This is a genomic window from Rhizobium etli CFN 42, from assembly GCF_000092045.1.
Lineage (GTDB): Bacteria > Pseudomonadota > Alphaproteobacteria > Rhizobiales > Rhizobiaceae > Rhizobium > Rhizobium etli.
The window spans coordinates 3,807,638-3,922,424 of the sequence record NC_007761.1 but is presented as its reverse complement, the minus strand read 5'-3'; the positions used below and the strand labels follow the sequence as shown (position 1 = coordinate 3,922,424).

The following is a 114,787-nucleotide window of genomic DNA, read 5'->3' as shown; positions in this document are numbered from 1 at the left end:
GCGCCAGGCCGCCGAGCGGCGGGTCACGGTCGAGATTGGTCGGGAAGGAGTAGCCTTCGGCGCAGGCGGCGACAGCGTTGGCGATTTCATCGGGTGAGAGCTTGCCCTGCAAGGCCTTCAACGCGGGGAAGAGCCTGGCGCTCATTCTCTCGCGATTGACGGTCTCCATCGCCCGTCCGAAGGCGGAGGAAACTTGCAAGAGATTGGCGACACGCTTGATATCGGCCGAGCGGTTGGTACCGGCGGCGTGGAAGAGGGCGGGATTGAAGAAGACGACGTCGCCCTTTTCGAGCGGCAGCTGGACGTGATTGGCCTCAAAATAATCCCGGAACTCCTGGCGCTTCAGCGCCAGATAACCCGGCACATAGGTCTGGCTGTGCGGCAGGAAGAGTGTCGGGCCGCTTTCGAGGGGCATGTCGCAATGGGCGACTGCGCCCTGCAGCGTCAACACAGGCGAGAGACGGTGCACATGCGCCGGAAACTGCTCGATCACCGCAGAGGACTGGAAGCCGAGATGATAGTCACGATGGGCGGACTGCGCCGCACCGCCCGGATTAACGCGGTTGACCTGCGCCGTCATCTGGTAGCTCGGGCCGAGCCAGGCTTCGCTTGCGAGCGCGATAATGACGTTGGCGTAATATTCGGCGAAATTTTCCGGATCGGCAAGGCAGTGTTTTTCCAGCGAATTCCAGATGCGGTCATTGGCGCCGGGCTTGGCGAAGTGATCGCCGCCGCCCGTCGAGGTGCGGTGCTGTTCCTCGATAATGGCGTCGAAAATCGCGCTGGCGCGGTCGATGATGCCGGTGTCTTGGTAAGCATGCTTGAAAACGACGACGCCTGGGCCTTCGCCGAAAGCTTCGCAGATTTCGGCCAGCACGAGGCGTTTGCCTTCGCCGGTTGCCGCCGCCGTTACCTTGCGGCTGTCATAGATCAGAACGTTCTTCTCGACTGCGGAAGCTGTCGGGTAATCGGCAAGGGCAGTCGTCTTTTGCGCAAGACGGCGAAAATCGTCGAGGTCGCAGGCGTCTTCGCTGAGCCAGACACGGTCGGCGCGCAGTTTCTGCAAATTGTCGGTTTTCATGATAGCTCCTCCTCTTTTTGATGAAGTCACTATACCCCGCCCTGCCAGGTGATATAGATCAGAAACCCATCAAAAAACCATCAGGCAGATTCCGTGGCCCATCTCTTTCTCGTCAAGGACATTGCCTTCCAGGCCGGCTTGAGCACCGCGACCGTCGACCGCGTGCTGAACGGCCTGGTGTGCGTCAGCAGACGGAAACGAGGGTGAAGGCGGCGATCGCGGAGCTGGAAAAACAGCAGGCAGGGGCGATGGGCAGCGGGCGCATGCTGGCGATCGATATCGTTATGGAGACGCCTCAGCGTTTCAGCGATGCGGTGCGTGCCGCCTTCGAGGCCGAAATGGCGGCCTTCCTGCCCGGCGTCTTCCGCTGCCGCTTCCACTTTGCCGAAGTGATGAAGCCGGCCGAGCTGGTGCAGCTTCTCGATCGCATCCGGCTGCGCGGCACGCACGGCATCGTGCTCAAGGCGCCTGACGTCGCCGAGGTTGCTGCCGCGGTCGCGCGGGCGGATGCAGCCGGCATCCCCGTGGTGACGCTGGTGACTGATCTGCCGAATTCGGCCCGCATTGCCTATGCGGGCGCCGACAACCGGGCCGCGGGAGAGACCGCCGCCTATCTGATCGGGGAATTCCTCGGAGGTGACGGCGGCAATGTGCTGGTGACACTGTCGAGCGGGCGGTTCCGCGGGGAGGAGGAGCGTGAAATCGGTTTTCGCCGCATCATCCGCGCCCATTATCCGGACATCAGCATCACTGAGATCAGCGAAGGGCACGGCAGCGATAGGGCGACGGGAACACTTGCGTCGGCAGCGCTGGCGACCGATCCCGCCATCAATGCGGTCTATTCGATCGGCGGCGGCAACCGCGCGGTGCTGGCAGCCTTCGATGTGGCCAGCCGTCCCGTCCGCGTCTTCGTCGCCCACGATCTCGATGCCGACAACCGAGCCCTGCTTGCCGCGCGTCGCATCGACTTCGTGCTGCATCATGATCTCAGAACCGATGCGCGTTCGGCCTTCAGGGCAATCATAAGCCGCGCCACTGCACCGGGGCGAGTCGTTCCGGCCTCGCTTTCCTCCGTCGAAATCGTCACGCCTTACAATATGCCTGCGGGCGATTGAGCCGATTGACTTTCCTTCGAGGCCGGATTCGGGCTACAGCTTGGGCAGGAGCGAAGGTGAGCGGCATGGATTACAGCGACGTTAGCACGATTGCGGCCTGGGTTACGGAGCAGGGACTGAAGGGCGTTTCGGAAGCCGAGCTCATGACCGGTTTCTGTGCGGCCTGCCGGGATGCCGGGCTGCCGCTCGACCGCGGCATGGCGCTGATGGACACGCTGCACCCCGTGCATGAAGGCCGCGCCTTCCGCTGGGACAGCGTGGAGGAGATCGAAACCGAATTCGAATATGGCCCGACGAGTTCGGGTGAAGCGGCGGCGAATTGGCAGCGCTCGGCCTTCTACCATCTTTGGTCGCGTAACGAGCGGGAGCTACGCCGACGCCTGGGCTTCGGCGATCCGATCGATTTCACCATGCTCGACAAGATCGCCGAAGCCGGCCACACGGATTTCGTGGCGATGATGCATCGTTTCAGCGAAGCCGGCACGATCGGCGAGATGGATTGCTTCTTCTCGCATTTCGCAACCAAACATCCCGAGGGTTTTTCCGATCACGACCTCGCCGTCCTGCGCAAGCTGGTGCCGGTCCTCGGACTGGCGATCAAGTGCATTGCGCTCGGGCGCATCGCCCGCACCATCGCAGAAGTCTATCTCGGGGAGGATGCGGCGCGCCAGGTGATGGAAGGCAAGATCAGCCGCGGCAAATCGGAACGGATCTCGGCGGCGCTGTGGTTTTCCGATCTGTTGAACTACACCAAGATTTCCGACCGCGTGCCGCCTGAGGAAATCATCCCGCTGCTCAACGATTACAGCGAGGTGGCCATCTCGGCGATTCACGAGGCCGGCGGAAATGTGCTGAAGCTGATCGGCGACGGCGTGCTCGCCATCTTCAAGGGGGAGGTGCCAGCCGAGACCTGCCAGGCGGCGCTCAGGGCCGAATCGCTGCTGCGGGAAAAGCTCGTCAAGTTGAACGCGGCGCGCGCGGCCGACGGGCGGGCGACGACGGACGTCTATATCGGCCTGCATATCGGCGACGTCTTCTACGGCAATATCGGCAGCCAGGACCGGTTGGACTTCACCGTCATCGGCCCCGCCGTCAACGAGGTCAGTAGGATTGCCTCGATGTGTCGTTCGGTCGACCTCAACCTGCTGATCTCCTCGGATTTCGCCGCCGCCATACCAGCGGAAGAGCGGACCGCGCTTGCCTGCGTCGGGCGCTATGCGCTTCGCGGCGTGCAGCGCGCACAGGAACTCTACACGCTCGACAGCGCTCGGCTGAACGGTTGATATCCGCGAACCCTTCAAGCTTACCTTAACAGGCCCTGGCCGCCGTCGATCCAAATCGGTGTACCGGTGATGTGCCTGGCGCGGTCGGAGGCAAGGAAGAGGATGGTTTCGGCAACGTCCTCGCTCTTGCCCGCCTTTCCGCCGGCGATCGGGATGTCGCCCTGCGGCCAGATCACCGGAACCTCGGTCTCCTCGCGATGGCGGCTATCGGTATTGGCGCTGATATTGGTCTCGATCTCGCCGGGGCAGACGGCATTGACACGGATGCCGTGGCGGCCAAGCTCAAGGGCAAGCTGCTGGACCATGGCGACCTGACCTGCCTTGGTGGCGGTGTAGGCGGTGGCGCCCGGCGTCGTGAAGGTACGGGTGCCGTTGATCGAGGAGACGACGACGATCGAACCGCCGCGGCGCTTCAGAAGGGGCACCGTCAGATGCAGGGTCAGATAGGTGCCGCGCAGATTGACGGCGATGGTCTTGTCCCATTCATCCGGTTTCAAATCGTCGATCGGCGCCCAAACCCCGTTGATCCCGGCATTGGCTATGACGATGTCGAGGCCGCCGAAGGTGTCCGTCAGCTTCTTCACTGCGGTTCGCATGTGCGCTTCGTCGCTGGTATCGGCCGTCAAGGCGATCGACTGACCGCCGGCGGCGTTGATCTCGGCGCAGGTCTTTTCGACTTCGTCGGCGGTGCGGCTCAGTGCTGCAATCCTTGCTCCCTCGGCAGCGAGCCTTAACGCGGCCGCTTTGCCGATACCGGAACCGGCGCCCGTCACCAATGCGATCTTTCCCTCAAGCTCCATGGTCGGCCTCCTTGAACGTCTGCCGATAGCCAATGTTCGCCGCGACTATTGGTTCCGGAAGCAGCAGACGGCCGCACTATCTAAATAGGGTTTGCCGCAAGGCCCATCTCTCCGGCCCGTGGACGGCGGCGAAGAGCAAGCCGGCAAGAAAGGTGAAGTGATCGACGAAGAAACCGAATTCGGCCTGGTTCTGTTGCCAATGGGACGGTCCGTGGAAGGCGAAGGCAAGGAAAATCACGTAGATGCCTGCCAGCAGGCTCGCCTCGGTGAAAAAGGTGCCGGATATGAAGGCAAGGGCCAAAGCGATCTCGAACAAGGCTGCGACCCAGGTGAGGAAGGTCGCCATTGGGAAGCCGGCGGCAGCAATGTAGCTTGCCGTGGCTCCGATATCAGCGAATTTGAAGCCGGCGGCCATGAAGAAGATGAAACTGAAGATGATGCGGGCGACGATGATTGCGATTGCTTTGGCCATGGGAAACCTCCTCTTGAGCTTCCATTATGACGCAGGAGATGGTTGATATCCTACACTGCGAATGAAAAAGGGCCGCTTGCGCGACCCTCCATGCTCTCACCACTCGGCAAAACTGCCGTCGGCGTGCCGCCAGATCGGGTTGCGCCAGCGATGGCCTTCCTTGGCGCGCTCGATGACATAGGCCTCGTCGACCTCGATGCCGAGGCCCGGCCCCTGCGGGATCGAAACGAAACCATCGGCATATTGGAACACCTCCTTGTTGGAGATGTAGTCCAGGATATCGTTGCCGGTGTTGTAATGGATGCCGAGGCTCTGTTCCTGGATGAAGGCATTGTAGCTGACGGCATCGACCTGAAGGCAGGCAGCGAGCGCGATCGGGCCAAGCGGGCAATGCGGCGCCAAGGCCACGTCATAGGCTTCGGCCATCGCCGCTATCTTGCGGCATTCGGTGATGCCGCCGGCGTGAGAAAGATCCGGCTGGATGATGTCGACATAGCCGTCCGAAAGGACCTGCTTGAAATCCCAGCGCGAATAGAGCCGCTCACCAAGCGCGATCGGTGTCGAGCTATGATTGACGATGTCGCGCAGCGCTTCCTTGTTTTCGGAAAGCACCGGTTCCTCAATGAACATCAACTTGTAGGGCTCGAGTTCCTTGGCGAGAACCTTGGCCATCGGCTTGTGCACGCGGCCGTGGAAATCGACACCGATGCCGATATGCGGGCCGATCGCCTCACGGATGGCGGCGATAGTCTCGACCGCCCTTTCCACTTTCTCGTTGGTGTCGACGATCTGCATTTCCTCGCAGCCGTTGAGCTTGATCGCCTTGAAGCCGCGCGCGACCACATCCCTGGCATTGTTGGCGACGTCAGAGGGACGGTCGCCGCCGATCCAGGAATAAACCTTGATGCGGTCGCGCAACTGGCCGCCGAGCAGGGAATGGATCGGCTGGCCGAGGGCCTTGCCCTTGATGTCCCAGAGCGCCTGGTCGATGCCCGAGATCGCGCTCATATGGGCAGCGCCGCCGCGATAGAAACCGCCGCGATACATCACGGTCCAATGATCCTCGATCAGGAAGGGGTCCTTGCCGATCAGGTAATCTTCCAATTCGTGGACGGCGGCCTCGACCGTCAGCGCGCGGCCCTCGACGACCGGTTCACCCCAGCCGACGATGCCCTCATCGGTCTCGACCTTCAGAAACAGCCAGCGCGGCGGAACGATATAAGTGGTGAGTTTGGTGATCTTCATCGTGGCTCTTCGTCTCTTCTCGGATTTTCGATGGCGCAGCGCGTCGGCAGCGATGTTCGCGATTGATCATTTCGTCCTTCCGATCGCCTTCTCGGCGGCGGCAAGATCACGGACCGCAAGGTCGAGCATGCGATTGGCGCATTCGCGGGCGCCGGCCTTGTCTCGCATCCGCAATGCCTCTACCAGCTCGCCGTGAACGAGCACCGCATCTTCCCGGTTTTCGACGGCGATATTGGAAGCATGCAGCGCATATTTCAGCGCGGCATGGATGGCGCTGGACAGGCGGCGAAACACCTGATTGTGGCTGGCGGCGAGCAGCACCGCATGGAACATCACGTCGGCGTCGGTGAAGCTTTCCGGTTCACTAGCGCTGTCGCGCATCTGCCGCCAGGCCTTGTCGAGATCGGCGATCTCCTGGGCGCTGGCGCGTTCGGCGGCATATTCAGCGGCCGCCGGTTCAATGGTGCGGCGGGCTTCGAGGATGCAGCCGAGAAGGTCGAAGTCCTTGATGTAAGGTCCCATCCAGTCGAGCACCTCGGCGTCCAGGATGTTCCATTCATCCCGATCGCAAACGGTCGTTCCGACCCTTGGCTTGCCGCGTACGAGCCCCTTTGATTCCAAGACTTTCAATGATTCGCGGATCACCGTGCGGCTGACGCCGTAGAGTTCGCAAAGGTCGTTCTCGCGGGGCAACGGTGAGCCAGAGGGATAGCGGTCCGCGCAGATGTGCTGAGCGATCGCTGCCGTCACGTTGCGGCGTACCCGCGGTCGGCGTTCGCTGCGGGAGCTTTCCGTTCGGCCCTGTTCCTCAGTCGATTCCAACTTCACCTCTCCACGCTCTCTCCCGGACTGCAACCGAACCTGATTATCCGAATTCGATCCAGTTTGCGACGTTCCATCCGGCTCCCGTCACTATCCTATTATTCCAATCATCATACATTGGCAATTGACTGGTATGATGATTTAACATAACTCATTAGACGCTGCCTGGGAGGCAGTTGCTCGATTTCGAAGTTTAGGGAGAGAGACATGCGCTTGTTCAAAGCAGCTATTCTGGCTGGCACTTTCGCCATTCTGACAGCCGGCTCGGCATTTTCCGCAGACGTCAAGATCGGTTTCATCGTCAAGCAGCCGGAAGAGCCCTGGTTTCAGGACGAATGGAAATTCGCCGACCAGGCCGCCAAGGAAAAAGGCTTCACGGTCGTCAAGATCGGCGCTGAAGACGGCGAGAAGGTTCAGTCGGCGATCGACAATCTCGGCGCGCAGGGCGCACAGGGTTTCATCATCTGCACGCCCGACGTCAAGCTCGGTCCCGGCATCGTCGCTAAGGCGGAAGCCAACCAGCTGAAGCTGATGACGGTCGACGACCGCCTCGTCAGCGCCGCCGGCAAGCCGCTGGAAGACGTGCCGCACATGGGCATTTCGGCCGCCAAGATCGGCGAGACCGTCGGACAGGCCATCGTCGACGAAATCAAGAAGCGTGGCTGGGACATGAAGAATGTCGGCGCGATCCGCATTTCCTACGATCAACTGCCGACCGCCGTCGACCGCGTCGAAGGTGCGATTTCGGTGCTGAAGTCCGCCGGCTTCCCGGCCGAGAACATTTATGATGCGCCGCAGGCGAAGACCGATACGGAAGCGGCGCTCAATGCCGCGACCACGGTTCTCAACAAACATGCCGACGTGAAATACTGGGTCGCTTTCGGCCTCAACGACGAAGCCGTCCTCGGCGCCGTCCGTGCCTCCGAATCCGTCGGCATTCCGGCGACCAACATCATCGGCGTCGGCATCGGCGGGGCGGAATCGGCGATCAACGAATTCAAGAAGCCGGCCGCGACGGGCTTCTTCGGCACCGTCATCATCTCGCCGAAGCGCCATGGCTATGAAACGGCGCTCAACATGTACGACTGGATCGCCAACGGCAAGGAGCCGGAAAAGCTGACGCTGACCTCCGGTTCGCTGGCGCTGCGCGGCGATTACGAGACGGTCCGCAAGGATCTTGGCATCGAGTGATCATCTCCGGATGATGAAAATCCGGTGGCCGTTGAACGTGCTGCCGGATCCTACCCGGCGGAGCGGCGATGGCTTTCCTCGAATTCAACAATGTCTCCAAAGGTTATCCCGGCGTGCAGGCGCTGGCCAATGTTTCCTTCACCGTCGAGAAGGGCGTTGTTCACGGTCTTATGGGCGAAAACGGTGCCGGCAAATCAACGCTGATCCGCGTGCTTTCCGGCGATCAGGCCGCCGATGGCGGTAACATCTTCATCGATGGCGAAGAGCAGAAATACACCTCGGTGCGCGACGCCTTCCATGCCGGGATCGTCGTCATCCACCAGGAACTGCAGCTCGTTCCGGAGTTGACGGTTGCCGAAAACCTCTGGCTCGGACGCTTTCCGGCCAAGGGCGGCATCATCCATTTGAAGACGCTGATAGAAACGGTACGCGCGAAGCTCGAGGAGATCGGCATCGACGTCGATCCTTCGACCAAGGTCAGCTCGCTGTCGATCGGCGCGCGTCAGATGATCGAGATCGCCAAGGCCGTCATGCTCGACGCGCGGGTGATTGCGCTCGATGAGCCGACCTCCTCGCTTTCCTCGCGTGAAAGCGAAATCCTGTTTTCGCTTATCGCCCGGCTGAAGGCGAGGGGAGCGGTCATCCTTTATGTCTCGCATCGTCTCGATGAGATTTTTCGACTCTGCGACAGCCTGACGGTGCTGCGCGACGGCAAGCTTGCCGCCCATCACCCGAAAATCGCGGAGACGACGCGCGAACAGATCATTTCGGAAATGGTGGGGCGCGAGATCAGCAATGTCTGGGGATGGCGCGAACGCGCGCTCGGCGACAACAGGCTGGAGGTCAAGGGCCTATCCGGGCCGAGGCTGCACACTCCGATCAGCTTTTCCGTGCGCCAGGGCGAAATTCTCGGCTTCTTCGGGCTGATCGGGGCTGGCCGCAGCGAGATGGCCCGGCTGCTTTACGGCGCCGATGCCAGGCATAGGGGCGAGGTCACGATCGACGGCGTTGCCGTCTCGCCCAACAATCCGAAGGTGGCGATCAAGGCCGGCATGGTGCTCTGCCCCGAGGATCGCAAGTTCGACGGCATCGTCCAAGGTCGGTCGATCGAAGAGAATATCGCGATTTCCTCACGCCGCCACTTTTCGCGCTTCGGCATCCTGAAGCCGAAGACGGAGGCAGCACAGGCAGACCGGTTCATTGCCAAGCTTCGGGTGCGCACGCCGTCGCGCCGACAGGACATCGTCAACCTCTCGGGCGGCAATCAGCAGAAGGTCATCCTCGGGCGCTGGCTCTCCGAGCAGGGCATCAAGGTTCTCGTCATCGACGAGCCGACCCGCGGTATAGATGTCGGGGCGAAGTCGGAAATCTACGACATCCTTTATGAGTTGGCGGCCGGCGGCGTGGCGATCGTGGTGATATCAAGCGAGTTGCCCGAAGTGATGGGCATTTGCGATCGCATCATTGTGATGTGCCAGGGCAGGGTGGCGGCCAATGTCGCCCGGCCGGATTTCGACGAGCGCAGCATCCTGACGGCGGCACTGCCCGACAAGAATGCCGCCGGCAGCATTTAAGATCAGGAATACGGACAATGAATGCCTTGAAAAAAACTCTTCTCGGCGAACAGGGGCTGGTGGTGATTTTCGCCGCCGCCTTCGTGATCGTCTCGCTCTTCGTTCCGAACTTCCTGACCGAGCGGAACATGCTGGGGCTCCTGCAATCGGTCGTGACGATCGGCATCGTCGCCTGCACGATGATGTTCTGCCTGGCATCGCGCGATTTCGATCTTTCGGTCGGATCGATCGTCGCCTTCTCCGGCATGATCGCCGTGATGGTCTCGAACGCGACGGGCTCGATCCCGCTCGGATTGCTCGCCGCCCTGCTGTGCGGCGCCGTCGTCGGCTTCGTCAATGGGATCGTCATCGCCCGCTTTCGCATCAATGCGCTGATTACCACGCTTGCGACGATGCAGATCGTGCGCGGGCTGGCGCTGATCGCCTCGGATGGCCGTGCCGTCGGCATCAACGATCCAGCCTTCTATCAGCTTGCCCTGTCGCGCTTCCTGACCGTGCCGACACCGATCTGGATCATGCTGATCCTCTTCTTCGTCTTCGGTTTCGTCCTCAACCGCACCGTCTTCGGCAAAAATACGCTGGCGATCGGCGGCAATCCCGAGGCGTCGCGGCTTGCGGGCGTCAATGTCGTTAACATGCGCGTCTGGATCTTTGCGCTGCAGGGTCTCGTCTGCGGCATTGCCGGCATCCTGCTTGCCTCCCGCATCACCTCCGGCCAGCCGAACGCGGCAACGGGGCTCGAGCTCTCGGTGATTTCGGCCTGCGTTCTCGGCGGGGTTTCGCTCGCCGGCGGCCGGGCGGCGATGAGCGGCGTCATCGTCGGGGTGCTGATCATGGGCATTGCCGAAAACGTTATGAATCTCCTCAATATCCAGGCATTCTATCAGTATGTCGTGCGCGGGCTGATCCTGCTGATCGCGGTGCTGCTCGACAATTTGCGGTCTTCAGCCGCGGGACGACGTGGATGAACAACGGACATGGCGGAGATGAAATTGGGCTGAGCCACGGCGACCTCTCAGTCAGGATCAGCCGCCGGGGCGCTGCCGTCACCGCCGCAACGTTTCGGGGCAAGCCCTTTCTCCTTCCAGCCGGCGGCCCAGGCGGAAAATTCGCGAATTTTCCCATGGTGCCGTTCGGCAACCGGGTGGAAGGCAACGCCATGTCCTTCGGCGGACGCGACTATGCCTTCCAGCGAAATTGCCACGATCCTCTCTACCTGCACGGCGATGGCTGGATCAGTCTTTGGCAGCTGGAGGAATCGAGCCCCGAGCATATGCAGTTCAGCTTTTCGCGTGATGCCGACGGCATTTCGCCCTACGCCTATCTCGCCCGGCAGGAAGTCCATCTGGCCGGCAATCGCTTGACGCTGGCGCTCTCCGTGGAGAACCGCGGTGAGGCGGATCTGCCCTTCGGCCTGGGTCAGCATCCCTTCTTCGTGAGGACTCCGGAAACGCGATTGACGATTGTCGCCGACCGGTTCTGGAGCGAGCGGCACGACCATCTGCCCGGAGAACCCGGCCCGGTCCCTGACGATTTCGATTTCAGCTCCGGCAAGCCGCTGCCGCGGCTGTGGATGAACAATGCCTTCGAGGGATGGGACGGGCGAGCGGCGATCGCCTGGCCGGAGCTTTCAATTCAGGCGGCGCTGGAAGCCGATGCCACGCTCGGCCAGTTCATGCTGTATATGCGGACCGACCGCACGGATTTCTTCTGCCTCGAACCGATGAGCCATCTGCCGAATGGCCATCACCTGCCTCACCTCGGAGGCCTCATACCGCTTTCGCCAGGTGAGGTTCTTTCCGGCAAGGTTACGATCGAGCTGTCGGCGCTGCCGGTTCAACCGGAGGGAAGATGATGAGCAACCGCCTACAGGGCAAGAACATCCTGATAACGGGCGCTGCGCAAGGTATCGGCCTTGCGATCGCGAAGGCATTCATCAGCGAAAATGCGGCCGTCTATCTCGTTGACCGTGATGCGGCGGTGCTGGCTCGGGCGGCGACGGATCTCGCGAGCATCGGCGCCCGCGTCGGTTATCTGCCAGCCGATATAACCGATGCCGGAACGATCACGCGGGTGGTTGCCGAGGCGAATGAGGAGATCGGTCCGCTGAACGCGCTCGTCAACAATGCCGGCGTCAATGTTTTCGCCGAGCCGCTCGCGACGACCGACGACGAATGGAACCGCTGCTTCGACATCAACCTCAAGGGAGCCTGGAATTGCTGCAAGGCGGTGCTGCCGGGGTTTATCGAGCGCGGCGGCGGCGTCATCCTCAACATCGCCTCCACGCACGCCTTCACGATCATTCCGCACACGTTTCCCTATCCGCTGGCGAAGCATGCGCTGCTCGGCATGACGAAATCCCTGGGCCTGGAGTACGCGCCCCGCAATATCCGCGTCAACGCTCTGGCGCCGGGCTATGTCTCGACGCAGAAGGTGATCGATTACTGGAACAGCTTCCCCGATCCGGAGGCCGCCAAAGCCGGGACGATGAAGCTGCATCCCGGCGGGCGGATCGCAACGCCGGAAGAGATCGCCATGGCGGCGGTGTTCATGATCTCCGACGAGTGCCCGTTCATGAACGCGACCTGCCTGACGATCGATGGCGGCCTCAGTGTGCTGCAGCATTCCGCCTGAAAGGCTTTGTCCGCCGATTTTTAAGAGCCTGTCGTCTTCTCAGGATAGAGCATTATATTGTCCCACGGGGAGGCTATCCAATCTCCCGCAGGCATGGAGCGGCGCCCTGCCGCTTCCTGAAAACCATCGAAACAAGGAGGACGGCATGCAGATCAATCGCACGGCTTCGGCTCATTGGAGCGGCGGCCTCAAGGACGGCAAGGGCTTGATCTCGACTCAGAGCGGTGCCCTGACAGACTATCCCTACGGCTTTGCCAGCCGCTTCGAAGGCATTCCCGGCACCAATCCGGAAGAATTGATCGGCGCCGCCCATGCCGGCTGCTTCACCATGGCGCTGTCGCTGATCCTCGGTGAAGCCGGCTTCACAGCCGAACATATGGAAACCTCGGCCAAGGTGACGCTCGAAAGTGTCGAGGGTGGCTTCGCCGTCACTGCTATCCATCTTTCGCTTTCCGGCCGCATTCCGGGTGCGGATGAGGCAACCTTCACCGAACTCGCCAATAAGGCGAAGGCCGGCTGCCCGATTTCCAAGGCGCTCGCCGCCGTTCCGATCACGCTCGACGTCAAGCTCGCCTAATCCCTCTGCCACCGACGAGGTGCCGCGCTCAACAGTCGCGGCACTCTCCCATTTCCCCGGGGCTGGTGGTCACCCTTTCGAAACTTCGTTATGGATAATGCGCCGCGCTGCTCTGATAGCGGAGCGGTTCGCGCCCCATTCCCGTTTCTATCTTGACAGATGACGGCTGATATTTTACGACTGACGAAATTCAAAAATCGTCAGTCGTAATTCGGATTCCAGAAACCATGAACGAAATCACGGAAAATACGCTCGACGTCACCCGGCAGGAGAATGTGACGCGCATTCTCGATGCGGCCGAGCGGCTCTTTCGCCACTATGGCTACAGCAAGACGACGGTGGCCGACATAGCCCGCGATCTCGGCATGTCGCCGGCCAATATCTATCGGTTCTTCGCTTCAAAGGTGGAGATCCACCAGGCGCTCTGCGGTCGCATGCTCGCGACCGCTTACCAGATCGCATACGACATCCGCCACCAACCGGTCAGCGCCAGCGAGCGGCTGCGCCGTTATGTCAAGACCCAGCATCAGTTGACGCTCGATCTGATGCTCGACGAGATGAAGGTGCACGAGATGATCATCGTCGCGATCGAACGCGACTGGCACGTCATCGAGAAACATATCGACCGCGTCCATGATCTGATTGCCGAAATCATTGCAGAAGGGATCGCGGCCGGTGAGTTTGCCGAGCAGGACCCGGTTGTCGCGTCACGTTGCTTCGGCGCGGCGACGATCAATCTCTGCCACCCGCAGATGGTGGCGCAATGTCTTGCCAAAACCAACCGCGCGAGCGTCGACGAACTGATCGATTATGTGATCAGGGCGCTGAAGAAATAACGGACGGCAGCCGCCGTCGATCCCCAAAAACGATCCAGGAGTGCGGAAGATGTTTTCGCTCAAGACCCTCAGCCACCGCATGCCGTCCGCCGCCGGCCTCGTGCTCGTCGGCGCTCTCGGCATCGGCCTTTCCGCCTGCACGGAGGAGAAGGCCGAGGTTAAAGAGGTCATCCGGCCGGTGAAGGTCGTCGAGATCGCCAGGGCCGGCGACACGCGGAAGCTCGACTATTCCGGTTCGGTCAAGGCGCGCACGGAGATGAACCTCGGGTTCCGGGTCAGCGGCAAGATCACCGAACGTCTGGTCGATATTGGTGACCGGGTGACGCCAGGCGACGTTCTCGCCCGCGTCGACGCCACGGACTATCAGCTCGCGGTCAAGACGGCGGAAGCCAATCTCGCCGCGGCGGAAAGAGGCGTCGAAACTGCCGATCTCGCCAACAAGCGCGCCGAGCAGCTGTTCGACAAAAGCGTCGCACCGAAGTCGCAGCTCGAGCAGGCCGCGCTCAGCCATGACCAGGCGATCTCGCAGCGCGATGCCGCGCGCTCCGCGCTCGACCAGGCGAAGAACCAGGTAAGCTATACCGAGCTCAAGGCAGGCCAGAACGGCATCGTGACCGCAATCAATGCCGATATCGGCCAGGTCGTCGGTGCCGGCGCCGCCGTCGTCACCGTTGCCGTCGATGGCGAGAAGGAAGTGCAGATCGCCGTTCCGGAAAACGACATCGCCGAATTCAAGCCCGGCAAGACGGTCAAGTCAAGCTTCTGGGCCGACGACAAGCTCGTGCTCGACGGCAAGGTGCGTGAAGTCTCCGGCAGTGCCGACCAGCAGTCGCGCACCTTTGCCGTTCGGGTGAGCCTGCCGAACGATCCGCGCGTGCTTCTCGGAATGACGGCGACGATCGAGGCCGATATCACCAACGGCAACAGCTACGTTTCGATCCCGCTCAGCGCACTCGCTGAAAAGGACGGCAAGCAGATGGTTTGGACCGTCGACCGCGACACAGCAACCGTGCATGGCCGCGATATCAAGGTCGCCGATTTCACCGGCGACGGCGTGCACGTGACCGAGGGTCTCGATACCGGCGATCTCGTCGTTGCCGCCGGCACGCAATTCATGAGCGAAAATCTGAAGGTGAAGGTGCCGGACCAGCAGTCGGCGCTGGCCGCCACGGACCAGACGGTCCGCTGATCGCGTCGCAAAAGGGAAGAAAACCATGGACGCCATCACCACCGAAAAGCGGCCCTTCAATCTGTCGCGCTGGGCGATCGGCCATCCGAGCATTGCCCGCTTCCTCTTCGGCCTGATCATCATCACCGGCGTGTTCGGCCTGATGCGCATGGGCCAGCGCGAGGATCCGGAATTCACCTTCCGCGTCATGGTCGTGCAGGCGATCTGGCCGGGCGCTTCCATCCAGGAGATGGAAGACCAAGTCGTCAACAAGATCGAGCGCAAGCTGCAGGAAACGCCGCATATCGACTGGGTGAAGTCCTATACGCGGGCCGGCAGCGCGATCATCACCCTGCAAGTCAAGGGCGACACGAATTCGAAGGACGTGGCTGATGCCTTCTACCAGGTGCGCAAGAAGGTCGGCGACATCTCCAGCGAGCTGCCACAGGGTCTGCTCGGCCCGTATTTCAATGACGAATTCGGCGATACCTTTATCACGCTGCACTCGATCAGCGGCGATGGTTATTCTTATCCGGAACTGAAGAAATTCGCGATCCAGGCGCGCGACATGCTCCTGACGACGCCGGGCGTCGAGAAGGCTGTCATCATCGGCGACCAACCGGAGAAGATCTATATCGACGTATCGTCCAAGGCGCTAGCCGAGCGCGGCCTGACGATCCTCGACCTGCAGAACGCCGTCAAGGGCCAGAACAATGTCGATCCGGCCGGCTCCGTCGATACCGGCCTGCGCTCGGTGCGCATCTCCGTCGAAGGCGACGTCAAGAAGGCGGCCGATATCCGTGAGCTGCGCCTTCGCGCCGGCGGCCAGGTGACGCGCCTCGGCGATATTGCCACCGTCAGCTCCGGCCTGGAGGATCCCTATCAGCGCAAGTACCGCTTCAACGGCCATGACAGCGTCCAGGTCGGCGTCGTCATGGCCAAGGGCTTCAATGTCACCGATGTCGGCAAGGGCGTGGAGGCGACCTACCAGCGCTTCGAGGAGGCGCTGCCTTACGGCGTCGCCGTCGACCAGATCGCTAACCAGCCCGACGTGGTGACGGATGCGATCAGCGAATTCATGCACGCGCTCGGCGAAGCACTCGTCATCGTGCTTGTCGTCTCGTTCCTCTCGATCGGATGGCGCTCGGGCCTCGTCATCGCCATTGCCATTCCGCTGGTGCTCGCCGCCACTTTCGCGCTGATGTACGAACTCGGCATTGACCTGCAGCGCATCTCGCTCGGCGCGCTGATCATCGCGCTCGGCCTGCTCGTCGACGATGCGATGATCGTCGTCGAGATGATGGAGCGAAAGCTCGAGGAGGGGCTGGTCAAAGTCGAGGCGGCGAGCTTCGCCTATTCCTCGACCGCCTTCCCGATGCTGACCGGCACGCTGATCACCACGGCCGGCTTCATTCCGGTCGGCTTTGCCGCCTCGACGGCCGGCGAATATGTGCGTTCGCTGTTTTATGTCGTCGGCATCGCGCTGGTGACCTCGTGGTTTGTCGCGGTCTATTTCACGCCGTGGCTCGGCTACATGATCCTCAAGCAGCGCCATCACGCCGGCGAGCATCACGACGCCTTCGACACGCGCTTCTATCGCCGGCTGCGCGGCACGGTCGGCTGGGCGGTTCGCCATCGTGTCATCGTGCTGCTCTTGACGCTCGGCACTTTCGTCACCAGCCTCTGGGCCTTCCAGTTCATTCCGCAGAATTTCTTCCCGCAATCGTCGCGGCCGGAAATCCTCGTCGATCTCTGGCTGCCCGAGGGCACCAGCATTAAGGAAGTCGAGACGCAGGCCAAGGCGCTGGAAGCCAAGATGATGGACGATCCCGACAAGCGCTTCATCGCCACCTATATCGGCGAAGGCGCGCCGCGCTTCTTCCTGCCGCTCGACCAGCAGCTGCGCAACCCGAATTTCGCTCAGCTCCTCGTTATGGCCAATGAAGAACCGGCGCGCGAAAGGCTGATCATCAAGCTGCGCAGGATTCTCGCGGAAGATTTCCCATCCATCCGCGGCAAGGTCGACCGGCTGTTCCTCGGGCCACCGACCGGCTGGCCCGTGCAGATGCGCGTCATGGGGCCGGACCGCAAGGAAGTGCGAGCAATCGCCGACCAGGTGAAGGCGCGCTTCGAGGCCAATCCGATGCTCGGTGCCATCCATGACGACTGGCTGGAACAGGTGCCGGCGATGAAGCTGGTGATCGACCAGGACCGTGCCCGGGCACTCGGCGTCACCTCGCAGCGGGTGCGGCAGGTGCTGCAGACCGCCATGTCGGGCGCGCCGCTCGACGATTTCCGTGACGGCGAGGAGACGGTTTCGATCGTTGCCCGCGAGCCGGATGCCAACCGTTCGCTGCTTTCCGCAGTCAATTCGGTCTATGTCCCGACGGATTTCGGCGGCTTCGTGCCGGTCTCGCAGGTCGCCAAGGTCGTGCCCGTGATGGAGCAGGGCATCGAATGGCGGCGCGACAGGCTGCCGACCATCACCATACGGGCGACGCTACCCGACGGCGTCCAGCCGAACGACGTGGTCATGAAAATGTATGCCGACATGAAGGACCTGCGTGACAGCCTGCCGGCCGGCTACAATGTCGAGATCCAGGGCGGCGCCGAGGATGCGGCGGAAAGCCAGATGTCGATCGCCGCCAAGGCGCCGATCATGCTCGCCGTCATCATCGTGCTCTTGATGGTGCAGCTGCAGCATTTCGGCAAGGCGATGCTCGTGCTCGCCACCGGGCCGCTCGGCATCATCGGTGCTGCGGCCGCACTGCTGATCAGCGGTGCACCCTTTGGCTTCGTAGCGATCCTCGGCGTCATCGCGCTACTCGGCATCATCATGCGCAACTCGATCATCCTGGTCGATCAGATCGACCAGGACATCAAGGCCGGCATGCAGCGGCAAGAGGCGATCGTCGGCGCGGCCGTGCGGCGTTTCCGGCCGATCATGCTGACGGCGCTGACCGCCGTGCTGGCGCTGATCCCGATCTCGCGCGGCGTCTTCTGGGGTCCGCTCGCTTACGCGATGATGGGCGGCATCCTCGTTGCGACAGTGCTCACCATTCTGGTTCTGCCCGCCGGTTACGCCCTTTTCTTCGGCCGCGAGCCGAAGGCAAAGGACGAGCCAGGCCGGGATGCCGACGCCATCCAGGAAGAGGCGGATGACAGACATCCGCCGGCGTTGGCAGCCGAGTGAGGACGGCGCGGCGAAAGCCGCGCCGTTTTCCTTGCAGGTCGCAATCTCACATTCTCATCACTGCCCGGTCCGTCTCGACTCGCGCCGATTTCATTGCTGCCTCGAAAAAGCTAAGCTTTTGAAAGCATGCCGGGGCGCGAGCCGTAATCCCGGCCGCCCATTGACAGCGGAGGCGCGACCATGGCCAGACTATCGTCTGGAAACAAGCTGGCGCCCGGTCGAAAGCAGTTTCGGGCGCTTGACCTTCACCCTCTTCAATCTTTCGGCCGAGCCGCTTTCCGGTTTCTCGCTCGCCTATACGTCGGAAACGCGGCTTGCCGACAAACACGTCTGCGCTGGCGGCAGCCTGAAGCGACAAGTCGCACATCTCCATGAAGTCCGGCCGCCCGACGGGCTGAGTGTGCCGCCGGGCGGCCACTGGCGGTTCACCGTCGAGGGGCTGACCCGAGAGCCGAAACATGTGACATCAGGGGTCAAATCGGCCTATCTGACACTTGGCGACGGGCGCCATGTTCCTGTCGGTTTCGGCGATCTGATGCTCGAAGGCCGGGATGGCGGCATTGCGCCGCCGCTTCTGCCGCCCGGCCGGGTAGAGGAGCCCTATTCACTGCTGCCCTGGCCGCTGGCGCTCGCGGTGAAGGCGGGAGAGCTGCCGGTCGTTCTTTATCCGGCCGAGGGCACACGACCTGAAGCGGTCAAAGCGTTGTCTCTGGTTCTTTCCCTTTACCAGCGGCTCTATCCGGCTGAAAATCTGTTGTTCTCGCTCTGCGCCGTAAAGGGCGGGCGCGCTATTCGCTTCGTCACCGAATCATCGATCGCTGCGCTCGCCTATGAAATACGATTTACCGCGCATGAGGTCGTGCTTTCCAGCGCGGATGCGACGGGTCGGCACTATGGCCTGATCAGTCTGGCGCAAATCATGCACGGCGCGCGTGCCAATCGGGAGAGTTTCAGATTTCCTAATTTCGGCACGATCGCTGACCAGCCTCGTTATGACTGGCGCGGCTGCCATCTCGATGTGGCCAGGCAGTTCTACCCGGTGGCTGATGTTATGCGGCTGATCGATATCCTCGCCTGGAACAAGCTCAATATTTTCCATTGGCACCTGACCGACGACGAAGCCTGGCGGCTGGAGATCAAGGCCTATCCTCAGCTTACGGAAATCGGGGCGCGGCGTGGCCCGGACGAGGTGCTCGTGCCGCAGCTTGGTGACGGGGCGGAACCGCGCTCCGGCCATTACACGCAGGAGGATGTCAGGCGAATCGTCGCCCATGCCGCCTCTCTGCATATCGAGGTGGTGCCGGAAATCGATGTTCCAGGCCATAGCACCGCGACGCTGTTGTCACTGCCCGAGCTCGTCGACGGGCAGGAGGCGCCGGACAGCTATCGCGCCGTGCAGGGTTATGCCAACAATGCCCTCAACCCCGCGATCGAATTCACCTATGAATTTCTCAGCAACGTGTTCGACGAGATGGTCACGCTGTTCCCCGGTGAATATATTCATATCGGCGGCGACGAGGTGGCAAGCGGCGCCTGGCTTTCGTCGCCGCTTTGCAAGGCATTGATGGAGCGGGAGAAAATTGCCGGCACGGCCGAGCTGCAATCCTATTTCCTGAAACGGATCAAAACCATGTTGTCGGCGCACGGCAAGAAGCTCGCCGGCTGGAACGAAGTCTCGCATGGTGGCGGCGTCGACCGCGACGGCACTTTGCTGATGGCCTGGGAGAAGCCCGCTGTCGGCATCGCGCTGGCGCAGCAAGGTTACGATGTGGTGATGACGCCGGGCCAGGCCTATTATCTCGACATGGCGCAGGCGGAAGCCTGGGACGAGCCGGGCGCGAGCTGGGCGGGCCACGCACCGCCGGAATATACCTATGCTTACGAGGCCGAAGACGAGTTGTCAGAAGCGCTACGGGACAGAGTGCGTGGGGTTCAGGCTTGCATCTGGACCGAAAATTTCCTTTCTCGCGCCTACTTCAATCGGCTGGTCTTCCCGCGCCTTCCTGCAGTCGCCGAAGCCGCATGGACCCCATTGGAACGCAAAGACTGGAACCGGTTCGCAGCGATCGTGCGGATGTGGCCGGTGCTTTAGAGCTTTTCCGGGTTAGATTGAAGCATTCTGTTGGCTCAAACGGAGTCGGATGGTCGATCGGCCGGCGCGCGTCGTAGCCCAGCTCTACGGCCAAGCCGGCCGGTCGATCAGCCGGCCCGTTTCAGCCAACCCTCCCGCAGATTTGCCCGGCAAATCTGCAAGACTTAGAAATCGCCGGACGCACTGATCGCTTCGCCACGGCGAAGCGGTGCGGCCGGTGGGCCGGGCATCTTTCCGCCAGGATCAGAGGCGATCGGCTCGGACGTACCTGGAGGTATGCCCATCGCCAATCGCCTCTACCCTGACGAAAACCTGCTCCGGCAGAATGCTTTAAGCTAACCCGGAAAAGCTCTAGGATGCATCGGCATCGGCTTTCAGTCCCAGCAGCGCTGCGCCGATCAGGCCCGGTTCGATGCGGCATTCGCTCGGCACCACCAGCGGCCGGTAGAACTTGCGCAGGGTGCGGGTACGCACTGCCTGGTCGAGCTTGGCCAGCAGCGGCGCGACATTGGAAAGCCCGCCGCCGACGGGCACGATGGTGGCGCCGGTGATGTTGATCGTCAGGGCGAGCGGCGAGGCGACGAGATCGACATAGACGTCGATGGTGCGCGTCGCCTTCTTCTCGCCGCGCCGCCATTGATCGATGATCTCTTCGCTCGCAAGGTCGAGATCATGCACCGTCTTGTGCAGGCGCTCCAGCCCGCGGGCGCCGCCGACGGTGTCGACACAGCCTTTCTGGCCGCAGCCGCAGGCATAGGCGGGAATAGCGACGGGCGGATTGCCGGCCGCCGATGCGATGATCGGGCCATGACCCCATTCGCCGGCAAAGCCTCCGGCCTCGTTGACGAGGCGCCCATCGGCGACCAGGCCGCCACCGACGCCGGTGCCGAGGATAGCGCCAAAGACGATACGATGGCCGCGGCCGGCGCCGAGACCGGCTTCAGCCATGGCGAAACAGTCAGCATCATTGGCGATCAAAACAGGCAGAGCAAGTTCAGTTTCGAGGTCGGCTGCAAGCGCGCGGCCGTGGATGCAGGGAATGTTGGCGCAGGTAAGCCGCTGGGTATCGGGATCGACGACGCCGGCGATCGACAGGGCAATGCGGCTCGGCTGTTCGTCGATTTCGGCGATGATGTCGCGAAGGGTCTCGACGAAAGCGGCAAAATCGTCCTTCGGCGTCGGACGGCGGCCGAGGGGGACGATGTCTGTCTCGGAGCGGGCAATGCCGCCCTTGATGGCGGAGCCGCCGATGTCGAATGAAATAATCATTGCCTGCCTGCCGTTTCTCTGGCCTTCAGCGTCTGCTCGCACTGTTGACGGGGAATTACAAGCCTTCATGCATCCGCCTGCCACGCGCTTGCGGCGCAAAGGAGCGATGGGTCGAACGTAAATAGCCGTCGGCGGGTCTTCTCTTGGGTTTCCTGTCCCTTAAGTCATTCAATTGGCATATTGCGCGGCCAAAGTCGGACCCTGCACTTCTATCATCTACCGGTATCATGACCATCGAAAACGCCGATTCCAACAGACGCAGAAGACCCCGTCCGCCACGTCCCAAAGGCCCCCGCCTCTCAGCGGTCCTGCGGCAGCTGGCAGGCGACCGAAGCCGGGAGTGGATTTCGATCGGCGATCTGTTCGAGACGATGGGTGACAGGGCGATCAGCGCGCTCATGCTGATCTTCGCGCTGCCGAACGCCTTTCCCACCCCGCCCGGCACCTCGGCCGTGCTCGGCGCGCCGCTGGTTTTTCTGGCGGTGCAACTGACTTTCGGGCTCAAACCCTGGCTGCCGAAGGCGATCGCAAACCGTTCGATGCGGCGTGAAGACTTCGAGGCCATCGTCGGACGTATCCACCGCTGGCTCGCTTGGGCGGAGCGCATGCTGAAGCCGCGGCTTGCCATCTTCGCTGAACCGCCGGCGGAATATTTCGCCGGTCTCGCCTGCCTGCTGCTTTCGATCGTGCTGGTTCTGCCGGTGCCGCTCGGCAACATCCTGCCGGCAATCACCATTTCGGTGTTCGCTTTCGGCATTATGGGCCGTGACGGGCTCTTCGCGCTCATCGGCTTTATCATGACGACCGTGTCGCTCGTCATTGCCGGCGGCGTGATCTACGGTCTGGCGAAGGCGTCGATATATTTCGTCATGCAATGGTTCGCCTGAGCGGTTGCGTCAACAGGCTCGACTTTTTCGGGAATTTTGTTTTGATCTGGCGCGATAGAGACTCACATCACGCCGGCCGGCAAGCCGGCTCATTTTGCGCGGTAGGCAATAGATGGCAAAAAGATCAGAGACTCCTGCACGGCTCGACGATGCAGCCCGTGCCGGCTGGCTTTATTACGTCGCCGGACGCACGCAGGATGAAATCGCCGCCGCGATGGGCATCTCGCGGCAGTCGGCGCAGCGGCTGGTGTCGCTTGCGGTCGCCGAGCGTCTGATCAAAGTGCGGCTCGATCATCCGATCGCTGCCTGCCTCGAGCTTGCCAACCAACTGCGGCGAAAATTCGGGCTGAAACATGTGGAGGTGGTGCCAAGCGATGCGGGTTCTTCATCGACCACCGTCGGCATTGCCGAGGCGGGTGCAGCCGAGATCGAGCGCTGGCTGAAGCGCCCGGAACCGATCGTGCTGGCGGTCGGCACCGGCCGCACGCTGAAGGCGGCAGTCGACCAGCTTCCGGCGATCGAATGTCCCAATCACCGGATCGTCTCGTTGACCGGCAATATCGCGCCAGATGGTTCGGCCGCCTATTACAACGTCATCTTCAGCATGGCGGATGCGGTCAAGGCGCGGCACTATCCGATGCCGTTGCCGGTGCTCGTCACCTCGGCCGAAGAACGGGAGCTGCTGCATGGCCAGCAACTGGTGCGCTCGACGCTCGACATGAGCGCGCAGGCCGATGTCACCTTCGTCGGCATCGGCGAGCTCGGCATCGACGGGCCGCTCTGCGTCGACGGATTTCTCGAGAAGGACGAGATGATGGAGCTGATGCGCGGGGGCGCCGTCGGTGAAATCTGCGGCTGGATCTTCGATGTCGACGGCAAGCTGCTCGACAACCCGATCAACGAGCGTGTCGCCTCGGCGCCGATCCCGTCCCGCGAGGCTTCGATGGTCATCGGGCTTGCCAAAGGCAAGCGAAAATACAAGGCGATCAGAGCCGCGGTCATCGGCCACCAAATCAACGCTCTGATTACCGACGAAGAGACGGCTGAGTTTTTGCTCACAAGCTGAGCAAAAAATATCATAGTTAAATCAAAGGGAAGACCGCTGCCTTCGGCATCGCAGCAACGATTGTCGTTGACTTTTTTTGTGGGTTGATGAGTAATTGCTCATGAGCAAAGCGAATGCTCACATCTCATCTTCTGGGAGGAAGATATGACATTGAGAACTTTCCTGCTGGGCGCCTGCTCAGCACTGGCGTTTGCCGGCATGGCTTCGGCCGAGACGCTGACAATCGCGACCGTCAACAACGGCGACATGATTCGGATGCAGAAGCTGACGGATGATTTCAAGGCGAAGAATCCCGGCATCGACCTCGAATGGGTCACCCTCGAAGAAAACGTGCTGCGCCAGAAGGTCACGACCGACATCGCGACCAAGGGCGGCCAGTACGACGTTCTGACGATCGGTACCTATGAAGTTCCGATCTGGGCAAAGCAGGGCTGGCTGCTGCCGCTCGACAATCTCGGCGCCAATTATGACGTCGACGACCTGCTGCCGGCGATCCGCAGCGGCCTGACCGTGGACGGCAAGCTCTATGCGGCGCCATTCTACGGCGAAAGCTCGATGGTGATGTACCGCAAGGACCTGTTCGACGCCGCCGGGCTGAAGATGCCCGACGCCCCGACCTGGGATTTCATCGCGGACGCAGCCCGCAAGGTTACCAACAAGGACAAGGAAATCTACGGCATCTGCCTGCGTGGAAAGGCCGGCTGGGGCGAGAACATGGCGTTCTTGACGGCCATGTCTAATTCCTTCGGCGCACGCTGGTTCGACGAGAAGTGGAAGCCGCAGTTCGATCAGCCCGAGTGGAAGGACACGTTGGACTTCTACGTCAAGCTGATGAAGGATGCCGGCCCTCCGGGCGCCTCCTCCAACGGCTTCAACGAGAACCTGGCGCTCTTCCAAACCGGCAAGTGCGGCATGTGGATCGACGCAACGGTTGCCGCTTCCTTCGTCGCCGATCCGAAGCAGTCGCAGGTCGCCGATAAGGTCGGCTTTGCGCTCGCCCCGGACAAGGGCCTCGGCAAGCGCGGCAACTGGCTCTGGGCCTGGAGCCTCGCCGTCCCGGCAGGCTCGCAGAAGGTCGAAGCTGCCGAGAAGTTCGTCGCCTGGGCCACGAGCAAGGAATACACCAATCTCGTCGCCGAGAAGGAAGGCTGGCTGAACGCACCTCCGGGCACCCGCAAGTCGCTCTATGCGAATGCGGACTACCAGAAGGCGGCTTCGTTCGCCAAGATGACGCTCGACTCGATCAACTCGGCCGATCCGACCAAGCCGACCGTCAAGCCGGTCCCCTATGTCGGCGTCCAGTTCGTGGCGATCCCGGAATTCCAGGGCATCGGCACGGCGGTGGGCCAGCAGTTCTCGGCAGCCCTTGCCGGCCAGATTTCGGTCGACCAGGCGTTGAAGAGCGCACAGCAACTGGCAACCCGGGAGATGACCAAAGCGGGCTACATTAAATAAAACCTCCTGAGAAGAGGCGGATCCTTGACAATCCGCCCCTCTGGGCCGCCGATTGCCCGAACCGCATCGGCGGCCTCTTTTCCAGATTAAAGCTGCCTTGCGGCCGCTCCCTGCATCAGATCAGATCGGTGATTGCCATGGCAACAACACATACTCGCTCCGCGGCGCGCCTGATGATTGCGCCCTCCGTGCTGTTCCTCTTTGCGTGGATGATCGTCCCGCTCGCGATGACGATCTATTTCTCACTGCTGAACTACAATCTGCTCAGCCCCGGCATGGAGAGCTTTGTCGGCCTGCTGAACTACGAATATTTCCTGTCCGATCCGGCTTTCATCGCCGCGCTGATCAATACGCTGCTGCTTGTTGCCGGCGTTCTTGTCGTCACCGTCGTCGGCGGCATCGCCTTTGCACTGCTGCTCGACCAGCCGATGTACGGCCAGGGCATCGTGCGCATCCTTGTCATCGCGCCGTTCTTCGTCATGCCGACAGTGGCTGCACTCGTCTGGAAGAACATGTTCATGAACCCGGTCAACGGCCTGTTTGCGCATCTTGCGAAGGCGCTCGGCCTGCAGCCGATCGACTGGCTGGCGAACGCGCCGCTGGTTTCCGTCATCCTCATCGTCGCCTGGCAATGGCTGCCCTTCGCCACCCTTATCCTGTTGACGGCGCTGCAGTCGCTGGACGAGGAGCAGAAGGAGGCGGCTGAAATGGACGGCGCCGGCGCGATCTCGAAATTCATTTACATCATCCTGCCGCACATGGCGCGCGCCATCACCGTGGTGATCCTGATCCAGACGATCTTCCTGCTTTCGGTCTTCGCCGAAATCCTTGTCACCACCAATGGCGGACCCGGCACCGACAGCACCAACCTCACCTATCTCGTCTATGCGCAGGCGCTCTTGCAGTTCGATATCGGCGGCGCTTCGGCGGGCGGCATCGTCGCGGTCGTGCTTGCCAATATCGTCGCGATCTTCCTCGTGCGCCTCGTCGGCAAGAATCTGGAGGCTTGAGATGGCCAGAAAAGTCACAACGCAGCACAAGGTCATCGTCACCGCGATTGCCTGGACGCTCGGCATCCTGATCTTCTTCCCGATCCTGTGGACCTTCCTGACGAGCTTCAAGTCGGAAGCCGACGCCATCGCCTCGCCGCCGCAGTTCCTGTTCTTCCACTGGACGACGGAGAACTACGCTGAGGTGCAGAGCCGGTCGAACTATCTCAGTCACTTCATGAACTCGGTGATCATATCCTTCGGCTCGACGCTGATCGGCCTGATCATCGCGATCCCGGCCGCCTGGGCGATGGCGTTTTCGCCGACCAAGCGGACCAAGGACGTGCTAATGTGGATGCTCTCGACCAAGATGATGCCGCCTGTGGGCGCGCTGATCCCGATCTATCTGATGTTCCGCAATTCGGGCCTGCTCGACACACGTATCGGGCTGGTGATCGTGCTGACGCTGATCAATCTGCCGATCATCGTCTGGATGCTCTACACCTATTTCAAGGAAATCCCTGGCGAGATCCTCGAGGCGGCCCGCATGGACGGGGCGTCGCTGATGAAGGAGATCGTCTACGTGCTGACGCCGATGGCGGTGCCCGGCATCGCCTCGACACTGCTTCTCAACATCATCCTTGCCTGGAACGAGGCTTTCTGGACGCTCAACCTCACCGCCTCCAAGGCGGCGCCGCTGACCGCCTTCATCGCCTCCTATTCCAGCCCGGAAGGCCTGTTCTACGCCAAGCTCTCGGCGGCATCGACGATGGCGATCGCGCCGATCCTGATCCTTGGCTGGTTCAGCCAGAAACAACTCGTCCGCGGCCTGACCTTCGGCGCAGTGAAATAAGAAAAGGGAGACAAACATGGGCAGCATTACCCTTCAGAAGGTTTCCAAGGTCTTCGGCGAAGCCAAGGTCATCCCCTCGATCGATCTTGACATCAGGGACGGCGAATTCGTCGTCTTCGTCGGTCCATCCGGCTGCGGCAAGTCCACGCTGCTGAGATTGATCGCCGGTCTCGAGGACGTCTCCGGCGGCAAGATCGTCATCGACGGCAGGGACGCCACCGAAAAGGCGCCGTCGGAGCGCGGCCTTGCCATGGTGTTCCAGTCCTACGCGCTCTACCCGCATATGAGCGTGCGCAACAACATCGCCTTTCCGCTGAAGATGGCGGGCGTCGACAAGGCGGAGATCGACCGCAAGGTGGCGGATGCCGCCCGCGTGCTCAATCTTACCGACTATCTGGAGCGCAAGCCGCGCCAGCTTTCCGGCGGTCAGCGCCAGCGCGTCGCCATCGGCCGCGCCATCGTGCGCCAGCCTTCGGCCTTTCTCTTCGACGAACCGTTGTCGAACCTCGATGCGGCGCTGCGCGTCAACATGCGCCTCGAAATCAGCGAACTGCATCAGCAGCTGAAGACGACGATGATCTACGTCACCCACGACCAGGTCGAGGCCATGACCATGGCCGACAAGATCGTCGTCTTGAACAGGGGCAATATCGAGCAGGTCGGCTCGCCGCTCGAGCTTTACAGCCGCCCGCGCAACCTTTTCGTCGCCGGCTTCATCGGTTCGCCGAAGATGAATTTCATCAAGGGCCAGAACGCGGCCGAGCTCGGCGCGCATACGATCGGCATCCGCCCAGAACATATCCTGCTGTCGATGGAGAGCGGCGACTGGAAGGGCAGGGTCGTGGTCGCCGAACATCTCGGCTCCGATACCTTCCTGCATATCGATGTCGAGGGGATCGGCATGCTGACGGCGCGCGGCAGCGGCGATTTTGCCGCCAAGGCGGGCGATACCGTCTACCTGACGCCGGACCGTTCGCGCATTCACAAATTCAACGAGGGCGGCCTTGCCATCTGAGCAGGCGGCCGGCTGGGGGCAGGCATGCGAGCCGGGCGATGGCGCCCGGCCGTCTCGGCAAGACCTTCAAGAGGACTGAAACATGACGTGCAAATTATCGCTGGCAACGCTTTCGGACGCGGCGCGCACTGCCGCCATCCCTTCCTATGAGAGGGCATTGCTGACAGCCGGCATCGTGCACTTCGGCGTCGGCAATTTCCACCGCGCCCATCAGGCGATCTATCTTGACGATCTTTTCAACCAGGGCGCCGATCACGACTGGGCAATTATCGGTGCCGGCGTTCTGCCATCTGATGCCGCCATGCGCGAGAAGCTTGCGGCGCAGGATTTCCTGACGACGGTGGTGGAGCAGGACAACAACAAAACGGCGGCGCGAGTCACCGCCCCGATGATTGACATTCTGCCGGTCGGCAATCCCGTCGCGGTCATCGCCAGGCTTGCCGATCCCGAGATCCGCATCGTCTCGCTGACGATCACCGAGGGCGGTTATTTCATCGATGCTTCAGGCACGTTCAATCCGGCCCATCCTGCTATCGCCGCCGACGGAGAAAATCCCGGTGCGCCGAAGACGGTCTTCGGTCTGATCGTCGCTGGCCTGAAGGCCCGCAAGGACAAGGGCATCGGACCATTCACCGTGATGTCTTGCGACAACATTCCGCATAATGGCGTCGTCACCGCCAATGCCGTGATCGGCATGGCAGCCCTTTCGGATCCCGCCCTTGCCGACTGGATCCGGGCCAACGTCGCCTTCCCAAACGCGATGGTTGACCGCATCACGCCGGCGACCAGCCAGCGGGAGATCGATTTCCTCAGGGACAATTTCGGCATCGAGGACAACTGGCCGGTTTATTGCGAAGAATTCAAGCAGTGGGTGCTCGAAGACAAGTTCACGGCCGGCCGCCCGGCGCTGGAAAAGGTCGGCGTCACCTTCGTTCCCGATGTCACGCCTTACGAGCATATGAAGATCCGCATCCTGAACGGCGGGCATGCCGCGATCGCCTATCCGGCGGCGCTGATGGACATTCATTTCGTGCATGATGCGATGGAAGAACCGCTGATCCGGTCTTTCCTAGCCAAGCTCGAGAAGGACGAGATCATCCCTATCGTGCCACCGGTGCCGAACACGTCGCTGCCGGATTATTTTTCCCTCATCGAGCGTCGGCTCCTCAATCCGAAGATCGCCGATACGATCCCGCGTCTGGCGCAGGACGGCTCGAACCGCCAGCCGAAATTCATCCTGCCGTCGACGCTCGACAATCTGCGCCAGGGCAGGGATGTCATTGGCCTGGCGCTGGTCTCAGCGCTCTGGTGCCGTTATTTCGCCGGCAAGACCGACAGCGGCAAGGATATCGTCTTCAACGACGCCAGCGCCGAGCGCCTGCATGCGGCGGCGCTGAAGGCAAAGGACGATCCGTCGGCCTTCCTCGCCCTCGATGATATTTTCGGCGAGGTGGCAAAATCGGACCTTTTCCGAAAACGTTTCGCTCATGCTCTTAAAACCTTATGGGAAAAGGGCACGCGGGAAACGCTGCAGCTCTATCTCGACGACAAGCTCACAGTGTAAGGGAATGCGGATGGCGGCATCGGCTGGCGCCATCCATCCCGCTTTGCGGGCGAAGCGGCACGATCATGTGCCCGAATTGAAGTCAGGTTGGGTCTTTCATGGCTGATGCTGAATCACGGCTGGTCATTTTCGATTGCGACGGGGTACTCGTCGACAGCGAACCGATCTCGATCAGCGTACTCGTCCGGGCGATGAGCGATCTCGGCGTTTCGATTACCGAAGACCAGGCGTACGAGCGGTTTCTCGGCCGCAGCCTGGCGACCCTCATCGATACGCTCGAAACCGAGTTCAATATTCACGCCGGCGAAGAATTCCTCGAGCGCATCCGCACCGATCTCTACGCGCGGTTCCGCACCGAGCTGAAGCCAATAGACGGCATCGCGGCGACAATCGACGGGCTCGGTATTCCCTGCTGTGTCGCTTCTTCCAGTCAGATGGAGCGAATCCGGCTGTCGCTGTCCATCACCGGACTTCTCGACAGGCTCCCCGACATCTTCAGCGCGACGATGGTCAAGCGCGGGAAACCGGCGCCCGATCTCTTCCTCCACGCTGCGCGGCAGATGCGTGTCGAGCCGCGTGCCTGCGTCGTCGTCGAGGACAGTCCGGCCGGCATTGCCGCCGCCAAGGCGGCCGGCATGTCGGTCTTTGCCTTCACCGGCGGATCGCATGCGAATTTCGCCGGATACCGGGCCGAACTCGACCGACTTTCGCCCGATGTGGTGTTTGACGCCATGCCGGATTTGATACACCTTGTCCGCAACCATAAGCTGGACGGGACCGAGATTTGATGCGTGATCATGTGGTTGCGGTGGATGTCGGCACCGGCAGTGCACGCGCCGGCGTCTTCGATGCCAGCGGCCGTCTGCTAGCCAAGGCCGAACATCCGATCGTCATGAACCGGCCGCGTGAATACCACGCCGAGCACGATTCCGAAGACATCTGGTCGGCCGCCTGCACCGCGGTACGCAGGGCGATGGAGCAGTCCGGTATCGTCGCCGCCTCGGTCGGAGCAATCGGCTTCGACGCGACTTGTTCGCTCGTTGTCCGCGACGTCGAAGGCCGACAGATCAGTGTGTCCACAACAGGCGAGCGTCGTTTCGACACCATCGTGTGGCTCGACCATCGCGCGCTAAAGGAAGCCGATTTCTGCACGGCGACGGAGCACAGGGTGCTCGAACATTCCGGCCACGTCATGTCGCCGGAAATGGAAATGCCGAAGCTGATGTGGTTGAAGAAGAAGCTGCCGGCGACATGGGAAAAGGCGGGTTATTTCTTCGATCTTGCCGATTTCATGACCTGGAAATCGACGGGTTCCACTGCCCGTTCTCGCTGCACGCTGACGGCAAAATGGAACTATCTCGCCCATCGAGAAAAGGGATGGCAGCTGGATTTCCTGCAGCAGATCGAGCTGGACGATCTTCAGGCCCGCGGCCGGCTACCGGATGAGACTGTGCCGGTCGGCGGCAGCATAGGCTGGTTGACGGCTGATGCGGCCGAGGCGCTGGGGCTGACCACGGAGTGCCATGTCTCCGCGGGAATGATCGACGCCTATGCCGGCGCGCTCGGGGCGCTCGGCGGTTATGCGGCCGATCCTGTAACACGTGAGCGCCAGCTGGCACTGATCGCCGGCACGTCGAGCTGCATCGTCGCCTTCTCGCAGGAGTGCAAGCCGAGCCACGGCATGTGGGGACCTTATTATGAGGTTGTCTTCCCGCGGTCCTGGCTGGTGGAGGCGGGGCAATCTGCGACCGGTGCGCTGCTCGACCATGTCGTGCGTATGCATACAGCCGGCGGCGAGCCGACGGCGGCGCTGCACCAGAAGATCGTCGCGCGCATTGCCGAATTGCGGGCGGAGGAGGGCGACGCTTTCGGCGAGCGCATTTTTGTGCTGCCGGACTTTCACGGCAATCGCTCGCCGCTTGCCGATCCGCATGCCGTCGGTGTGATCAGCGGGCTGACGCTCGACACCTCCTTCGACGGGCTTTGCGCGCTCTACTGGCGGTCTGCCGTCGCGATCGCTCTCGGCATCCGCAATATCCTGGAGAAGATGAAGGAATATGGCTACGTGCCCGATACGCTGCATATCGCCGGCGGACACGTGAAGAACCAGGTGCTGATGGAACTCTATAGCGACGCTACCGGCTGCAAGGTCGTGGTGCCGAAGATGAACGAGGCGGTGCTGCTCGGCACGGCGATTGCGGCATCCGTTGCCTGCGGCCTGCACGAGGACTTGGCGGCAGCCGGCGAAGCGATGTATCCTGGCGGCGACGAACGGCTTCCCGACAAGTCGAAACAGGCGCTTTACGACCGCGACTATCGCCGTCTTCTGGCTATGCACCGGCACCGTGCCGAACTGGAAGCGATGTGAAAGTTCACATCTAGTCTAGTGGTTCGCGGTTTCACCGAGGACGGTCGCAAATTCCAGCATGCGGCGGCGGCGGAGGGCTGCCTCCTCTCCGACTTCGAGAATGACAGATTCGGACAGGCAATCGAGCAGCGCTATCAGCGGCGGAAGGTTGTCGAGGTCGGGAGCGCGTGCCGGCGGCAAGGACAGCATGACGTTTGACTGATCCGCCATCCAGTCTGCTTGCTGAGGCGAAATCAACACCACCTTGTAGCCGTAGCGCCGGGCGGTTCTGGCAAGCAGCCGTGCCTTGGCGAAACGACGGCAGTCGATGATGACGAGCAAAGCGTCGTCGACGGCCTGCCGGGCGAAGAGTTCGGCAAAACGATTGTCGGTGGCATCGAGCGTGCGGACGCCATCGCGGGCCTGCGTCAGCCGCTGGCAGAAATGATTGGCAAGGCTTGCGAGCCGCGCATGCGTGGCGATCGATACTTCGCGGGCCGTGCTGATCAGGCGGACGGCTTCGGCCCAAAGCGGCTGCGCCGTCAGATGATAGATGTGATGCAGGGCTTGGATCTGCTCGGCAACCAGCACAGCAAGCGGCTTGCCCTCCGCGGCGTCCGCATGCAGCTCGCTCATGGCGCTCTGCAACTGCGCCGGCGATGTCGTCACGGTCTCGCGAATTTCCACCTTGACGCTGTCCAAACCCTGGTAGCCGAGCGCGCGCAGGAAGCGCCCGACCGTCATCGGCGAGAGATCCAGCCTGTCGGCGACAGAGGCTGCCGTCTCAAACGGCAGGTCGTTCAGGTGCTCGGAGAAATATTTCGCAATGCGACGCTCGGCCGGTGTACCGCTTTTTACGTATTGCCTGAGTTTGTGCACAAAATCTTCCACATCAGCCTCCCCGTATTTCCTCAGAGGCGTTCCGTGGATGCGCTAACGCGCCCCTTTGTCTTTGCAACTATTTTCGGAAGCTGCTTCTCAGGCTCGTATTTCTGCGAGCCGATAATATTATATTCGTTCTAATATTGCGACAAGTTTCTATTACAGCCTGCAATTTTATTCTCTCTTGTCGGTAGCATTCGCCTTTCCTACATCTTCTGCGTAACCGGAGACGCTGAAGAAATGATTCTTGATGCCGCACGCCTTTCGCTCGCCAATCTGTTCGCGCCGGAGACGCGCTCGGTCTTCTGGAAGGTGCTGGGCCTGACGCTTCTCGTGCTCGTCGGCCTCTGGTTCGCGTTACGCGGGGCCTTCATGGCCTTTCTCTTTCCCTGGCTCACCAGCTTCTTTCCCGATATGCCGGATTGGGCTGGGTGGTTTGCTCTGGTCTTCGCAATCCTTGCAGGAGTCGGCCTTGCGCTCGTGCTGGCGCTGCTGCTTTCGCCGGTCACGGCACTGATCGCGGGCCTTTTCCTCGACGATGTCGCCGACGTTATCGAAAAACGCGACTATCCCCACGACGCACCGGGATCCGCCATGCCGCTCGGCCCGGCGACGGCGAGCTCGATTAAGTTTCTCGGGGTGGTGATCCTTGGCAATATCGTGGCGTTGTTGTTGCTGTTCATTCCCGGAGTCAATCTGGTCGCTTTCTTTCTGGTCAACGGCTACCTGCTCGGACGGGAATTCTTCGAATTCGCCGCCATGCGCTTTCGTCCGCCTCATGAGGCACGTCTCTTCCGTGCCAAACATGCGGCGACGGTCTTTCTCGGCGGGCTGGTGATCGCTCTCTTTCTGGCGATCCCCGTGGTCAACCTGCTGACGCCTCTCTTTGCGGCGGGCATGATGGTGCATCTGCATAAGCTGATTTCCGCAAAGGACGCCGGTTTTCACGCCTGAGGCCAAGCTGGTAAGGCTGATGTCTCGTACATTGACGCGAATTCGGCGCTCGGCGGGATCGGCTTGATGATGTCGATTAGCACGCCGTTCGGATCGGCGGTGATGAAATGCCGCTGGCCGAAATCCTCGTCGCGGATCTCCTGCAGGATTGGGAGGTTTGCGCTGCGGCAAGCCGCGTAGACCGCATCGACATCGGCAACCTCGAAATTGAGGAGCAGTCCGGACACTTTGCCGCGAGCCGCAGCCGGGATGGTTTCGTGGTTGCCATCGAGAATGGCGAGAGCGACATGCTTCTCCTCTTCCGATTGCAGATGAGCGTACCAGTCGCTCTCGAACAACGCCCTGAAGCCGAAATGCTCGCAATAGAAGCGGGCGCAACCGGCAACGTCATCGGCCATGATGACAGGATAATAGCTCGTCGATTTCATCGTTTTCCTCCTTAGATACATTCAGACTGTATGTTTTTATCCTTAACATACAGTCTGTTTGTATGTAAATGGGGGAGATGAGCCGCAGCAATCGCGAACGAACGGAACAGACAAGACAGGCGCTGATCGATGCCGGACGACGCCTCTTCGTCGATAAGGGGTATGCCGAAACGGCGACGCCGGAGATCGCAGCGGCGGCGGGTATGACGCGCGGAGCGCTCTATCATCATTTCGAAGACAAGAAGGCGCTCTTTCGCGCGGTTGTCGAAGGTGAGGCGCACGCAGTTGCCGAAGCGATCGCGGCATGTTCGGCGCCCGATGATACGCCGCGCGACGCGCTGATTGCCGGCGCTGCGGCCTATTTCGACGCAATGATGGCAGAGGGCCGCACGCGGTTGCTGCTGATCGAAGCGCCTGCCGTTCTCGGCCTGCGGTTGACTCACGCGATAGATGCCGACAATGCGGAAACGACATTGCGGGCAGGGCTCGCAGCCATGCTTCCGGGCGCCGACGCCGCGCTTGAGCCTCTAACAGTGCTGCTATCGGCGGGCTTCGACCGCGCGGCAATTGCGATCGAGGCGGGCGCCGAACGGCGGAGCTACGACCAGGCGATCACTGTTCTATTCGACAGCCTCGCCGATCACCTGCGGCGGTAGCTCGACGAGCGGGGCCGGCACGTCTGAACTCTTCTCCGGCGATTTGCAGATATCAGCGATGACGCAACGCTCGCATTCAGGGCGGCGTGCCTTGCAGGTGTAACGCCCGTGCAGGATCAGCCAGTGGTGGGCGTGATACAGGTAGTGTTTCGGCACCACTTTCATCAGCCGCGCTTCGACTTCATCAGGCGTCTCGCCGGGAGCAAGCCTGATGCGGTTGGCTATCCGGAAGATGTGTGTGTCGACGGCCATCGTGGCCTGGCCAAACGCCATCGACAGCACGACATTGGCAGTCTTGCGGCCGACGCCAGGCAGGCGCACCAGTTCCTCGCGCCTTTCCGGCACCTTGCCGGCGAATTCGTCGACCAGCATTTGCGAGAGCGCGATGACGTTTTTCGCCTTGTTGCGATAAAGGCCGATCGTCTTGATGTAATCGCGAAGCTTGTCCTCGCCAAGATCGAGCATTTTCTGCGGCGTATCGGCCACCTTGAAGAGCGCCCTTGTCGCCTTGTTGACACCGGCATCGGTGGCCTGGGCGGAGAGAGCCACCGCCACGAGAAGAGTGAAGGGGTTGGTGTGCTCCAGCTCGCCCCGCGGCTCGGGCCGCTGCACCGAAAAGCGACGGAAGATTTCCTCGCGCTCGGCCGGCGAATAGGCGGTCTTGACCGTCGCCGCTGGCTTGCGGCGGGTGATCACATTCGTGCCTCGCGGCGGGGATTTGAGTTTCGGATTTGCCATAGAAACTCTATACTCAGCGGTGATGATGGAAAGCAACGCCACCAGCTCTCACGAGCAGCCTGTTTTCGCCGCCGAGCTCTTCCCCCACCGGTCGCTCGGCCGCCGGGGCTTCAAGGTGTTGCTCATTTTGTCCGGCGCCGTCTGCTTCCTCTATGGGATGTTCTTCATCGCCACTGGCGCCTGGCCGATCGGCTTCTTCTTCGGATTGGATTTCGCGCTTCTCTACGGCGCCTTCTGGCTGAATTACCGCGCCGGGCGGGTACGCGAACAGGTCACCGTCTCGCGCACGGACGTATCGGTGCGCAAGTTTGCCCCATCAGGACGGATGGTGGAGCACCATTTCAACCCGTTCTGGGCGCGGTTCCTCGTCCGAAGGCATCAGGAGATTGGCATCCTCTCCATGCATATTTTCGGCGAAGGCCGGCGCACGGATATCGGCTCCTTCCTCAATCCTGACGATCGCGAAAGTTTCGCCAAGGCCTTCAGAGGCGCGCTCGCCACGGTAAAGCAGCGTATCTGAGCGTATCAGGCGAGCGCGCAAGAATCGGGTGGTTTAGCCCGGGCCTATTGATTATCTCCTTGTTACAAGGAGAAAGACCATGGATATGATCGCGAACCCGCAGACCGACATCACGCCTGACGGCCCTGATTACGATATCGTCCGGCGGGTCATCGAACTCATCACCGAGGATTACCGCGACCAGCCGTCGCTGGAGGCGATCGCTGCGCGGCTTAACCAGTCGCCGACGCAGCTGCAGAAGACCTTCACCCGTTGGGCTGGCCTCTCGCCAAAAGGTTTCCTGCAGGCGGTGACGCTCGACCACGCCAAGCGGCTGCTGCGCAAGGAAGACATGCCATTGCTCGAGACGTCGATCGAAGTCGGCCTCTCCGGGCCGAGCCGCCTGCACGATCTTTTCGTAACCCATGAGGCGATGTCACCCGGCGAATGGAAGGCAAAAGGCGGCGGTCTCACCATCCGCTACGGCTTCCACATCTGCCCCTTCGGCGTGGCCTTGATCATGGTGACCGATCGCGGTCTCGCCGGCCTTGCCTTCAGCGATTCCGGCGGCGAACGGGCTTGCCTCGAAGACATGACCTGCCGCTGGCCGAATGCCGAATACATCGAAGACATGCGCGCAACGATGCCCTATGCCTCCCGTATCCTCGAACCAGGAAAATGGTCGTCCGAGCAGCCGCTCCGTGTCGTGCTGATCGGCACGGACTTCCAGGTGCGTGTCTGGCAGAGCCTGCTGAAGATACCATTCGGCAAGGCGGTCACCTATTCCGACATCGCCAACGATATCGGTCGGCCGACGGCGCAGCGGGCCGTGGGCGCGGCGGTGGGCGCAAATCCGATCTCTTTCGTAGTGCCTTGCCACCGGGCGCTCGGCAAGAACGGTGCGCTGACGGGCTACCACTGGGGCCTCACCCGCAAACGGGCGATGCTCGGTTGGGAATCGGCACATGCGTAAGGCATGCCGCGCTAGTCTAAAAAGCATGGCTGGAAGCGCGGCAAGCCGATCTGAAAAGATGACGGCATGCTTCAGGCCTGTTCGGCCAGTTCCAGCAATGCTTGCGCAGCACCTTCATCGGTGATCAGCGTGTTGCAGCCGATGCGTTTGATCGTGGCGCGGATGGCGGTGGCCCGGTGGGCGCCGCCGGAGGAAAGCACGATGTGCTTGGCCTCTTTCAGCATGTCGAGATCGACGGACATCACGCGCTGGTTGATCGAATGATCGACAGAATTGCCTTCCTTGTCGAGGAAGTTGAACATGGTGTCGCAGACGCAGCCGGCAGTGATCAGTTCCTGCAGCTCGGCCTTCGATATCCAACCTTCCGATAGCGAGGTCGAGTGCGGCCCGATATCGCCGCAGCTGACGATCGCGAGGTCGAGGTTCTCGGCGAGGCGGTAGATCGTGTCCAACCCGCATTTGTCGATCAGATTGCGTTTGGTCTCGACGGAATCGACGAGAAGCGGCGCCAGAAACATGTAACATTCGGCGCCGAGCTGATTTGCCAGCCGCCAAGTGTAATCGATCGGGTTCGTCTGGTGCACGGCAACGATGCCGCCGAGCAGCGAAACGACCTTGCAATTGGCGCGGCGTGGCGGCCGGAAGCTGGCCAGCGAAGCGGTCATGGTGCGGCCCCAACCGACACCGATCGTATAGTCGTCGGGAATGGCTTCAGAGAGGAACTGGCCAAGCGCCAAACCGACGTTCTTTGCCAGCGAATCGACATCACAATGGACCGGCGCAGGCACGACGATCGCCTCGTCGAGGCCATAGGCCCGTTCTAGCTTGACCGAAAGCTCGACGCAATCGCCGATCGAATCGTTGATCCAGATCTGGACTTCGCTGCGTTTCATCGACTCGTCGAGCAGGCGGATCACCGTCGTCCGGCTGATGCCAAGTTGTTCGGCGACGTCTTTCTGGGTCAGGCCTTCATTGTAATAAAGCCATGCGGCCCTCAGCCGCAGCGAGGATGCCTCGGAATAGGCGGTATGGGTGCCGCGTTTGAGCTTGACCACGTCTCCTCCCGCAGGATTTTCGCCTAAATCCCTGGTGGGACGAAAGGCTGCGCCTGTGCGTTTGTAGCCGGGATAATGACGGGTGTGACACTTATGTCAATCAGAATGCACAAATGTCCTTGACTTTTCCTTGCGCGAACGGCGATAGTCCTCGCGACACGAAGTCGTCTCTGTCCCGTCCGAGGAGGACATAGTGCGGGCATGCCGAAAGTCACGATCGCTCTCCGAGCCGCAGGCGGCCCCGCTTGCGTTCGAGGAGCCGTTCGACTGCATCAGGAACATGGCCAGTGTGCTTCACGTTTATGAATCATCCGTGACGGATGCGCCTGTTGTTCACTGAATGCAGGCGGTCTGTCCCTAGATCACCTTTGCCGGGCTGAACGCGCCGGCCCGCAGCCCAAGTTCAAACAAGGATTATTGACCATGACATCCAAGCTTGACCAACTTCGCGAGATCACCACCGTCGTCGCCGATACCGGCGACATCGAAGCCGTCGCGCGCCTGAAGCCGGTCGATTGCACGACGAACCCGAGCATCGTGCTGAAGGCGCTCGGCACGCCGATGTTCGCCGACGCCATCAAGGAAGCCGTCGCCTGGGGCAAGAAGCAGGGCGGCAATCCGGATGCGGTTTCCTCGGCCGTCGCCGATCGCCTCGCCATCTCCGTCGGCGCCGCGCTGGTGAAGCTCGTCCCTGGCCGCGTTTCGACCGAGGTCGACGCCGATCTCTCCTTCGATACCGAGGCTTCGCTTGCCAAGGCACGTTCGATCATCGCCGCCTACAAGGATCGCGGCATCGATCGGGACCGCATCCTCATCAAGCTCGCTTCCACCTGGGAAGGCATTCGCGCCGCGGAAGTGCTGCAGAAGGAAGGCATCGACTGCAATCTGACGCTTCTGTTCAGCAAGGCCCAGGCGATCGCCTGCGCCGATGCCAAGGTGTTCCTGATCTCCCCCTTCGTCGGCCGCATCCTCGACTGGTATAAGAAGTCGACCGGCAAGGACTACACCGCCGAGGAAGATCCGGGCGTCATCTCCGTTCGCGAGATCTACAATTACTACAAGGCGAACGATATCAAGACGATTGTCATGGGTGCCTCCTTCCGCAACGCCGGCGAAATCGAAGCCCTTGCCGGCTGCGACCGGCTGACCATCAGCCCGGCGCTGCTCGACGAACTTTCCAAGGACGACGGCAAACTGGAGCGCAAGCTCTCGCCGGAAAGCCGCAAGCCCGATGCGAAGGTCTCGGTCGACGAAAAGACCTTCCGCTGGATGATGAACGAAGATGCGATGGCGACGGAAAAGCTCGCGGAAGGCATCCGCGCCTTCGCCAAGGACCTGACGACGCTGCGCACCATGGTGCAGAAGGAACTGCAGCTCGCCGCCGCCTGATAGAGCACGCCAACAATCGAAGGCGCGGATGCCGGCTGGCAACCGCGTCTTTTTCATGCTTGCGAGCATCGCCGGCATCGGCATCGAGCTTCATTCGATCAAGGAGGCGCCACCTGACGTCGCCCTGACGCGGGCGGGTGCTGCGGTGCTGACGATCCTGATCTCCTGGATTTTTCTCCATACGCTTTTCACCATCCACTATGCCCATTACTTTTATGGCGGGGCGAACGAAGGAAGCGGCCTCAAATTTCCCGACGGAATTGAAGAGCCCGGCTATTGGGACTTCCTCTATTTCTCCTTCACCATCGGCGTTGCCGCGCAGACCGCGGATGTCGGGGTCAGTTCGACCAGCATGCGCAAGCTATCACTGCTGCATGCCGTGCTGTCGTTCCTGTTCAACACGACGATCCTGGCGCTGGCGATCAATGTCGGCGCAAGCCTGCTATAATGCGCCGTAGCCGGCGACCGAGAGGGTCCAGCCCATAGCATCCGGGAGACGGGACGGAAATCAACGCAGGGGCCACACCGGTCCACCTGCTCTGCAAAGCGGAGGGTATGATGAAAAGCGTCGCAAGCCGGTTTCGACCAGCCGACCTCGTGCTGCTTCTGGGCAGGCTGCTGCTGGCGCTGATTTTTCTGCACGAAGGCTCGTCTCTTGCGGCAGATCTCGCGACGACCATCGACACCTTCGCGAAATTAGGGCTGTCGGCGCCGGTAGCCTTCGCCACCATCGCTCTTCAAATCGGCGCCGGCATTTCCGTCGCGGCGGGGTTCTTCGGTCGGCTGGGTGCCACGGCGCTGGCGCTCTTCTGCCTGGCGACCGCCTTTCTCTTCCATACGAACTTTGCCAGCCAAAATGAACTCTTGCATTTCGAGAAGGACTTGGCGATTGCCGGCGGCATGTTCGTCCTCGCCGCTTCCGGAGCGGGTTCGATATCGGTGGACGATCTGCTGAAAAACCGGGCTAGCAGCCTTCATCCCTGGCTGAGGGCGATGATGTAGCCAATTGGCTGCAAGCTTTGCGCGCCATAAACACTCCGCGGCTTTCCCGAGCCGCGGAATTGCTCCGGCTTGTGCGGCGCTCGCTTACAAGACCGCCTGGCCGGCCATCAGCGCCAGGACCAGGAAGATCAGGAAGATCACCAGCGCGATACCGAAGAGCACGCGGGCGATGGTCGCTGTGGCGGCGGACACGCCGGAGAAGCCAAAGAAGCCGGCGACGATGGAAATAACGAAGAATATCAGAGCCCATTTCAGCATGACACATCATCCTTTGCATTTGCCTGAGAAGACGCGGAAACCGGGAAATTGTTCCATTACGCGCGAAATCGGACGATGTTCTCTGCCGTTGGCTTGGCTTCTATGTCCTGCGGTTACTCTGTCAGCCATGATTGATCATCACGTGACGCACGGCGGTATAATCTTCCAGCGCATAGACCGACATGTCCTTGCCGTAGCCCGACTGTTTGAGGCCGCCATGCGGCATCTCGTTGACCAGCATGAAATGAGTGTTGATCCAGGTGCAGCCATATTGCAGCCGGGCGGCGGTCTTCATGCCGCGGCCGATATCCCTGGTCCAGACCGAGGAGGCGAGGCCGTAATCGCTGTCGTTCGCCCAAGCGATGGCGTTGTCGGCGGCGGAGAAGCGGGTGACCGAGACGACCGGTCCGAAGACCTCGCGGCGGACGATTTCGTCGTCCTGCAGGGCGCCTGATATGACGGTCGGGGTGAAGAAGAAGCCCTTGTCGCCGGAGACCTCGCCGCCGGTGGTGATTTCCATGTGCTTGTGCTCGGAAGCGCGGGCGACGAAGCTTTCGACGCGGTCACGCTGTCGCCTGGAGATCAGCGGACCGATCTCGTTTTCGGTATCGTCGGCCTGGTTGAAGCGAATGCTCGCGACGGCCGAAGAGAGATCGGCAACAAAATTGTCGTAGACCTTGGCGTCGGCATAGATGCGGCAGGCCGCGGTGCAGTCCTGACCGGCATTGTAATAGCCGAAGGTGCGGATGCCGGCGACGACGGCATCGATATCGGCGTCGTCGAAGACGATGACCGGAGCCTTGCCGCCAAGTTCCAGATGAGTGCGCTTGACGGTCTTGGCGGCGGCCTGCAGCACCTTCTTGCCGGTGGCGACATCGCCTGTTATCGAGACCATGTTGACCTTGGCGTGGTTGATCAGCGCATTGCCGACGCTTTCGCCGCGGCCGAGGATGACGTTGACGACGCCTTCGGGAAGGATGTCGGAGAGCAGTTTCGCCATCTTCAACGCCGTCAGCGGCGTCTGCTCCGAAGGCTTGAAGACGACGGTATTACCGCCGGCGATCGCCGGCGCCAGTTTCCAGGCCATCATCATCAAAGGATAATTCCACGGTGCAATCGAGCCTACGATGCCGATCGGATCACGGCGGATCATCGAGGTGTGGCCGGCCAGGTATTCGCCGGCGGCCGGTCCGTGCAGGTTGCGCACCGCGCCCGCGAAAAAGCGATAACAATCGACGATCGCCGGAATTTCATCGTTCAGCACTGAATTGATCGGCTTGCCGCAGTTCAGCGCTTCCAGCGCGGCGAAACTGGCGGCACCTTTCTCGATGGCGTCGGCGATCTTCAGAAGGTAGCCGGAACGCTCGCCCGGTGTCGTCTGGGACCAGCCCTTGAAGGCTTTTTCGGCGGCATCGACGGCGGCATCGACCTGGGAGAGCGAGGCTTCGGGAAGGTCGATCACCGTCTCGCCGGTCTTCGGGTTCAGGATGTGCTCTTCCGTCTCCGTGCCTTTTTCGAAGCGGGAACCGATCAGCATTTGCGTATCCATGATGTTCTCCCTGTTATTTGCCAGCGCCGGCGATCTGGTCGCCGTCGCGGGTGAGGTAATAGGCTGCCAGGATCGGCAGGAAGGTGACGAGCACCACGACCATTGCCACCACATTGGTGACGGGGCGCTGGCGCGGGCGGATAAGTTCTTCGAGCATCCAGATCGGCAGCGTCGATTGCTGGCCGCCTGTGAAGGTGGTGACGATGACCTCGTCGAAGGAAAGGGCAAAAGCGAGCATGCCGCCGGCAAGCAGGGCGGTGCCGATATTCGGCAGGATGACATGGCGAAAGGTCTGAAAGCCGTCGGCGCCGAGATCCATCGAAGCCTCGATGAGCGAGCCGGAGGTGCGGCGGAAGCGCGCGACGGCGTTGTTGTAGACGACCACCACGCAGAAAGTGGCGTGGCCGAGCACGATGGTCCAGACCGAGAACGGGATGTCGAAGAGACTGAAAGCGGAGCGCAGCGCAATGCCGGTGATGATGCCGGGAAGCGCGATCGGCAGGATGACCAGCAGCGAGATTGCCTCGCGGCCGAAGAATTTCGTCTGGCTGACGGCAGCTGCACAGAGTGTGCCGAGGATGAGCGCGATCGCGGTGGCGATGATGGCGACCTGCACGGAAAGGCCGAGCGCCGACCAGACATCCGGCCGGTTCCAGGCAACGGCGAACCATTGCAGCGTCAGGCCAGGTGGCGGCCACTGATAGCTCTTCTCCTCCGTGGTGAAGGCATAGACGAAGATCAGCAGGATCGGCAGGTGCAGGAAGAGGAGCCCGCCTGCGGCGGCGATCTTCAGGGGCAGCGGCGATGTCTTGAGGTCAGAGCGCATCGAAGGCCCCCAGTCTTTTGGCGAGCGACAGATAAAGCGCCATGATGACGATCGGCACGACCGAGAAGGCGGCCGCCAGCGGCACGTTGCCGGCGGTTCCCTGCTGCGCATAGACGGCCTGGCCGATGAAGAGCCTGGAAGAGCCGATGATCTGCGGGATGATGTAATCGCCCAGGGTCAGCGAAAAGGTGAAAATCGAACCGGCGACGATGCCCGGGAGCGCCAGGGGCAGCAGCACGGTGCGGAAGGTCTGGCGCGGGGTGGCGCCGAGATCCGCCGAGGCCTCGATCAGGTTGCCGGGCACACGCTCGAGGGCCGCCTGCGTCGGCAGGATCATGTAGGGCAGCCAGATATAGACGAAGACGATGAAGGTGCCGAGGTAGCTGACCGAAAGCGAATTTCCGCCGACGACGGGCAGGTTCAGGACGCCCTCGAGAAGCCAGGAGAGATGGAGCTGTTCGAAAATCCAGGTCAGGATGCCTTCTTTGGCGAGCATCAGCTTCCAGGCGTAGATCTTGACGAGATAGCTCGACCAGAGTGGCAGCATGACGCCAAGATAGAACAGCACCTTCCATTTGCCCTGCGCATAACGCGCCGCGTAGTAGGCGATCGGGAAGGCGATCAATGCAGAAGCGCTGGTGACGAGCGCGGCCATCATGACGGTGCGGGTGATGATGTCGAAATTCGTTGGGCTCAGAAGCTGGGCGTAGGTCGCAAGGGTGAATTCGTAATTCACCAATCCGGAAAAATCGTCGATCGAGAAGAAACTCTGCAGAAGCAAGGCGATCAGCGAGCCGATATAGATGATGCCGAGCCAGAGCAGGGGCGGTGTCAGCATCAGGAACAGCAAGAGCTTCGGGTGTCGCCAGAAGGCATCCGACAGCCGGCCGAAGACGCCGCTGCGTCCCGGAAGGATCGATGTCTTTCCGTCGGAGATGATGAGTGCCGTCATGCCGCATCGTCCATGTAGTGAATATCGGCGGGCTGCCAGGTGAGCCGGATGCCGGCGCCGATATCCGGCACAGGCGTGCCTGCCGGCAGCGTGACATGCAGCCGGCTGCCCCTCAGATCGACGCTGAGACGGGTGGCGGCGCCGAGGAAGCTCGCATGCTCGACCTTCGCCTCGATGCCGTCGCTTGCCAGCCGGATCGCCTCGGGGCGCAGGCTCGCCCAGCGTTTCTCGCCGCCGAGCGCGGCCATCAGATCAGGCGCGATCACATTGGACGAGCCGACGAAATCGGCGACGAAGCGGGTCTTCGGGCAGCGGTAGATATCCCGCGGCGTGCCGTGCTGGACGATATTGCCATTGTTGAAGACCGCGACGCGATCGGCCATCGACAGCGCCTCGCCCTGATCGTGGGTGACGAAGACAAAGGTGATGCCGAGCGCGCGCTGCAGGCTCTTCAATTCCTCCTGCATCTGCTCGCGCAGCTTCAGGTCCAGCGCACCGAGCGGCTCATCGAGCAGCAGCACTTTCGGCTTATTGACGAGGGCGCGGGCGAGCGCCACGCGCTGCCGCTGGCCGCCGGAGAGCTGGTTAGGGCGGCGGCTGCCATAACCCGGCAGTTTGACGAGCTCGAGGGCATCGCCCGCCGCCTTCGTCCGCTCCACCTTGCCGACGCCTTTGACCATCAGCCCGTAAGCGACATTGTCGAGAATATTGAGGTGCGGGAAGAGCGCGTAATCCTGGAATACGGTGTTGACGTTGCGGCGGTAGGGCGGAACGCCGTCGGCCGTCTCGCCGAAGATCTGGATGTGGCCTGATGTCGGCTGCTCGAAACCGGCGATCAATCTGAGGCACGTCGTCTTGCCGGAGCCGGAGGGCCCGAGCATGGCGAAGAACTCGCCCGGCGCGATTTCCAGATCGACGCCGTCGACGGCGCGGACCTGGCCGAAATGGCGCGATACCTGTTGGAAACGGACGGCTGACGTCATGGAGGGCTCCGGGTCTTGCATGTTTAGAGAGGGCTTTGGTCCTGGTTGACGAAGACCCCGCCCCAAACCCCTCCCCACAACGGGGAGGGGCTTAACCTGCCGCGCTCCAGGATACACATCACTGCAGGATGCAGCCGGATTAGGCGCTGCCTCTTAAGCCCCTCCCCTTGTGGGGAGGGGTTGGGGAGGGGATTTACCCTCCAGGGCGAATCGGCTCACCGCCCCCCGATCACGCCGATGTAATCGGACACCCAGCGGTGATAGGGCACGCATTCGCCCTGCGTTGCGCATTTGGCGACCGGGGTCTTCCAGAACTTGATCTTGTCAAAGTGATCGAAGCCGTTGGTGGCGCAGCCGGTATCGCCCATCAGTTCATTGCCCTTGCAGGCAGCGGGAACGGAGGGCACGGCGCCGAACCAGGCGGCGGCGTCGCCCTGGACCTTGGCCTGAAGGGAATGTTCCATCCACATGTAGGCGCAGTTCGGATGTTCGCTGTCGGCGTGCAGCATTGTCGTGTCGGCCCAGCCGGTGACGCCTTCATCCGGGAAGGTGGAGGCGATCTTCTGCTTGTCGGCCTGCAGCAGGTTGACCTGGAAGGGCCAGGAGCCGGAGGCGACGACGCCTTCGTTCTTGAAGTCGTCGATCTGGATCATCGCGTCGTGCCAGTAGCGCGAGACGAGTTTGCGCTGGCCGCGCAGCAGGTCGAGGGCGGCCTTGTATTGGTCTTCGGTCAGTTCGTACGGGTCCTTGATGCCGAGATCCGGCTTGTGGGCCATCAGATACATGGCAGCATCGGCGATATAGATCGCGCCGTCGTAGGCCTGGACGCGGCCCTTGTTCGACTTGCCGTCCGGCAGGGTCTGCTCCTCGAAGACGACGCCCCAGCTGGTCGGCGCCTTGTCTTTGAAGGCATCGGTATTGTACATCAGCACATTCGGTCCCCAGAGATAGGGCACGCCGTAATGCACGCCGCCGACCGTGTACCATGGGCCGTCCTGCAGGCGCTTGTCGACATTCTTGAAGCTCGGGATCAGATCGGTATTGATCGGCTGGACACGCTTGCCGGCAATGAGGCGGAGCGACGCGTCGCCCGATGCGGTGACGAGATCGAAGCCGCCCTCGTTCATCAGCGACACCATTTCATCGGACGTGGCGGCGGTCTTGACGGAAACCTTGCAGCCGGTTTCTTTTTCGAAGTCGGTAACCCAATCGTAATTCTTGTCGGTTTCGCCGCGCTCGATATAGCCGGCCCAGGCGACGATGCTGACCGCACCCTCGCCCTTGCCCAGCGCCTTCAATGGCTCGGCGGCGATCCCCTGCGTCGCGAAGCCCAGGCAGGCGAGCGCTGCCGTGCAGGATTTCAAGAGATTCGTCATCATCCGTCTCCCGGTTTGCTGCCACTTTTTATGGCGGTTCGTTCCCTGAGAAGAAGGTGATCCCAAAAAGCCGCTTTCGCAAATTCATTTATCAGAAAGGCGATATCGGAAATTCCGATATCAGCGCATACGGCCGGAGCGCATGCTTTCGGCAATACCGACGAAGTCGCGCGCCGCCTGCGGCAGGCTGGAGCCCTTGCGCCAGACCATGCCGACCTGGACGACCGGCAGCGAGCCGGAGACATCGCGACTCTCGATGCGGTCGCCCTCGAGCGACCACGGGCGGTAGACGAGATCGGGAAGCAGCGCCACGCCGGCGCCCGTGGCCACCAGGCTGCGCACCGCTTCCACCGAACGGGTGCGGAAGGCGACATGCGGGCGGGCGCCGAGTGCGGAGAGCAGCTTACCGGTGTTCTCCTCGATTTCGTCGACCGTCAGCATGATCAACGGTTCGCGGGCGATATCGGCGACCGAGATGATATCGGCCGACACCAGCGGATGGCCCATCGGCAGCCAGAGACGATAGGGCGAGGTTTCGAGGATTTCCGCCTGCAGCGCCATACGGTCACGCAGATTGGATATCACCATCACCGCCACGTCGAGTTCGCCGCCGACCAAGAGATGTTCGAGGTAGCCGCCATTGTCCTCGATGGCGCTGACTTCGATGCCCGGGCAGGCGCGCCGGTATCGCGCCAGCAGATCGGAGAGCACGTAGCCGGCGACAAGCGAGGTGACGCCGATATTCAACGTGCCGGAGAGGGGGCTCTGCTGGCCGGAGAAGCTGGTCCGCGCATCGGAGACGGAGGCGAGAATTTTAGTCGCGTGACGGAGAAACTGATGTCCGTTGTGGGTGATCGTCAGGCCGCGCGGATGGCGTTCGAACAGTTCGACGCCAAGATCGGTTTCGAGCTCCTTCAGCGCTTCCGTCACCGAGGATTGCGAGATCGACAGGTTCTGAGCGGCTCGTGTCACTGAACCTTGTTCAGCGACGGCAACGAAATATTGGATCTGGCGGAGCGTGAAGGCCATGCGCGTTTAGAGCATGGCCGGATGCGCCGTGGCAAGCGGCTGAAAAAGGTGGACCTTTTTTGGACTTTTTCAAAATGGGGCGGCCTTGGCTTGTTCACTTAAACTTTCGGAAACGTCATTTCCCTAGCATTCTCAGCACCTGTCCTGCGTTGGAGTTTGAGATGGCGGAGCAGTTGGGGTGAAGGCCTTACTGCACATATTCCGGCCTTCCCGGAAATTGGCAATCATGATCGGCGGAGTCGCGCTTCTGGCGGGCGTTTCCGGCGGTGCTGCGCTTTATGTCGGCAAGGACAGGCTGGTCGGCGTCTCCGGTGGCGGTCATGGGCTCGAATGCAGCGACGTCAACCTTGTGACGATCAGGAAGCAGGACCATCTCTGGGTGCGGAAATATATCAAGACCGAGCCGACCGATGGCATGACGCGTGTCAGGACCGCACTTCGTGTCGCCCAGGCCGTCTATGCCGCGCAGAAACCGGATCTGGTACAGGTGGTCGTGCTTGATGAGAATGGCCCGTCGCTGCGCGCCGATATACGCGGCCGGGCGATCGGAGCCGATGTCGTCTTCATCCCGCATCCCGACAATACCGTTCCCGGCCTCGACGACAAGCGCTACACGGCGCGCTACTATGACGGCAAGGCCAGCGAAAACGGATTGTTCTTCGGCGAGCGCATCGAACTGCCGGCCGATGAGATCGCCTTGATTAGCGCTGGCTTCAAGGATCCGGAGGATTGCGTCGATCCGGTCGCCGTCGCCTCGACCAAGGGCGAGGATACGGGCAACAAGGCCGAGGAGAAGAAGGCCGAAGGCGGTGGTCATGGCGCCGCACCGGCGGCCGAAAGCGAAGCGGCGCCTGCCGCCGAAAGTGAGGGCGCCGACGTGGTGGCCGAGGCGCCGGCCGAAGAGCAGCCAGCGGAAGCCGCCAAGGCCCACTGAACAGACATATGAAAAAGCGGAGCGCCGGCCGGCATTCCGCTTTGGTCAACTTCCTGTTAGTCAGCCTTGCTGCGGCGGGCCGGGAAGAGAATGACGTCGCGGATCGACGGAGCGTTGGTCAGCAGCATGATCAGACGGTCGACGCCGATGCCGAGGCCGCCGGCCGGCGGCATGCCCTGGTCGATTGCGTCGAGGAATTCCTCGTCCAGCTGCTTTTCCTTTTCGCCGCGGGCATGCGCCTGTTCGAGCTGCTCGACCATGCGGCGCCGCTGCTCCTCGGGATCGTTGAGTTCCGAGAAGGCGTTGCCGAGTTCCCAGGCGTTGCAATAGGTCTCGAAGCGCTCGACGAGGCGCGGCTCGCCCGGCACTTCCTTGGCGAAGGGCGAAATGTCCTTCGGGAAATGGGTGACGTGAGACGGCTGAATCAGCGTGGCTTCGACCTTTTCCTCGAAGATGAAGGCGAGGCACTCGCCCCAGGTCCAATCCTTCTCGACTGCAAAGCCGGCAGCCTTGGCCGCGGCGCGCGCTTCCTCATCGGTCTTGATGGCGAGGAAATCGATGCCGGTTACTTCCTTGACGGCGTCGGGCATCGGCACGCGCTTGAATGGTCCCTTGAAGGACAGCCGCTTGTCGCCGAAGTCGAATTCCGTCGTGCCGTGAATGGAGAGAGCCAAGGTCTCGAACAGACGCTCGACGAGGTCCATCATGTCCTCGTAATCCGCATAGGCCCAGTAGCACTCCATCATGGTGAATTCCGGATTGTGCCGGGTGGAGACGCCTTCGTTGCGGAAGTTGCGGTTGATTTCAAACACCTTGTCGGTGAGGCCGGAGACCAGCGTGCGCTTCAAGAACAGTTCCGGCGCAATGCGCAGGTACATGTCGAGCTTCAGCGTGTTGTGATGCGTCTTGAACGGCTCGGCGGTGGCGCCGCCATAGATCGACTGCAGCATCGGCGTCTCGACTTCCATGAAGCCGTCATTTTCCATGAAGCGGCGGATGCCGGAGACGATCTTCGAGCGCTGCTGGAAGCGCAGCTTCGAATCCTCGTTGGTCAAAATATCGAGATGGCGCTTGCGGTAGCGCAGCTCGATGTCGGAAAGGCCGTGCCACTTCTCCGGCATCGGCAGCAGCGACTTGGTCAGCATCTCGATCTTCTGGGCGTTGATCGTCAGTTCACCGCGCTTGGTGCGGCGCACGATGCCGGTGACGCCGATGATGTCGCCAATGTCGATCATCGGCAGCAGGGCGCGGGCTTCCTCGCCTGTCACGTCCTTATGCGAAAAGATCTGGATCTTGCCGGAGGCGTCATGAATATCCATGAACATGCCCGAGTTGCGCGAGGAATAGACCCGGCCAGCGACGGTGACGATGTCCTGCGTCTCGACATCGGGGTCCAGACCCTCGTATCTCGTCGCAAGCTCGGCATTGGTCAGGCTCCGGTGAAAATGCGCCGGATAGACATCGCCGATCTGCTCGCGCAGCAGCTTCAGCTTCTGGGCGCGCACCTCGGTCGCGTCGGAGGAAAGGGTGTTTTCGGTCTTGTTGTCAGCCACTGTCGAAATCCTCTGACTATTCTTACTTCGAGCCGACGAGGGCGGCGACCGCCTGGGCCGCGAGCTTCAGGCGCTGGCGCACGACAGAGCGGCCGAGGAGCGCCATGGAATCGAAGAGCGGCAGCGAACGCGACGAGCCGGAGACGGCGACGAAGAGCGGTGCCACCACGACCTTCAGCTTCTTGCCCAAGCGATCAGCCACGGCGCGCAGCTCCGCCTCGATCGTTTCGACATTCCATTCCAGGATCTTTTCGAGGTCCGGCTGGACAGTGTTGAGGATCTCCAGGATCTCTTCCGGCGGTGATTTGATCTTGGCGAAGTCGGAGGGCTGCAGGCCGAGATCTGACTTCAGCAGGAAGCTGGCGAGATCGGGTAGCTCGCCGAGCTTGGAAATGCGCGTTTGCGACAGGCGTAGACCCGCCATCAGGCGGTCGTTTTCCATCGCCCAAGTCAGTACGCGCGCGCGGAATTCCTCTTCGGAGAGCTTTTCACGGATCCAGCGGCCGTTCAGCCAATCGAGCTTCTGGATATCGAAGATCGCGCCTGCTTTGGAGAGATTGTCCGGATCGAACTTTTCGGACAGTTCTTCCATCGTCAGAAGCTCTTCGCCCTCGGCGATCTGCATGAAGAACAGGCCGAGGAAATTCATCAGCGCTTCGGGGATATAACCAAGCGCGGAATAGTACGAGATTGAGGTTGGGTTCTTGCGCTTCGACAGCTTCGATTTGTCGGCGTTGCGCATCAGCGACAAATGCATGAAGACCGGCTGCTCCCAGCCGAAATAGCGATAGAGCAGGATGTGCTTGGGCACAGAAGCCAGCCATTCCTCGCCGCGCGCCACATGGGTGATCTTCATCAGATGGTCGTCGATGACGTTGGCCATGTGATAGGTCGGCATGCCGTCGGCCTTGATCAGCACCTGCATGTCGACGGAATCCCACGGGATGGAGACATCGCCATAGACGCCGTCAGTAAAGTCGCAGGAGCCTTCGGCAGGGATCTTCATGCGGATGACGGTCGTCTCGCCGGCTGCCATGCGCGCGGTGACTTCCTCGGCCGTCAGATTGAGGCAGAGGCCGTCGTATTTCGGCGGCTTGCCGGCGGCGCGCTGCGTCTCGCGCATCTGTTCGAGGCGCGCTGGCGTGCAGAAACAGCGGAAGGCATGACCCTTGTCCAGCAGTTCCTGAGCATAGGGCTGGTACATCGGCTTGCGGTCGGACTGGCGATAGGGGCCGTAGGGACCGCCGATATCGGGGCCTTCCTTCCATTCCAGCCCGCACCATTTCAGCGCATCCAGGACCTTCGTCTCGAATTCCGGCGTCGAGCGCGTCGCATCGGTGTCCTCGATGCGCAGAATGAACTCGCCGCCGTGCTTCTTGGCAAAGAGATAGTTGAAGAGAGCGATGTAAGCGGTGCCGACATGCGGCTCGCCGGTCGGCGAGGGAGCGATGCGGACGCGGACGCCGGAAGCTGTCCCGGAATTTGTCATTGTATGTGCCCATCAATGAATGCCGGACTGCTTTCACGGGAAAGCGAGGTTCGGCCGGAAGGATGCAGATATCTTCATCGGCAAACCGGCCGAAAAAGGGCATTCGCCCGCACCATCCGCCGATCGTCCGTTCGGCTGGCCTTAGGCCATATTCAACCGGGCGCGTCAAGAAAAACCGCGTCGGCAACGGCTTGCCGGCGCTGAGAGGGTGCGCCAATGCGACGCGCCCTCCCGTATCAGCCTCAATGCGCGCCTTCGCGTTTCCGCTTGCGGGCGTTGCGTGCGAACATGTTCAGCACCTCGACCAGCGCCGAGAAGGCCATGGCGGCGTAGACGTAACCCTTCGGCACATGGAAACCCATGCCTTCGGCGATCAGCGTCGTGCCGATCATCAGCAGGAAGGCTAGCGCCAGCATGACGATCGTCGGATTTCTCTCGATGAAGTTGGCGAGCGGGGTCGCGGCAACCAGCATGACGGTCACCGCGGCGACGACGGCGATCACCATGATCGGCAGATGCGGCGTCATGCCGACGGCGGTGATGATGCTGTCGACGGAGAAGACCAGGTCAAGCAGCAGGATCTGGCCGATGGCCGATGCAAAGCCCGTCGTGACGGACTTCGCGATGAAATCCTCCTGATGATCCACCGGGTCGACCGTGTGGTGAATTTCCTTGGTGGCTTTCCAGACGAGGAACAGGCCGCCGGCGATCAGGATCAGGTCCTTCCAGGAGAAGCCGTGTCCGAAGGCCGTAAACAGCGGTTCGGTCAGCTGCACGATCCAGGCGACGGTGCCGAGCAGCGCCAGGCGCATGACGAGGGCAAGGCCGATGCCGATCCGGCGGGCTTTCTCGCGATGCTCGGGCGGCAGTTTGTTGGTGAGAATGGAAATGAAGATCAGGTTGTCGATACCGAGAACGACCTCCATCACCACCAGTGTGATGAGCGCCACCCAGGCGGCCGGGTCCTGAATAAGCGTCATGATTTCCTGCATCAGCCTATACCCTCTTTGCGTCACATGATGAAACGACGCGCGCAATGTAATGGCGCCTGCCTGCCAGACAAGCGCCACAAGCCGGTATACGAAACTGATATGACTTTTATTCCCTAGAACAGGATGATTTAAGGCCGGTCGAGCTTAAGTTTGAATCCCGTTCTAAATTAAAGAGTTGGAGCATGATGTTGTCCGAAAACCGCTCACACCTTTCGGCATCATGCTCTAATCGGCAGCCAGATTTCGGTGATGCCCATGCCGGTATAAGGATCGAAGCGCTCGTCGTAACGTTCGAGCATGTCAGGTGTCTCGCCATGTTCCAGGCCTGACGTTGGCCACCATGTGCCGAAAATCCGGTGCATGGTCAGCGAAATGCCGGAGATATGGCCGCGATGGGTGAAGACGGCGTAGCGCTGTCCCGCAATCTTAAGCGTCGTAAAATCCGCGGGCAGGTCGCTGGCATCGGAAATTTCGGCTGCGGCCATGTAGCGGAATTTCTCCTCCTCGCCGATATGCCTGCAGATGCCATAGGCGACATTGCCTTTCTGGCCGGGAATATGTCCGAAGTGGGTATTGAACTTCTGCCAAAGCGAGGGAATGGCGGCGTTGTCGCCATAAGGGTAGGTCTCCTGCAGGCCGGCAAAGAGCATTGGTTGAAGGGTCTCGAAACGGGGTGGTTCGAGGTCGTTGAGGTGGTCGGTATCCATTCGGATCGGCTCCAGTAAAACAAGGTTGCGGGCGTGTGCCTGTCTGCGCACCGCATCCGGCGTCATGCCGAACTGGTCGCGGAAGGCACGGGTGAAAGCTTCGTGCGAGCCGTAGCCCGCGCAAAGCGCAACCTCGAGGATGGTGGATGAGCCGCTGACCAATGCAGGCACGGCGCGGCTGAGGCGCCGTCCTCTCACGTAGCTGCTGATAGAGTGGCCGGTGACGAGCCCGAAGACGCGCGACAGATGATAGCGCGACAATCCGGCTGCTTCCGATATCTCTTCCAGCGATATATCGCTTTCGAAATGGCTCTCTATGAACCAGATCGCCCGTGCGATGGCGTTCATCTTCATTCCCCTGGTTGCGGCTTCTTCTTAGAGAAAAGCCGGCAGCCGGGTTTGATCGTTCTTGCGGAGTTTTGGCCGAAGGAGAACGGCAGTCAAGGATGCGGGGTTAGGCGGTCTCGTGCCGGCGCACGCCGTAGGCTGCCATGAAGACCTTGATCGCACCGCGGATGACGCGGTCGATTTCCTCGCGAGTCGGCGGTTCTTCCATGCTGCCGAATAGGCGGAGCTTGAAGAAACTGCCGCTGGCAAGATCGAGAAACTGGCCGGCGGCAAGATCGATGTCGTCGATCTCGAGCCGGCCTTCGGCGACATGCTGTTCCAAAAAGTCGCGCATGATGGTGCGCAGGTTTACCGGGCCTTTGAAGAAGCGTTGACAGAGCGCCGGCATGCGGTCGCGAACGCCGAGAACGGTGCGCATTGCGCTGATGACCTTTTCATCGGTCATGTGGGTGACGAAGCTCATGCCGAATTCGTACAGGCCGGATTCGGGGTTGTCATGCTCGGCAAGCGCCGTGCGCACCGCTGCCATGAAAGCGGCGCGCTCGGTTTCGATCATCGCCGAAAACAGCTCTTCCTTGTTGGTGAAATAGACGTAGAGCGTTCCCTTGGAGACTCCGGCCTCGCGCGTCACGTCGTTCATGCTGGCGGCGTCGAAGCCCATCTTCATGAAGACGCGCTTGGCGCCGGCGAGAATTTGCTGGCGCTTGGCCGGATCTTCGCCCGCAGCAAATCGGCCCCCGGCGGCGGGAGGACTGAACACGGCGGCGTGGTCGGGTTTTAACGTCATGTCTCCTTAACCGTGTTTACGGTTTCGCATTTTCCTTAAAAGAAATCGAACCGATTGGTTCTATACATCTTGATATGACGATAAAACAGGTTTATGTCAACTGAACCGAACCGTTCAGTTCGATTATTACTCCAAGATCGGTAAAGTGGCCATGTCGAGCAATCAGAAGAGCAACGTCGCGCGTATCGTCAGCGAAAACGCCGAGGCCGAAGAGGCAAAGGTCGCAGTCGTTGCCGAGGCGCCGACGGCGGAAGTCCTGGAAAAGCCGGCTGCTCCCGCACAGGCGGCGCCGGCCCAAGCCCCGCTTGCTCCTCCTGCGGCGAAGAAGCGCCGCAGCCCGGTGCTGCCGATCGTCGTGCTTGCCCTGCTTGCGGGCGGCGGCTGGTATGGATACGAATGGTGGACGAACGGCCGGTTCATGGTGTCGACCGACGACGCCTATATCGAAGGCGATATCGCGACCATCTCGCCGAAGGTTACCGGCTATGTCGCGAAGGTGAATGTTGTCGCCAACCAGGAAGTCAAGGCGGGCGACGTTCTCGCTACCCTTGATAACGGCGACTACCAGAATGCCCTCGATCAGGCGAATGCCCAGATCGCGACCGAGCAGCTTTCGCTAAGCCGCATTGATGCGCAGATTGAAGGCGCCAAGGCGAGCCTCGTGCAGGCCCAGGCCCAGAAGACTGCCCTCGAAGCCACGGTTCGTGGCGCGGAAATCAAGCAGAAGCGCCAGAGCGACCTGCAGGCAAAGTCGGTCGGCACCACCGCGGACCTCGATGATGCCAATACCGCACTCGATCAGGCCAAGGCCAATCTTGCCGGCGGCGACGCCAATATCGTGGCGGCGCAGGCCAATATCGCCATTCTCGAAGCCCAGCGCAGGGAAGCGGAAGGTTCCGTTCGCACGCTGGAAATCCAGCGCGACAAGGCCGCCCGCGACCTCTCCTTCACCGTGCTCAAGGCGCCCTATGACGGCATCGTCGGCAATCGTTCCGTCCAGGAAGGCGATCTGGTCTCGCCCGGCCAGCGCCTGATGGCGCTCGTTCCGGTGCGCCAGCTCTATATCGACGCCAATTTCAAGGAAACGCAGATTCAGCATCTCGTTGCCGGCTCGAAGGTCAACGTCCATGTTGATGCCTATGACGATCATCCGATCGTCGGTACCGTCGAATCGATCTCGCCGGCCTCGGGCTCGGTCTTTTCGCTGCTGCCGCCGGAAAATGCCACGGGCAACTTCACCAAGGTGATCCAGCGCGTGCCAGTGCGCATCGCGCTGCCGCAGGATGCGCTCGACAGCGGGCGTCTGCGCGCGGGCCTCAGCGTCGTCGTCGACGTCGATACCCGCACGGCGCCGAACAAGTAAGCCTTTAAAAGGCGGAGGTGGTCCGATGGCCGGGAGCGCGACAGCAACAGGGGTAACAATTCCGGCAGCGCCCGCCCACGCCGGTGATCGCATGGATCCGAGGAAGCTCATCGCCTTCTTCGCGATGGTGCTCGGCATGTTCATGTCGATCCTCGACATCCAGATCGTCTCTGCTTCGCTTGCCGAAATTCAGGCTGGCCTGTCGGCCGGTTCCGACGAGATTGGCTGGGTGCAGACGGCCTATCTGATCGCCGAAGTGATCATGATCCCGCTTTCGGGCACGCTGGCGCGTATCATCTCGACGCGCTACCTTTTCGCGATCTCGGCCGCCGGCTTCACCATGGCGAGTGCGCTTGCGGCGACGGCGACGAATATCGACCAGATGATCGTCTACCGCGCCGTCCAGGGGTTCATCGGCGGCGGCATGATCCCGTCGGTGTTCGCGGCCGCCTTCACCATTTTCCCGCCGTCGAAGCGCAGCATCGTCTCGCCGATCATCGGCCTGATCGCGACACTGGCGCCGACCATCGGCCCGACCGTCGGCGGCTATCTCAGCCACGCCTTCTCCTGGCACTGGCTGTTCCTCGTCAATATCGTTCCGGGCATCATCGTCACGCTGGTTACCTGGAACTTCATCGACTTCGACAAGCCGGAACTGTCGCTCTTCAAGAAGTTCGACTGGTGGGGGCTGATCTCGATGGGCGTCTTCCTCGGCGCGCTGGAATATGTGCTCGAAGAGGGCAACTCGAACGATTGGTTCAACGACAATTCCATCGCGCTGGCTGCCGTCGCCTCCGGAGCCGCGGCCATCGTCTTCTTCTATCGCGCCTTCACGGTGGAGTTCCCCGTTGTCGACTTGAAGGCCTTTGCGAACCGGAATTTCTCCTTCGGCTCGGTCTTTTCCTTCGTCATGGGCATCGGCCTCTACGGCCTTACCTATATCTACCCAGTCTATCTGGGGCGTATCCGCGGCTATGATTCGCTGATGATCGGCGAGACGATGTTCGTCTCCGGGCTTGCGATGTTCTTCACCGCGCCGATCGCCGGGCGGCTGTCGACCAAGATGGACCTGCGCCTGATGATGGTGATCGGTTTCATCAGCTTCGCCGCCGGCACATACATCATGATCCACCTGACGGCGGATTGGGATTTCTACGAACTTTTCATCCCGCAGATCCTGCGCGGTTTCGGCCTGATGATGTGCATGGTGCCGATCAACAACATCGCGCTTGGCACGATGCCGCCGTCGCGCATCCGCGGCGCGTCCGGTCTGTTCAACCTGACCAGAAACCTCGGCGGCGCCGTCGGTCTCGCGGTCATCAACACCGTGCTCACCAGCCGGCAAGATGTGCATTACGAGCGGCTGCGGGAGAACGTGGACTGGGGCAATCCGGCGGCGCTCGAGCAGATGAACAACATGGCCGCCAATTTCAACAGTTATGGCATGGACGGCACTTCAGTCGCGATCAAACAGATGGTTGGCCTCGCCACCAAGCAGGCAGTCATCCTTTCCTTCAGCGATGTGTTCCTGATCCTGACCGCGCTTTTTGTTGCGATGATCCTCGGTGTCGCCATGATCAAGAAACCCGCGCCGCAAGGCGGCGGAGGAGGTGGCGGCGGCCACTGACCTCCGGCCCCGTCCCTCGAAAAGGCCCTCTCCGGAGGGCCTTTTTGTTGTGGTTTTCCAGCCTCCGTGTCATCAGATGGGTGATCGCTCATCGAATCCGCGTCAGCGGACCAATGGGGGAAAAATAATGCCGCGATCGCCCCGCTGGTTTTTTTTGATTTACGTACATCAAATTTGGCGCTAATGGTCTCGTCAGGAGGAATGATGAGGCCAACTGTTCACGATATCGCCGCTGCGGCGGGTGTCAGTCTCGCGACTGTCGACCGGGTTCTCAATCAGCGTCCTGGTGTGCGCCACGTCACGCGGGAGAAAGTCGAGAGCGCAATCCGCGAACTCGGTTATGTCAGGGATGTCGCCGCCGCCAATCTCGCCAAGGGACGCACTTATCCGCTGGTGTTCATCCTGCCGGCCAGTGACAATACCTTCATGCATGAGCTCAATGCCGAAATCCGGCAGGCGATCCTCCGCTCGCCTGCCGAACGCACCGATATTCGCACCATTGAGGTGCCTGCCTTCGATCCCGCGGCTCTCGTCGCCGTGCTTGAAGGGCTTTCCAGGGAAAAGCCTTGCGGCATCGCAATGGTTGCGACCGATGCGCCTGAAGTGCGTGCCGTCGTGGACAGGCTGGTGCATGCGGGCTTTCCCATCGTCACGCTGGTGTCCGATCTTACCGGATCGCTGCGCCATCACTACGCCGGCGTCGACAATATCGCGGCAGGCCGCACGGCGGCCCGTCTGCTCGGCCGGTTCCTCGGCCCGCGAAAGGGCAAGATCGCCGTGCTCGCCGGCTCCATGCTGGTGCGCGACCATCGCGAGCGGCTGGAAGGGTTCACTTCGGTCATGGCAGAGGAGTTTCCCGATCTTGCGATCCTTCCGGTTCTGGAAGGGCGTGACGATCCGGAGATCGCCCATATGCTCATCGCCGAGGCACTTGGGAATGCCGACATTGTCGGCGTCTACAGTCTCGGCGCCGGAAATCGCGGCCTTATCAGGGCGCTGAAGGAGAAGGCCGTCGACCGGACGCTGACAGTCATTGCCCACGAACTGACCGCCCACACGCGGGCGGCGCTCATCGACAACACGATTGATGCGATTCTCAATCAGAATGCCGGTCATGAGGTGCGCAGCGCCATCCGGGTGCTGAAGGCCAAGGCGGACGGGCTCGCCGTCATCGAAGCGCAGGAGCGTATCCGCCTCGACATATTCCTGAAGGACAATCTGCCGTAACGGCAAAGGGAGAATGCCACATGTATCTCGGTCTCGATCTCGGAACCTCCGGCGTCAAGGCGATGCTGATCGACGGCGACCAGAAGATCGTCGGTTCGGCCAACGGTGCGCTCGACGTCTCGCGCCCGCATTCCGGCTGGTCGGAACAGGAACCGGCTGACTGGGTGCGCGCGACCGAGGAGGCCTTAGCCGGGCTCAAGGCAAAACATCCAAAGGAATTCGCGGCAGTCAGGGGCATCGGCCTTTCCGGCCAGATGCACGGCGCCACGCTGATCGATGCGAGCGATAAGGTATTGCGGCCCTGCATTCTTTGGAACGATACACGCAGCCACGTCGAAGCCGCCGAACTCGACGCCGACCCGCGTTTCCGGGCGCTGACCGGCAATATCGTGTTTCCCGGCTTTACGGCGCCTAAGCTCGCCTGGGTCAGGAAGCATGAGCCTGAGATTTTCGCCAAGGTTGCCAAGGTGCTGCTGCCGAAGGATTATCTGCGTCTCTGGCTGACCGGCGAATATATTTCCGAAATGTCGGATTCGGCAGGCACCTCCTGGCTCGATACCGGCAAGCGCGGTTGGTCGTCCGAACTGCTTGCCGCCACCGGCCTTTCCAGGGAGCATATGCCGGCGCTTGTCGAAGGCACCGATCAGGCCGGCAGACTGCGGTCCGACCTCGCCGCCCAGTGGGGCATATCAGGCTCGGTCGTCGTTGCCGGCGGCGCGGGCGATAATGCAGCCTCGGCCTGCGGCATGGGCACGGTGAGCGATGGCGCGGCCTTCGTCTCGCTCGGCACTTCGGGCGTGCTCTTTGCCGCCAACGGCTCCTATCTGCCGAAGCCGGAAAGCGCCGTGCATGCCTTCTGCCATGCGCTGCCCAACACCTGGCATCAGATGGGCGTCATCCTCTCGGCCACCGATGCGCTCAATTGGCATTCCGGTGTGACCGGCAAGTCGGCCGCCGAGCTGACAGGCGAAGTCGGCGAGACGCTGAAGGCGCCGACCGGCGTCACCTTCCTGCCCTATCTCTCCGGCGAGCGTACGCCGCACAATGACGCCGTCATCCGCGGCGCCTTCATCGGCCTCGAACACGAAAGCAGCCGCGTGGTGCTGACCCAGGCCGTGCTCGAAGGTGTGGCTTTCGCCATCCGCGACAATCTCGAAGCGTTGCGTTCGGCCGGCACCGGCATCGCGCGCGTGACGGCAATCGGCGGCGGTTCGCGCTCGCGCTATTGGCTGGCATCGATCGCCACCGCGCTGGGCGTTCCGGTCGACCTGCCGGGTGACGGCGATTTCGGCGCAGCCTTCGGCGCTGCCCGTCTCGGCCTGATCGCGGCGACGGGGGCGGATCCAATCGCCGTCTGCACGCCGCCGATGACGGCAGGCACAATCGAGCCGGTGTCGTCGATGAGTGACGCTTACGAGGATGCCTATATGCGTTACCGGGCAGTTTATCCGGCGATCAAATCGCTGGCGCATTGAAACTGGAGCCAGCGGCCCCCTCATCCGACCCTTCGGGCCACCTTCTCCCCGAGGGGAGAAGGGAAAAGAGGCGGCGCAACGCGTCTCTTCTCCCCTCGGGGGAGAAGGTGCCGGCAGGCGGATGAGGGGGCCGCCTCCACAGACAAGAATTCAGAACTGCAAAGAGATAGAAACCCAAGGAGACCCCAACATGAGCACCGGATTTTTCGGCGATATCCAGAAGATCAAATATGAAGGTCCTGACAGCACCAATCCGCTCGCCTTCCGCTATTACCAGCCGGACGAGATCGTTCTTGGCAAGCGTATGGAAGACCATCTGCGTTTTGCGGTGGCCTATTGGCACACCTTCACCTGGCCGGGTGGCGACCCCTTCGGCGGCCAGACCTTCCTGCGTCCGTGGTTCGAAGACACGATGAAGGCTGCCAAGCTCAAGGCCGATGTCGCTTTCGAATTCTTCTCGCTGCTCGGCGCGCCCTATTACTGCTTCCACGACGCCGACGTGCGCCCCGAAGGCAAGAATTTCGCTGAAAACACCAAGAACCTCAACGAGATCGTCGATTACTTCGCCGAGAAGCAAGCGGCGACCGGCACCAAGCTGCTCTGGGGTACGGCGAACCTGTTCTCCAACCGCCGCTACATGTCGGGTGCGGCGACCAACCCCGATCCAGACGTCTTTGCTTTCGCCGCCGCGACGGTCAAGACCTGCATCGACGCCACGCAGAAGCTCGGCGGCGAGAACTACGTGCTCTGGGGCGGACGCGAAGGTTACGAGACGCTGCTCAACACCGATCTCAAGCGCGAACTCGATCAGCTCGGCCGCTTCCTCAACCTCGTTGTCGAATACAAGCACAAGATCGGCTTCAAGGGCACCATCCTGATCGAGCCGAAGCCGCAGGAGCCGACCAAGCACCAGTATGACTATGACGTCGCGACCGTTTACGGCTTCCTCAAGAAGCACGGCCTTGAAAACGAGGTGAAGGTCAATATCGAGCAGGGGCATGCGATCCTCGCCGGCCACTCTTTCGAACACGAGTTGGCGCTCGCCAATGCGCTCGGCATCTTCGGCTCGATCGACATGAACCGCAACGACTACCAGTCCGGCTGGGACACCGACCAGTTCCCGAACAATGTTCCGGAAATGGCTCTTGCCTATTACCACGTTCTAGCGGGCGGCGGCTTCAAGACCGGCGGCACCAACTTCGACTCGAAGCTGCGCCGCCAGTCGCTCGATCCGGCAGACCTCTTAATCGGTCATATCGGGGGCATGGACTGCTGCGCCCGCGGCCTCAAGGCGGCGGCCAAGATGATCGAGGACAAGGCCCTGTCGCAGCCGCTTGCCGACCGTTATGCCGGTTGGGAATCGGTCGAGGCGCAGAAACTCTTCCGCGGCGAGTATTCGCTGGATGAGATCGCGAACTGGGTCGAGAGCAAGGACGTCAACCCGCAGCCGAAATCCGGCAAGCAAGAACTGCTCGAAAACGTCGTCAACCGTTACGTCTGATAAAGCGCGCCGGCGGCCAGCGGCCGCCGGCGCAGCTCTTTGTAGGCCTGTCGTTATAGTCTCTTCAGCGCTTGAACCACTGGCGCGACGGTGCGGAGACGGAGTTGCGAACCACCAGATCCGGCCTCAGCAGGATTTCCGTCTCGGCCGGCCGGCCATCGGACAAGAGTTCCAGCAGCAGCGCCATCGCCTGTTTGCCAATCGCCGTTCTCGGCTGACGGATCGTCGTCAGCGACGGCGAGATGAAGACGGCCTGCGGCACGTCGTCGAAGCCGGTCACTGAGAAATCTCGCGGAATATCATAGCCTCGCGCGCCGAGCCCGATCATGACGCCGATCGCCGTCTGATCGTTCACGCACATGAAGGCGGTCGGGAGAGTGTCGCGCATGAAAAGCTGTTCGACCGCATGCCGGCCGCTTTCGATCGTGCCGTCGCCTTCGAGCACGATCCTGAGATCCGGCGGGACGCCGGCGGCGTCGAGGCCGGCGTCGTAACCCATGCGGCGCCTGACATAGGCAAGCCGGGTGCGCGAATCGCCGATGAAGGCGATCTTGCGATGGCCTTCGGCCAGCAGCAGATCCACCGCCTTTCGCGCGCCCTCGGTATCGTCGACGCCGACATAGGGAATGCCGCCGTTGAAGACCGGTTCGAAAACCCCGACGCTCGGCGGCAGCCGGGCGGTCATCGTCTGATGGCCGAAGGGCAGGATGCCGGTGAAAAGGATCAGCCCGGCGGCTTGGTTGGAGTTGAAGAATTTCAGATATTCCAGGCCGCGCTGGGCATCGTTCTGGGTGTGGCCGATCAGGATGCCGTAGCCGTGGGCGCGCGCCTCGTTCTCCAGTCCGACGAGAATATTGGAGAAATTGGGATCGCCGATGTCGGGCGCCACGACCAGAATCATGTTGGAACGACCGAGCCTCAGGCTGCGCGCCATTGCGTTGGTGGTGTAGCCGGTGACCGCGATCGCCTGATTGACTTTAAGCCGCGTCGAGTTGGCGACCTTCTCCGGGGTGTGGATCGCCCGCGAAACCGTCGCGATGGAGACCTCGGCGATCCGGGCGACGTCTTCGATTGTTGCGGGCGTGGAATTCGACACTGCGCTCTGCCTTGGGGCTGTCTTCGCCGCGACACTACACAGACTCGCCGAGAGGTCAAAGGCAAGCTTCAGAGGATCTGTGTAAATTCACGATGTAAACCTTTACATGCGCGATGTAAAGGTTTACATGAGGGTCAAAGCGGGCGGGAGGCGCAAGCTAGCTCTGAGGCCGAGAACGGTTTTCAGAGTGGAAATGTGGACTAGTTCAAGGTGATGGAGCGGCGTCGGTGCGTTCTGCCGATGCAAAACGCTCTTGGGGGAGGGCATGAATGACCGTGGAGATCGCCGACACTGCGCCCGTGGTGCTGTCCGCCAGGCGCATATGTAAATCCTTCAGCGGCGTGCAGGTGCTCTTCAGCGTCAATTTCGATCTCCGTGCCGGCGAAATCCATGCACTGATGGGTGAAAACGGCGCTGGCAAGTCTACGCTCGTCAAGGTGCTCTCAGGTTTCGAACAGCCGAGTTCCGGAGAGATCCTGCTCGACGGCAAGCCTGTGGTGCTGCCGCCGAATGGCGCTGCGGAAGCGCTCGGCATCGTCATCATTCACCAGGAATTCAATCTCGCCGACCACCTGACCGTGACGGAGAGCCTTTTCCTCGGACGTGAGGTGACGCGTTTCGGTGTGCTCGATCGCAAATACATGCGCGCTGAGACGCGCAAGGTGCTCGACGTGCTTGGTTCGCATGTCGACGAGAATGCGCTGATCAGCACGCTCTCCATCGCCGACAAGCAGATGGTCGAGATCGCCAAGGCAATCAGCCGCGATGCGCGCGTCGTTTTCATGGACGAGCCGACGGCCGTCCTGTCGCGGGAAGAGACCAATATGCTCTTCAAGCAGGTCCGCAAGCTGCGGGACCAGGGCACCAGCTTCGTCTTCGTCTCCCACAAGCTCGACGAGGTGATGGAGCTGACGGATCGGGTGACGGTGCTGCGCGACGGCCAGTGGATCAAGACGTCGCCGACATCAATTCTCGACGGGGAAGCGATCGCGCAGCTGATGGTCGGCCGCGAACTTTCCAGCCTCTATCCCGCCAAAGTCGAGCCCGATGTCGACGAGGAGGTCGTCCTGAGCGTTTCCTCGGTGTCGACGGGTTATGTCCGGGATGCGAGCTTTGAGGTGCGCAAGGGCGAGATTATCGGCTTCTCCGGGATGATCGGCTCCGGCCGCACTGAATTGATGGAGGCGATCGCCGGCCTGCGAAGTCGTCTTGAGGGTGAAGTGGTCATCAAAGGGCAAAACGTTCCCTCCGGCGATGTGCATGCGGCCAATCGCTGCGGCCTCGCCTACATGACCAAGGACCGCAAGTCGAAGGGCTTGCTGCTGCGTTCCGGCATGATGACCAATCTGACGCTGCAATCGCTCGGAAGGCATTCTCGCCACGGCTATCTCAGTCCCGGCAGTGAAGCGGCTGCTCTGGCGAAGGCCAAGCGCCGCTTCGACATCAGGGTTCGCGACGGCAATATCATTGCCGGCCGCATGTCCGGCGGGAACCAGCAGAAGCTGCTCTTGGCGAAGGTCATGGAGACCGAGCCTGATATCATCATCATCGACGAGCCGACGCGCGGCATCGACGTCGGCACCAAGCAGCAGATCTATCATTTCATCTCGGCACTCGCCCGCGACGGCCGGTCGATCATTGTCGTTTCCTCGGAGATGCCCGAGGTCATCGGCCTGTGCACGCGGGTGGTGGTGATGCGCGAGGGACATATCGTGGGCGTGCTCGAAGGCGACGAGATTTCCGAGCAGGAGATCATGCGCTACGCCGCCGGCCTCAAGAAGAAGGCGGCGGCCTGATACATGTCGCCCCGACAGCGTGCCGCGGTTCGGGAGACATGCATAAGACAAAGACCTGAGCGGACGGGATTTTGCCGACACGGACAATAGATAACATGCCCAGGCAGTCTGGGACGGGAGGTTGGTTTTGGACATGAGTGTGAACGAGGAGACCAGGGAAATCCGGCGCAGGTCCTGGCGTGACGTTGATCTGCGTGCAGTTGCACCTTTTGCCGCTTTGGCCTTGCTTCTCATCGTCGGCGCGCTGGTCAATCCGAATTTCATCGGCATCACCAATCTTGCCAACGTCGCGACACGCTGCGCTTTCATCGCCATTATCGCCGTCGGCGCAACCTTCGTGATCTCCGCCGGAGACCTCGATCTTTCCGTCGGCTCGATGGTGGCCTTTGTCGCCAGCCTGATGATCCTGCTGATCAATTCGGGCGTCATTGCCGACCCGGTGCTGATGCTGACGGCGGCTGTGGTCTTCACGGTCATTGCGGGGGCGCTTTGCGGCCTCGCCAACGGTCTCATCACCACCGTCGGCAAAATCGAGCCTTTCATCGCCACGCTCGGCACCATGGGCATTTATCGCGGCCTGACCACCTGGCTGTCGCAGGGCGGCGCGATCACGTTGCGTTCGAGTGACATCCAGACGCTCTACCGGCCGGCCTATTTCGGTAATATCCTCGGTCTTCCGGTTCCGATCGTGGTGATCCTCGCCGTCACCGCGATTGCCGCCTTCATCCTCTACCGCACGCGTTACGGCCGCCATGTCGTGGCTGTCGGTTCGAACAGCGATGTCGCGCGCTATTCCGGAATCGCCGTCAACCGCGTGCGCACCATTGCCTTCGTCATCCAAGGCCTCTGCGTGGCGATCGCCGTGCTGCTCTATGTGCCGCGTCTCGGTTCCACCTCGGCAACGACCGGCATCCTGTGGGAGTTGCAGGCGATTACCGCCGTCGTCGTCGGCGGCACGGCGCTCAAGGGTGGCGCCGGCCGTGTGTGGGGCACGATTTGCGGCGCCTTCATTCTCGAACTCGTCGGCAACATCATGCTGCTTTCGAACTTCATCAGCGAATATCTCATCGGCGCGATTCAGGGTGCAATCATCATCATCGCCATGCTGGTGCAGCGGTCGCTGGTGCGCAAATCATAAAGTCAGACGGTTCTCGGATTAGTCGGGCTTCACAGGGCACCCGGCTCGGATTGGACAAGTCCCTGATATTTTTGGGAGGAACTAAGCATGCGCAAGCTCATGTTGGGTCTGGCCGTTGCGGGGGTGGCTTTTGCCGGTGCAGCCTACGCCCAGGACAAGAACTACACGATCGGTGTGTCCATTCCGGCCGCCGATCACGGCTGGACTTCTGGCGTCGTGTTCCATGCCGAGCGTATTGCCAAGAAGCTGATGGCCGAACATCCGGGCCTGAACGTCATCGTCAAGACCTCGCCGGATGCCGCGACGCAGGCTAACGCCGTGCAGGACCTCGATACGCAGGGCATAGATGCGCTCGTCATCCTGCCGTCCGATCCGGATCCGCTCGTCAACGCCATCAAGGAAGTCAAGGACAAGGGCAAGTTCGTTGCGCTCGTCGACCGTGCGCCGTCGAACAACGACAATTCCGTGCGTGACCTCTATGTCGCCGGCAACAATCCGGCGCTCGGCGAAGTAGCCGGCAAATATATTGCCGAAAAGACGCCGGAAGCCGAGGTCGTCGTTATCCGCGGTCTGCCTATCCCGATCGACCAGCAGCGCCAGGATGGTTTCGACAAGGGTATCGCCGGCTCCAAGGTCAAGGTTCTTGACCGCCAGTACGGCAACTGGAACCGCGACGACGCCTTCAAGGTCATGCAGGACTATCTGACGAAGTACCCGAAGATCGACGTCGTCTGGTGCCAGGACGACGACATGGCCGTCGGCGTATTGCAGGCGATCGAGCAGGCCAAGCGCACCGACATCCAGTATGTTGTCGCCGGGGCCGGTTCCAAGGACATGGTCAAGAAGGTCATGGATGGGGACAAGCTGATTCCGGTCGACGTTCTCTATCCGCCGGCAATGGTCGGTACGGCAATGGAGTTGACGGCGGCGGCACTCTACGACCAGGTCCCGGTTCACGGCAACTACATCCTCGACGCGACGCTCGTCACCAAGGAGAACGCCAAGAACTTCTACTTCCCGGATTCTCCGTTCTGATCACCCATCAAAGAGGGTGCGCCCATTCGCAAGAATGGGCGCATTTTTATGCCCTCACGTGGCGGACGGCGAAAATGCTGCACGTACCTCTTGCCCGCGACAGCCCATCATGATTAGGTCGCAGCCATACCGCATCTGGACTCGCGCCAAATCCGGCGGCAAGGGCGAGGAGGCACCTTACTCCCGCCGAAATGCGTGCTACAAGTTCTTCAGAAACGTTTACGGTCGATATTCAGGGAGGAATCTGACATGAAGACGATCAAAGGTCCCGGCCTTTTCCTTGGCCAGTTCGCGGGCGATACCGCGCCTTTCAATTCTTGGGACGCGATCACCAAATGGGCGGCTGACATCGGTTACAAGGGCGTTCAGGTTCCGACCTGGGCGAGCCAGCTGATCGATCTGAAGAAGGCCGCCACCTCCAAGGATTATTGTGACGAGTTCGCCGGCAAGGCCCGCGAAAACGGCATCGAAGTCACCGAGCTCTCGACCCATCTGCAAGGCCAGCTGGTTGCCGTTCACCCCGCCTATGACGAAGCATTCGACGGCTTTGCGGCGCCCGAGGTGCGCGGCAATCCGAAAGCCCGTCAGGAGTGGGCGGTCGAGCAGGTCAAGATGGCTCTGACAGCATCGAAGAACCTCGGCCTCAAGGCGCATGCGACCTTCTCCGGCGCGCTTGCCTGGCCCTTCATCTATCCCTGGCCGCAGCGTCCCGCCGGTCTGGTGGAGACGGCCTTCGACGAGCTTGCCAGCCGCTGGACGCCGATCCTCAACCATGCCGATGAGAACGGCATCGATGTCTGCTACGAGATCCATCCGGGCGAGGACTTGCATGACGGCATCACCTTCGAGATGTTCCTGGAGCGGGTGAAGAACCATCCGCGCGCCAACATGCTCTACGATCCCTCGCACTACATCCTGCAATGCCTCGACTATCTCGAGAACATCGACATCTACAAGGACCGCATCAAGATGTTCCACGTCAAGGATGCGGAGTTCAATCCGACCGGGCGCCAGGGCGTGTATGGCGGTTACCAGGGCTGGGTGGAACGCGCCGGTCGCTTCCGCTCGCTCGGTGACGGCCAGGTCGATTTCGGCGCGGTCTTCTCGAAGATGACGGCGAATAATTTCGACGGCTGGGCCGTGGTCGAATGGGAATGTGCGCTGAAGCATCCGGAGGACGGCGCCCGTGAGGGTGCGGAATTCGTGGCTGCCCATATCATTCGCGTCACCGAAAAAGCCTTCGATGATTTTGCCGGCAGCGGTACGGATCAGGCTGCCAACCGGCGGATGCTGGGGCTCTGAGACTTCGGGCATGCCGGGAGCCTGCCCCTCACCCTAACCCTCTCCCCCTTCTGACGGGGAGAGGGGACTTGCCCAGCGAAATGTTGGAGGGGGACGGAGACGGTGCGGCATATCCCCTCTTCCCATCTGAACGGGGAGAGGTGGCGCCAGCCGGATGAGGGGCGCATCCGCACCAAATTCAAATTTCAGGAGGACAAGAATGGCAATCGAAGCATCATCGGAACAGACCCGCGAGCCGCGCATCCGGCTCGGCATGGTGGGCGGCGGTGCGGGCGCGTTTATCGGTGCGGTGCACCGGATCGCGGCGCGCATCGACGATCAGTACGATCTCATCGCCGGCGCATTGTCGTCGACGCCTGAGAAGGCGGTTCAGTCCGGGCGAGACCTCGGTCTCGACCCGTCACGGACCTATTCCAGCTACCGCGAGATGGCCATCCGCGAGGCGAAGCTGAAGAATGGCATCGAGGCGGTGGCGATCGTCACGCCGAACCATGTGCATTACGATGCGGCCAAGGAATTCCTGAAGCGCGGCATCCATGTCATCTGCGACAAGCCGCTGACATCGAACCTCGCCGATGCGAAGAAGCTGAAAAAGGTGGCCGACGAGAGCGGCGCGCTCTTCGTGCTGACGCATAATTACACCGGTTATCCAATGGTCCGCCAGGCACGCGAGATGGTCGCCAACGGCGAACTCGGCGACATAAGGGTCGTCCAGGCCGAATATCCGCAGGACTGGCTGACGGAAGCCGTCGAGCAGACCGGCCAGAAGCAGGCCGCCTGGCGCACCGATCCGGCCCAGTCCGGCGTCGGCGGCTCCACAGGCGATATCGGCACGCATGCCTATAACCTTGCCTCCTTCATCACGGGCCTGGAGCTCGACAGCCTGGCCGCCGATCTCGACAGTTTCGTGCCCGGCCGCCGGCTGGATGATAATGCTCACGTCATGCTGCGCTTCAAGGCGAAGGGGTCGGAGAAGCCGGCTAAGGGTATGCTCTGGTGCAGCCAGGTCGCGCCTGGCCATGAGAACGGCCTGATGGTCCGTGTCTACGGCAGCAAGGGCGGACTGGAATGGACCCAGAAGGATCCGAACTATCTCTGGTACACGCCTTTCGGGGAGCCGAAGCGGCTGATCACGCGTGGCGGCGCCAGTGCCGGAGCGGCTGCTGGCCGCGTTACGCGCGTGCCGTCAGGCCATCCAGAAGGTTACCTCGAGGCCTTCGCGACGATCTATACGGAAGCCGCACATGCAATCAATGCCCGCAAGAAGGGCAAGGCGGTCGACAAGGCAGTGGTCTATCCCACGGTTGACGACGGTGTGAAGGGTGTCGCCTTCGTCGAAGCTTGTGTCGCCTCGTCGAAGAAAAACGGGGCGTGGGTCAAGCTCTGAGGCTTGGCGATTCGCGTGAAATGGACGGAGCCCGCGACAATGCCGAGGCGGCCATTGGCTGCCTCGGCTTGCCCGTCCTTCGTCAGGCCGCAGTGCGGCGCTTCATCAGGCCGTCGACGCTGAGCGGCCCGGCGCCACCAGATAAAGAAATAAGAAGCAGAACAGGATCGCCTCGACGACGCCATTCTGCGCGGGATAAAAGCTCCTTCCCGCATTCCCGATGAAATAGGCGAAGGCCATCAGCCCGAAAGCACGAAAGCTGCGATTCGGGTCTGGAAGCCGACCAGCACCAGAAAGCCGAGAGTGAGTTCGAGCAGCCCGGCAATCCAGGAGAGCGAGCCCATCGGCGGCACGCTTGCCGCGGCCGGAAAATGCAGGATCTTCTGCGTGCCATAGCTGAAAAGCACGAGCGACGAGATGATGCGCAGCAGGCTCAGCAGGTGCGGCTGCAGCAGATGGATCGAAGACAGCATCGGATTCCTTTCATGTTGCGATGTTTTGGCCGTGTCGGTGATCGTGGGCGCGGCGGCAAGTCTCGACTCTGACGTTCGCATTATGAGAGCGGTCAGCGTCGGAGAGCGCGGCGGGTGAACGCGACGAAGTGCTGCAGACGCTACCGCTTCGCGGCCTACTGTAACGTTGCAGTTTTCGGCCGCCAGATCTGTACTTTGTTTTCCGGCTTGGCTAAATCCGAGCCTAAACAATCCATTCACACGCTGAGAGACGGGATTTACAGATGATCGATGCGAATACGCTTGCAGGCCGCTTTCCCGGCGATTTCACCTTCGGCGTCGCCACCGCCGCCTTCCAGATCGAGGGCGCGAGCAAGGCCGACGGGCGCAAGCCGTCCATCTGGGATGCTTTCTGCAACATGCCCGGGCGCGTCCACAATCGCGATAATGGCGATGTTGCCTGCGATCACTATAACCGGCTGGAGCAGGATCTCGATCTCGTCAAGGAGATGGGCGTCGAGGCTTATCGTTTCTCGATCGCCTGGCCGCGCATCATTCCCGACGGCACGGGTCCAGTGAATGAGGCCGGCCTCGATTTCTACGACCGGCTCGTCGACGGCTGCAAGGCGCGCGGGATCAAGACCTTCGCGACGCTCTACCATTGGGACTTGCCGCTGCTGCTTGCCGGTGACGGCGGCTGGACGGCACGCTCAACCGCTTATGCCTTTCAGCGCTATGCCAAAACGGTGATGAGCCGGCTTGGCGACCGTCTCGACGCCGTCGCGACCTTCAACGAGCCCTGGTGCATCGTCTGGCTCAGCCATCTCTACGGCATCCATGCGCCGGGCGAGCGCAATATGCAGGCCGCTCTTCACGCCATGCACTACATGAACCTTGCGCACGGTCTCGGCGTCGAAGCAATCCGTTCGGAGGCCCCGAACGTACCGGTCGGGCTTGTGCTCAACGCTGCCTCGATTATTGCCAGTTCCACCAGCCCTGCCGACCTCGCTGCCGCCGAACGCGCGCATCAGTTCCACAACGGCGCCTTCTTCGATCCGGTTTTCAAGGGCGAATATCCCAAGGCGTTCGTGCAAGCGCTCGGCGACCGCATGCCTGTCATCGAAGACGGCGACCTGAAGGTGATCAGCCAGAAGCTCGACTGGTGGGGGCTGAACTATTACACGCCCGAGCGCGTCACCGACGATGCCGACCGCAAGGGCGATTTTCCCTGGACGGTGAAAGCGCCGCCGGCAAGCGAGGTCAAGACCGATATCGGCTGGGAAATCTATGCGCCGGGCCTGAAGCTCCTCGTCGAAGACCTCTATCGCCGCTACGAACTGCCGGACTGCTACATCACCGAGAACGGTGCCTGCGACAACACAGGTGTCGCCGATGGCGAGGTCGATGACACGATGCGCCTCGACTATCTTGGCGACCATCTTGACGTCCTGGCAGATCTCATCAAGGACGGTTATCCCTTGCGCGGCTATTTCGCCTGGAGCCTGATGGACAATTTCGAGTGGGCGGAAGGCTACCGTATGCGCTTCGGCCTCGTCCATGTCGATTATGAGACACAGCGGCGGACGGTGAAGAAGAGCGGCAAGTGGTATCGCGACCTGGCGGGACAATTTCCGAAAGGCAATCACAAGCCGGGTTGATAGCCGGTCTCAGGCGCGTTGCATGGTACAATGCACGCAACGCCTGTCCCTCTTTGTTTTTACGCATGTTTCCATCGCAAAGACATGCTCTAGGCCGGAATTCCGCCGGCAGGCGGCCGCAATGCGCCATGTTCGGACGGGGAAAATAACCCTCGGAAACCTGCAACAGGCGGTTGCTTAAACGTTTTTGAACCCTTGACTGCCAAAGTGCGATGGTCAGGGAGCCGTAATGCAGATACTGGGAAAATTGCAGCGCAAGGGATCGGGAATAGGCCGTCACATCACCGTCACCGGCGTGCTGTTTTCCTTTGCGGTCATCGTCGCGGTCGCCACCATCATGGTGATGACGGCACTCGAACGCGTAGCCGAAAATGCCAATCTCCTTGATGACGAGCGCTCGCGCGAAACGACGATCGGCGCGTTGAAAACCTTTGAGGATCAGCTCGGTGCGACGCTCGACGATTATGCCGCCTGGGACGACGCCGCCGCCAACGTCTACACGCCCGAAGGCATGGCGTGGACGGTCAGCAATTACGGCGAGATGTCGGTCAACAGTTCGCTTTTCGACATGGCGATCGTTGTCGATGATGCGAAGAATTCCATCATGGCCTATCGCGACGGCAAACCGATGGAGGAGCCGCCCGCGGATTTCTTCGCGCCTTCTCTCTGGAAGCTGCTCGACACGGTCAAAGCGGCCGGCCCGGCGGACCGTCCTCAGGCCGTCGGTTTCGTCGGCACCAAACGGGGGATTGCCGCTGCCGGCGTGGCGCTGGTACGGCAAAAATCCGGGGCGCTCGATGTGCCTGTCGGGCAACATCGCTATCTCATTTTCGCCCGTCATCTCGATGACGACAGGGTGAGCGCGCTCGGCCAGACCTACGTCATCGGCGGATTGAGGCTGGCGCCGGCGACGTTCAAAGCCAACTATCTCGTGCCCATCGTCGATCCGATGGGGGCAACGCTCGGCAAGCTCGTCTGGACCTCGCGCTCACCGGGGAATATGGCCTATGCCCAGGTGCGGCCGATGGTCTTCGAGGCTCTCGGTCTCGTCGGCATGTTCTTTATGGTGCTGCTGGCCATCGGCTGGCTCGCCGGCCGCCGCCTGAAGGCAGAGGAAAACAGCGCCCGCGAGGAGGCGCTGCGCGACAGGCTGAGCGGTCTGTCCAATCGCGACGGCCTCGGGCTCGCCGTCGACCGTTTCGTCGCCGAAGCCCGCCAGAGCAAGCGCAACGTGCTGCTCCTCTATCTCGACCTCGACGGTTTCAAGGAAGTCAATGACAGTTATGGACACGGCACCGGCGACCAGTTGATCCGGGCGGTCGCGGCCGGGCTCAAGGTGTTGATCCCGCAGGGCGCGGTGCTTGCCCGCATCGGCGGGGATGAATTTGCGATCGCCTTTCTCTCTGACGGCGAGAATGCTGCCGCGCTGCAGCTTTCCGAGCAGATCCTCGATTTTCTGGTCGAGCCGCTGGAGATTGGTCGCCGCGTCGTCGTCGTCGGCGCCAGCATCGGCATTGCCATGTCGCCTGCCGGCGCGATCGACCGCGAAGAGCTGGTGCGCCGTTCCGATTTGGCCATGTACAAGGCGAAGGAGGCCGGCCGCGCACGCATGACGCTCTACGATCCGTCGATGGATGCGGACCGCGAGCAGCGCAATGCGCTGGAGCTCGATCTCAGAATCGCCATCGAAAGCGGCGACCTGACGCTTGCCTATCAGCCACTGGTCGATGCGGGCACGCATGCGCTGACCGGCGTCGAGGCGCTGGTGCGCTGGAACCGTCCGGGCCACGGCCCGGTTTCCCCCGAGCTGTTCATTCCGATCGCCGAGACCAGCGGCCTGATTGAATCGCTCGGCCTGTTCGTGCTGCGCAAGGCCTGCGAGACTGCCAAGCAGTGGCCGGAACTGAACGTCTCGGTCAATGTCTCGCCCGGCCAGTTCCGCAACCCCGCCTTCACCGACTATGTGCGCTACGTGTTGAAGCAGACGGAGATCGAGGCCAGCCGCATCACTCTCGAGATCACCGAAGGTTACATGATCCAGAATCCGCAGCGCACTCGCCAATCGATCGAACGGCTGAAGGGGCTGGGGGTCAAGGTGGCGCTCGACGACTTCGGTTCCGGCTTCTCCTCGATCGGTTATCTCAGGCAGTTCGGCTTCGATCGCATCAAGATCGACCGCTCGCTGGTCATGGGCGTCAATGAGGACAAGCGTCAGCGGGAAATGCTGCAGGCGACGGTGGCGCTCGCCCGCTCGCTCGATATCCCGGTGACGGCTGAAGGCATAGAGACCGAGGGGCAGGCGGTCGCCATGCGCCTGTTCGGCTGCGACTGTCTGCAGGGCTATTTGTTCGGAAAGCCTCTGACGGCCGAGCGAATTACCGAGATGCTCGACGAGCTTCGTACTGCGGAGCAATCAACCCGGCGCCGCCTCGGCGCGGCTTGACGGCGAAATTCTCGGGGCGCAAGCCCGTCCAACGGGGACAGGTCAGCTGCCGATATGCCGCTGGCCGCGTTTTCTTGCCAGCGCGATCTGAAGCTGCCGCTGACGGTAGCGCAGCCGGTCTTCCTCCGTGCGCGTGTGATAGCAGTGGCTGCAGGAAACGCCTTCCTCGTAGAGTGGCGAGGTGATTTCCTCTGAAGTGATCGGGTTGCGGCAGGCGTGGCACAGCCGGTGCTCACCTTCCTTCAGGCCGTGTTCGACGGATACACGTTCATCGAACACGAAGCAGGCGCCCTCCCAGAGGCTTTCTTCCTGCGGCACTTCCTCCAGATATTTCAGGATGCCGCCCTTCAGATGATAGACCTCGTCGAAACCCTCGGCCTTCATGAAGGCCGTGGCCTTCTCGCAGCGTATGCCGCCGGTGCAATACATGGCGACTTTCGGCTTGTTGTGCAGCCCTGTATTCCGGCGCACCCAATCCGGAAATTCGCGGAATGTCTTGGTCTTGGGGTCGAGCGCGCCGCGAAAGGTACCAATTGCCGTCTCATAGTCGTTGCGGGTGTCGATGACGATCGTATCGGGATCGGAGATCAGCGCATTCCAGTCCCTGGGTGCCACATAGGTGCCAACCACCTTGTTGGGGTCGATGTCCTCGACTCCCATGGTGACGATTTCCTTCTTCAGCTTCACCTTCATGCGCAGGAAGGGCATTTTGGAGGCGCGGCTTTCCTTGTGCTCTAGGCGCGCAAATTCCGGCTGCGCACGCAGGAAGGCGAGCACGGCGTGAATGCCGGCATCCGGTCCCGCGATCGTACCGTTGATGCCCTCATGCGCCAAAAGCAGCGTTCCCTTGACGCCATTTTCCTCGCTCAGCGCCTGCAGCGGAGCCTGCAAGCTGGCAAAGCGCGGCACGGATACGAAATGGTAGAGCGCCGCTACGAGGAACGGGCCGGTGTGTATCAGGCTGTCGGTCATGGGCGGGAAATACAGAAAATTGACCGATCGCGCAATTGCCTTCCGAGAAGGCGGTCGTCCGCCTTCAGGATCGCGCCTGCCATCGCTCAATTCGCAGCCGTCAGCCAGAGAAGCGCGATACGCTCCGATTCCTCGTCGGGATCATCGGCGAAAACGGTTTCGGCTTTGAGGAGGGCTTGCCGCCGGTCTTCCTGCTGGCGGAAGATAATCGCGTCAAGAAGATGCGCCAGATCGTCGTTGCGGGTGAAGAGCTGCGGCTCGGCTTCGACCAGCTCACAGAGTACGGCAAGGTCATGGATGTGGCCGAGATCCTCGACGAGCTCCTTGGCCACATCGCGCTTGGCCTTCATCGCGCCCGGCCAGATGTCGCGCAAAAGAGCGTGGTAGAGCCGATAATCGTAGGTGCGTTTGCGCAGATCGTGGAAATCCCCAGCCAATGCATCGCCGTGGCACCTGGCAAGTGCAGCCTTCGCCTTGCGCGCGGTGCGGCGCCAGCTCTTCGCCAGCATGCGGGCGTTCTTGCGATGGCTGCCATCGAAGGAAACGCCATCCAAAGCCGCGATCGCCTCCTTCAGTACGCCTGGGGTTTCCATCAGCCGCTGTTGCAGGCCGCTCTCGGCCTTCGCCATCCAGTCGCGGCGCCCCTCGAGAATAATGACGATCCGGCCGAGAGCCTCGCCTTCCTCTTTCCCGCGGGCTGAATGCTGCAGATATTGCGCGGTACCGATGAGCGCGGCAGCGTCGCGTATGGCCGAAAGCGCGCGCGCGGCATCGCGCAGTCTTGCATTTTCTTGCTCTTGGAAATCCGGCACCTCGCGCGCGACGAGCCGGTAGAGCGAGCGCAATCGCTTCAGGTTTTTTCGGAAGGAATGGATCGCCTCGTGCGCACCGTCCGGCCGCTCTTCGAGAAAGGTAATGGCACCTTCCAGCTGCTCGGTCGCGATGCTCCGGAATGCCTGGGTGAAATCGGCGTCAGGCCGAATGCGATAGGCCATGCCTGTCGTGCCCGTATTCTGTAGCAAGGGCCTGGTTGGAGTAGCGGAAATCGCCGGTCACTTCGCGGCCAAGCCAGGTGGGCAGGACAGGTTTGTCGGTCTCCGCCGTCATCTCCACCTCGGCAATCACCAGCCCGCGATGCTCGCCGGCAAAGACGTCGACTTCCCAGACGAAGCCTTGATGCGGAACGCGGTAGCGCGTCTTCTCGATGACGACGCCGATCGCGCTCTGCAACAGCTCCTCGGCATCGGCAATCGGGATATCATATTCGAATTCGTCACGGGTGATGGCACTGCGGCCAATCTTGATCGTCAGCCTCGCTTTCCTGCCGTCGAGGATCCGAACGCGGACGGAGCGGTCGTCCATCGAGGCGATGTAACCTTGCCTCAGGACAGACTTGCTCTCGGCGGCGGAACGCCATCCATCGCCGCGTACAAGAAACTTCCGCTCGATCTCTTTCGCCATGTCGGTGAACCTTTTGTGACGATCGCCGCACGGTAGACCAATTTCCAGGCATTTCATACCCTTCTTCTCACGCAGCCGGGTTTTATCTCGACAAGGTTCGGCGAGGGCGTTATTCGGGATGCGAATTTCAATCGTTTCAAGGAGGTCGTGCGACCATGGGCGAGAAAACAGAGAAGCTCCTTTCCATCCTGAAACTCCAGCCGGTCGTTCCGGTCCTGATCGTTGACGATGCCAGGTCGGCGGTGCCGCTGGCCCGCGCGCTCGTCGCAGGCGGCCTGAAAGCAATCGAGATCACCATGCGCACGCCGGCGGCACTCGAGGCCGTGCGCGTCGTCGCCGCCGAGGTCGAGGGCGCCGAAGTCGGCGCCGGCACCATCCTGAATGCCGCCCATTGGAAAGCGGCTGTCGAGGCCGGCTCGAAGTTCATCGTCAGTCCGGGCACGACGCAGGAGCTGCTTGATGCCGCCGCCGATTCCGACGTGCCGCTGCTTCCGGGAGCTGCGACCGCCAGCGAAGTCATGGCGCTGCGTGAGGAAGGCTATCAGGTGCTGAAGTTCTTTCCGGCCGAGCAGGCCGGTGGCGCCGCTTATCTCAAGGCGCTCTCCTCGCCGCTCGCCGGCACGCTGTTCTGCCCGACCGGCAGCATTTCGCTGAAGAACGCCAGGGATTATCTTTCGCTGTCGAACGTCGTCTGTGTCGGCGGTTCCTGGGTCGCGCCGAAGGAACTGGTCGCAGTCGGCGACTGGACGGGCATTACCAAGCTTGCGGCCGAGGCCGCCGCTCTGAAGGTCTGAGGTTGGATGGGCGGGGTATGAGCGCCAGGCACAACCCCCACGCCCATTATTTGTATTTCAGCCGTCGCAAACCTATGTTCTCCTCCGGCCTCAAACAGGGAGACGACGAGGAATGTTCGACGCAAAGAAGCTTCTCGACCAGTTCTTGGGTTCGCAGGTGCCGGGTCTCGGCGGTTCAGTCCGCGACAGGGCGGGCGAGGCCATACAGACGGCAAAGAACAATCCGATGAAGACCGGCGCGATCGCAGCCGTGCTTCTCGGCAGCAAGACCGGCCGCAGCATTGCCGGCAATGCATTGGCGATCGGCGGTCTTGCTGCTATCGCCGGTCTTGGCTATCAGGCTTACAAGAACTATCAGGCCGGCCAAGCGCCCGCGGCCCCCTCGGATGCGCCGTCGGCAAACAATCCGGTGCTCCTGCCGCCGCCGGTCGAATCCGGTTTCGGGCCAGGGTCGCCCGCCGGCAGCAACGAATTCGTGCTGGTGCTGATCCGGGCGATGATCGCCGCTGCCAAGGCCGACGGCCATATCGACGACGCCGAACGCGCCCTGATCATGGACAAGATCAAGGCCGCTGACGTCAGCGGCGAGGCCGCCGCTTTCATCGAGGCCGAGCTTGCGTCACCGACGGACATCGACGCGCTCGTGGCTGCGGCGGTCACGGAAGAACAGCGCGTCGAGCTCTACACCGCCTCGCGGCTGACCATCGATCCGGACTCGCGCGCCGAGCGCGGTTATCTCGATCTGCTCGCCGGGCGGCTCGGCCTCGCCGATCAGCTGGTCGACCATATCGAGGCGACGGTGTCATCCGCCAAGACAACCTTGTCACAGTGACATCCCGGCCGGTTGCCTTTATCGGGCGACTGGCCTATCCACTCTGCCGAATAGGGGAGTGAACATGCGCGATCTTGCAAATTTCAAGGGCTGCCCGGCGCCAAAGCCGGTTACGCTGAAAGGCCGTTTCGTCACCGTCGAGCCCTATCGCCGTGAGGAACATCTCGAAGCGCTGTGGGACGGGCTCGGCGGCATGGGCATCAACCCATTGCTTCTATATTTTTCGCAGGATGATTTCTCGGACGTCGAGGACTTCGCCAATTGGCTGGAAAACGTCTACACCAAATCTGGCTGGCTCACCCATATCTTCCGTGACAACGCCACCGGCAAGGTTGTCGGCATGGCGAACTACATGCGCGCCGACCCGGCAAACGGCGTCGTCGAAATCGGCGGCGTGGCTCATGGTCGCGATATGAGCCGTTCTCCGCTGTCCACCGAAGCGCACTACTTGATGGCCAAGCATGTATTCGAGGACCTCGGCTATCGCCGCTACGAATGGAAATGCGACAATAAGAACGAGGCGAGCAAGACGACGGCACTGCGCTACGGCTTCAGCTTCGAAGGGGTGTTCCGTCAGCACATGATCTCCAAGCATCGCAACCGCGACACCGCCTGGTTCTCGATGATCGACACCGAATGGCCGCTGATGAACGATGCTTTCGAGGCCTGGCTTTCGCCCGAAAATTTCGACGCGGCCGGCAAACAGATCCGGCGCCTGCAGGATATTCGTGCGGATCTGGAAAAGGAAAGGCTCGCGTGAGCCCGGAAAGCCGCTCGCAGGCGATCGCCGCCGCTGTCATCTTGCTCGGCGCGGGCCTCGTCCTCTATTTTCTGCCGACCATCGTTCTATGGATCGGCAATTTCTCGCCGACGCTGGGGATCGCCGTCGGCTTCTGCCTGATCATGGCGTTTTTTGCGATCTTCTGGCTCAGGGCGCGCTACCAGCGTTGCAGAGGAAAATAGCCTATCCTTGCAGGGAGGCGCCGAGCAGCAGGGCGCCCATCAGGATGACGAGCAGGGCGCCGAGGATTTCAATGGCGTTGCCAACCCAGAGCGAAGCCGTCGAGCCGCGTCCGGAGAGACGGACTGCCGCACCCTTGGCGGTGACGGCAAGCGTCGCGAGCGCGGAAACCGTGATCGCCGTGCCGAGCGACATGGCGGCGACCGAAAGCGCGCCGCCGAGATAGAGGCCGTTCAGCAGCGAGAAAGTCATGACAAGCAAGGCCCCGGAGCAGGGTCGAAGGCCGACGGCTACGATCGCAGACCAGGCCTCTCGAGCGCTGAACCTGTCGCCGGCGAGCAGGGCCGGATCGGGCACGTGCGTATTGCCGCAGGTTTCGCAGACCATGCCGGGAACGAAGCTGTGGCCGGCGTTTACGGCCTGCGCCTTGCCGTTGAAGGCAAAAGACTGGCGTTCGGCTGCGTTATCCTTCCAATCCAGCATCATGGACACCGGACCGGCTGACGTCGCCACCAGCCGGCCGCGCGGCAGATTGCTTGCCATCGAACGCAGTTTGCGGAACAGCAGCCAGCCGCCGAAGAGGATGACCGTGACGAAGCTTATGATTTCCATGGCATGAGTGGCTGTCGTCAGCGTAATGCCGGTGCCGCGCAGCACCAGCCAGGCGCCGCCGACCAGCACCACGGCGACGACACCCTGGATAAAAGCCGAAATGAAGGAAATAACCACGCCGCGCTTCAGCTCGACCTCGTTAGCGATCATGTAGGAGGAGATGACCGCCTTGCCGTGGCCCGGGCCGGCGGCATGGAAGACGCCGTAGGCGAAGGAAAGGCCGATCAGCGATGTCAGCTGCCACGGATCCTCCCGCATGCCCTTCAACGCACCCGTCAGAGCCCGGTAGAAGGCCTGCTGTTCATAGTTCACGTAGAGCAAAAGCGGCGCAAACGGCCCGCCCGTCGGTTGAAAACTCGGTTCGGCCGTGCCGATGCCAAGCGGCGATTGCGCGTGGGCGAGGCTTGCCGCCGTCAGGAGCGCGAGCAGCGCTGCGGAAAGGATGAGGGACGGGCGCTTTATCAGCATGTGAGCTCCAGCCGTGTGGCGAAGAGTTTGGACATGTTGGTGCCGGTGGGGTCGTTGAAGAAGGCATCCGTCAGCGACTGCTTGTTTTGCGATATCACCTGGTCGGCATCCGGCCTTACCACCTCGTGTTTGCAGGCCATGAAGCCGTCGCCCACCGTTGCCAGCTCGTTGTCTGTGGGAAAATCGATCGACGTATAGAGCGTCGGATCGTAGACGCCGAAGGTAAGCCTGCCCTTGAGCGGCATCTTCTCCGCCGGCTTGACTGCAAAGAACATCAGGAGCTGGCCGTTTTTATAATCGACATGGATGATGTCGGGCTGCTGGACGGTGACGCTCTTCCCGTTGATCGTCAGGTTCATGTAATAGTCGTAATCGGCAAGCGATTGCTTCACCGTTTTGCCGACCTGCGCGAGTTCGTTCGGTTCGAGCTTCAGATCGGTGTTCTTGTCGAAATCCATGACCACCGAGGAGGAGAAGACCTCGTCAAAGCGCCAAACATTGCGCAGTTCCTCGACACTGCCGTCAGCGCCGGCTACGACTTCGAGCCGCGCCTCGACGAAGATGTGCGGATGCGCAAAGGCGGCGGCCGGCGCCAGCGAAAGAAGCGCGGTCATCAATGGTATGGATTTTTTCATGCGTCCCGCTGCCTTATTCGCTCGACCAAGTTCTTGCCAGAAATTGGGACGGAATTGGGACCGGTCTGTCGGTTGATCGCGATCGGCACCACTCCGGTGCCCGGCCGGGCCCGTCTTGCCGTGCAGATATCATGGATGCTTCTTGAACCAGCTGTGCAGGTAATCGACAAAGATCCTCACCTTGGCCGGCAGGTAGCGCCGGTGCGGGTAGACGGCATAGATGCCGCGGTCGGTCGGAATGTAATCGTTGAATAGCGTCACCAGCTCGCCGCTTTCGATCGGCTTGCGGGCGATGAAATCGGGAATAAGGGCGATGCCGATGCCGGCGAGGGCAGCGCGTAGCGTCGCGTGCGGGCTGTTGACCTCGATCGGCCCGGCGACGGCGACGGCGAAGGTTGTATTGTCAGGATTGTGGAAGCGGATGCTCCCCTGGGTGCGTGAATTGGTATCGACGATGAAGGGAAGATTGGAAATGTCGCTTGGATGGTCCAGATCGGGATAGCGCTCGAGAAAATCCGGGGTGGCGCAGAGATGGACGCGGAAATCGGAGATCTTGCGGGCGATCATGCCGGAATCTTCGAGCTTGCTGATGCGGATCGCCACGTCGAACCCTTCCTCGATCAGATCGACGAATCGGTCATCGGCGGCGATCTCAAGCGAAAGGTCCGGGTTCTCGCCGGCGAAATCGATCAGCGACTGGCCCACGTCGGCGTCGACGAAGGTGCGAGGGACAGAGACGCGCAACCGTCCCTTCAGCTGTGCATTGTTTTCGCGCACGAGATCGGCAAGGTTGTCGATCTCCTTCAAAATATCGGAGGCGCTGCGATAATAGGTGTGGCCGGCCTCCGTCATGGAGAACTGCCGGGTCGTGCGGTTGAGCAGCAACGCGCCGAGCTCGTCTTCCAGTTCGCGAACATATTTGGACAGCAGCGCCTTTGAGCGGCCGGTGCGCCTGGCGGCGGCGGAAAAGCCTTCGGCCTCGACGACATCGATGAAGGCGCGTATGCGGGTCAAGGTGTCCATGAAATCCCCACAGGTGTTTTGGAATGTTGAACAAATCGGGCCGTTTTGTTCAATTATTTTTTTGGCCGCAGGATCAAAAAAACGCTTGATTATGAAGGCGAATATTCTTATCTCCCAGTCAGCCCAAAGTCGCACGTGCCCATGGGTGTCCGCCGAACCCTCGAATTGGTGAGGAAATCGGTAAGGTACCTGGAATTAACCCCTCCAGTCGCTATTCCGGCCAACCGGAAAATGCGAGGACGCCTGAAGCAACGACGGTGCGGGCCTTTTTGTTCTCTCCCTGCTTTCCATCAGCGGGGGTTACTGAAGAGGCACACCATCATTGCCGGAAGTGCGGTTGGGACTCTCCCTCCAATCCATGGCAGACAAAGCCGAACTTACACCGCATCGCGGCGTTGGTTCACTATCCGCGCATCGAGCGCTTGCTATGGTTCCGGGGTCTCCACCGGCTGGTTCCAATGCGAGGTCTCGTACGCCCTTTGTCCTCCGGTTCATGCCGGAGCTCTGGAACTGGAAGAGGGAACGACTATGACCACCCAGCGCATCCGCGACTTTCTCGCAACCCGACGTCCCGACGGTCCCTGCCTCGTGGTTGACCTCGATGTCATCAGAGAGAATTTCCACGCCTTCCGTCACGCCATGCCGGATAGCGCCATCTACTACGCCGTCAAGGCCAATCCGGCTCCTGAGGTGCTGAAGCTGCTCGCCGGCCTCGGTTCCAATTTCGATTGCGCATCTGTTGCCGAAATCGAAATGGCGCTGGAAGCCGGTGCGACCGCTGCCCGCATCTCCTATGGCAACACAATCAAGAAGGAGCGTGATGTCGCTCGCGCTCATGCGCTCGGCGTCAGCCTCTTTGCGGTCGACAGCCACGAGGAAGTCGAGAAGATCTCGCGCGCCGCTCCCGGCGCCCGTGTCTTCTGCCGCGTGCTCACCGATGGCGAAGGCGCCGAATGGCCGCTGTCGCGCAAGTTCGGCTGCGTTCCGCAGATGGCGGTCGACGTTCTCGTCTACGCCCACCAACTCGGCCTGCAGTCCTACGGCGTCTCCTTCCATGTCGGCTCGCAGATGACCAAGGTCGATGCCTGGGATTCGGCTCTTGCCGATGCCAAGCGTGTCTTCGTTCAGCTTGCCAAGCAGGGCATCCACCTGCAGATGGTCAACATGGGCGGCGGCTTCCCGACCAGATATCTGCGTGACGTTCCGTCCGCGGAAGCTTACGGCAAGTCGATCTACCAGGCGCTGCGCACGCATTTCGGCAACCAGATCCCGCAGACGATCATCGAGCCGGGCCGCGGCATGGTCGGCAATGCCGGTGTCATCAAGGCGGAAGTCGTGCTGATCTCCAAGAAGTCGGACAATGACGACGCCCGCTGGGTCTTCCTCGACATCGGCAAGTTCGGTGGTCTCGCCGAAACCATGGACGAGGCCATCCGTTATCCGATCCGCACCGAGCGCGATGGCGACGAGATGGAGCCCTGCGTGATCGCCGGCCCAACCTGCGACTCGGCTGACGTGCTGTATGAAAAGAACCTCTATCCGCTGCCGCTGTCTCTGACGATCGGCGACGAGGTCCTGATCGAAGGCACCGGCGCCTATACGACGACCTACTCGGCCGTCGCTTTCAACGGCTTCGAGCCGCTGAAGGCCTACGTCATCTAAGGTCTTGTTTCTGCTAGCCCCGTAGCCAGCCGGGGCGGCAAATCCACAATTCTCCGAAGTCACCGTCTGAAACGGTTTTGAGTGCGGGAGGCCCCGATGGCCGCTGTTCTTGATTCTGTCCGCGCATTCTTTGCGCCCTCCATCTTCACCATCGACGCCGAAAATCCGTCGGATGTCGTCGCGCGTGAAAACCTGCTCGATCGCGTCATGGGCACTGACCGCCGCAAGAAGTCGTCGGAGAAAATCCGCCGCAACCGTATTCCGGCCGAAGGACTTGCGCTGGTCGCGCGTGACCGCGACGGCCATCTGATCGGCACGGTGCGGCTCTGGAACGTGGAGGCCGGCGTCAACGCCGAAGGCACGCCGATCAACGCGCTGCTGCTCGGTCCGCTCGCCGTCGATTGCCGTCACGGCGGCAAGGGTGTCGGCTCGGCCCTGATGCGCGCGGCGATCCTCGAGGCGAAGAACCGCGGGTATGGCGCCGTCCTGCTCGTCGGCGATGCCGCCTATTACGAGCGCTTCGGCTTCTTCGCCAAAAAGGCTCGCCATCTTGTCATGCCGGGTCCGTTCGAACGCTCGCGCTTTCTCGCGCTTGAGCTCACCGAAGGCTGGCTTGACGGCGCGGCTGGCATGATCGTCCCCTCGGGACGCATGCTGGGCAGCGCGCCGGTTCGCCGCGCAGCTTGAGCTGCGCGCCCACCGGTGGGGATAGGGAACTTTCCCCGCCGGTATATCCGCGCTTCACCATGCAGGCAGGCGGACCTGCCGTGGTTACGGCGCGGGCTTTTTGCCAGCCTTTCCAAGGGCGTCATGCGCTCAAGCGATCTGCTCCGGCAAAGCCTTTTGGGAAAACCAGCAAGCATAGCGCATGGGCGCGTCCCTAAAGCGATTACCTAAATATTCTGATCCATCGTGTCGGCCGGGATTTCGTCGACACGATGGATACGAACGACGGCGGCCGGCACGCCGGCGACCGTGCAATGTTCGGGGACCGGCTTCAGTACGACACTGCCGGCGGCGATTTTGCTGAAGGCGCCGATTTCGATATTGCCGAGGATCTTGGCGCCCGCGCCAATCATGACGCCGTGGCGGATCTTCGGATGACGGTCGCCCGTCTCCTTGCCGGTGCCGCCGAGCGTGACGTTCTGGAGGATCGACACTTCGTCTTCGATCACCGCCGTTTCGCCGATCACGATGCCCGAGCCATGGTCGAGCATGATGGCAGCGCCGATCTGCGCTGCCGGATGGATGTCCGGGCCGAAGACCAGTGAGGCGAGATTGGCGAGCCAGGTGGCGATTTCCGGGCGGCCGGCGTTCCAGAGCACGTGGGCTATGCGATGGGTCTGGAGCGCATGAAAGCCTTTGAGGTTCAGAAGCGCGTGCAGAAACGTCGTGCAGGCCGGATCACGCTCGCGCACGGCGGCGAGATCTGCCTCGACTTTCCGCATGATATCGTCATCGAGCGTGGACAGGATGAGATCGAACAAATCGCCCGTTTCAACTTGCGCCACTGAGAGCCGCGCGGCCAGCACACGAGCGAGGATTTCATGGCTGCCGGCGGTGTCCGTCACCTGCTCGGCAAGCAGCTGCCGCAATATCGGCTCGCGCGTCGCAAGGTCGTTCGCTTCGGCGCGGATCACCGCCCAGACGGCGAATACGCTATCGAGGGACTGAGCCTGTGGCCCGGCCAAACCGAGGCCGGTCGATTTCGGCATTGACGTTTTCCTCCGTTCGTCACGCTCAGGCAATCGCTGCGCGGATTTTCATGTTCGCCCGGCCAAGACAGTGGCAAGCCCGATATTCTAAAGCCTTGCCATCCGATCTTCTAGCCAGTTCGTTCAGGCAGGCGTCCAGCTTCGGAAGCCGGCGCCGATGAAAGAGCACGTCAGGCTCTTCTTCCTCAAGCGTATGAAGAACGGGCAGCCGCTCCCACGGGGTGACACGCCCGATCCTTGCCGCCGCCTGCAGGTGCAACGATTTCAGGTTCCGTCAAGGCATCGGCCATTGCGGGCAACGCGGCCTCAAGCCGAGATGTCGATGACGCCGCAATCGCCGGCTTCGGAGGCGAAGGCGAGCAGCTTGCCGTTTGCGCTCCAGCTCATCGCCGTGATCGCGCCCTTGCCGGGGCGGCGCAGCAGCGCTTCTTTGCTGTCGGCGATGCGAACGGCGAGGATCATGCCGTCGACGAAGCCGATGGCAAGAATATCCTCCAGCGGATGGAATTTCACAGAGGTCGCCATGATATTCGCGCGGGTACCGAGCTCCAGCGGCGCCTTGCCCATCGGGCCGTCCTTGCCCTGGAAAGGCCAGACAATGGCCGCCGGCGCGCCGGAGGAGGCGAGCCATTTGCCCTTGACCGACCAGGAGAGGGATTTCACCTTGGCGGGATAGCCGGTCATGCGCATATGGCGGGCTTCGGCGCCGGGCTTGCTATCGAGCTTCCAGCCGTGCAGCGCGTTTTCCTGCATCGAGGTGACGAGGAAATTGCCATCAGGCGAGAAGGTCACGCCGGTATGCGCGCCTTTCCATTCGAGATCGACCGGTTTGGCGCTCATGCCGACCCAGTGGAGCGACACGCCGTTGTAACGGGCGGCGGCGATGCGCAGACCCTTCGGCGCGAAGGCGATGCCTTCGACGGTGCGCTCCTCGGGGAATTCCTTGGTCGTGCCGTCGGCAAGACGCACGAGCGTACTCTTGCCATAGGAATAGGCGATGGCGCCTTGGGGCCCGGCCGCGACCTGCGAAATCCATTTGCGCGGCGCAGTCGCGAGTTCGCTGACGCTGCCGTCGGCTGCGATACGCAGAACCTTTCCGTCCTCGCCGCCCGAGATCAGGCTTTCGCTGTGGGGATCGCGGATCGCGGTGAGCATGCCCTGATGGGCTTCTGAAACCCTCTCGCCGCCGTCCAGCCGGTGAAACGTGCCGTTTGCGCTTGCGAAGAAGGGGATATCACCTAAAAATTCGACGGCCAGAACGTGGCCGTCGAGATCAAACGGCGCAACTGTCGGCATCAGGCGGCTGCCTCGCAGGCCTTGAAGGATGCCTCGAGTTTTTCGCGGTCGAGATCACGACCGATGAAGACGAGACGGCTTTCATGCTTCTCGCCGTCCTTCCACGGACGCTGGTGATCTCCTTCGACGATCATGTGCACGCCCTGGACGACGTAACGCTGGGGGTCGTCCTTGAAGGCGATGATGCCCTTGAGGCGAAGAATGTTCGGTCCCTGAACCTGGGTGATCTTCTGGATCCAGGGGAAGAAGCGCTCCGGGTTCATCTCACCGCCGCGCAGCGACACCGACTGCACCGTCACATCATGGATCGCCGACATCGCGCCATGGTGATGATGGTCGTGATCGTGATGGTGATGGTCGTGATCATGGTGATGATCGTGATCATGGTGATGATCGTGATCGCAGTCCGGGCCGCAGACATGGTCGTCGTGGCCGTGTTCGAGGAAATGCGGATCGTTCTCGAGCGCGCGCTCGAGGTTGAAGGCGCCCTGATCGAGCACGCGGGCGAGGTCGACGCCGGAGCGGCTGGTCTTGTAGACGCGAGCCGCCGGGTTGATGGCGCGGACAATATCTTCGATAACGTCCAGTTCTTCCGGGGTCACGAGGTCGCTCTTGTTGATGACGACGACGTCGGCGAAGGCGATCTGGTCTTCGGCCTCGCGGCTGTCCTTCAGGCGCAGCGGCAGGTGCTTGGCGTCGACGAGGGCGATGACGGCGTCGAGCTCGGTCTTGGCGCGTACATCGTCGTCCATGAAGAAGGTCTGGGCGACCGGTACCGGATCGGCGAGCCCCGTCGTCTCGACGATGATGCCGTCGAAGCGGCCGGGGCGGCGCATCAGTCCTTCTACGACGCGAATCAGGTCGCCGCGCACCGTGCAACAGACGCAGCCGTTGTTCATCTCGTAGATTTCTTCATCCGACTCGACGATTAGGTCGTTGTCGATCCCGATTTCGCCGAACTCGTTGACGATGACCGCGTATTTCTTGCCGTGATTTTCGGACAGGATGCGGTTGAGCAAGGTCGTCTTTCCGGCACCGAGATAACCGGTGAGCACGGTGACGGGAATGGGCTTTTGGGTGGAGATCGCATCGGTCATGAGAACCTCTAAATTAGGCGTAGGGCCGAACGGCGTGGGATCGGCTGCTTGAGCGGTTGGTCTCATATAATGGCATGGGCACGGCAGTTCAAAGGATTTTATATGTTATAAGATCACATTGCCGTCCGATGCGGATGATTGCTTTTAACGGAGCTCGCTGACGTCGAATGCATCGACATCCTCCAAAAGTTCCACCAGCCCCTTCACCGCATGCGCAATCAGCGCCTCGCCCTTTTCGGCCGTCGCAGCCGAGGCATTGCCCGCCACGCCTTGTTCGTTGATATCCGACATCTTCCAGCCGAAGGCGTGCGGGCCGTAGGCGCGCAGGTGCTTGAAGCAGGTGGCGAATTCCGCCTGCCGCGAGGAAAAATCCTCAGCCTTTGCCATGTCGACCTTGTCGGGGTGAAGCGCCAGCATGACCGAGGTCTCGATATCGCCGCCATGGATGCCGATCGCCTTTTCCTCCGGCGGGATGACGCCATCCGGCAAACCGAAGCGGGTCCAGCTCGTCGCCACCGCCAGCATGGCAAAGCGGACCCGTGCCTCGGTCGCGACGACTGATATCAGAGGCGAATTGCCGCCATGGGCGTTCAGCATCACGAATTTGCGAATGTCTCTCTTCGCCAGCCCCTCGGCAATGCCGAGCCAGCGGTTGACCGCTTCGTCGAAGGCGAGCGTCTTCGTTCCTTCAACATCCATATGCTCTATGGAGTAGCCGACCGATTCGGCGGGCAGGAAGATGACGGGCAGGCCGGCGGGCAGGGCCATCTTCAATCGTCCGGCGATGCCTTCGGCAATCAGCGTGTCGGTTTCGAAGGGCAGGTGAGGGCCGTGCTGCTCATGGGCACCGAGCGGCAGCACGGCAATCGGGCGGCGCGCGCCGGGGGCGCAGACCGAGCCGCTGTCGTCGAAGCGGGGCGAAGGCGTCATCATCCGGTCGTTGCCTCTTGTTTATGACGAGATCATGGGCAATGTCATATCGCAGCGGCGTCGGGGCTTAAAGATCAAAGGGATGGCTATGGGAAAGAAGCATAAGGACGGCAAGAAGAGCAAGTCCAAGAAGAAGGATCAGACGGAGTACACGCTCATCGACCTTTCTCCGGCGCTCACCCAGGCGGCCCGTTCCATGCGCACGGTACTCTCGCGCAACCTGTTTGAAAGCGGCCTCTATGCCGGGCAGGACGGCGTCATTCTTTCGCTTGCGGAGAGCGACGGCATGACGGCGGGTGGTCTTGCGCAAAAGCTCGGAGTGAAGGCGCCGACCATGACGCGTACCATCGGCCGCATGGAGGCCCAGGGCTTTCTCGAGCGCAAGCCCGATGCCGAGGATGCGCGCCTCACGAAGGTCTATCTCACTCCGCTCGGCCGTGACAGCGTGCGGGCGATCGAAATGGCGGCCTCGGCCTGCGACAGACTGGCGACGCAGGAATTCTCAGAAAAGGAAATCCGCAATCTGGTGCGTCTGCTGAAGGCGATCGACGCCAATCTGCAGGCGGAAGCCATTCACATCGAAGAACCGGACGAAGACTGAATTTCTCCTGAAAGACGAATTGCCTCCGCTGGTTAAATCTTTTAATTAAACATTTTAAGGGCCGCGCCGGTTACCGTGCGGCCTTGCTGCTTGCGTGCTGCCTGGAGGAGGACACGTGGTCCAGAAGATCAAGCTTTCCACAATCGCCGAAACGCTCGGCATTTCAACCGCGACCGTGTCGCTTGCCTTGCGCGACAGCCCGCTGGTGGCCGGCAATACGCGGGAGAAGATCAAGGAGCAGGCGCGCGCGCTCGGCTACATCTACAACCGACGTGCCGCCAGCCTGCGCACCTCACGCTCGGGCATCATCGGCGTCGTCGTGCACGACATCATGAACCCCTTTTACGGGGAAATTCTGAAGGCGATCGAAAGCGAGCTCGATCGCAGCCGCCACACGTTCATTCTTTCCAACCATTACGACAATGTCGAAAAGCAGCGCACCTTTATCGAGACGCTGCTGCAGCTCGGCGGCGACGGTGTGATCATGTCGCCGGCGATCGGCACGCCGCCGGAAGACCTGCAGCTGGCGGAAGAAAACGGCATGCCGGCGATCCTCGTCGCCCGCTCGATGGACGGTCTGGAACTGCCGACCTATCGCGGCGACGACAGCTACGGCATCTCGCTCGCCACCAACCACCTGATCGGTCTCGGTCACCGCTCGATCGCCATGATCGGCGGTACGGACCAGACATCCACCGGCCGCGACCGCTACCAGGGTTATGTCAATGCGCTGCGCAAGGCCGGCATCGAAGTCGATCCGAATCTGCGCATTCCCGGCCCGCGCTCGAAGCAGGGCGGTTTCGAGGCCGCGGTGCATTTCCTTTCGCTGCCGCAGAAGCCGACGGCGGCCGTCTGCTGGAACGACCTCGTCGCCATCGGCCTGATGAACGGCATTGCCCGCGCCGGCCTGGTCCCGGGGCGCGACATTTCCGTCACCGGTTATGACGATCTCGAGGAAGCTTCGATCGCCACGCCGGCGCTGACAACCGTCTGGAACGGCCAGACCGAAGTCGGCCGCCTGGCTGCGCGCGCACTTCTCGATCGTCTTGCCGGCAGCCACGAACCTGACGGCATGCATCTCATCAAGCCGGAGATGCGTATCCGCCAGTCGACCAGTCCCCATCGGCCCCGCGCCTGACCCAGACCCCCGTCCAAGAGGAAAAGCCATGTCCCGCATCGCCATTCTCGTTCCTGGGAAGATACACGAGTGTGTTCTCGAAAGGCTGAAGGATCGTTTTGAGATTATCGCCGTCCCACGCGGCGAAAGGCTTGCTCTCGACGGAGAAACCGGCGGTCGCATTCGCGGCGTCGCGGTTTCCGGCGCCTTTCCAGGCGCCTGGATGGACCAGCTGCCCAACCTGGAGGTGATCGCCAGTTTCGGGGTCGGTTATGACGGTATGGATGTAAAGCGTGCTGCCGAAAAGGGTATTGTCGTCACCAATACACCTGATGTTCTGAACGACGAGGTCGCCGACACGACGATCGGCCTGCTCCTGAATACGATCCGCGAATTGCCGCGGGCCGAAGCCTGGCTGCGCGACGGCAACTGGAGGCCGGGCACGGCCTATCCGCTGTCGCGCTTCTCGCTCAAGGGCCGCCATGTCGGGCTCTACGGCCTTGGCCGCATCGGGCTCGAAATCGCCAAACGGCTGGAGCCGTTCAAGGTGAAGATCAGCTACCACACCCGATCGCGCCATGCCGACGTATCTTATGATTATTACCCGACGCTGAAGGGGCTGGCGGAAGCGGTGGATACGCTGATCGCCATCGTTCCGAAAACGCCGCAGACACATAAGACCATCGACGCCGATATTCTGGCGGCCCTCGGCCCGGATGGTATTCTCGTCAATGTCGGCCGTGGCTGGACGGTGGACGAAGAGGCGCTCGGCACGGCGCTTGCATCCGGCGTGCTCGGGGCGGCCGGTCTCGACGTCTTCTACGAAGAGCCGACGGTGCCGACCGATCTGCTTACGGCCGAAAATGCCGTGCTGCTGCCGCATGTCGCTTCGGCATCAGTGCCGACGCGCAATGCCATGGCGGATCTTGTCGCCGACAATCTCATCGCCTGGTTCGAAAAGGGGTCGGCGCTGACGCCGGTGCCGGAGACCCCGCAGAAGAGTTAGCTACACCGGCGAAGCGTCGCGCCCGTTATCAAACGATTGCCTGCGCGGCGACGGTCGGCGGCTTGCCTGCGGCGTAGCTGCGGACGGCCTCGCCGAAAGCGGCAAACAATTTATTCGACGCCTTGTCGGTTTCCGCCCAATATTCCGGATGCCATTGCACGCCGACGGCGAAGGCCTTGGCATCGATGACGGAAACGGCCTCCACCGTGCCGTCTTCGGCGGTGGCCTCCACCTGCAGGCGGGGCGCGGTTCTGGCGATCGCCTGGCGATGCAGCGAATTGACGCGGATATCGCCCGGACCGAGAATGTCTGCGATGCAGGAACCTTCCTTGATATGGACAGTCTGGCGGATGGCATACATGCCGTCGCGGTCGACGCCTTCCGGCCGGCGATGGTCCCAGATGCCGGGCTGCTCGTGGATCTCGCTTGCCAATGAGCCGCCGAGCGCGACGTTCAATTCCTGAATGCCGCGGCAGATGGCGAGCAGCGGGATGGCACGGTCGATGGCGCGGCAGATGAGCGGCAGGCTGGTGGCGTCGCGGGCGGGGTCGAAGGGGCCGTCCCGGTCGGTCGCCTCGGCGCCGTAAAGCGAGGGATGCACATTGCTGGCTGAGCCCGATACTAGCAGACCATCGATGCGGTCGAGCACCGCGTCGGGATCGTAACCTGCCTCGAAGGCGGGAATCAAGAAGGCCATGACGCCGGCCGCATTCAATGCGGCACTGAGATATTGATGCTGTACGGCATGCCAGGTCGCGCCGTCGAAGCTGCGGATATCGGCAGGAATGGCAACGATCGGTTTCGTCATGTTTGCACCAGTAAAATCTTCTGCTCTTCGTTTTTGCCGCCAGAACGGCGGTGAAGTCAACGCCTGGCTTTGTCCGATGACCAATTGCGCCGTAAACGGCGCCGCGGTTCCGGGGCTCGCGCTAAGCTGCTGATTTTGATAGGCGCCCCGCGCGCTACCTATTGCTATCCTGATGCCAAAGGCTAATAGACTAAAGCTTGAATCGCGGCCCCCTCCATGCTTAGCTCTGCCCTCGCTGCGAGTAGGGATGGATTGGCCGCGCAGTGTCATCTATACGGGAGGTTTTTGATGGATCGTCGTTCGTTTTTCAAGAAGGCGGGAACCGCCGGCGCCGGCGCGGTTGCCGCAACGGCGCTGGCAGCGCCTGCGATCGCGCAAGAGAATCCGAAGATCGCATGGCGTATGACGTCGTCGTTTCCGAAGAGCTTGGACACGATCTATGGTGGGGCCGAGGATATCGCCAAGCATGTTGCTGCCGCGACAGACGGCAATTTCACCATCCAGCCTTTCGCAGCCGGTGAAGTGGTGCCGGGCCTGCAGGCCGTCGATGCGGTGGCCGCCGGCACGGTCGAGGCGGCACATACCACCTCCTATTATTTCGTCGGCAAGGATCCGGCCTATGCTTTCGGCACGGCCATTCCCTTCGGCCTCAACAGCCGCCTGACCAACGCCTGGTTCTATGAGGGCAACGGCAACAAGCTGATGAACGAATTCTACGCCACGCAGGGCATGTATGCGCTGCCGGCCGGCAATACCGGTGCGCAGATGGGTGGCTGGTTCCGCAAGGAAATCAATACACTCGATGACCTCAAGGGCGTCAAGATGCGCATCGCCGGCCTCGCCGGCCGCATCATGGAGAAGGTCGGCGTCATCCCGCAGCAGATCGCCGGCGGCGACATCTACCCGGCGCTGGAAAAAGGCACGATCGATGCGGCCGAGTTCGTCGGCCCCTATGACGACCTGAAGCTTGGCTTCCACAAGGTGGCGAAGTACTACTATTATCCAGGCTGGTGGGAAGGCGGACCGACGGTGCACGCCTTCTTCAATCTCGAAAAATGGAGCGGCCTGCCCAAGCACTATCAGGCAGCGCTCACCGATGCCTGCGCCTTCGCCAACACCAACATGCTGGCGAAATACGACATGAAGAACCCGACCGCACTGAAGCAACTGGTTGCGGAAGGGGCGACGCTGCGCCCGTTCAGCCAGGAGATCATGGAGGCCTGCTTCCAGGCGGCGACCGGCATTTACAATGAGATCTCGGGCACGAACCAGTATTTCAAGAAGATCTATGAGGACCAGACGGCCTTCAAGCGTGATGCCTATCTCTGGATGCAGCTCTCGGAATACACCTTCGATACGTTCATGATGATCCAGCAGCGGGCCGGCAAGCTTTAAGCTTTCCGCCAGCGGCGTTCGCCACGCCTGATGAGGGCCGGCAACAAAACCCCCGGATTTTCCGTCCGGGGGTTTTGCTTTTCCATGTTATTTAGCAGGTGGCGGCGGCGCTCCCGGCAGACCGTTCAGCGGCGGCAGGGTGAGGCCCGGAATCTGCGGCGCGCCATTGCCGCCCCCGCCCACCGGCGGCAGGCCGAGCTGGCCGCCGAAGCCCGGCACTTCGATCTTGATCGAATTCGGGTCGACCTTCGGGCCATGGTCCAGCCAGTAGGTGACCGATTGCGGCCAGAAGATCACAATTGCCACCAGGATGATCTGCATGCCGACCCAGGGGAGGGCGCCCATGTAGATATCCGAAGTCTTGACGTCCTTGCTGGCGATCGAGCGCAGATAGAAGAGCGCAAAACCGAAGGGCGGATGCATGAAGCTCGTCTGCATGTTGACGCAGATCAGCACGCCGAACCAGATCAGGTCGATGCCGAGACTGGAGGCGACGGGGGCGAGCATCGGGATGACGATGAAGGCGATCTCGAAGAAATCGAGGAAGAAGGCGAGCACGAAGATGAAGATGTTGACGAAGATCAGGAAACCGACCGGGCCGCCCGGGATGCCCGACAGCATGTGCTCGATCCAGCGTGAACCGTCCATGCCCTGAAAGACCAGGCTGAAACAGGTGGAGCCGATCAGGATCATCACCACCATCGAGGTGATGTGGGTGGTCGACGTCATCGCCTCGCGGATCAGCGGCCAGGTGAGGCGCCGATTCATCGCGGCGAGCAGCATGGCGCCGACGACGCCGAGCGCGCCGGCTTCCGTCGGCGTTGCAAGACCCATGAAGATCGTCCCGAGCACAAGGAAGATCAGCACGATCGACGGCACCATGCCCATCAGCACCTTGACGAGCAGCGCCCAGTTGAAGTCGCCGCGCACCTCTTTCGGCAGCGGCGGCATCGATTTCGGCCGGACGATCGACATCACCAGGACGAAGAGCACGAAGATGGTCACCTGCAGGATCGAAGGGCCTATCGCGCCGAGATACATGTCGCCGACCGATCGGCCGAGCTGGTCGGCGAGGACGACGAGCACGAGCGAGGGCGGGATCACCTGAGTGATCGTGCCCGAAGCAGCGATGACGCCGGTGGCAAGGCGCGGGCTGTAGCCGTAGCGCAGCATGATCGGCAGGGAGATCACCCCCATAGTGATGACGGAGGCCGCGACCGTGCCGGTGATGGCGCCGAGCACAGCGCCGACGAGGATGACGGCGTAGGCGAGGCCCCCGGGAATGCCGCCGAAGAGCTTGCCGGTCCCCTCGAGCAGATCCTCGGCAAGGCCGCAGCGTTCCAACACCGCTCCCATGAGGGTGAAGAAGGGAATGGCAAGCAGGAGGTCGTTGGAGACGATGCCGAAAAAGCGCAGCGGCAGCGCTTGCAGAAAGGCTTCGCTGAAATGGCCGGTGACGATGCCGATGATGCCGAAGAACATGCCGACGGCGGCAAGCGAAAAGGCCACCGGAAAGCCGTAGAGCATGAAGATGACCATGCCCAGGAACATGGCCGGCGGAATGATGCCGAAATCAAACAAATCCGTTCCTCCCGGGAGCGCTATTGCAGCGGCTTTTCGTATTTGGTGTCGATGCTGATATGGCCGGTCAGCGCTGCGATCCGCTTGATCAGCTCCGAAACGCCCTGGAGGGAAAGCAGCGCAAAACCCGCAACGAGGATCAGCTTGACGGGCCAGCGGATCAGCCCCCCGGCATTGCCGGAAATCTCCCCCTGCCGGTAGGACAGCGCGAAGAAGGGCCAGCAGAGCCAGGTGAGGAAGACGCAGACTGGGATGAGGAACAGGATGAGGCCAACGATGTCGATCCAGATCTTCGCTTTGTCGGATACGGCGCCGTAGATCAGGTCGACGCGGACGTGCTCATTGTTGCGCAGCGCATGCGAGGCGCCGAGCATGACGACGAAGGCGAAGAGATACCACTGAATCTCGAGCCAGCCGTTCGAACTGTAATTGAAGGCATAGCGGACGATGGCGTTTCCGGCGCTGATCAGACAGCAGAACAGCACCATATATTCGGAAAGTTTGCCCATCATCCGGCTGACCGAATCAATCAGCCGGCTTGCCGCCAGAAGTCCCGACATGCGTTTCCCTTGTTCTTGTCCTGCCGTTTTTCGGCAGCTCTCCCTCTTTAGAATCGGTGTAGACCACGGCTTTTGAAATTGGAAGGATAAATGCCGCGCCTAGGCGTATAGTCTTACAACATTGCCTCGTCCTTCTCGACGCGCAAAAACGGCGGGCTTTCCGAAAACGATTCCTTTTCGAGCCTATGCGGCAGCTGCTATGGCCCGATGCAAATGGCTTGAAGAGATTTCAACAACCCAGGCGTGGATTAATATTTCAACGATCTCGCGAGAAGGCTGCATTATCACGTGAAAGCTGTGCTGCTCAGCCAGTGGTTTTAGAAAATTTGACCAAATGTCTGATTCGATTGAAATCAATTTTTAAAGGATTGGGCTTAGAATCCCCGCGCACAGGGAAAGTGTGGATGAAGCCAGATAACCCGAACAGGGTCCCTTTAGATGTGTATTTGTCGTTTGTGAGCTCCCTGTCCGGGAACCGCATGACGCTCCTTGTCGGCGTGATCGTCCATGTGGCGACGTGCCTTGCCGTAGCCGCCAAAACGCAATCCTCCGTCTATATTCCGCTGTCGGTCGCCTTCCTTCTGGTTTTCAGCGCCCGCATGGCCATCTTCCGGCAGTTTGATCGTGTCGACAAGGAGAGCTTGTCGCACGCCGGAATCGAGCGTTGGGAGCGGATTCTCGTTGCCAGCGGGGCCTGCACCACCGCCCTCCTTGGCTTTGCCAGCGGCTACGCCATCTTCCTCCACGATTCCTTTGCCGAACTTGCCTGCATTTCCGTCACCATGGCGACGATGGTTTCCGTCGTCGGGCGCAACTACGGCTCGCGCTTCGCAGTCGATCTCCAGACGTTCTTCTGCTGCCTGCCGATGATCGTCTGCAGCCTGCTGGCGATGGATTTCTATCGCGGCGTGCTGTCGATCTTCCTCATCCCCTTCTGGCTGACGACGCGGGCGATGGCGAACGGCGTGCGCGAGTTTCTCTATGAGAATGTCATCGCGCGGCGGGAAATCACCATCATCGCCGACCGTTTCGATACGGCACTCAACAACATGCCGCATGGTCTCGTCATGGTCGATGCGGAAAACCGCGTCCAGGTCATCAACCGCAAGGCCTGCGAGCTTCTGAAGATCGGTGCGCCTGAGCGGCTGAAGGACCGCGATCTCGGCGCCGTGCTGCGCTACGGCGCCCGCTACAGCTTCATGGATGCCTCGCAGCCGGAGCTCATCCTGCGCCAGCTCACCCAGGTCGCCGACGGCAACCTGTCACGCACGCTCATCCATTTCCCCGAGGATCTGTCGCTCGAATTCTCCGCCAGCCGGAGAGCCGACGGCGGCGCCGTGCTGATCTTCGAGGACGTATCGAGCCGGGTGAAGGCGGAGCAGAAGATCATGCACATGGTCCGCTTCGATGCGCTGACCGGCCTGCCGAACCGCGAATATTTCGGCCAGCTGGTGCAGGAATATCTCGCCAAACATCCGAGAAAGTCCGGGCCGCTCGGCTTCATGGTGCTCGATATCGATGAGTTCAAGCATGTCAACGACATGCGCGGCCATGTGACCGGCGACCATCTGCTTTGCGCCATCGCCGCCCGCATCAAGGAAGCATGCGGCACGGCCATTCTCGGCCGGCTGATGGGAGATCAGTTCATCCTGTTCTTCCCGCATGCGAAGGAATCGCCGTCGCTCGATCTCGAAATCCGCCGGGTGCATGCCGCCATTCAAGGCCATTACGAGGTCGACGAGCTGACCTTCCTCGTGTCGCTCAGCGCCGGCTACGCGATCCTCGAAAGCTCGGCCTTTGCGATGGACGAGTGGAGCGTCAAGGCGGATCTTGCCCTATTCGAAAGCAAGTCCCGTTTCAGGGGCGGCATATCGGGCTTCGAGCGGGAGATGGACGGGCGCTACATCGAACAGCAGAAGCTGAAGGCGGACCTGCGCGAGGCGGTTTCGGCGCAGGCGCTGCATCTCGTCTTCCAGCCGATGTTTCGCGCCGACGGCTCGCGGATCGAATGCGCCGAGGCGCTGGCCCGCTGGGTGCATCCGGAGAAGGGTTCGATCCCGCCCGATGTGTTCATCCGGCTCGCCGAAGATATGGGGATCATCTCCGACATCACCCGTTTCGTCCTGTTCAAGGCCTGCAGCGAATGCATGACCTGGCCGGACGATATCGCCGTTTCGGTCAATCTCTCGGCGCGTGACCTGCGTGATGCCGATATCCTTTTGGTGGTCGCCGACGCGCTCGCTCATTCCGGCCTCGATGCGGCGCGGCTGCATCTCGAAGTCACCGAAAGCTGCCTGATCGACGAGCCGCAGGCCGTGCGCGCCATCCTGGCGGAGCTGAGGGCCCGCGGCATCACCATCGCCATCGACGATTTCGGCACCGGCTTCTCCAGCCTCAGCTATCTCGACACGCTGCCCCTCGACATCGTCAAGATCGACCGTTCCTTCGTGCGCAATATCGTCGAAGATACCCGGCGTCTCAAGCTGCTGCGCGGCACGGTCAATCTTGCCCGGGAGCTCGGCCTGAAGATCGTCATCGAGGGCGTCGAGACCGAGGAGCAGCTCGCGCTGCTCAACAAGCACCGCAGCACCGATCTCGTGCAGGGCTATGTTTTCTCGCAGCCCGTGCCTTCCCAGAACATCCCGCTGTTGCGGCAGGGCATCGGCCGCCGCGCCATCCAGCGCCGTCGCAACAAGGTCGCCTGAGCGTTCCGCAGCTGCTGCTTTCCGCCGATCATCCCCCCGCGCCGTTAACCTTAATACTTTATAAACGGCCCGAATTATCGGATTTCCTTGCCTAAATCTTGCCGGCATATGATTAATGATCCGTTAACGAGCGGATCGAGGAAATGTCGGAAATACTGTTCACGCGTAGCGATTTCAGCACAAAAATTTTGGAAATTTTGGATCATGTCGAGTATCGCCGCGTCGAAAGCAGCGAAGATATGGAGGAGGTAGAACGCCTGCGCTACAAGGCCTACAAGGCCCATGGCGCGTTGTCGCTTGCCCCGGGAGGCCTGTTGGACGATGTCGATTTCGACAGCCATGCCTATGTCTTCGGCCTGTACTATTATGGTGAACTGATCAGTACGATCCGAATTCACTATGTGACGCCGGAGCACCGTATCAGCCGGTCCGGAGAGGCCTTCCCAGAGGCGATGAATGAGCTTCTCGACGCAGGGCTGACCTTGATCGACCCTGCGCGTTTCGCGGCCGATCCGGAACTCACTTCCGATCTGCCATGGGTTCCCTATCTGACGCTGAGGCCTGCCATCGTTGCGGCAGCGTATTTCAGGGCGGACCGCGTTATTCAATCCGTCCGGCCCCCACATGCCGCCTTCTACAAGCGGGTCTTCTATGCCGATACCATTGTGCCCGGCCGGCTGGCGGAGAGTTACGGGGTTGACGTGACGCTGATGGCGACGAATGTGATCGAAGTCGGGCGCAAGCTATTGACGCGCTATCCCTTCTTCATCTCCAGCGCCAGTGAGCAGCGCATGATGTTTTCGCGCAATCCCAATGACACGCTGCCGCCGCTCACCATCATTCCGACGGCGCGTTTCGTGCCGCCAGGCGAACTGGGCACCGACCTGCCGCTGTAATTTCTCCTGCTCTGCGAGTGAGGAGAGGTTACGCGGCGGTGACAAGATCCGCAGCCCATGCCCTCACGTTTTTCCTTGCGGGAGAAGGTGTTTGGAACCCGCGGCTGCGGCATTCTCATGCATTGCGCTTTCGCCTGTCATTGTGTAATTCCTGCAGGCAGGGACTTCCCTCGGCCTAAGAGGGAATCAGGTAGCGCAAAAGCATTTCAGGGAGACGATATTTATGGCCGAACATCATACCGGACCGGTCGAGACCGGCGCGCCGATGGATTACAAGGAACATGAGCAGACCTACAACATGTTCATTGCCGGCACGAAATACGGCACGATGCTTCTCGTCGTTCTCCTGCTGGCGATGACCGCCGGTTTCTTCGGCGGCGCCGGTCTTCTCGGCGGTCTCTTCGTCTTTATCGTTCTTCTCGCCGCCGGCATCTTCCTGTTCCGCTGATCGTGGCTGGCGCGTCGGCCTGAGAATCACAATCAATTTTGGGCAAACAAGATGTGTCGATTCAGGGAGTTGGAGCGTCTTTGTGCGGGGGCGCACGGCGCTCCAAGGGGAGGGGGCTTCTCCGAAGCTTTGTGAACTAGAGCGGTTCAGCTTTTCGCGGACGCGCAGAACCGCTCTAACCTTTTGGATTTACGCAATTCCGGACGGAAAGCCGCTTCGCACCTTTCCCGGAATTGCTCTAGGTGCTTGGCCTGCGCAGGCGAGCCTGCGGCGGTCTGGCTGACCCGGAGGAGGGGGCAGTTGGGCAATACTGTTTTCGTTGCAAAGGAAGTCACGGACGGGGAGACGCGTGTCGCGGCCTCCGCCGAGACCGTGAAGAAGCTGAAGGGCTTCGGTTTCGACGTCATCGTCGAGGCCGGCGCCGGTGCGGCTTCGCGCATTCCGGACGCTGAGTTCGAGGCCGTAGGCGCCAGGATCGGCAGTTTTGCCGATGCTGCCTCCGCCGACGTGGTGCTGAAGGTGCGCCGCCCGGGCACATCGGAAATCGCGGGTTACAAGAGCGGCGCTGTCGTCATTGCGATCATGGACCCCTACGGCAATGACGAGGCGATTGCCGCACTCGCAAGTGCCGGGCTTTCGGCTTTCGCCATGGAGTTGATGCCGCGCATCACCCGTGCACAGTCCATGGACGTGCTTTCGTCGCAGGCCAATCTTGCCGGCTATCAGGCGGTCATCGAGGCGGCGGCAGTCTATGACCGCGCCATGCCGATGATGATGACGGCGGCAGGCACCGTGCCGGCTGCCAAGGTCTTCGTCATGGGTGCCGGCGTCGCGGGTCTTCAGGCGATCGCCACCGCGCGCCGCCTCGGTGCGGCGGTCTCGGCCACCGACGTTCGCCCGGCCGCCAAGGAGCAGGTCGCCTCGCTCGGCGCCAAGTTCATCGCCGTCGAGGACGAGGAGTTCAAGGCGGCGGAAACGGCCGGTGGCTATGCCAAGGAAATGTCGGCAGACTATCAGGCAAAGCAGGCAGCGCTTGTGGCCGAACATATCGCCAAGCAGGATATCGTCATCACCACCGCTCTCATTCCCGGTCGCCCGGCGCCGCGGCTCGTCTCACGCGCCATGCTCGCCTCGATGAAGCCGGGTGCGGTCGCCGTCGATCTCGCGGTCGAGCGCGGCGGCAATATCGAGGGCGCTGTTGCCGGCGAGGTCGCCGATGTCGAAGGCGTCCAGGTGATCGGCTTCGCCAACATGCCGGGCCGGGTCGCGGCCAGCGCCTCGGCGCTCTACGCCAAGAACCTCGTCACCTTCCTCGAGACGATGGTCAACAAGGAAACGAAGGCGGTCGTCGTCAACCTCGACGACGAGCTCGTCAAGGCAACGATGCTGACCTATGCCGGTGACGTGGTTCATCCCGCCTTCGGCGGCGCGAAGAAGGGGGACATGTGATGGCCAGTGAAGCAATGGACAGAGCGCTGCAGCAGTTGAACGACGCCGTGACGGCCGTCGCCACTGCAGCCGCGCATGCCCCGGAAGCGGCAAGTGCGGCAACGGGCGGGGCCATCGATCCCTTCGTCTTCCAGCTGGCGATTTTCGTCTTGTCGATTTTCGTCGGCTATTACGTCGTCTGGTCGGTGACGCCGGCGCTGCATACGCCGCTGATGGCGGTGACCAACGCGATCTCCTCGGTCATCGTCGTCGGTGCGCTGCTGGCGGTCGGTATCTCCACAAGCGGGCTTGCGACCGGCTTCGGTTTCGTCGCCCTGGTTCTGGTTTCGGTCAACATCTTCGGCGGCTTCCTGGTCACTCAGCGCATGCTTTCGATGTACCGCAAGAAAGACAGGTGAGGGACCGATGACCAATATCGCAACTTTCCTCTACCTCGTCTCCGGCGTGCTTTTCATTCTGGCGCTGCGCGGCCTCTCCCATCCGGCCACCAGCCGCAAGGGCAATCTCTACGGCATGGTTGGCATGGGAATCGCCATCCTGACGACGCTGGTGCTGGCGACGCCCAACTTTGGCGGCTTCGTGCTGATCGTCCTCGGCCTTGCCATCGGCGGCAGCGTCGGCGCCTATGTCGCTCGCACCATCGCCATGACCTCGATGCCGCAGCTCGTCGCCGGCTTCCATTCGCTGGTCGGGCTTGCCGCCGTGCTGGTCGCGGCCTCCGCGCTTTATACGCCCGCCTCCTTCGGCATCGGCGAGATCGGCCATGTCCACACCGAGGCACGCATCGAGATGGCGCTCGGCGTTGCTATCGGGGCGCTGACCTTCACCGGCTCGATCATTGCCTTCCTGAAGCTCGACGGGCGCATGTCCGGTAAGCCGATCCTGCTGCCCTACCGGCATCTGATCAATGCGGCCCTGCTGGTGCTGATCGTGCTCTTCATTATCGGCCTTGCCGCTACCGAGAGCCATTTCGACTTCTGGGCGGTCGTGGCGCTGTCGCTGGCGCTCGGCGTTCTGCTGATCGTGCCGATCGGCGGCGCCGACATGCCGGTCGTCGTCTCGATGCTGAACTCCTATTCCGGCTGGGCTGCGGCCGGCATCGGCTTCACGCTCGGCAATCTGGCGCTGATCATCACCGGCGCGCTCGTCGGCTCCTCAGGCGCCATCCTGTCGTACATCATGTGCAAAGGGATGAACCGCTCCTTCGTCTCGGTCATTCTCGGCGGTTTCGGTGGCGAGACGGCGCCGGGTGGGACCGATACGTCAGACAGGACCGTCAAGCTCGGCTCCGCCGAGGATGCAGCCTATCTGATGGCGAATGCCTCCAAGGTCATCATCGTGCCGGGATACGGCATGGCGGTCGCCCAGGCTCAGCATGCGTTGCGCGAACTCGCCGATAATCTCAAGAAGAACGGCGTCGAGGTGAAATATGCGATCCACCCGGTCGCCGGCCGCATGCCAGGTCATATGAACGTGCTGCTGGCCGAAGCCAATGTTCCCTATGATGAGGTCTTCGAGCTCGAGGACATCAATTCGGAATTTGCCCAGGCCGACGTCGCCTATGTCATCGGCGCCAATGACGTCACCAATCCGGCAGCGCGCGACGACAAGACCTCGCCGATCTACGGCATGCCGATCCTCGACGTCGATCGGGCGAAGACCTGCCTGTTCGTCAAGCGCTCGCTTGGTTCGGGTTATGCCGGCATCGACAACACGCTGTTCTACAAGGACGGCACGATGATGCTACTCGGCGACGCTAAGAAAATGACCGAGGATATCAATAAGGCGATCGCGCATTGAGGATGCAGCCGCCCTTCGGGGCTGCTTTCTCATATCTCGCCCGGCACCAGCGTCATCTTCTCGACGCCGATCGCCAGGTTCAGCCCTTCCTGGGCCTGGACATTCAGCGGCTGCAGCATGAAGGCCTTATTGGTGCCTCCGGCGATCACTTTGGCGCCGGCGCCCGCACCGATGCTCGCATCGGCGCCGACACCGTAATATTCGCCGGCAAGAGCAAATTGCGGCATCTTGGTGCCGGTCTTTGCCAGCACCTGCCAGATCATCACGCTCTTGCCCGTCTGGCCGATGTCGAGGCCGAACTTCTCGATTTTTCCGGCATAGACGGCCTTGGCGCCCCCGGCTGCCGGCGTATACGTGCAGATGAGGTTCTTTTGCGAGGTGACGATCAGACCCTGACCGCCATCTGATCCGCAGACCAGACGGCCAAGCGTCACATAATTTTCCGCGCTCGCCGGGCTTGCCCAGGCAACCGCCGTCAGAGCCGCGGCGGCGATCATCGTTTGCTTGAACATGGTCCTTCTCCTTGAAAACGACCTGTTCGAACCGGTTGAGGTGGCGATTGTTCCTGGGTTATTCCCGCTCCAGCGTCGCGCGCTGGGCTGTCAGCACCCATAACAGGCCTTCGGGCCGGAAATCGACCTGCACCGTGCCTCGGAAGGCGGAAGCGGCATGCGCCTTGATGACGGTTGTGCCGAAGCCTGAGCGGGAGGGCTCTGTAACCGGCGGGCCGCCGCACTCCTCCCAGGTGAAGCGGAGCAGGGCATCCGGCTTGTTTTCGTCCCTGACATCGTGCCAGTCGAAGCGGACGCGGCCCTGCGGGACGGAGAGCGCGCCATATTTCACCGAATTGGTAGCGAGCTCATGCAGAGCAAGGCCGAGATTCTGCACCGCATCCGGCTTCAGGACGAAATCTTCGCCTGTGATTTCGATCTGTTCGCGCGATTGTGGGAAAGCCTGCAGATGGATGTCGACCACCCGCCGGAGCGACACGCCTCCCCATTGCTCGCTGGTCAGAAGCTCGATCGAACGTACTAGGCCCTCAAGGCGGTTGGCGACAGCGGCTTGAAAGGTTTCGACGCTGTCGGCCTGTTTGGCGAGCTGGCGCATCATGGCCTGAGCAAGCGTGAGAAGATTCTTGGTGCGGTGGACGAGTTCATGCATGACGAAGCGCAACCGGTCTTCGGTCTGGCTGCGATCGAATGAGGCATTCGAAAGAGCGATCGCCACCTGATTCGCCTCGGTGACGCTCGTTTCAACGGGTGAGACGATGTGGCCCTGGCCCATGCGGTTCGCCATGTCGGCGATCTCGCGGATGGTGGTGCGGACCTGTCTCGCGACGGCATAGGCGGCCAGCACCGCGACGATTACAAGCGCAACGCCTCCGATGATGAGAAAACGCCAGGTGCTGAGAATCGAAGCCTGCGCCACCGGCCCCCAGATCACCGTCTTCCAAGACCAGCCGGGAATTTGTGCATAGCCGAGAAGCATATGCGGCAGGATCGTCTTATCTTCGAAGACTCCCCGGGAAAAGCTAAGCGCCGGCAGGATGCGCGGATCGAAGGGCGTGCCGGGTTCGAGGGCGGCGGGGCCGGCGGCAACGACCACGTGACCGCTTTGATCGAGGACGGCGGCCGACCAGCCGGGGGCAAGACCTTGGGTCGTCACGAGCCTGCCGAGATCCTTGGCATCCTGTGTGACGATCAGGGCGGCGACCGGATCGTTCTTTCTTGGCAGGGTGACGTTATAGACCCATTCGCCGCTGGTTCTGCCGCGGAACACATCAGACGCCTCGATGCGACCGGAGTTTATGGCGGCATCGAGGGCGGCGATGTTTGCCGTCTTTCCGAGTACCGTACCGAAAGGCCGGCGTGTGTTCAGCAGTTGCTGACCGGCGCGGTCGACGGCGAGGACATAGAGCGTATTGTTCCGCAGAGCGGCTTCCGTGCGTTCGTGGAAGGAGGCGAAGTCGCCGTTTTCGAGTTCCGGGGAGCTCGACAGCAGCCGCAACGTCGTCGCCATGTCCTGAAGCTGGCGATCGATGATGCGCGAAAGGGCAAGCGCGTCCTGTGCCGTCTCGCGCTTCAGCGTCGAGCGCTGGTTGTCCTCCAGCTGCAGCAGAAGCAGCGCCACGAAGGCGAAGATCGGCAGCGCGATTGCCACCGCCATGGCGACCAGATAGGTGCCGATCGAAGCTTTGGGAAAAAACAATGCGACGATCTTCATTTATTGCGCGCCGCCGCCACAAGTCCCGGTATTGCCGCGTCCATTGTGCGTCTTGAAAGACGCGCGGCGCTGCTGTGCGCGCTGTCCGCAACCGTTTTCGTCTGCGGTCAGGAAAGCAAAGATCCGCATCTCTCGCAAACCGCCCTCACCATGTTTTCGCATACCCCGATAGCGGGCTATCGAAGCAGCCGCATGTTAGGGGGAGCAAAAGCAGGTTGCAATATCGTATGACATGCCATCGAAGACGGCGGCGGTTTTTCCGCCTCTCTTTCAAAGGCGATGCGGCCGCCTGCATGACAGACGCTCCCGCTGCTGGCGCTGCACGCGCGCACCGGGCCGGTCATCGATAAGGCGGTTTTGCCGGAGATTTCCCGCAACGCCAAGGTTCTGCGGCATCCGATGTTCCGGCTGCCCAATTCACATCCTTAGCCGGCTGGAGCGCCGACTCGGGCGAGACCATCGCGGGCCGGCTGGTATTTCGGGTCAAGCCCGACCGCATGGCGATAGGAGCGGGCCGCTTTTGCCTTGTCGCCGCGACGTTCGTAGACAAGAGCCTGGTTGGCCCAGGATTCGGCGATGTTGCCGTTGAGATCGATCGCGTGATTGAAATCGGCAAACGCGTTGTCGTCGTCATTCAGCGCGATGTAGGAGATGCCGCGGCCATTATAGGGCTCTGGTGAATTCGGGGCGAGCGAGATAGCCTTCGAGAAATCGTCGATTGCCTTATCCTGCTGATTGCGCTTCTGGTAGATCAGGCCACGATTGTGATAGGCGCGGCCATCGGTCGTGCCGAGCTGAATCGCCTTGCTGAAATCGTTGAAAGCCGCATCGTCCTGGCCTGCCATGCGATAGACATTGCCGCGGCCGATATAAGCGACGTCGTAGCTCGGATTGATCTGCAGGGCGGCGTTGTAGTCGGCAATCGCCTGCTGCTGCTGGCCCATGTTGCGATAGACCAGGGCGCGGTTGGCATAGGCCTGGAAGAAGCGCGGGTTGATCTGCAATGCCGTGTTGAAATCATTTAGCGCCTGGCGGAACTGGCCGCCGCGGCCATAGGCGGAACCGCGGACATTATACCCTTCGGGATCCCTCGGATTGGCATTGATAACGGCCGTCAGCGACGCAATGTTCTCTTCCGAGCCCTGCGCCTTGTCGATGCGGATTACGGCATCCGTGGTGTTGGTCGTCTCGCAGCCCGCGAGGCCGATCATGGCCGCCAGCGTCAAAGCCGGGAGGAATGCGGTTTTCTGAAAGCGCCAGGCGCGGGACGGATTGAAGGTGGTATCAGCCATTCGGGCTCGCTTTCCCCATGCGGCATATCCAATATCCGGATATGCGATCTTCAGCGGCAAACTAAAAAGGCGGGCGGCGAACCCATCGCCCCCGCCACAATGCATCTGAAAACGTCGAAAAAACGACGGCAACGCTTAGCGTGCGACCAGGCCTTCGCGCTGTGCGCGCTTGCGAGCCAGCTTGCGAACACGGCGAACAGCCTCGGCCTTTTCGCGAGCGCGCTTCTGCGACGGCTTCTCGTAGTAGTCGCGCATCTTCATTTCGCGGAAAATGCCTTCGCGCTGCATCTTCTTCTTGAGAGCGCGGAGAGCCTGATCAACATTGTTATCGCGGACAAGTACCTGCACGAGAATCACGTTCCTTTGGTTTGGTTGATGCCTGAGGCAGCGCAGCGCCAGGGGCAAAAATATAACGTTCGCGCGGCCGCAGCCTTGCGATTGGTGATGCGGGATAGCAGATCGAGTAGGGGAAGTCCAGATGGTTATCGGTGGCAGCTGGAAAAATCACATCTGCCCTGCATCCTGTCTCAAGCGAGCCGCTTCCGGCAAGGCGTCGTCCAGGGCGGCGATTGCCTCCTTGAGGGCCGTCCTGACCCGGAGTCGATCGGCAGGCTCCAGCCGGCTCATATCCAGATGCAGGTCGAGACCAGAGAGATGTTCGCTCAGAACGCGGCTCTTGTGGTCGGCGCCGAGCGTCAGTCCATCGACGGCATAGGGCACGACCTCGCGCTGGATGCCCTTCATGGTGATCGGCGGCAGGGGATGGGCGTCGACGATCTCGTTCACCAGCGCATAGGTTTCGTAGCTGATGACGATTTCCCCGCCTTGGGCGATCGACTGCAGCCTGGCCGCGAGATTGGCCTCCGCGCCGATGATCGTATAGTCCATGCGGTCATTGCTGCCGAAATTGCCAACGTTGCAGTAACCGCTGTTGATTCCCATGCGCACGACGAAAGGCTCCTCGGTCCCATTTCTGCGCCATCTATCCTTGAGCTCCCCGAGGCGGCGCTGCATGTCGACGGCCATGCGCAGGCAGGCCTTCGCATCTTCCTCCGGACCCTTCGTTTCCGGGTCGCCGAAGAACACCAGCATGGCATCACCGATGAACTTGTCCACCGTGCCGCCATGGGTGAGCGCAATATTCGACATTTCGGTCAGATATTCGTTGAGCATCTCCGTCAGCGCTTCCGGCTGCAGCCGCTCGGTGGTCGCGGTGAAATCCTTGATGTCGGAGAAGAAAATCGTCAGGCGCTTGCGCTCGGTATGAACGACGACGTCTTTCTGTCCGCTGAAGATGCTCTTATAGATCTGCGGCGAGAGATAGCGTGAAATCTTCAGGGAAACGCTCGCCAGGAATTCGTTGGCCGCTTCGAGATCCCGGTTGGCGCCATGGATCGCGCGGGCCTGCTGGCGCTGCAGCAGAATGAAGCTGAGGCCGATGACGGCGACAAAAAGAAAATAGCAGAGCAGATATTTGAAGGCGAAGACGTTGCTTGCATAGGGTTGCTTGATGATCACTTCCTGAATGCCGCGTACATCGCCGACCTTCCAATCGGTCTTCGGGCTTTCCGGGTGGGTGTTGTGACAGGCAACACAGGCCTGGCCCATGACGACGGGCGTGATGAACCGCAAGGTATCGGTCAATCCGACGCGGGTGAGGTCGCTCAACGTCTGCTGCGGATTGGCGCGCAACGCGCCAAGCGCTCGTTTCTCGAAATCGTCGAGCTCATGGGAAGCGCGGCTCTTGAACGGCAGATCGGAGACGAAGCGGTATGTGATGTTGGCCTGCTGCTCCTTGATGACGTCGCCGAGTTCCAGCGAAAGTGTTGCCGGCAGCGGGATGGCGCCTGGGATGTTGGCGTAGTTGTGGGAGACGACCGTGCCTGCGGTCGCGCCGCTGGCGTGCGCGGCCAGAACGCGTCCGACGATATTGGCGGAATAGTAGGAGCGGATGCTCGATATCAGCGAGCTCATATCGCGCGCCTGGCGTCTGAGGGTATTTCCTGAGAGATCGCTGATGTCGAACCAGACGGCAAGCGGCAGTCCTGCAAGCATCGCCAGCACGACGACGATCAGCCAATAGCCACTGCGGCGCACGGCGGTTTCGGAAATCACGGGGAGCCCCTCACTCTTCCATATAAAAGCATTCGCGCTTCGCGCCGTTACAAGAACATTTCACCGCGCGTCCGACAAGATCGAAGCCGTGTGGTCCAAGCAAAAGCGTGGTCGAACTGACGGCGTCGCCAAATTTGAAGATGCCGTTGCGCCGACCGGCGGGAAGCGGAAGGCTGGAACGCGAAAAGAAGCGTCGGCAGCGCATGGGCGAATGGCGTTCGGACAGAAAGCGGCGTAGCCTGTCGTTTGGCAGGGGGACACCGGTTGAGATGATGACGCGCGTGCAGCAAATCGGTGTCGTTATCGGGCTGATGATCGTGGCCGCGCTGACGATGCTGCGGGCAGACGATCCCGGGATCTTCAAGCTGATCCGTGGCGTGACCTTCGATGAGTATCAGCGCCTGCTTCCGAGAACATTCGAGCCCATGCCGGTCCGTGTGATCGATATCGACGAGGCGTCGTTGCGCGAATTCGGTCAATGGCCGTGGCCACGGGACCGGTTGGCCCTGCTGGTGGACCGGCTTTCTGACATGGGCGCGGCGGCCATCGCCTTCGACGTCCTCTTTTCAGAGCCGGACCGGCTGTCGCCGCGCAACGTCGTGCGCGAGGTCGCGGGGGTTGATCCGTCCCTGGCAGAGAAGCTTCCCGACAATGACGAAATCTTTGCCCGCTCGATCTCCGGCAAACCCGTCGTGCTCGGTTTCGGGCTTTCCAACGAGGGCAGTTACCGGCCGCCTGTCAAGGCGGGCTTTGCTTTCACCGGGGAAAGCCCCGTCTCGGCTCCGCCCTACCTTGCCGCATCGACGCCGCTCAGGCCGCAATTGGAAGCCAATGCCGCAGGGCTCGGCCACATCAGTCTGAATCCCGGCAATCCTTCGCCGGTGGTGCGGGCGGTGCCGTTGTTCCTGACTGACGGCGTGCAGCTCTATCCCAATCTCGCGGTCGAGGCGCTGCGCGTCGCGCAGGGTGTATCGACATATGTGTTGGCCGGCGCGCCCGATCGCGCCGGCGTGATGACATCGGCAAAGATCGGCGATTTCGTCGTGCCGCTGACGGCGGCGGGCGAATTCTGGCTCTATGTCAGCCCCGACCGGGCCGAGCGCTATATCTCCGCCCGCCAGGTGCTCGCCGCCGGAGGCGCGTCTCCTGAGGTCTCTGCCGCCGTTGACGGCAGCATCGTCTTCGTCGGCACCTCGGCGGCGGGCCTGCAGGACATCCGCGTCACGGCGCTCGGCGAGAATGTTCCCGGCGTTTCGATGCATGCGCAGGCCGTCGAACAGATTCTCTCCGGCCGTTTCCTGTCGCGGCCCGATTGGGCGGACGGGCTGGAAATCCTCACGATCGCGGTGCTCGGATGCCTGCTCGTCATGGTGACGACCTTCGTCAGTCCCGCCGTCGCACTGGTCTGCGGCCTGCTCATTACGGCAATGGCGCTCGTGGCCTCCTGGCTCTTCTTCCTCTATGCGGGGCTTCTTCTCGATCCGCTGGCGCCGATCATCAGTGGATCGATCACCCATTTTGCGGCAACCTCATTTCGCATTCTGGTGATCGACCGGGAAAGGCGCGAGGTGCGGCGCGCCTTCGGACATTATCTTTCTCCGTCACTGCTCCATCGCATCGAGCATAACCGCGATGCCTTGCGCCTCGGTGGAGATGACCGGGAGTTGACGGTGATGTTCGTCGACGTCAGGAACTTCACTGAGATCAGCGAACGGCTGGCGCCGACTGATGTCGTTGCCTTCCTGAATACATTGCTCGACGCGCTGAGCCGTCATGTCGTGGCTAACGAAGGTACTCTCGACAAGTTTATCGGCGATTCGATCATGGCATTCTGGAATGCGCCGGTTGATGTTGCGGATCACGAAACCAAGGCAGTTCGCACGGCGCTCGCCATGCGTGAGACACTCGCCGAACTGAACGCCAGCGACGCCTTCGGCTTCGGACCCGGTCAGGAGGTCGGCATCGGCATCGGCATCCATACCGGCGTTGCTTGCGTCGGCAATATGGGCGCCAAGACCCGCTTCAACTATTCGGCAGTCGGAGATGCGGTCAACGTCGCAGCCCGCATTGAATCGTCCTGCAAGGAAGTCGGCTTCGATATTCTCATCTCCGACAGCACCGCACGGTCAGTGCAGGGAATGGCGCTTATCGAAGCGGGCGCCCTTGCGCTCAAGGGGAAGAGCAGCCGGACACAGATCCTTGCCGTCGTCGGCGATGAGCGGGTGGCGGTATCCCAAGAATTCGCCGCGCTTGAGGTCGTTCACCGGCAGCTGATGCAGGCCCTGCAATCGCATTCCAGGAACAGCCGGAAGCTTATCGGTACGGCAAAGCTCAGGGCAGTGCAGGTGATCGGCGGATTGTCGGAATTCTACCAGCGCATATCCGGCAGGACCGATCATTTCCGCGAAGTGCCCGAGGGGATCGAAAAGAGCGCTGCAGACTGACGGCCTCAGCGCCCGCGATTGAAATTCCGATCCCTGTCGTGGTTGCGATCGTTGTCGTGATCATGATCATGATTGTGATCCCGATGTCCATGATGATCGCGGTCGTGTCCGCGATGATCCTCGCCGTGATTTCCGGGCTTGCCGTCATTGTCATGCCGGCCATGGCCATCATGCTTGTCCGGTCTATCCGGCTTGTCATGATGGGGCCTGTCATGATGATGATGGGGCTTATCGGGCTTGCTCGGTCGCTCCTTTTGCGGCTCGGCCTGTCTCTGTGGCGGATCCTGTCTCTGTGGAGCTGGGGCAATTGCCGGCGGAGGTCGCAATCTGTCCTTTCTTTCCGGTGCAACCGTGGCCATATTGCAGCCGCCGAGCATGCCGATGCCGCCTGCAAGCCGCTGGCTGCCGGAGAGGAAGGGGAGGGCGCGGGGATTTCCGAGCGTATCGAGAACGCTCGGATCGACCCGGCGGGCCGGCGACATAGCGCCGTTCGGCTTGGCGACGACGCAATCGCAGCGCTGCTGCAACTGGCGGCAGCCGCCCGGGCCGCAGAAGCTGGCCGCACCGTTCAGCAAGACGACGGCGGTGGTGCCGTCTTGGCCCACGTAGAAATCGAATGCGGTGCCGCGCACGCCGATGGTGCCGGCGGGCGTCAGAATCTGGTAGGCCGAGGATTGGGAATTGCCGCTGACCCAGCGAAAGGTACCTTTCGCTGCCTTAATGGTGAGTTTCTTGACGGATTGTGAATCGTCGAAGACATATTTGTCGATGACGACCGAGGAGCCCCAGCCGACCGCCAGCTTGGTACCGTCGCGAAACAGGAATTGGCCGAGTCCGGATTGTGATGTCCGGATACGCTCGTCGCGGTGAACGCTGGTGTTGACCTCAATCGGCCCGCCTTGTCCCGTCACCTCCGTCCTGATGACGACAGCCTGGCCGACCGGCTCTGCGGCGGGCGCCGGCAGCGCGCTGGGAAGCACGATGCAAAGCGCCGCGAGTAATGTATGCCGACCCCACATGATACATGTACCCCGGGAACACCGGGTGAATTAACATTTTAGCAACTGCATGTCTTCTCGCCCACTTGGGCTAGGGCGCGGCGGCGATCGACCGACGTGCGGCTTTTGCGTCAACTTCCGACGTCGGCTGAGATCCGCAGAATGGCTCCGGAAACGGCGCAGTTTCGGCATCATGTCGCATAGTGTCAAAACCAAAGCTCTTGCGCGTCGCAAAAGAGCCGTTGTGCCGCATTTGGATTTGCGATTTGTATGGGCGCGAGAACAGCCCTTGCCCGAAGGAGAAGAAGGCGGATGCGGAAATATTCGGTTTTTGCCGTGGCGCGGGAGGCCCTTCGCGGCCACAGAGGTTGGGAGAAGCAGTGGACTTCGCCGGAGCCGCGCGCCGAGTACGACGTCGTTATCATCGGCGCTGGCGGACATGGCTTGGGAGCCGCTTATTACCTTGCCAAGGAGCACGGTATCACCAATGTGGCGGTGATCGAGAAGGGTTGGCTCGGCGGCGGAAATACCGGGCGCAATACCACCATCATCCGCTCGAACTATCTCTATGAAGAGAGCATGCACATTTACGAGCACTCGATGAAGCTCTGGGAAGGGCTTTCACAGGAGCTCAACTACAATGTGATGTATTCGCCGCGCGGCGTGATGATGCTCTCGCACAATATTCACGACCAGCAGTCCTTCAAGCGACACATCCACGCCAACCGGCTCTACGGCATCGACAATGAATGGCTGACGCCGGAGCAGGCCAAGGCCTATTGTCCGCCGCTCGACATCTCCGCCAGCGCGCGCTATCCGATCAACGGCGCGGCGCTGCAGCGGCGCGGCGGCACGGCGCGGCACGATGCGGTGGCCTGGGGATATGCGCGGGCGGCCTCCGATCGAGGCGTGCACATCATTCAGAACTGCGAAGTGACCGGCATCCGGCGCGGTCCGGACGGACGGGTGACCGGGGTCGAGACCTCGCGCGGCTTCATCGGCGCCAGAAAGGTCGGCGTATCGGCCGCCGGCCATACATCGACAATAATGAAGATGGCGGATGTCCGCGTCCCGCTGCAATCGAGCCCGCTGCAGGCGCTGGTCTCCGAGCCGCTGAAGCCGATCTTCCCCTGCGTCGTCATGTCGAACACGGTGCATGCCTATATCTCGCAGTCCGACAAGGGCGAGCTTGTCATCGGCGCCGGTACCGACCAGTATAATTCCTATTCCCAGACCGGCGGGTTGCAGATCATCACGCATACGCTCGACGCCATCTGCGAACTCTTTCCGATGTTCCGGCGCGTGAAGATGATGCGGCAATGGGGCGGCATCGTCGACAATACGCCGGACCGTTCGGCGATCCAGTCGAAGACGCCGGTACCCGGGCTTTACGTCAATTGCGGCTGGGGCACCGGCGGCTTCAAGGCGACGCCCGGCTCGGCCAATCTCTTTGCGCACCTGATCGCCCGCGATGAAGCGCACAAGTTTAATGCCGGCCTGACGCTGGAACGCTTCCGCAGCGGCCGGCTGATCGATGAAGCGGCGGCTGCGGCGGTGGCGCACTGATGATGAACGTGTTCGCTCAAATGCCCGCTCCTTTCGTTATTCACGCCCTCATCCGCCTTGAACGTACCTTCTCCCGGCTCGGGAGAAGGGGAGGAGAAGGAAATCTCACATGCTGCTGATCCATTGCCCTTATTGTCAGGAAGAGCGTTCCGAGCTCGAATTCCGCGGCGCGGGTGACGCGCATATCGTGCGGCCGTCCGATATCGCCTCGATCTCGGACGAGGAATTCGAAGAGTATTTCTTTCTGCGCGACAACCCGAAGGGGCTGATCTTCGAGCGCTGGCGGCATATTCACGGCTGCGGCCGGTTCTTCAACGCGGCGCGCGATACGGTGAGCGACAAGTTCATCATCACCTACAAGGCAGGCGAGCCGAAGCCGCGGATCGGTGCCGAGGCCGAACAGCACGGGCCTGTCGAGACCTATGAAGCCGTGGAAGGAGAGGCGCAATGAGCGGCGCAAATCGTATCGTCGGCAAGGGGCGTCTGACGCCTGCAAAGACCGCGCGCTTCAGCTTCGACGGCAAGAGCTATACGGCGCTCGAAGGCGATACCGTCGCCTCGGCGCTGATCGCCAACGGCATTCATCTCGTCGGCCGTTCGTTCAAATACCACCGGGCACGCGGTATTCTGTCCGCAGGGGCCGAGGAGCCGAACGCGCTGATCGACGTCGCCCGCGACAAGGCGCGCAAGCAGCCGAACGTGCGCGCCACAGTGCAGGAAATCTTCGACGGCATGATCGTCCAGTCGCAGAACCGCTGGCCCTCGCTTGCCTATGACGTCGGTGCGGTCAACAATCTGATGTCGCCGTTCTTCGCCGCCGGCTTCTATTACAAGACCTTCATGTGGCCGCGCGCCGCCTGGAAACACGTCTACGAGCCGTTCATTCGCCGCGCTGCCGGTCTCGGCGTCGCGCCGACGGAGGAGGATCCGGACCATTATGCCAGCCGTTACGCCCATTGCGACGTGCTGGTAGTCGGCGCCGGTGTTGCCGGGCTTTCGGCGGCGCTGGCCGCGGCCGAGACCGGTGCGAAGGTAATCGTGTGCGACGAGCAGGCGGAAGCAGGCGGAGCGTTGCGCTACGATGCCGGCGTGACCATCGACGGACAGGACGGTTACGCCTGGGCACAGAAGACCGCGGCGCGGCTGAAGGCGATGGACAATGTCGAAGTGCTCATCCGCACGACCGCCTTCGGTTACTACAACCACAATTTCGTCGGCCTTGCCGAACGCGTCACCGATCATATCGCCAAACCATCGAGCGATCTGCCGCGCGAACGGCTGTGGCAGGTCCGCGCCAAGCGGGTGATCCTCGCCACCGGCGCGATCGAGCGGCATATGGTATTTCCGAACAACGACCGGCCCGGCATCATGCTGGCTTCGGCGGGGCGGATGTATCTCAATCATTACGGCGTTGCCGTCGGAAGCAATATCGGCATCTACACGGCGCATGACTCCGCCTATGAGGCGGCTTTCGATCTGAAGCGGGCCGGCGTGTCGATCGCCGCCATCGTCGATTGCAGGCAGGCGCCGGGAGCGGCGGTGCTGGCAGAGGCGCGTTCGCTCGGCATCGATGTTCTCACAGGCCAGTCGGTCGTCAACACGGCAGGGCGGCTGCGCATCTCATCGATGACGGTGGCGCGCAATGGCGGCGGCTCGCCGCGCAAGATCGCGGTCGACGCGCTTCTGGTTTCGGCCGGCTGGACGCCATCCGTGCACCTGTTCTCGCAGTCGCGCGGCAAGGTGGCCTTCGAAGCGGAAAGTCAGCGCTTCTTGCCCGGCACCTATGCGCAGGATTGCCTGTCGGTCGGCGCCTGCAACGGCACAGACGACTTGCAGCGGACGGTCGAGGAATCGCTTGCTGCCGGCGAACTGATGGCGCAGGCCGCCGGCAAGAGCGGCGGCGGGAAAATCACGATCTCGGCCGAGCAGCCCTATGAC

101 protein-coding genes and 3 pseudogenes (2 of these 104 cut by a window edge) are annotated in these 114,787 nt (G+C 61.5%); 61 read left to right on the top strand and 43 right to left on the bottom strand.

The window, feature by feature from the left end; translation table 11 throughout:
• Positions 1–1,081, bottom strand: the 5' portion of a protein-coding gene (locus RHE_RS18930; RefSeq protein ID WP_011426914.1) for a phytanoyl-CoA dioxygenase family protein. 104 nt of this gene lie to the left of the window's left edge; 1,081 of the gene's 1,185 nt are visible here — the first part of the coding sequence; its start codon is at positions 1,079–1,081; the stop codon falls past the left edge of the window.
• Between the two features lie 93 nt (positions 1,082–1,174).
• Here RHE_RS18930 and RHE_RS18925 point away from each other — a divergent pair.
• Together RHE_RS18925 and RHE_RS18920 are read left to right on the top strand one after the other, a co-directional pair.
• Positions 1,175–2,196, top strand: a pseudogene (locus tag RHE_RS18925) (LacI family DNA-binding transcriptional regulator).
• Between the two features lie 65 nt (positions 2,197–2,261).
• The gene (locus tag RHE_RS18920; RefSeq protein ID WP_011426912.1) at positions 2,262–3,479 is read left to right on the top strand and encodes an adenylate/guanylate cyclase domain-containing protein; all 1,218 of its coding nucleotides are present in this window, start codon (positions 2,262–2,264) and stop codon (positions 3,477–3,479) included.
• Positions 3,480–3,499: 20 nt separating this feature from the next.
• On the opposite strand, the gene RHE_RS18915 is transcribed toward RHE_RS18920, so the two are convergent.
• The 4 genes from RHE_RS18915 to RHE_RS18900 form a co-directional block, all read right to left on the bottom strand.
• The gene (locus tag RHE_RS18915; RefSeq protein WP_011426911.1) at positions 3,500–4,279 is read right to left on the bottom strand and encodes an SDR family oxidoreductase; all 780 of its coding nucleotides are present in this window, start codon (positions 4,277–4,279) and stop codon (positions 3,500–3,502) included.
• Between the two features lie 76 nt (positions 4,280–4,355).
• The gene (locus RHE_RS18910; RefSeq protein WP_011426910.1) at positions 4,356–4,751 is read right to left on the bottom strand and encodes a DoxX family protein; all 396 of its coding nucleotides are present in this window, start codon (positions 4,749–4,751) and stop codon (positions 4,356–4,358) included.
• A gap of 96 nt (positions 4,752–4,847) precedes the next feature.
• Positions 4,848–5,996, bottom strand: coding sequence for a galactonate dehydratase (gene dgoD / locus RHE_RS18905; RefSeq protein WP_011426909.1), 1,149 nt, complete (start codon positions 5,994–5,996; stop codon positions 4,848–4,850).
• 66 nt (positions 5,997–6,062) lie between these two features.
• Positions 6,063–6,818, bottom strand: a complete 756-nt coding sequence (locus RHE_RS18900; protein ID WP_041678762.1) for a FadR/GntR family transcriptional regulator — start codon at positions 6,816–6,818, stop codon at positions 6,063–6,065.
• Between the two features lie 207 nt (positions 6,819–7,025).
• Between RHE_RS18900 and RHE_RS18895 the strand changes: the two genes are divergently transcribed.
• The 10 genes from RHE_RS18895 (at position 7,026) to RHE_RS18850 (ending at position 20,083) form a co-directional block, all read left to right on the top strand.
• Complete coding sequence (locus RHE_RS18895; RefSeq protein ID WP_011426907.1) at positions 7,026–8,009, top strand: arabinose ABC transporter substrate-binding protein; 984 nt, start codon at positions 7,026–7,028, stop codon at positions 8,007–8,009.
• Between the two features lie 68 nt (positions 8,010–8,077).
• Positions 8,078–9,583, top strand: coding sequence for an L-arabinose ABC transporter ATP-binding protein AraG (araG, locus tag RHE_RS18890; RefSeq protein ID WP_011426906.1), 1,506 nt, complete (start codon positions 8,078–8,080; stop codon positions 9,581–9,583).
• A 17-nt stretch (positions 9,584–9,600) separates the two neighbouring features.
• Positions 9,601–10,551, top strand: a complete 951-nt coding sequence (gene araH / locus RHE_RS18885) for an L-arabinose ABC transporter permease AraH (protein WP_011426905.1) — start codon at positions 9,601–9,603, stop codon at positions 10,549–10,551.
• Positions 10,548–11,438, top strand: a complete 891-nt coding sequence (locus RHE_RS18880) for an aldose 1-epimerase (protein WP_011426904.1) — start codon at positions 10,548–10,550, stop codon at positions 11,436–11,438. Before araH ends, RHE_RS18880 begins: the two co-directional genes overlap by 4 nt.
• Positions 11,438–12,217 carry an SDR family oxidoreductase gene (locus RHE_RS18875; protein ID WP_011426903.1) on the top strand — a complete coding sequence of 260 codons (780 nt, stop codon included), beginning with the start codon at positions 11,438–11,440 and terminating at the stop codon, positions 12,215–12,217. The genes RHE_RS18880 and RHE_RS18875 overlap by 1 nt, the downstream gene beginning before the upstream one ends.
• Before the next feature lie 145 nt (positions 12,218–12,362).
• Positions 12,363–12,794, top strand: coding sequence for an OsmC family protein (locus RHE_RS18870; protein WP_011426902.1), 432 nt, complete (start codon positions 12,363–12,365; stop codon positions 12,792–12,794).
• A 227-nt stretch (positions 12,795–13,021) separates the two neighbouring features.
• Positions 13,022–13,630, top strand: a complete 609-nt coding sequence (locus RHE_RS18865) for a TetR family transcriptional regulator (RefSeq protein ID WP_011426901.1) — start codon at positions 13,022–13,024, stop codon at positions 13,628–13,630.
• A gap of 49 nt (positions 13,631–13,679) precedes the next feature.
• Positions 13,680–14,819, top strand: coding sequence for an efflux RND transporter periplasmic adaptor subunit (locus RHE_RS18860; RefSeq protein ID WP_011426900.1), 1,140 nt, complete (start codon positions 13,680–13,682; stop codon positions 14,817–14,819).
• 25 nt (positions 14,820–14,844) lie between these two features.
• Entirely contained in the window at positions 14,845–17,991 is a 3,147-nt protein-coding gene (locus RHE_RS18855; RefSeq protein ID WP_011426899.1) for an efflux RND transporter permease subunit, read from the top strand.
• A gap of 160 nt (positions 17,992–18,151) precedes the next feature.
• The gene (locus RHE_RS18850; RefSeq protein WP_011426898.1) at positions 18,152–20,083 is read left to right on the top strand and encodes a beta-N-acetylhexosaminidase; all 1,932 of its coding nucleotides are present in this window, start codon (positions 18,152–18,154) and stop codon (positions 20,081–20,083) included.
• A gap of 351 nt (positions 20,084–20,434) precedes the next feature.
• On the opposite strand, the gene RHE_RS18845 is transcribed toward RHE_RS18850, so the two are convergent.
• On the bottom strand, positions 20,435–21,352 hold the full coding sequence (locus RHE_RS18845; protein WP_042119040.1) for an ROK family protein: 918 nt from the start codon (positions 21,350–21,352) through the stop codon (positions 20,435–20,437).
• A 308-nt stretch (positions 21,353–21,660) separates the two neighbouring features.
• On the opposite strand from RHE_RS18845, the gene RHE_RS18840 reads away from it, so the two are divergent.
• From RHE_RS18840 to RHE_RS18800, 9 genes are all read left to right on the top strand, one after another.
• On the top strand, positions 21,661–22,239 hold the full coding sequence (locus tag RHE_RS18840) for an exopolysaccharide biosynthesis protein (RefSeq protein ID WP_187331733.1): 579 nt from the start codon (positions 21,661–21,663) through the stop codon (positions 22,237–22,239).
• A 112-nt stretch (positions 22,240–22,351) separates the two neighbouring features.
• Positions 22,352–23,305: a sugar-binding transcriptional regulator gene (locus tag RHE_RS18835; protein WP_011426895.1), complete on the top strand. Its 954-nt coding sequence runs from the start codon at positions 22,352–22,354 to the stop codon at positions 23,303–23,305.
• Between the two features lie 144 nt (positions 23,306–23,449).
• Positions 23,450–24,760 carry an ABC transporter substrate-binding protein gene (locus RHE_RS18830; protein WP_011426894.1) on the top strand — a complete coding sequence of 437 codons (1,311 nt, stop codon included), beginning with the start codon at positions 23,450–23,452 and terminating at the stop codon, positions 24,758–24,760.
• A 137-nt stretch (positions 24,761–24,897) separates the two neighbouring features.
• Complete coding sequence (locus tag RHE_RS18825) at positions 24,898–25,770, top strand: carbohydrate ABC transporter permease (RefSeq protein ID WP_020922334.1); 873 nt, start codon at positions 24,898–24,900, stop codon at positions 25,768–25,770.
• 1 nt (position 25,771) lies between these two features.
• Entirely contained in the window at positions 25,772–26,602 is an 831-nt protein-coding gene (locus RHE_RS18820; protein ID WP_004668736.1) for a carbohydrate ABC transporter permease, read from the top strand.
• Positions 26,603–26,618: 16 nt separating this feature from the next.
• Positions 26,619–27,617 carry an ABC transporter ATP-binding protein gene (locus RHE_RS18815; RefSeq protein ID WP_011426892.1) on the top strand — a complete coding sequence of 333 codons (999 nt, stop codon included), beginning with the start codon at positions 26,619–26,621 and terminating at the stop codon, positions 27,615–27,617.
• An 82-nt stretch (positions 27,618–27,699) separates the two neighbouring features.
• A complete protein-coding gene (locus RHE_RS18810) occupies positions 27,700–29,181 on the top strand; it encodes a mannitol dehydrogenase family protein (RefSeq protein ID WP_011426891.1) in 1,482 nt (493 codons plus the stop codon).
• Positions 29,182–29,279: 98 nt separating this feature from the next.
• Positions 29,280–29,969: an HAD family hydrolase gene (locus RHE_RS18805; protein ID WP_011426890.1), complete on the top strand. Its 690-nt coding sequence runs from the start codon at positions 29,280–29,282 to the stop codon at positions 29,967–29,969.
• Entirely contained in the window at positions 29,969–31,549 is a 1,581-nt protein-coding gene (locus tag RHE_RS18800; protein ID WP_011426889.1) for an FGGY-family carbohydrate kinase, read from the top strand. Before RHE_RS18805 ends, RHE_RS18800 begins: the two co-directional genes overlap by 1 nt.
• Positions 31,550–31,564: 15 nt before the next feature.
• Here the strand turns inward: RHE_RS18800 and RHE_RS18795 are convergent, their stop codons facing one another.
• Positions 31,565–32,419 carry a MurR/RpiR family transcriptional regulator gene (locus RHE_RS18795; RefSeq protein ID WP_011426888.1) on the bottom strand — a complete coding sequence of 285 codons (855 nt, stop codon included), beginning with the start codon at positions 32,417–32,419 and terminating at the stop codon, positions 31,565–31,567.
• A gap of 231 nt (positions 32,420–32,650) precedes the next feature.
• Between RHE_RS18795 and RHE_RS18790 the strand changes: the two genes are divergently transcribed.
• Complete coding sequence (locus RHE_RS18790) at positions 32,651–33,364, top strand: sulfate transporter family protein (RefSeq protein WP_011426887.1); 714 nt, start codon at positions 32,651–32,653, stop codon at positions 33,362–33,364.
• Here RHE_RS18790 and RHE_RS18785 read toward each other — a convergent pair.
• Positions 33,355–33,792 carry a VOC family protein gene (locus tag RHE_RS18785; protein WP_011426886.1) on the bottom strand — a complete coding sequence of 146 codons (438 nt, stop codon included), beginning with the start codon at positions 33,790–33,792 and terminating at the stop codon, positions 33,355–33,357. The two genes, RHE_RS18790 and RHE_RS18785, sit on opposite strands and share 10 nt — an antisense overlap.
• A 77-nt stretch (positions 33,793–33,869) precedes the next feature.
• Here RHE_RS18785 and RHE_RS18780 point away from each other — a divergent pair, with 77 nt between their 5' ends.
• Positions 33,870–34,448 carry a TetR/AcrR family transcriptional regulator gene (locus RHE_RS18780; RefSeq protein ID WP_011426885.1) on the top strand — a complete coding sequence of 193 codons (579 nt, stop codon included), beginning with the start codon at positions 33,870–33,872 and terminating at the stop codon, positions 34,446–34,448.
• Here the strand turns inward: RHE_RS18780 and nth are convergent.
• Positions 34,413–35,186 (bottom strand): endonuclease III, encoded by a 774-nt coding sequence (gene nth, locus RHE_RS18775; RefSeq protein ID WP_020922328.1) that lies wholly within the window; start codon positions 35,184–35,186, stop codon positions 34,413–34,415. The two genes, RHE_RS18780 and nth, sit on opposite strands and share 36 nt — an antisense overlap.
• Positions 35,187–35,208: 22 nt before the next feature.
• Between nth and RHE_RS18770 the strand changes: the two genes are divergently transcribed.
• Positions 35,209–35,706, top strand: coding sequence for a DUF2244 domain-containing protein (locus tag RHE_RS18770; RefSeq protein WP_011426883.1), 498 nt, complete (start codon positions 35,209–35,211; stop codon positions 35,704–35,706).
• Positions 35,707–35,785: 79 nt separating this feature from the next.
• A complete protein-coding gene (locus tag RHE_RS18765; RefSeq protein ID WP_011426882.1) occupies positions 35,786–36,658 on the top strand; it encodes a methylated-DNA--[protein]-cysteine S-methyltransferase in 873 nt (290 codons plus the stop codon).
• A 71-nt stretch (positions 36,659–36,729) separates the two neighbouring features.
• Here the strand turns inward: RHE_RS18765 and RHE_RS18760 are convergent, their stop codons facing one another.
• The gene (locus RHE_RS18760) at positions 36,730–37,713 is read right to left on the bottom strand and encodes a sugar-binding transcriptional regulator (RefSeq protein ID WP_011426881.1); all 984 of its coding nucleotides are present in this window, start codon (positions 37,711–37,713) and stop codon (positions 36,730–36,732) included.
• Positions 37,714–38,136: 423 nt separating this feature from the next.
• Between RHE_RS18760 and tal the strand changes: the two genes are divergently transcribed.
• The 3 genes and pseudogenes from tal to RHE_RS18745 all read left to right on the top strand — a co-directional run bounded on the left by tal (position 38,137) and on the right by RHE_RS18745 (position 40,104).
• On the top strand, positions 38,137–39,102 hold the full coding sequence (gene tal, locus RHE_RS18755; protein WP_011426880.1) for a transaldolase: 966 nt from the start codon (positions 38,137–38,139) through the stop codon (positions 39,100–39,102).
• A 58-nt stretch (positions 39,103–39,160) separates the two neighbouring features.
• Positions 39,161–39,550 (top strand): annotated as a pseudogene (locus RHE_RS18750) (DUF1345 domain-containing protein); the annotation flags it as partial.
• Between the two features lie 110 nt (positions 39,551–39,660).
• Complete coding sequence (locus RHE_RS18745; protein ID WP_011426878.1) at positions 39,661–40,104, top strand: DoxX family protein; 444 nt, start codon at positions 39,661–39,663, stop codon at positions 40,102–40,104.
• An 84-nt stretch (positions 40,105–40,188) separates the two neighbouring features.
• Here the strand turns inward: RHE_RS18745 and RHE_RS31865 are convergent, their stop codons facing one another.
• The 7 genes from RHE_RS31865 to RHE_RS18710 all read right to left on the bottom strand — a co-directional run bounded on the left by RHE_RS31865 (position 40,189) and on the right by RHE_RS18710 (position 47,077).
• Complete coding sequence (locus tag RHE_RS31865) at positions 40,189–40,362, bottom strand: DUF1328 domain-containing protein (RefSeq protein WP_020922323.1); 174 nt, start codon at positions 40,360–40,362, stop codon at positions 40,189–40,191.
• A 121-nt stretch (positions 40,363–40,483) separates the two neighbouring features.
• A complete protein-coding gene (locus RHE_RS18735; RefSeq protein ID WP_011426877.1) occupies positions 40,484–41,911 on the bottom strand; it encodes a gamma-aminobutyraldehyde dehydrogenase in 1,428 nt (475 codons plus the stop codon).
• Between the two features lie 13 nt (positions 41,912–41,924).
• Complete coding sequence (locus tag RHE_RS18730) at positions 41,925–42,737, bottom strand: ABC transporter permease (RefSeq protein WP_011426876.1); 813 nt, start codon at positions 42,735–42,737, stop codon at positions 41,925–41,927.
• Positions 42,727–43,689, bottom strand: coding sequence for an ABC transporter permease (locus tag RHE_RS18725; protein ID WP_042119034.1), 963 nt, complete (start codon positions 43,687–43,689; stop codon positions 42,727–42,729). The genes RHE_RS18730 and RHE_RS18725 overlap by 11 nt, the downstream gene beginning before the upstream one ends.
• Positions 43,686–44,672: an ABC transporter ATP-binding protein gene (locus tag RHE_RS18720; protein WP_011426874.1), complete on the bottom strand. Its 987-nt coding sequence runs from the start codon at positions 44,670–44,672 to the stop codon at positions 43,686–43,688. The genes RHE_RS18725 and RHE_RS18720 overlap by 4 nt, the downstream gene beginning before the upstream one ends.
• 215 nt (positions 44,673–44,887) lie before the next feature.
• Positions 44,888–46,048 (bottom strand): ABC transporter substrate-binding protein, encoded by a 1,161-nt coding sequence (locus RHE_RS18715; protein ID WP_011426873.1) that lies wholly within the window; start codon positions 46,046–46,048, stop codon positions 44,888–44,890.
• Between the two features lie 120 nt (positions 46,049–46,168).
• Positions 46,169–47,077, bottom strand: coding sequence for a LysR family transcriptional regulator (locus tag RHE_RS18710; protein ID WP_011426872.1), 909 nt, complete (start codon positions 47,075–47,077; stop codon positions 46,169–46,171).
• A gap of 178 nt (positions 47,078–47,255) precedes the next feature.
• Here RHE_RS18710 and RHE_RS18705 point away from each other — a divergent pair, with 178 nt between their 5' ends.
• Complete coding sequence (locus tag RHE_RS18705) at positions 47,256–48,011, top strand: hypothetical protein (protein WP_011426871.1); 756 nt, start codon at positions 47,256–47,258, stop codon at positions 48,009–48,011.
• Positions 48,012–48,067: 56 nt separating this feature from the next.
• On the opposite strand, the gene lysS is transcribed toward RHE_RS18705, so the two are convergent.
• From lysS to RHE_RS18680, 5 genes are all read right to left on the bottom strand, one after another.
• Positions 48,068–49,564, bottom strand: coding sequence for a lysine--tRNA ligase (gene lysS, locus RHE_RS18700; RefSeq protein WP_011426870.1), 1,497 nt, complete (start codon positions 49,562–49,564; stop codon positions 48,068–48,070).
• 22 nt (positions 49,565–49,586) lie between these two features.
• A complete protein-coding gene (gene gltX, locus RHE_RS18695; protein ID WP_011426869.1) occupies positions 49,587–51,053 on the bottom strand; it encodes a glutamate--tRNA ligase in 1,467 nt (488 codons plus the stop codon).
• Between the two features lie 242 nt (positions 51,054–51,295).
• Positions 51,296–52,045 carry a TerC family protein gene (locus RHE_RS18690; RefSeq protein ID WP_020922317.1) on the bottom strand — a complete coding sequence of 250 codons (750 nt, stop codon included), beginning with the start codon at positions 52,043–52,045 and terminating at the stop codon, positions 51,296–51,298.
• A 218-nt stretch (positions 52,046–52,263) separates the two neighbouring features.
• A complete protein-coding gene (locus RHE_RS18685) occupies positions 52,264–53,100 on the bottom strand; it encodes an AraC family transcriptional regulator (RefSeq protein WP_011426867.1) in 837 nt (278 codons plus the stop codon).
• A gap of 106 nt (positions 53,101–53,206) precedes the next feature.
• The gene (locus RHE_RS18680; protein ID WP_011426866.1) at positions 53,207–53,887 is read right to left on the bottom strand and encodes a TetR/AcrR family transcriptional regulator; all 681 of its coding nucleotides are present in this window, start codon (positions 53,885–53,887) and stop codon (positions 53,207–53,209) included.
• A 151-nt stretch (positions 53,888–54,038) separates the two neighbouring features.
• Between RHE_RS18680 and RHE_RS18675 the strand changes: the two genes are divergently transcribed.
• The 5 genes from RHE_RS18675 to xylA all read left to right on the top strand — a co-directional run bounded on the left by RHE_RS18675 (position 54,039) and on the right by xylA (position 61,080).
• Positions 54,039–55,250, top strand: coding sequence for an HlyD family secretion protein (locus tag RHE_RS18675; protein ID WP_042119032.1), 1,212 nt, complete (start codon positions 54,039–54,041; stop codon positions 55,248–55,250).
• A 25-nt stretch (positions 55,251–55,275) separates the two neighbouring features.
• A complete protein-coding gene (locus RHE_RS18670; RefSeq protein ID WP_011426864.1) occupies positions 55,276–56,877 on the top strand; it encodes a DHA2 family efflux MFS transporter permease subunit in 1,602 nt (533 codons plus the stop codon).
• 204 nt (positions 56,878–57,081) lie between these two features.
• Positions 57,082–58,104, top strand: a complete 1,023-nt coding sequence (locus tag RHE_RS18665) for a LacI family DNA-binding transcriptional regulator (protein ID WP_011426863.1) — start codon at positions 57,082–57,084, stop codon at positions 58,102–58,104.
• Between the two features lie 20 nt (positions 58,105–58,124).
• Positions 58,125–59,579, top strand: coding sequence for a xylulokinase (xylB, locus tag RHE_RS18660; RefSeq protein WP_011426862.1), 1,455 nt, complete (start codon positions 58,125–58,127; stop codon positions 59,577–59,579).
• 190 nt (positions 59,580–59,769) lie between these two features.
• Positions 59,770–61,080, top strand: a complete 1,311-nt coding sequence (gene xylA, locus RHE_RS18655) for a xylose isomerase (RefSeq protein ID WP_011426861.1) — start codon at positions 59,770–59,772, stop codon at positions 61,078–61,080.
• Positions 61,081–61,144: 64 nt separating this feature from the next.
• On the opposite strand, the gene RHE_RS18650 is transcribed toward xylA, so the two are convergent.
• Positions 61,145–62,176: a LacI family DNA-binding transcriptional regulator gene (locus tag RHE_RS18650; RefSeq protein ID WP_011426860.1), complete on the bottom strand. Its 1,032-nt coding sequence runs from the start codon at positions 62,174–62,176 to the stop codon at positions 61,145–61,147.
• A gap of 269 nt (positions 62,177–62,445) precedes the next feature.
• On the opposite strand from RHE_RS18650, the gene RHE_RS18645 reads away from it, so the two are divergent.
• From RHE_RS18645 to RHE_RS18625, 5 genes are all read left to right on the top strand, one after another.
• Complete coding sequence (locus RHE_RS18645; protein ID WP_011426859.1) at positions 62,446–63,972, top strand: sugar ABC transporter ATP-binding protein; 1,527 nt, start codon at positions 62,446–62,448, stop codon at positions 63,970–63,972.
• Between the two features lie 133 nt (positions 63,973–64,105).
• Positions 64,106–65,110 (top strand): ABC transporter permease, encoded by a 1,005-nt coding sequence (locus tag RHE_RS18640; protein ID WP_011426858.1) that lies wholly within the window; start codon positions 64,106–64,108, stop codon positions 65,108–65,110.
• An 87-nt stretch (positions 65,111–65,197) separates the two neighbouring features.
• Complete coding sequence (locus tag RHE_RS18635; protein WP_011426857.1) at positions 65,198–66,145, top strand: substrate-binding domain-containing protein; 948 nt, start codon at positions 65,198–65,200, stop codon at positions 66,143–66,145.
• Positions 66,146–66,394: 249 nt separating this feature from the next.
• Complete coding sequence (locus tag RHE_RS18630; protein ID WP_011426856.1) at positions 66,395–67,447, top strand: sugar phosphate isomerase/epimerase family protein; 1,053 nt, start codon at positions 66,395–66,397, stop codon at positions 67,445–67,447.
• Between the two features lie 199 nt (positions 67,448–67,646).
• On the top strand, positions 67,647–68,834 hold the full coding sequence (locus tag RHE_RS18625) for a Gfo/Idh/MocA family protein (RefSeq protein ID WP_011426855.1): 1,188 nt from the start codon (positions 67,647–67,649) through the stop codon (positions 68,832–68,834).
• An 82-nt stretch (positions 68,835–68,916) separates the two neighbouring features.
• Here RHE_RS18625 and RHE_RS18620 read toward each other — a convergent pair.
• Positions 68,917–69,307, bottom strand: a pseudogene (locus RHE_RS18620) (DoxX family protein).
• A 263-nt stretch (positions 69,308–69,570) separates the two neighbouring features.
• Between RHE_RS18620 and RHE_RS18615 the strand changes: the two are divergent.
• Positions 69,571–70,944 (top strand): GH1 family beta-glucosidase, encoded by a 1,374-nt coding sequence (locus RHE_RS18615; RefSeq protein ID WP_011426853.1) that lies wholly within the window; start codon positions 69,571–69,573, stop codon positions 70,942–70,944.
• Between the two features lie 229 nt (positions 70,945–71,173).
• Positions 71,174–73,387, top strand: a complete 2,214-nt coding sequence (locus RHE_RS18610; protein ID WP_011426852.1) for a putative bifunctional diguanylate cyclase/phosphodiesterase — start codon at positions 71,174–71,176, stop codon at positions 73,385–73,387.
• Positions 73,388–73,429: 42 nt separating this feature from the next.
• Here RHE_RS18610 and trhO read toward each other — a convergent pair whose 3' ends face one another.
• The 3 genes from trhO to RHE_RS18595 all read right to left on the bottom strand — a co-directional run bounded on the left by trhO (position 73,430) and on the right by RHE_RS18595 (position 75,820).
• Entirely contained in the window at positions 73,430–74,359 is a 930-nt protein-coding gene (trhO, locus tag RHE_RS18605; RefSeq protein WP_020922304.1) for an oxygen-dependent tRNA uridine(34) hydroxylase TrhO, read from the bottom strand.
• Positions 74,360–74,445: 86 nt separating this feature from the next.
• A complete protein-coding gene (locus RHE_RS18600) occupies positions 74,446–75,354 on the bottom strand; it encodes a CHAD domain-containing protein (RefSeq protein WP_011426850.1) in 909 nt (302 codons plus the stop codon).
• On the bottom strand, positions 75,332–75,820 hold the full coding sequence (locus tag RHE_RS18595; RefSeq protein WP_020922302.1) for a CYTH domain-containing protein: 489 nt from the start codon (positions 75,818–75,820) through the stop codon (positions 75,332–75,334). Before RHE_RS18595 ends, RHE_RS18600 begins: the two co-directional genes overlap by 23 nt.
• Before the next feature lie 155 nt (positions 75,821–75,975).
• Here RHE_RS18595 and RHE_RS18590 point away from each other — a divergent pair, with 155 nt between their 5' ends.
• The 4 genes from RHE_RS18590 (at position 75,976) to RHE_RS18575 (ending at position 78,409) form a co-directional block, all read left to right on the top strand.
• Entirely contained in the window at positions 75,976–76,614 is a 639-nt protein-coding gene (locus RHE_RS18590; protein ID WP_011426848.1) for a 2-dehydro-3-deoxy-phosphogluconate aldolase, read from the top strand.
• 112 nt (positions 76,615–76,726) lie between these two features.
• On the top strand, positions 76,727–77,446 hold the full coding sequence (locus RHE_RS18585) for a tellurite resistance TerB family protein (RefSeq protein WP_011426847.1): 720 nt from the start codon (positions 76,727–76,729) through the stop codon (positions 77,444–77,446).
• A 64-nt stretch (positions 77,447–77,510) separates the two neighbouring features.
• Complete coding sequence (locus RHE_RS18580) at positions 77,511–78,206, top strand: GNAT family N-acetyltransferase (protein WP_011426846.1); 696 nt, start codon at positions 77,511–77,513, stop codon at positions 78,204–78,206.
• A complete protein-coding gene (locus RHE_RS18575) occupies positions 78,203–78,409 on the top strand; it encodes a hypothetical protein (RefSeq protein WP_042119031.1) in 207 nt (68 codons plus the stop codon). The genes RHE_RS18580 and RHE_RS18575 overlap by 4 nt, the downstream gene beginning before the upstream one ends.
• A 1-nt stretch (position 78,410) precedes the next feature.
• On the opposite strand, the gene RHE_RS18570 is transcribed toward RHE_RS18575, so the two are convergent.
• The 3 genes from RHE_RS18570 to RHE_RS18560 all read right to left on the bottom strand — a co-directional run bounded on the left by RHE_RS18570 (position 78,411) and on the right by RHE_RS18560 (position 81,145).
• On the bottom strand, positions 78,411–79,487 hold the full coding sequence (locus tag RHE_RS18570; RefSeq protein ID WP_011426845.1) for a nickel/cobalt transporter: 1,077 nt from the start codon (positions 79,485–79,487) through the stop codon (positions 78,411–78,413).
• On the bottom strand, positions 79,481–80,122 hold the full coding sequence (locus RHE_RS18565) for a DUF1007 family protein (protein ID WP_011426844.1): 642 nt from the start codon (positions 80,120–80,122) through the stop codon (positions 79,481–79,483). Before RHE_RS18565 ends, RHE_RS18570 begins: the two co-directional genes overlap by 7 nt.
• A gap of 129 nt (positions 80,123–80,251) precedes the next feature.
• Complete coding sequence (locus tag RHE_RS18560) at positions 80,252–81,145, bottom strand: LysR family transcriptional regulator (protein ID WP_020922298.1); 894 nt, start codon at positions 81,143–81,145, stop codon at positions 80,252–80,254.
• A 528-nt stretch (positions 81,146–81,673) separates the two neighbouring features.
• Between RHE_RS18560 and odc2 the strand changes: the two genes are divergently transcribed.
• The gene (gene odc2 / locus RHE_RS18555; RefSeq protein WP_020922297.1) at positions 81,674–82,807 is read left to right on the top strand and encodes an ornithine/lysine decarboxylase; all 1,134 of its coding nucleotides are present in this window, start codon (positions 81,674–81,676) and stop codon (positions 82,805–82,807) included.
• Positions 82,808–82,903: 96 nt separating this feature from the next.
• Positions 82,904–83,494, top strand: coding sequence for a GNAT family N-acetyltransferase (locus RHE_RS18550; RefSeq protein ID WP_011426841.1), 591 nt, complete (start codon positions 82,904–82,906; stop codon positions 83,492–83,494).
• Positions 83,495–83,700: 206 nt separating this feature from the next.
• Here the strand turns inward: RHE_RS18550 and cysE are convergent, their stop codons facing one another.
• The 4 genes from cysE to RHE_RS18530 all read right to left on the bottom strand — a co-directional run bounded on the left by cysE (position 83,701) and on the right by RHE_RS18530 (position 87,848).
• Positions 83,701–84,522, bottom strand: coding sequence for a serine O-acetyltransferase (gene cysE, locus RHE_RS18545; RefSeq protein ID WP_011426840.1), 822 nt, complete (start codon positions 84,520–84,522; stop codon positions 83,701–83,703).
• A 306-nt stretch (positions 84,523–84,828) separates the two neighbouring features.
• The gene (locus tag RHE_RS18540) at positions 84,829–85,818 is read right to left on the bottom strand and encodes a WD40 repeat domain-containing protein (protein WP_011426839.1); all 990 of its coding nucleotides are present in this window, start codon (positions 85,816–85,818) and stop codon (positions 84,829–84,831) included.
• Positions 85,818–86,915 (bottom strand): CobW family GTP-binding protein, encoded by a 1,098-nt coding sequence (locus RHE_RS18535; RefSeq protein ID WP_011426838.1) that lies wholly within the window; start codon positions 86,913–86,915, stop codon positions 85,818–85,820. The genes RHE_RS18540 and RHE_RS18535 overlap by 1 nt, the downstream gene beginning before the upstream one ends.
• Positions 86,916–87,059: 144 nt before the next feature.
• Positions 87,060–87,848, bottom strand: coding sequence for a creatininase family protein (locus tag RHE_RS18530; protein WP_011426837.1), 789 nt, complete (start codon positions 87,846–87,848; stop codon positions 87,060–87,062).
• A gap of 85 nt (positions 87,849–87,933) precedes the next feature.
• Between RHE_RS18530 and RHE_RS18525 the strand changes: the two genes are divergently transcribed.
• The 3 genes from RHE_RS18525 (at position 87,934) to RHE_RS18515 (ending at position 90,569) form a co-directional block, all read left to right on the top strand.
• Positions 87,934–88,446, top strand: coding sequence for a MarR family winged helix-turn-helix transcriptional regulator (locus RHE_RS18525; protein WP_020922291.1), 513 nt, complete (start codon positions 87,934–87,936; stop codon positions 88,444–88,446).
• Between the two features lie 115 nt (positions 88,447–88,561).
• Positions 88,562–89,584 carry a LacI family DNA-binding transcriptional regulator gene (locus tag RHE_RS18520; RefSeq protein WP_020922290.1) on the top strand — a complete coding sequence of 341 codons (1,023 nt, stop codon included), beginning with the start codon at positions 88,562–88,564 and terminating at the stop codon, positions 89,582–89,584.
• A gap of 28 nt (positions 89,585–89,612) precedes the next feature.
• Positions 89,613–90,569: a 2-hydroxyacid dehydrogenase gene (locus tag RHE_RS18515; protein WP_011426834.1), complete on the top strand. Its 957-nt coding sequence runs from the start codon at positions 89,613–89,615 to the stop codon at positions 90,567–90,569.
• 28 nt (positions 90,570–90,597) lie between these two features.
• Here RHE_RS18515 and RHE_RS18510 read toward each other — a convergent pair whose 3' ends face one another.
• A complete protein-coding gene (locus tag RHE_RS18510) occupies positions 90,598–91,377 on the bottom strand; it encodes a gamma-glutamyl-gamma-aminobutyrate hydrolase family protein (RefSeq protein WP_042119029.1) in 780 nt (259 codons plus the stop codon).
• 288 nt (positions 91,378–91,665) lie between these two features.
• Between RHE_RS18510 and RHE_RS18505 the strand changes: the two genes are divergently transcribed.
• A complete protein-coding gene (locus RHE_RS18505; protein ID WP_011426832.1) occupies positions 91,666–92,772 on the top strand; it encodes a TRAP transporter substrate-binding protein in 1,107 nt (368 codons plus the stop codon).
• Positions 92,773–92,859: 87 nt separating this feature from the next.
• On the opposite strand, the gene RHE_RS18500 is transcribed toward RHE_RS18505, so the two are convergent.
• Entirely contained in the window at positions 92,860–94,353 is a 1,494-nt protein-coding gene (locus RHE_RS18500; protein ID WP_020922288.1) for a TRAP transporter large permease, read from the bottom strand.
• Positions 94,354–94,373: 20 nt separating this feature from the next.
• Entirely contained in the window at positions 94,374–94,913 is a 540-nt protein-coding gene (locus RHE_RS18495) for a TRAP transporter small permease subunit (protein ID WP_011426830.1), read from the bottom strand.
• Positions 94,914–95,317: 404 nt separating this feature from the next.
• Here RHE_RS18495 and RHE_RS18490 point away from each other — a divergent pair, with 404 nt between their 5' ends.
• From RHE_RS18490 to RHE_RS18465, 6 genes are all read left to right on the top strand, one after another.
• Entirely contained in the window at positions 95,318–97,618 is a 2,301-nt protein-coding gene (locus RHE_RS18490) for a putative bifunctional diguanylate cyclase/phosphodiesterase (protein ID WP_042119027.1), read from the top strand.
• A gap of 143 nt (positions 97,619–97,761) precedes the next feature.
• On the top strand, positions 97,762–98,514 hold the full coding sequence (locus RHE_RS18485; protein WP_042119025.1) for an N-acyl amino acid synthase FeeM domain-containing protein: 753 nt from the start codon (positions 97,762–97,764) through the stop codon (positions 98,512–98,514).
• 223 nt (positions 98,515–98,737) lie between these two features.
• Positions 98,738–98,962 carry an aa3-type cytochrome c oxidase subunit IV gene (locus RHE_RS18480; RefSeq protein ID WP_011426827.1) on the top strand — a complete coding sequence of 75 codons (225 nt, stop codon included), beginning with the start codon at positions 98,738–98,740 and terminating at the stop codon, positions 98,960–98,962.
• Between the two features lie 300 nt (positions 98,963–99,262).
• A complete protein-coding gene (locus tag RHE_RS18475) occupies positions 99,263–100,411 on the top strand; it encodes a Re/Si-specific NAD(P)(+) transhydrogenase subunit alpha (RefSeq protein WP_042119023.1) in 1,149 nt (382 codons plus the stop codon).
• Complete coding sequence (locus RHE_RS18470; RefSeq protein WP_003582338.1) at positions 100,411–100,809, top strand: proton-translocating transhydrogenase family protein; 399 nt, start codon at positions 100,411–100,413, stop codon at positions 100,807–100,809. The genes RHE_RS18475 and RHE_RS18470 overlap by 1 nt, the downstream gene beginning before the upstream one ends.
• A 7-nt stretch (positions 100,810–100,816) precedes the next feature.
• Positions 100,817–102,211 (top strand): NAD(P)(+) transhydrogenase (Re/Si-specific) subunit beta, encoded by a 1,395-nt coding sequence (locus RHE_RS18465; protein WP_011426825.1) that lies wholly within the window; start codon positions 100,817–100,819, stop codon positions 102,209–102,211.
• A 29-nt stretch (positions 102,212–102,240) separates the two neighbouring features.
• Here RHE_RS18465 and RHE_RS18460 read toward each other — a convergent pair whose 3' ends face one another.
• The 5 genes from RHE_RS18460 to RHE_RS18440 all read right to left on the bottom strand — a co-directional run bounded on the left by RHE_RS18460 (position 102,241) and on the right by RHE_RS18440 (position 107,781).
• Positions 102,241–102,723 carry a DUF992 domain-containing protein gene (locus RHE_RS18460; protein WP_011426824.1) on the bottom strand — a complete coding sequence of 161 codons (483 nt, stop codon included), beginning with the start codon at positions 102,721–102,723 and terminating at the stop codon, positions 102,241–102,243.
• A 58-nt stretch (positions 102,724–102,781) separates the two neighbouring features.
• Positions 102,782–104,434, bottom strand: a complete 1,653-nt coding sequence (locus RHE_RS18455; protein WP_011426823.1) for a sensor histidine kinase — start codon at positions 104,432–104,434, stop codon at positions 102,782–102,784.
• Between the two features lie 425 nt (positions 104,435–104,859).
• The gene (locus RHE_RS18450) at positions 104,860–105,726 is read right to left on the bottom strand and encodes a tetratricopeptide repeat protein (protein ID WP_011426822.1); all 867 of its coding nucleotides are present in this window, start codon (positions 105,724–105,726) and stop codon (positions 104,860–104,862) included.
• A 135-nt stretch (positions 105,727–105,861) separates the two neighbouring features.
• The gene (gene rpsU / locus RHE_RS18445; RefSeq protein WP_003585885.1) at positions 105,862–106,074 is read right to left on the bottom strand and encodes a 30S ribosomal protein S21; all 213 of its coding nucleotides are present in this window, start codon (positions 106,072–106,074) and stop codon (positions 105,862–105,864) included.
• Positions 106,075–106,230: 156 nt separating this feature from the next.
• The gene (locus RHE_RS18440; RefSeq protein WP_244425798.1) at positions 106,231–107,781 is read right to left on the bottom strand and encodes an adenylate/guanylate cyclase domain-containing protein; all 1,551 of its coding nucleotides are present in this window, start codon (positions 107,779–107,781) and stop codon (positions 106,231–106,233) included.
• A 332-nt stretch (positions 107,782–108,113) separates the two neighbouring features.
• Between RHE_RS18440 and RHE_RS18430 the strand changes: the two genes are divergently transcribed.
• Entirely contained in the window at positions 108,114–110,285 is a 2,172-nt protein-coding gene (locus RHE_RS18430; protein WP_042119021.1) for a CHASE2 domain-containing protein, read from the top strand.
• A gap of 5 nt (positions 110,286–110,290) precedes the next feature.
• Here the strand turns inward: RHE_RS18430 and RHE_RS18425 are convergent, their stop codons facing one another.
• On the bottom strand, positions 110,291–111,304 hold the full coding sequence (locus RHE_RS18425; RefSeq protein WP_011426819.1) for a FecR family protein: 1,014 nt from the start codon (positions 111,302–111,304) through the stop codon (positions 110,291–110,293).
• A gap of 291 nt (positions 111,305–111,595) precedes the next feature.
• Between RHE_RS18425 and RHE_RS18420 the strand changes: the two genes are divergently transcribed.
• From RHE_RS18420 to RHE_RS18410, 3 genes are all read left to right on the top strand, one after another.
• Positions 111,596–112,849 (top strand): sarcosine oxidase subunit beta family protein, encoded by a 1,254-nt coding sequence (locus RHE_RS18420; RefSeq protein ID WP_011426818.1) that lies wholly within the window; start codon positions 111,596–111,598, stop codon positions 112,847–112,849.
• A gap of 109 nt (positions 112,850–112,958) precedes the next feature.
• Entirely contained in the window at positions 112,959–113,300 is a 342-nt protein-coding gene (locus RHE_RS18415; RefSeq protein WP_011426817.1) for a sarcosine oxidase subunit delta, read from the top strand.
• Positions 113,297–114,787: the 5' end (the start) of a sarcosine oxidase subunit alpha gene (locus tag RHE_RS18410; RefSeq protein WP_011426816.1), read on the top strand. 1,503 nt of this gene lie beyond the right edge of the window; the window shows 1,491 of its 2,994 coding nt (coding positions 1–1,491); its start codon is at positions 113,297–113,299; the stop codon falls past the right edge of the window. The genes RHE_RS18415 and RHE_RS18410 overlap by 4 nt, the downstream gene beginning before the upstream one ends.

Excerpts from the sequence above, each read along its gene's own strand:
- RHE_RS18920 (WP_011426912.1), top strand. The coding sequence starts at position 2,262 with ATGGATTACAGCGACGTTAGCACGATTGCGGCCTGGGTTACGGAGCAG.
- RHE_RS18915 (WP_011426911.1), bottom strand. The coding sequence starts at position 4,279 with ATGGAGCTTGAGGGAAAGATCGCATTGGTGACGGGCGCCGGTTCCGGT.
- RHE_RS18910 (WP_011426910.1), bottom strand. The coding sequence starts at position 4,751 with ATGGCCAAAGCAATCGCAATCATCGTCGCCCGCATCATCTTCAGTTTC.
- dgoD (WP_011426909.1), bottom strand. The coding sequence starts at position 5,996 with ATGAAGATCACCAAACTCACCACTTATATCGTTCCGCCGCGCTGGCTG.
- RHE_RS18895 (WP_011426907.1), top strand. The coding sequence starts at position 7,026 with ATGCGCTTGTTCAAAGCAGCTATTCTGGCTGGCACTTTCGCCATTCTG.
- araG (WP_011426906.1), top strand. The coding sequence starts at position 8,078 with ATGGCTTTCCTCGAATTCAACAATGTCTCCAAAGGTTATCCCGGCGTG.
- araH (WP_011426905.1), top strand. The coding sequence starts at position 9,601 with ATGAATGCCTTGAAAAAAACTCTTCTCGGCGAACAGGGGCTGGTGGTG.
- RHE_RS18880 (WP_011426904.1), top strand. The coding sequence starts at position 10,548 with ATGAACAACGGACATGGCGGAGATGAAATTGGGCTGAGCCACGGCGAC.
- RHE_RS18875 (WP_011426903.1), top strand. The coding sequence starts at position 11,438 with ATGAGCAACCGCCTACAGGGCAAGAACATCCTGATAACGGGCGCTGCG.
- RHE_RS18870 (WP_011426902.1), top strand. The coding sequence starts at position 12,363 with ATGCAGATCAATCGCACGGCTTCGGCTCATTGGAGCGGCGGCCTCAAG.
- RHE_RS18865 (WP_011426901.1), top strand. The coding sequence starts at position 13,022 with ATGAACGAAATCACGGAAAATACGCTCGACGTCACCCGGCAGGAGAAT.
- RHE_RS18860 (WP_011426900.1), top strand. The coding sequence starts at position 13,680 with ATGTTTTCGCTCAAGACCCTCAGCCACCGCATGCCGTCCGCCGCCGGC.
- RHE_RS18855 (WP_011426899.1), top strand. The coding sequence starts at position 14,845 with ATGGACGCCATCACCACCGAAAAGCGGCCCTTCAATCTGTCGCGCTGG.
- RHE_RS18845 (WP_042119040.1), bottom strand. The coding sequence starts at position 21,352 with ATGATTATTTCATTCGACATCGGCGGCTCCGCCATCAAGGGCGGCATT.
- RHE_RS18835 (WP_011426895.1), top strand. The coding sequence starts at position 22,352 with ATGGCAAAAAGATCAGAGACTCCTGCACGGCTCGACGATGCAGCCCGT.
- RHE_RS18830 (WP_011426894.1), top strand. The coding sequence starts at position 23,450 with ATGACATTGAGAACTTTCCTGCTGGGCGCCTGCTCAGCACTGGCGTTT.
- RHE_RS18825 (WP_020922334.1), top strand. The coding sequence starts at position 24,898 with ATGGCAACAACACATACTCGCTCCGCGGCGCGCCTGATGATTGCGCCC.
- RHE_RS18820 (WP_004668736.1), top strand. The coding sequence starts at position 25,772 with ATGGCCAGAAAAGTCACAACGCAGCACAAGGTCATCGTCACCGCGATT.
- RHE_RS18815 (WP_011426892.1), top strand. The coding sequence starts at position 26,619 with ATGGGCAGCATTACCCTTCAGAAGGTTTCCAAGGTCTTCGGCGAAGCC.
- RHE_RS18810 (WP_011426891.1), top strand. The coding sequence starts at position 27,700 with ATGACGTGCAAATTATCGCTGGCAACGCTTTCGGACGCGGCGCGCACT.
- RHE_RS18805 (WP_011426890.1), top strand. The coding sequence starts at position 29,280 with ATGGCTGATGCTGAATCACGGCTGGTCATTTTCGATTGCGACGGGGTA.
- RHE_RS18800 (WP_011426889.1), top strand. The coding sequence starts at position 29,969 with ATGCGTGATCATGTGGTTGCGGTGGATGTCGGCACCGGCAGTGCACGC.
- RHE_RS18790 (WP_011426887.1), top strand. The coding sequence starts at position 32,651 with ATGATTCTTGATGCCGCACGCCTTTCGCTCGCCAATCTGTTCGCGCCG.
- RHE_RS18785 (WP_011426886.1), bottom strand. The coding sequence starts at position 33,792 with ATGAAATCGACGAGCTATTATCCTGTCATCATGGCCGATGACGTTGCC.
- RHE_RS18780 (WP_011426885.1), top strand. The coding sequence starts at position 33,870 with ATGAGCCGCAGCAATCGCGAACGAACGGAACAGACAAGACAGGCGCTG.
- nth (WP_020922328.1), bottom strand. The coding sequence starts at position 35,186 with ATGGCAAATCCGAAACTCAAATCCCCGCCGCGAGGCACGAATGTGATC.
- RHE_RS18770 (WP_011426883.1), top strand. The coding sequence starts at position 35,209 with ATGATGGAAAGCAACGCCACCAGCTCTCACGAGCAGCCTGTTTTCGCC.
- RHE_RS18765 (WP_011426882.1), top strand. The coding sequence starts at position 35,786 with ATGGATATGATCGCGAACCCGCAGACCGACATCACGCCTGACGGCCCT.
- tal (WP_011426880.1), top strand. The coding sequence starts at position 38,137 with ATGACATCCAAGCTTGACCAACTTCGCGAGATCACCACCGTCGTCGCC.
- RHE_RS18745 (WP_011426878.1), top strand. The coding sequence starts at position 39,661 with ATGAAAAGCGTCGCAAGCCGGTTTCGACCAGCCGACCTCGTGCTGCTT.
- RHE_RS31865 (WP_020922323.1), bottom strand. The coding sequence starts at position 40,362 with ATGCTGAAATGGGCTCTGATATTCTTCGTTATTTCCATCGTCGCCGGC.
- RHE_RS18735 (WP_011426877.1), bottom strand. The coding sequence starts at position 41,911 with ATGGATACGCAAATGCTGATCGGTTCCCGCTTCGAAAAAGGCACGGAG.
- RHE_RS18730 (WP_011426876.1), bottom strand. The coding sequence starts at position 42,737 with ATGCGCTCTGACCTCAAGACATCGCCGCTGCCCCTGAAGATCGCCGCC.
- RHE_RS18725 (WP_042119034.1), bottom strand. The coding sequence starts at position 43,689 with ATGACGGCACTCATCATCTCCGACGGAAAGACATCGATCCTTCCGGGA.
- RHE_RS18720 (WP_011426874.1), bottom strand. The coding sequence starts at position 44,672 with ATGACGTCAGCCGTCCGTTTCCAACAGGTATCGCGCCATTTCGGCCAG.
- RHE_RS18715 (WP_011426873.1), bottom strand. The coding sequence starts at position 46,048 with ATGACGAATCTCTTGAAATCCTGCACGGCAGCGCTCGCCTGCCTGGGC.
- RHE_RS18710 (WP_011426872.1), bottom strand. The coding sequence starts at position 47,077 with ATGGCCTTCACGCTCCGCCAGATCCAATATTTCGTTGCCGTCGCTGAA.
- gltX (WP_011426869.1), bottom strand. The coding sequence starts at position 51,053 with ATGACAAATTCCGGGACAGCTTCCGGCGTCCGCGTCCGCATCGCTCCC.
- RHE_RS18690 (WP_020922317.1), bottom strand. The coding sequence starts at position 52,045 with ATGCAGGAAATCATGACGCTTATTCAGGACCCGGCCGCCTGGGTGGCG.
- RHE_RS18685 (WP_011426867.1), bottom strand. The coding sequence starts at position 53,100 with ATGAACGCCATCGCACGGGCGATCTGGTTCATAGAGAGCCATTTCGAA.
- RHE_RS18680 (WP_011426866.1), bottom strand. The coding sequence starts at position 53,887 with ATGACGTTAAAACCCGACCACGCCGCCGTGTTCAGTCCTCCCGCCGCC.
- RHE_RS18675 (WP_042119032.1), top strand. The coding sequence starts at position 54,039 with ATGTCGAGCAATCAGAAGAGCAACGTCGCGCGTATCGTCAGCGAAAAC.
- RHE_RS18670 (WP_011426864.1), top strand. The coding sequence starts at position 55,276 with ATGGCCGGGAGCGCGACAGCAACAGGGGTAACAATTCCGGCAGCGCCC.
- RHE_RS18665 (WP_011426863.1), top strand. The coding sequence starts at position 57,082 with ATGAGGCCAACTGTTCACGATATCGCCGCTGCGGCGGGTGTCAGTCTC.
- xylB (WP_011426862.1), top strand. The coding sequence starts at position 58,125 with ATGTATCTCGGTCTCGATCTCGGAACCTCCGGCGTCAAGGCGATGCTG.
- xylA (WP_011426861.1), top strand. The coding sequence starts at position 59,770 with ATGAGCACCGGATTTTTCGGCGATATCCAGAAGATCAAATATGAAGGT.
- RHE_RS18645 (WP_011426859.1), top strand. The coding sequence starts at position 62,446 with ATGACCGTGGAGATCGCCGACACTGCGCCCGTGGTGCTGTCCGCCAGG.
- RHE_RS18640 (WP_011426858.1), top strand. The coding sequence starts at position 64,106 with ATGAGTGTGAACGAGGAGACCAGGGAAATCCGGCGCAGGTCCTGGCGT.
- RHE_RS18635 (WP_011426857.1), top strand. The coding sequence starts at position 65,198 with ATGCGCAAGCTCATGTTGGGTCTGGCCGTTGCGGGGGTGGCTTTTGCC.
- RHE_RS18630 (WP_011426856.1), top strand. The coding sequence starts at position 66,395 with ATGAAGACGATCAAAGGTCCCGGCCTTTTCCTTGGCCAGTTCGCGGGC.
- RHE_RS18625 (WP_011426855.1), top strand. The coding sequence starts at position 67,647 with ATGGCAATCGAAGCATCATCGGAACAGACCCGCGAGCCGCGCATCCGG.
- RHE_RS18615 (WP_011426853.1), top strand. The coding sequence starts at position 69,571 with ATGATCGATGCGAATACGCTTGCAGGCCGCTTTCCCGGCGATTTCACC.
- RHE_RS18610 (WP_011426852.1), top strand. The coding sequence starts at position 71,174 with ATGCAGATACTGGGAAAATTGCAGCGCAAGGGATCGGGAATAGGCCGT.
- trhO (WP_020922304.1), bottom strand. The coding sequence starts at position 74,359 with ATGACCGACAGCCTGATACACACCGGCCCGTTCCTCGTAGCGGCGCTC.
- RHE_RS18600 (WP_011426850.1), bottom strand. The coding sequence starts at position 75,354 with ATGGCCTATCGCATTCGGCCTGACGCCGATTTCACCCAGGCATTCCGG.
- RHE_RS18595 (WP_020922302.1), bottom strand. The coding sequence starts at position 75,820 with ATGGCGAAAGAGATCGAGCGGAAGTTTCTTGTACGCGGCGATGGATGG.
- RHE_RS18590 (WP_011426848.1), top strand. The coding sequence starts at position 75,976 with ATGGGCGAGAAAACAGAGAAGCTCCTTTCCATCCTGAAACTCCAGCCG.
- RHE_RS18585 (WP_011426847.1), top strand. The coding sequence starts at position 76,727 with ATGTTCGACGCAAAGAAGCTTCTCGACCAGTTCTTGGGTTCGCAGGTG.
- RHE_RS18580 (WP_011426846.1), top strand. The coding sequence starts at position 77,511 with ATGCGCGATCTTGCAAATTTCAAGGGCTGCCCGGCGCCAAAGCCGGTT.
- RHE_RS18570 (WP_011426845.1), bottom strand. The coding sequence starts at position 79,487 with ATGCTGATAAAGCGCCCGTCCCTCATCCTTTCCGCAGCGCTGCTCGCG.
- RHE_RS18565 (WP_011426844.1), bottom strand. The coding sequence starts at position 80,122 with ATGAAAAAATCCATACCATTGATGACCGCGCTTCTTTCGCTGGCGCCG.
- RHE_RS18560 (WP_020922298.1), bottom strand. The coding sequence starts at position 81,145 with ATGGACACCTTGACCCGCATACGCGCCTTCATCGATGTCGTCGAGGCC.
- odc2 (WP_020922297.1), top strand. The coding sequence starts at position 81,674 with ATGACCACCCAGCGCATCCGCGACTTTCTCGCAACCCGACGTCCCGAC.
- RHE_RS18550 (WP_011426841.1), top strand. The coding sequence starts at position 82,904 with ATGGCCGCTGTTCTTGATTCTGTCCGCGCATTCTTTGCGCCCTCCATC.
- cysE (WP_011426840.1), bottom strand. The coding sequence starts at position 84,522 with ATGCCGAAATCGACCGGCCTCGGTTTGGCCGGGCCACAGGCTCAGTCC.
- RHE_RS18540 (WP_011426839.1), bottom strand. The coding sequence starts at position 85,818 with ATGCCGACAGTTGCGCCGTTTGATCTCGACGGCCACGTTCTGGCCGTC.
- RHE_RS18535 (WP_011426838.1), bottom strand. The coding sequence starts at position 86,915 with ATGACCGATGCGATCTCCACCCAAAAGCCCATTCCCGTCACCGTGCTC.
- RHE_RS18530 (WP_011426837.1), bottom strand. The coding sequence starts at position 87,848 with ATGATGACGCCTTCGCCCCGCTTCGACGACAGCGGCTCGGTCTGCGCC.
- RHE_RS18525 (WP_020922291.1), top strand. The coding sequence starts at position 87,934 with ATGGGAAAGAAGCATAAGGACGGCAAGAAGAGCAAGTCCAAGAAGAAG.
- RHE_RS18515 (WP_011426834.1), top strand. The coding sequence starts at position 89,613 with ATGTCCCGCATCGCCATTCTCGTTCCTGGGAAGATACACGAGTGTGTT.
- RHE_RS18510 (WP_042119029.1), bottom strand. The coding sequence starts at position 91,377 with ATGACGAAACCGATCGTTGCCATTCCTGCCGATATCCGCAGCTTCGAC.
- RHE_RS18505 (WP_011426832.1), top strand. The coding sequence starts at position 91,666 with ATGGATCGTCGTTCGTTTTTCAAGAAGGCGGGAACCGCCGGCGCCGGC.
- RHE_RS18495 (WP_011426830.1), bottom strand. The coding sequence starts at position 94,913 with ATGTCGGGACTTCTGGCGGCAAGCCGGCTGATTGATTCGGTCAGCCGG.
- RHE_RS18490 (WP_042119027.1), top strand. The coding sequence starts at position 95,318 with ATGAAGCCAGATAACCCGAACAGGGTCCCTTTAGATGTGTATTTGTCG.
- RHE_RS18485 (WP_042119025.1), top strand. The coding sequence starts at position 97,762 with ATGTCGGAAATACTGTTCACGCGTAGCGATTTCAGCACAAAAATTTTG.
- RHE_RS18480 (WP_011426827.1), top strand. The coding sequence starts at position 98,738 with ATGGCCGAACATCATACCGGACCGGTCGAGACCGGCGCGCCGATGGAT.
- RHE_RS18470 (WP_003582338.1), top strand. The coding sequence starts at position 100,411 with ATGGCCAGTGAAGCAATGGACAGAGCGCTGCAGCAGTTGAACGACGCC.
- RHE_RS18465 (WP_011426825.1), top strand. The coding sequence starts at position 100,817 with ATGACCAATATCGCAACTTTCCTCTACCTCGTCTCCGGCGTGCTTTTC.
- RHE_RS18460 (WP_011426824.1), bottom strand. The coding sequence starts at position 102,723 with ATGTTCAAGCAAACGATGATCGCCGCCGCGGCTCTGACGGCGGTTGCC.
- RHE_RS18455 (WP_011426823.1), bottom strand. The coding sequence starts at position 104,434 with ATGAAGATCGTCGCATTGTTTTTTCCCAAAGCTTCGATCGGCACCTAT.
- RHE_RS18450 (WP_011426822.1), bottom strand. The coding sequence starts at position 105,726 with ATGGCTGATACCACCTTCAATCCGTCCCGCGCCTGGCGCTTTCAGAAA.
- RHE_RS18440 (WP_244425798.1), bottom strand. The coding sequence starts at position 107,781 with ATGCTTGCAGGACTGCCGCTTGCCGTCTGGTTCGACATCAGCGATCTC.
- RHE_RS18430 (WP_042119021.1), top strand. The coding sequence starts at position 108,114 with ATGACGCGCGTGCAGCAAATCGGTGTCGTTATCGGGCTGATGATCGTG.
- RHE_RS18425 (WP_011426819.1), bottom strand. The coding sequence starts at position 111,304 with ATGTGGGGTCGGCATACATTACTCGCGGCGCTTTGCATCGTGCTTCCC.
- RHE_RS18420 (WP_011426818.1), top strand. The coding sequence starts at position 111,596 with ATGCGGAAATATTCGGTTTTTGCCGTGGCGCGGGAGGCCCTTCGCGGC.
- RHE_RS18415 (WP_011426817.1), top strand. The coding sequence starts at position 112,959 with ATGCTGCTGATCCATTGCCCTTATTGTCAGGAAGAGCGTTCCGAGCTC.